Here is a 111,832-nt window from a genome sequence, read left to right as displayed (position 1 = left end):
ACGCTCCAGCAGCAGGAACTTGAGCAGCACTTTCAAGGCATTCTGCGCATTGCGCACCGGATCGGCGGCCAGGTACTCCAGCCGCGAGCGCGCGCGCGCCACAGCGCCGGCCACATCGGTGAACGGTGCGCCATGGCCGGGGATGACCACTTTGACGTCCAGCCCGGCGATCAGGTCCAGCGTGGCGCGCTCCTCGGCGAAGCCGGATTTTCCATCCAGTTCAGGGAAGATCACGCCAAAGCCGTTTTCCCACAGCGCGTCGGCCGAGGCCAGCACTTTTTCTTGCGGACAATAGAAGATCAACGAATGCGGATCGTGGCCAGGCGCGGCCAGGGCTTGCCATTCCATGTCGGCCAGTTGCAGCACATCGCCGGGAGCGATGGTGGCGTCGAAGGTGAAGCGGTCGCAGCGCTGGCCGGTGGCCTTGAAACTCAGCGCTTCCACATCCCAGTGGCGCACTTTTTCCGCTTCCGCCACGGGAATCGAGGTCTTGCAGCCATAGTGTGCCTGCAGGATGGCGTTGCCGCCGCAGTGGTCGGAATGCAGGTGGGTGTTGATGATCTGGTCGAGATGGCGGCCATGCAGCGCGTGGCGCACCAGTTCCAGCGTTTGCGGCGCGTGGCTCAGGTAGCCGGTATCGATAATGGCCGTATCGTGGCGGCCCAGCAGCATGATGTTGTTGGACGAGAGCCAACCACGCTCAAAAACCTGTATCGAATCCGGCAGTGCGTTCATTCTTCCTCGTCGAAATGGACAGTGAGGCGCCGCTGCGGCAATTCTGCCCAGACGGCGCGTTTAAAATCATCGTCGGCTTTGCCCCACGCGACGATCTCGGGAATGGTGCGCAAACACCCCATGCAATAGCGGCGGTCGCTATCCATTTTGCACAGGCTCACGCACGGCGAGGGGACGGGGGACGGGATTATGTTGGTTACTTCACTCATGGCGCCATTATGCCGTGAAGCCGCTTGACTTGGGGAAGCGGCGGCGTAGACTACCATCCATATAGATGGCGATTAGATGGAGACTCAATGGCCAAGCAAGAAATAAAGCTGAAGACCGCCGACTCGGAAAAAATCACCATCAATCTCGGCCCCGTCGACCTGGGGCAGATTGACCTGTTGGTGCAGGAAGGATTTTATTCCAACCGCACCGACCTGATCCGAACGGCGATCCGCAACCAGCTGAACCAGCACGCCGAGGTGGTCAGGCAGACCGTGGCGCGCAAGAGCCTGGTACTGGGCATGCAGCATTACTCCCGCGCCGACCTGGAAGCGATCCAGGCGGCCGGCGAGCGGCTGCAGATCCAGGTACTGGGCCTGGCCAGCATAGCCAGCGACGTTTCAGTCGAACTGGCGCTGGCGACTATCGAATCAATTTTTGTACTCGGCTCGCTGCACGCCAGCGCTGTTCTCAAGACGGCACTGGCGCCACGCATCCATTAAGGAGTGCCATGAAACTCAATTTTCTCACCCAAATGCGCGAAGCGGCGCAACAGTTAATCAACAAGGGCATCCCTTTGCAACGTAAGGCCGAACGGCCGGCCATGCGCGATATTAATTCGCCGCCGCCCAGTGCCGCGCCACATGCGCCGGAACCGGCGCCCGCCCCGCTGCAAACACCGAATCCGGCCACCCATCCGGCCGAATACGCGCAAGACATCCTCAACCGCATGGGCATCAGTCTGGATTTTCAGGCGAATCTGGACCGCGCCATCGATTTCGGTTCGCTGCTGCACCCGACGCCGGCACAGCCCATCACGGAAGGAGCACAATTTATTAGCGGCAGCTACACCAACCATGCCGGCACGCGGAATTACAAGCTGTACATTCCGGCCAACTATCACGGCCAGGCCATGCCACTGCTGGTGATGCTGCACGGCTGCACGCAGAATCCCGACGACTTCGCGGCCGGCACACAGATGAACCAGCTGGCCGAGGAAATGGGCTGCTTCGTGGTCTATCCGGAACAGAATGCGCAGGCCAATCACTCCAAGTGTTGGAACTGGTTCAGCGCCATCGACCAGCAACGCGGGCAAGGTGAGCCGTCCATCCTTGCCGGGATCGCGCAGCAGATTATCGAAGAGTATCCGGTCAACGAGCGGCAGGTATACGTAGCTGGCTTGTCGGCGGGCGGCGCGATGGCGGTGATTGTCGGCACCCTGTATCCGGAATTGTTTGCGGCGGTGGGCGTACATTCGGGCTTGCCGTTTGCATCGGCGCAGGACTTGCCGTCAGCGCTGACGGCGATGAAGCGCGGCGTGCATAGCGCGGCCAAGGCGGGCAATCCTGCACAGCCGATCATCGTGTTTCATGGCGACAGCGATACCACGGTGCATCCGGTGAATGGCGAGCAGGTGATGGCGCAGCGGCTGCGCCATCATCGCGGCGCGCGGCCGTCGGTGCAGTCGGGCGCGGTGCCGGATGGCCATAGCTACACGCAAACCACGCATCTCAAGCCGGACGGCACGCCGCTGGGAGAACACTGGGTGGTGCACGGCGCCGGCCACGCCTGGTCAGGCGGCAGCGCCTCCGGCAGCTACACCGACGCCAAAGGCCCGGACGCCAGCCGCGAAATGCTGCGCTTTTTCCGCACGGTGAGTTAATTAGTTTGTGGCCCAGCGCACCACAATGCCGAGCAGTGCGGCAAAGTTAGTCACTGTGAATCCAACCATCCAGTAGTACACACGGTCTATCCGGGTGGTGATACGGGCATCAAGGCTGTCCATCCGCTCGATGGTGTAGCGTTGAACGTAATCGATCTTCTCATTTACGCCAGCGATCTGCTTGTCGATGTGCGTGCGCAAGGCATCCAGCTGCGCCAGCATGGCCAGATGGTTTTGTTCCTGCGTACGTTGCAAGGACTCTTGTGTACGTTGCAAGGACTCTTGTGTACGCTGCAAAGAAATTAGAGCGCTGGTGACGTTATCCATTTGGGTCTCCAGCCGCACGATGCGGACGATGTGGGTATCGTCTGCCGCGCCACTTTGATTGTCAAGCGAAGTCGGGTTCATTTGCGCGCTCCCAGTGAGGGTTATGCGCCATTGTCCAGCGCCGGTTTCGGCGGCGTTTGAGTTTGCTCAATGATGTGCTGCTTCAGGCAGTCCGGGCACCAGCAGCTGGCGCCGGGGACGGACGGGACGGCAACCGCAGGCGGCAAATAGGTGCACCAGCAGGGCTGCGCCGGCGCCGCTGGGTCGGCGTCCGTCATGGCGCAGGAGAAATGCGCGCCGCAGCGCGAACAGGTACTCATGTTATTTCCAAGGCAATCATCACCTCCCAGCGTACCGCAGCGCCCAAGAAATTACCACCAGATGGCCCTATAATGCGTACTTGACGCGCAACTGGCTGTAAAATTGCGCCCAAAATTCTTCTTACCGGACTCGCCATGACCCAACTGACCAACCTGAACTTAGGCATGAATGACGATTTGACCGCGGTCTCCCCGCAGATCAAGGCGCAGATTCTGGCTGAGGCCCTCCCTTACATCCGCAATTACCACGGCAAAACCATCGTCATCAAATACGGCGGCAACGCCATGACCGAAGACCGCCTGAAGCACGGCTTCGCGCGCGATGTCATTTTGCTCAAGCTGGTGGGCATGAATCCAGTGGTAGTGCACGGCGGCGGTCCGCAGATCGACAACGCCCTGAAAAAAATCGGCAAGCAAGGCACTTTCGTGCAGGGCATGCGTATCACCGACGAAGAAACGATGGAAGTGGTGGAATGGGTGCTGGGCGGCGAAGTCCAGCAAGACATCGTGATGTTGATTAACCACTACGGCGGCCAGGCAGTCGGCCTGACCGGCAAGGACGGCGGCCTGATCCGCGCTCGCAAGATGGCCATGCCGGACAAGGAAAATCCAGGCCAGACCCTGGACATCGGCTTCGTCGGCGAAATCGAAGCGATCAACCCAGCGGTGGTGAAAGCCCTGCAGGACGACGCCTTCATCCCGATCATCTCGCCGATCGGCTTCGGCCAAGACGGCCAGGCCTACAACATCAACGCTGACGTGGTGGCCGGCAAGATCGCCGAAATCCTGAAAGCTGAAAAGCTGATCATGATGACCAACATCGCCGGCGTGCAAGACAAGCAAGGCAACCTGGTCACCGACCTGTCGGCACGCGAGATCGACGAGATGTTCGCCGATGGCACCATTTCGGGCGGTATGCTGCCTAAAATTTCATCAGCCCTGGACGCTGCCAAGTCGGGCGTGAACACCGTTCACATCATTGATGGCCGTATCGAGCATTCTTTGTTGCTGGAAGTCTTGACCGAACAAGCTTTTGGCACTATGATCCGGTCTCACTGAAAAAAAGGCGGTCTCGCCGGACTTCGGTGAAACCGCCACATTTCAGGCAATGCCCTTTTAGCTCAGTGGTAGAGCACTCCCTTGGTAAGGGAGAGGCCACGTGTTCAATCCACGTAAAGGGCACCATTCTTCCTGTAGTACCCTCCCGCAGTAACTCCCCTTAGTAAATTCGTTCGACCATCAGCCCGCGTTTGCGCAGCAGTTCCGGCACGCTCGTCTTGCCGACCAAATGCAGCACGCCGATTGCGGCCACGCTGTTGTTTTCGCGCGCCATCAGTTTGACCATGCTGTCCGCCAGCGCCGGATTGCGGCCTTCCAGCAGCACCTGCTGCACGAAACGGCCCGAGAAGGTATCGTCCTGCTCCGCCTTCAGCGCCAGCGCGTCCAGCGCCGCCACATCGGCATTGCGCCACGCATCAGCGATCTCGCGCGCTTGGTTGGCCTGCTCCTTGTCCTCGATGCCGGTGATGGCCTCCTGCAGGAACATCATTTGCTCGGCGGGCGTCATCTTGTCGAACAACGCCATCTGGCTATCGGCCGATTCCAGCTCGACGATTTTCTGTCCGGCGGCATGCGCCTGTTTCGACAAATGCGCATCCACCGCCAGCGAAGCCTCGTAGCCTTGCGCCGCAAATTCGCTCACCGTCAGCAGGCTGGCAAGCAGCCAAGGCTTCATGGTGGCCACCGATTCCGGTTCAATGTTGTACTGCCTGAGCAAACGGTCAAGACGCTGGCGCCATGCCGGCGTCATGCCCGCCACGCCTTTGTTGGTAAGGCCATGCTGCTGCACCGCGCGCGCCAGCTTTTGCGGATCGCCCAGTGGATCGATCTCCAGCGCCAGCACCGGCGCTTGTTTCAGCAAACGGGATAGGCGCGGCTCCAGTGGATAAAAATCCTTCGATCCAACGTGAATGGTGCCGAACAGGTAAAGTGTGTGAGTTCCCTGCTGCACCTTGAACAGCGCGCCGCGATTTTGCGCCGGCGCCGTGTCGGCTGCCCACGATGGGCCCAGCACAAAAAAGAACAAACTACAGAACATCACTATAATCTGGCGCTGCATGGTTTCCTTTGATCGTAGGTATGACGTGAATATTACTCGCTCCTCGCCCGTATGGCTGTTTGATCTCGATAACACCCTGCATAACGCTTCGCACGCCATCTTCCCGTCGATCATGGCGGGCATGAACCGCTACCTCGCACGCCTGCTGGGCGACGGCGTCACGCCCGCCAGCGATGAAGTGGTGAACGCCACCCGCACCATGTACTGGCAGCGCTACGGCGCCACCACGCTGGGCGTGGTCAAGCACCACGGCGTCAAGGCCGAGCACTTTCTGGATGAAACCCACCGCTTCGATAATCTGGAGGCCATGATCCGCGCCGAACGCGGACTGCGCCAAACGCTGCGCCGCCTGCCCGGCCGCAAAATCCTGCTGACCAATGCGCCGCACCGCTATTCGACACAAGTGCTGAAGCATCTGGGCTTGCAGCGCCAGTTCCAGCACCATGTGGCGGTGGAGGCGATGACGGTGCATCGCCACATGCGGCCCAAGCCATCCAAGCTGATGCTGCATCGCTTAATGCGCCGCCATCAGCTGACCCCACGCCGCTGCATCCTGGTGGAAGACACGCTGGCCAACCTGCGCAGCGCGCGCCAGATCGGCATGCGTACCGCGTGGGTCACGCAGTACCTGACCATCGGCGACACGGCCGGTCTGGCGCATCCTCAAAAAAGGTTAATTCGCCCCGCTTATGTCGATGTCAAAGTAAAATCTGTCAGGAACCTGCCGGCGCGTATGCACCGTCTGCGCTAACGACTTATATATTTCTAACTCGCGAGATCATATGGCAAGCACACCGCCAGGCCAGCGCCGTTTGCAAATCCTGCAGGCGCTGGCGGAAATGCTGGAACAGCCCAAGGGCGACAAGATCACCACCGCTGCGCTGGCGCGCAAGCTGGCGTTTTCTGAGGCCGCGCTGTACCGGCATTTCGCCAGCAAGGCGCAGATGTTTGAAGGGCTGATCGAGTTTATCGAGTCCAGCGTGTTCGGTCTGATTAACCAGATCGCCGATCGCCAGACCGACGGCCTGGCGCAGGCGCGCGACATCGTCGCCATGCTGCTCAATTTCGCGTCACAGAATCCGGGCATGACGCGGGTGCTGATCGGCGATGCGCTGGTCAATGAAGACGAACGCCTGCAACTGCGCATGAACCAGTTCTACGACCGCGTGGAACTGGCGCTGAAACAGGCGCTGCGCCTCGCCGCCAGCGAAGGCAATGCACACGAAGCCGATACCGCAGCACGCGCGGCGATGCTGACCAGTTTTGTGATCGGACGCTGGCACCGCTACGCCAAGAGCGGCTTTAAAAACAATCCGTCGCAAGATGCGGCGCTGCATATCACCCTGTTGTTATCGTAAATGGACACTGAAGTATTCGCCCTGCTGGACGACGCCAGCCCGGAAGCCTCACTCACCGGCAGCCGTTCGCGCCTCTACACCGGCCACACCGCCACGCTGCGCTGCGACGGCATCGCGCAATGGCCGCAGGTGCTGGAGCAAATGCAGGCGGCGCTCACGCGCGGCGAGTATGCCGTCACCGTATGCACCTATGAGCTGGGCGAGCAACTGCTGTCGCTCGACACGGCCGGCGCGCCGCCACGCGCGGCGGCTACGGCTACGCCGCTCGCACGCATCCTGCTGTTCAAAGACTGCGCCCAACTCGACGCGCAGCAAGTCGGCGACTGGCTGGCGGCACGCTCCTTCCCGATCGACCAGCCGGCCGGCATCGCCAACATCCGCGCCAACATCGACCAGCAAGCCTTCAGCGGCGCACTGGCGCGCATCCACGACTACATCGCGGCTGGCGACACCTACCAGGTCAACTACACTTACCGCCTGCGCTTCGACGCCTTCGGCAGCATCCACGCCTTGTACGCGCGCTTGCGCGGCCGCCAGCCGGTGCCCTACGGTGCTTTGATTGCGCTGGACGACGGCACCGCCGTGCTGTCACTGTCGCCAGAACTATTCGTGCGCCATGAAGGCGGCGTGCTGACCGCGCGCCCGATGAAAGGCACCGCGCCCGCAGCGCCACCGCAGCAGCAAGCAGAAAACATCCTGCGCGCTACCAACCTCGCCGCCGATCCAAAGAACCGCGCTGAAAACCTGATGATCGTCGACCTGCTGCGCAACGACATCGCGCGCGTAGCCACCACCGGCAGCATAGAAGTACCGGCACTGTTCGAGGTGCACCGCTACGCCAGCGTACTGCAAATGACCTCCACCATCACCGCACAGCTGCGCGAAGACGCCACGCTGGCCGATATCTTCGATGCGCTCTACCCATGCGGCTCCATCACCGGCGCACCGAAACGCCGCACCATGGAAATCATCCGCGAACTGGAACCAGACCCGCGCGGCATCTACACCGGCGCCATCGGCTGGTTCGATCCACGCGACGATGGCAAGGTGGGGGACTTCTGCCTGTCCGTCCCGATCCGCACGTTGACCCTGCAACCGCAAGGCGAAGACGGCGTACGTAAAGGCGAAATGGGCGTCGGCGCCGGCATCGTCTTCGATAGCGACGCGCTGGAAGAATACGCCGAGTGCAAACTCAAAGCGCGCTTCCTCACCGGCCTGCAAAACGATTTCGATATTTTTGAAACGATGTACGCCACGCCAGCGGACGGCATCCGCCACCGCGAGCGTCACCTGAAACGGCTGGCCGCATCGGCCGCCTACTTCGGCTTCCCGTGGGACGAGAAAGCCGCCAGCGCCTACCTGGACGCGGCCAGCGCCATGCTGGAGCCGGAACACACCGCCTACCGCGTGCGGCTGGCGATCAATCCAGCGGGAGCGTTCGCGGTGCAGCATGCGCCACTCGCGCCTTTGAATGAACCGGTCCGCGTGCTGCTGGCCGATGACACCACCAACAGCGGCGACCTGTTCCTGCGCCACAAAACCAGCATGCGCGCCCGCTACGACGCCGCCTGGCACGACGCCGAAGCACAAGGCGCATTCGATACCCTGTTCTTCAACGAACGCGGAGAACTGACGGAAGGTGGCCGCAGCAGCGTGTTCGTGCGCGTGAACGGCCAGTGGCTCACACCACCGCTCAGCAGCGGCGCCCTGCCCGGCGTGATGCGCAGCGTGCTGCTGGACGATCCCGAGTGGAACGCCAGCGTAGCGATCATCACCCGCGCCATGCTGGACGCCGCCGACGATATCGTCATCTGCAACGCCCTGCGCGGCGCAGTACGCGCCACTATCACAGGTCGATAATCATCTCGAAGCCGCCGTAGATCATGCGCTTGGCGTCGAACGGCATATTGGCGGGATTCATGTAGTGGGCCACGCGCGGATCGTGCATCACCTTGTCGTTGATCTCATCACGGCGGGCGCGCGATTCGTAGATGATCCACGAGAACAGCACCACCTCGCCTTCCTCAAGGATCACACTTTGCGGGAAGGAGGTGAGCTTGCCGGGCGGCGCATCGTCGGCCACATTCTCGCGGAACTCCAGCGCGCCATATTCCTTCCACATCGCGCCGCATTCGCGCGCCATTTTCTTGTAGGCCTCAAGATTTTCCCGAGGCACAGGAATCACAAAACCGTCTACGTAAGGCATAGCCGTCTCCTTGATGGTGAGACGATCAGGTTAGCACGAAGCGTTTGCGGTAAGCGCCCGGTGTCGTCGCGGCAAGACGGCGGAAATGGTGGCGCAGCGATTCCTCGGAGCCGAAACCGGCGCGCTCGGCAATCTGCGTCAGCGGCACATCGGGCTGTTCCAGCATCTCCTTGACGATGGCCACGCGCTCGCGGATCAGCCACTCGATCGGCCCGAAACCGGTGGCCTGCTGGAACTGGCGCTGCAAAGTGCGCGGGCTCATGGCTGCACGCTCGGCCATGGAGGCCACCGTGTGCGGCCGCTCGGGATGGCTGCGCAGCCAGTCCATCAGCTTGGACAACCTGCCCTGCTCGCCCTGCGCCATCGGACGCGGCAGGAATTGCGCCTGCCCGCCCTCGCGATGCGGCGCCACCACCAGCCGCTGCGCCACCATATTGCCGACCTTGGCGCCGTAATCGCGCCGTACCAGGTGCAGCAGCATATCCAGCCCGGCAGCCGAACCGGCAGCGGTGATAACTTGGCCGTTATCCACATACAAATCATCAGACTGGACGTCAATCTGCGGATAACGCCGCGCCAAACGCTCCGCATAGTGCCAGTGGGTGGTGGCGCGCTGTCCATCCAGCACACCGGCCGCCGCCAGCACGAACACACCCGAGCAGATCGAGCACAGGCGCGCGCCGCGCGCGTGGGCGGCGCGTATCCACTCCAGCAATTGCGGCGGCGGCAGTTCGTCCGCATCGCGCCAGCCGGGGATGATGATGGTATCGGCCAGCGCCAGCAATTCCGGTGTGTACGGCGCCTGCACCGTGATGCCGCCCGCCGCCCGGATCGGCCCTTCCTCCACCGCGCAAACGGCAAAGTCGTACCAGTGCACACCCAACTCCGGGCGTTCCAGCGCGAACAGTTCGACCGTGCAGCCGAATTCGAAAGTACACAGCTGATCGTAAGCCAGCGCTACTACGAGATGTTTTTTCATGGCGTAATCTTACCGCAGTATGGCATACGCGCCACTTCTGGCCGCAGCGGCGCAAGGCCACAATGTGCTCATTCGTTCATCACCAAAGGAGAACCGCCATGTCCCTCGTCACCGCCATCCCCGCCGCCGACAGCGCCGCCGCCCTGGCCCATTTCGAAGCCAGTTTCAGCTTTGAGACCGATTGCTGGGACCTGCACGATGCGCTCACCAGCGGCAAGCAGGATTTCGTATTGCTGGATGTGCGCGGCACGGAGAAATACGCGGCCGGCCACGTGCCGGGCGCGCTGGACCTGGCGCACCGCAAGATCATTGGCTCGAAGATCGCCGAATTCCCGGCCGATACGCTGTTCGTGGTGTATTGCGCCGGACCGCACTGCAATGGCGCGGCCCGTGCCGCCGTGCGGCTGGCGCAGCTGGGCCGCCCGGTCAAGGTGATGCCGGGCGGGATTACCGGTTGGCTCGATGAAGGCTTCGAGCTGGTAGGTGCTTAGGAGCCGAGGGCTTTTTCGACAGCGCTGACCAGTTGCTTGTCGTTCGGCGTGGTCTTGCTGCCGAAGTTGGTGACTACGTTGCCTTGGCGATCGATCAGGTATTTATGGAAATTCCACGCCGGGGCTTTGCCGGTAATCTTGATCAGATTGGCAAACAGCGGGTTAGGCTCTTTGCCCGACACCACCGACTTGGCAAACATCGGGAATTTCACACCGTAGGTGTTGTAGCAGAAATCGGCGATTTCCTTGCTCGAGCCCGGCTCCTGCTGGCCGAAGTCATTCGACGGGAAGCCCAGCACCACCAGGCCCTTGCTGCCGTATTTGGCGTACAGGCCTTCCAGCCCCTCGTACTGGTTGGTGAAGCCGCAGTAGCTGGCGGTGTTGACCACCAGAATCACCTTGCCCGAGTACTGGCACAGGTCTTGTGGACTGTCGTCTTGCAAACGCTTGAAGGTTTGCTTGAGGATGGCCGGGCAGCTGCCCGCAGCCGGCGCCGCAGCCGGAGTGGCTGGCGCAGCGGCCGGTGCTTGCGCAAAGGCGGAGGCGCTGGCCAGCACGGTCAGCGAGGAAACGAGGCACAGCTGGGCGATGGATTTGGACATGGTGGTCGGGAGGAAAGAATGAAAGAAAATTCATTCTAGTCCAAATTAGTGCCCCTCGCACGATTGAGCCAGATTAAGCAAAGTCCCCATGACAGAGTTACCTTGGTGGTGGGAGGCGGCCATGCGCGCTTTATGGATGCTGTTGCTCTGGATCAGTGCCGCACAGGCACAGGTAGCGTCATTGCCTGCGATGCGTGCCGGACAGGTCAGCGTATCCGGGCTCTCGTCCGGCGCTTACATGGCGGTGCAGTTCGAAATCGCCTTTTCGCGCACCGTGGTGGGCGCGGGCGTGATCGCCGGCGGCCCGTATTTCTGTTCGCAAGGCAGCGTGCTTACCGCCACCACCAGCTGCAGCTGCACCAACGAGCTGCTCACCTGCCACGTACACGCGGGCGGCACCCATGTGAACGACCTGATCGCCATCACCGACTGGTTCGCCGCCTCGCAAACCATCGATCCCACCAGCGCACTGGCCAACCATCGCGTGTGGATGTTCTCTGGCAGCGCCGATTCCGTGGTGCCGCAGCCGGTGATGAATGACCTGAAAACCTACTACCGCCACTACATCAGCGCCAGCCACATCTCCTACCAGCGCACCATCAACGCCGAACACGCCATGCCCACCGACAGCTACGGCAACAGCTGCCTCACGCTCGGCACGCCCTACATCAACAACTGCAATGTCGACGCCGCCGGCGAGTTGCTGAACTGGATCTACGGCCCGCTATCCGCGCGCAACAGCGGCCCCTTGAATGGCCGCTTCATCGCCTTCGACCAATCGGAATTCATCTCCTTACCCACCTGGCACGGCATGGCGGATTTCGGCTATCTGTACGTGCCGCCGTCCTGTGACAGCACTGGCGGACAAGGCTGCAAGCTGCACGTGGTCTTCCACGGCTGCCTGCAAAATACGGACGCCATCGGCACAGCGTTCGTGCGCCACGCCGGCTACAACGCGTGGGCCGATTTCAACCGCATGATGATTTTGTACCCGCAGGCCAGCGCCACCTTCGCCAACCCCAACGCGTGCTGGGATTGGTTCGCTTACGACGACTCGCGCTACGCGCAAAAATCCGGCCGCCAGATGGCCGCCGTCAAGCGCATGGTTGACCGCCTGACCGGCCTTACTCCACCGTGAACGAAGACAGGTCGGGATGCGGCGGTGGATAACTGAGCTCCATGCCTTCTAAAGTCTCCAGCAACAGGCTGGCGATCACCAGGTTGCGATGTGTCTTGGAGTTGGCCGGCACGATGTACCAGGGCGCATGCGGTGCGTTGGTTTCGCGGATCGCCTTTTCGTAAACGCGCTGGTAGTCATCCCACTTGGCGCGCTGCTTGATGTCTTCCGGATTGAATTTCCACTGCTTGTCCGGATCATCGAGACGCTCCTGCAAGCGCTCGCGCTGTTCTTCCTTCGAGATGTGCAGGAACACTTTCACGATCACCGTGCCAGTTTCCGCCAGCATGCGTTCGAAATCGCGGATCTGCGCGTAGCGGCGCTGGCACTCGTCGTCGTCGATCCAGCCTTGCACGCGGGTGATCAGCACATCCTCGTAATGGCTGCGATTGAAAATGGCGATCTCGCCCAGCATAGGCACATGCTGGTGCACGCGCCACAGATAATCGTGCGCCAGTTCGTTATCGGTCGGCGCCTTGAAAGGTACGGCGCGCAGGCCCATTGGACTAATCCTGTTGAACATGGCGCGCACCGTGCCGTCCTTGCCGGCGGTGTCCATACCCTGCAAGACCAGCAGCACCTTCTGCTTGCGCTGCGCATACAGCTTGTCCTGCAAGGCGGCGATGCGGTCGATCAGCGCGGCGGTGCGCTGCAAATCGAGCGCCTTGCCGCGCGACTTACTGAGTTTGGGATTGGCGGCGCGGCTGGAGAAGGCCGCATCGTCAGCGTCCTTGTCGCGCAGTTTGAGTTTTGGCGTAGCGCGGAAGCGCTGGCGGGCATTATGTGTCATGAGTTCAGCCTATCATTTGGCGGCCAGCTGCGCCGCACGGTAGCCCCACCAAGCGGCTTCCTCGAACACGGAGAAGCCGGACAAATCGGCGTGGGCAAACAAGATCGGTCCATCGACTTCACGCAACGCCTTCATGCCGGCGTTGCTGCGGAAGTTGGGCCACGGGACGGCCATCGCATGGCCGCGCAAAGTGATATCGACACGCTCGACGCACGAAGCAAACTGCGCGCCGTAAGCGGTTTTTAAATCGGCGCTGGCCAGCGCCAGCAACTCTTCCGGCTTGGCGGACGCCATCCAGCCACGGGCGCTGCTGGCCTTGCGGTCGGACAGCGCGACGTAGGCGCTGAACACCGTCTTCTCCGGCGGCTGCACACGAATGTCCTGGTGGGTGGAGACCACAAAGCCCAGTCCCGGTTCGCTGTACACCACGTTATCCCAGCATAGCGGCTGGCTCGGTAACTCTTCCGGGAAGCGCTTGAGCAGAAAGTTCGCCACTATCCACGGCGCGTATTCTGGCGCGTGCTTGGCGGCGTCAAAACCATATTCGCCGATGTTTTCCACCACTCGCGCCGCCACATAGGTCGGCATGGCGCAAATGGCTTTGCGGGCGCGCACCAGATAGCTGCTTGGCTGGCCGTTTTCGAGCTTGAAGCACAGGGCTTCCACGCCATCTGCCGTTTTTTTCAGCGACACCGCAGTGCCGGCCATGCGCTTCACCGCAGCCGCGCGCTCCATACCGGAAGCCAGCGGCTGCAAGCCTCCCGGCCATGTGAGCCACGCGCCGTTGCCAGCGTTGGCAGCTTGCCCCCAGCGGCTGCAGTAGTAATGCAGACCTGCCCATGCCGACACCTTGTCGTAGCGCGTGCCGTAATCGTCGCGGCAGCAGTAGTTCAGATACCAGTGCAGCGTCGGCGACTTGTAGCCGTTTTGATCCATCCACTGCTTGAGCGAGATGCGGTCCAACGCCTGCCACAGCGGATCTTCCGACGACATCATGGTCGGGAACACAAAGATGCGGCGGCCATCCGCACCGCGCGTCTGGCGCAGGCGATTGACTTCATCGAAGAAGCGCTTGTGCTCATCGCGTTCCCACTGCGGCACGCCGTCGGTGGGGATAAAGCCTTCCTGCCAATGGCCGTTGAACAGCAGGCGTTCTTCCGGCGCGTGCAGGATAAAGCGCTCGTCGTAGTAAGGCTTCTCGGCCATCGCATCTTTTTGAATAATGCCGAGGTCCGCGAGGATTTCACGCACGTGCGTCGATTCCGGCGATGGCAGCGGCAAATAATGCGCACCGGTTGGATACTCGTACTCGCCAAACGCGCCGCCGGCCGCGTTACCGTAAGGCTGCGGACCGTCAATCATCAGCACATCCGTTTTGCCGAGTTTTTTCAGCTTCCACGCAGCGGTGAGGCCGGACACGCCCGAGCCGAGGATAACGACATCGGTGTGGATAACTTGCGATGGCGGCGGCAGCGCGCGACGGTCGCGCAGGAAGTGGCCTTCGTCGCGGCCGACGTAATGCAGCGTCGGCGTGATCTCCTGCCAGCGCTGGAACGCCAGGCCGCTGCCGGCCGCAGTCAGCCCGGTAGCGCCAGCCCAGACGAGAAAGGATCGGCGCAGCATCAGCGTATCACCCGACGCCAGTCCTGCTCGAATTCATGCACGAGCGACTGCGTGTTGAGGCGATTCGGCTCCATCGCCATCGGCTTCATATCGGGCGGGAAGATGAACATCTCGCGCGTGGTGTCGGCGTTCAGGTAGCGCATCGGCAGGCGGTAGCTGGTGGGCGGCGTGTACTGTGCTTGCGGCGTCGCCAGGATAAAGCCCCATTCGCCGAACGATGGCACGTAAGCGTGATACGGATACGTCTTCAAGCCCACTTCGCGCAACGTGGCGTCGATAGTCCAGTAAGCATGCGGCGCAAAGAATGGTGACGTCGACTGCACCACCATCAAACCATTCGCCGACAAGTGCTTACGCACCATGCCGTAAAACGGCACCGAATACAGTTTGCCGAGCGCGAAGCTGGACGGATCGGGGAAATCCACAATCACCGCATCGAACATATCGTCGTTATGCTGCAGCCAGATCGCCGCATCGGCGTTCACCACCTGCACGCGCTTGTCGCTGAAGGAGCCATGATTGAGCTTCACCAGTTCTTCGCGATGCGTGAAGGCGCCGGTCATGGCGGGATCGAGATCCACCAGCGTCACATGTTCGATATTTGGATAGCGCAGGATCTCGCGCAGCGCCAGACCATCGCCGCCGCCCAGCACCAGCACCCGCTTCGCCCAAGGCAAAGGCTGCAGCACCGGATGCACCAGCGCCTCGTGATAGCGGTACTCGTCGCGCGAGGAGAATTGCAGGTTGCCGTTGATGTAGAGGCGCGTATCGTCCTTCCACTTGGTGATGACCAGGCGCTGATACGGAGTGGTAGTCGCAAACACAATCTCGTCGCCGAACAAACCGTGCTCGCCCCAGTAAGTCAGCTTGTCGGCAAAGGCAAAACCGAACACCAAAGCGCACAGCACCGCACAAGCACGCAGCATGCGTCCCGTGACATTTTTCAGCTCTGTGGAAAACGCCTTGATTGTCCACAGGGCCACGCCGACATTCAGCATCCCGAATAAAAATCCAGTGCGCACCAGGCCAAGATACGGCGCCAGCACCAGCGGGAATAGCAGCGACACCGCCAGCGCGCCGAGATAATCAAACGTCAGCACCTTGCTGACCAATTCATTGAATTCCGTCTGCCGCGCATTCAGCGCACGCATCACCAACGGCACCTCCATACCGACAAACACGCCGATCAAAAACACCATCGTGTAAAGCAGCGTGCGAAACGGCGCCGACATCCACGAGAAAGTCAGGAACAGCACCGCCGCCGACAGGCCACCCACCAAGCCCACGGCCAGCTCGATATCGACAAAGCGCGACAGCACATCCTCATCGCGCACATACTTTGAGAAATGCGCGCCCACGCCCATCGCAAACAGGTAGCATCCGATAATGGTGGAGAACTGCAGCACGGAGTCGCCCAGCAGGTAGCTGGACAGCGCGCCGGCAATCAACTCATACGCCAGCCCGCAGGAGGCCACCACGAAGACAGACAGGATCAGAATCTTTTTGGTCATTTAGCTCGTTTGCTTTATTATCAACGAATTGTCAATTCGCCACTTTACCTGAAGGTGCGCCGTGCCTGCCATCCTAAACTATCTGGTTCACCTGTTGCTGGCGGCTTTGCTGCTGGCGGTGTTCTTCAAGGCTTACACGTGGATGACGCCCTTCGACGAGGTGCTGCTGATCCGCCAAGGCAACCAGGCAGCGGCGCTATCGCTGGGCGGAGCGCTGATAGGTTTTTCCTTCACCATCGGTTCGGCGCTGATTCATACTGCTGATTACCGTGAATTTTTCGCCTGGGCCTTCGGTGCGATGGTGGTGCAGATGCTGGCCTATGCCATCACCACCCGCGTGCTGAATATGTCGAAGGACCAGATCGAGGCCAATAACACTGCGTTTGGCGGCCTGCTGTCCGCCATCTCTATTTCCATCGGCGTTATCAACGGCGCCTGCATTTCGTAAGCGAGGACCATCATGGGTATCGGCAGCTTTATCAAGAAGCAGTTTATCGATGTACTGCAATGGAACGAGGACACCGACGGCGTGCTGGCATGGCGCTATCCGATGGCCGACCAGGAGATCCAGAACGGCGGCCAGCTGGTGGTGCGCGAATCGCAGGTAGCGGTGTTCGTCAATGAAGGCCAGGTAGCCGACGTGTTCGGCCCCGGCACCCACACGCTGACCACGCAAACCCTGCCGCTGCTGACCAACCTGAAAAACTGGGACAAGCTGTTTGCATCGCCGTTCAAATCGGACGTCTATTTTTTCAGCACCCGCGTGCAGACCGGCCGCAAATGGGGCACGGCGCAGCCGATCACCATCCGCGATAAAGATTTCGACATGGTGCGCGTGCGCGCCTTCGGCATGTACTCGTACCGCGTGATCAATGCGCGCGCCTTCTTCTCGGAGATCAGCGGCACGCGCGAGGTCTATACCCGCGATGAGGTAGAAGACCAGCTGCGTGGCATCCTGCTGGCGACCATGGCCAGTTCGATCGGTGCCTCACAACTGCCTTTCCTCGATATGGCGGCCAATCAGGCTTTGATGGCGCAGCAGGTCAAGGGCGACCTGACGGCGGCATTTGCACGCTACGGCATCGGGCTGGATGAATTCAATGTGGCCAGCGTCAGCTTGCCGGAAGAACTGCAGGCGGCGCTGGACGAGCGCATCTCGGCCAGCATGAAAGGCGGCTTGAGCGCCGACAAAATGGCAGGCTTCACCAAGTATCAGGTAGCAAGCGCGATTCCGCTGGCAGCGCAGAATGAAGGCGGTTTGGCCGGCATCGGTGCGGGGCTCGGCGCCGGCTTGACGGTGGGCCAGGCGATTGGCCAGAGCATGGGTGCGGCGCTGGCACCTGCGCCGGCTGCTGCTGCACCGGCCGAAGATTCAGTCGAAGCGCGTCTGGAAAAACTCAAAGGCCTGCTCGATAAAGGCCTGATCTCGGCCGCCGACTACGACAGCGCCAAGGCCGAACTGCTGAAAAAACTGATCGGCTAAGCGCGTGCAAATCGTTTCCTGCCCTAGCTGCGGCGCGGAGGTCAAATTCCGCTCGCATGCCTCGGTCATGGCGGTCTGCGAGTATTGCAGCACGCGAGTGCTCAAGGATGCGGACGCGGTCAAGGACCTGGGCAAGATGTCGTCCGTGCTGGAAGACTATTCGCCGATCCAGATCGGCACCGCCGGCGTGCTTGGCGGGCGGCCGTTCACAGTGGTGGGCCGCATCCAGCTGCGCTATTCGGCCGGCATGTGGAACGAGTGGTATTTGTTTTTCGACGACGGTAAAACTTCGTGGCTGGGCGATTCGTCCGGCATGTACACCATCACGGCGGAGTATCAGGGCGATGCGCAGCTACCGTCGTTCGAACAGCTGCAACCGGGGCAGAACTATCCAATCAACGGCGCGCCTTATGTGGCGGCCGAAATCCGCGTCGCCGATTGTATCGGTGGACAAGGCGAGCTGCCGTTCAAGGTCGGCGATGGCTATCAGGCGCGCGTGGCGGATTTCCGGCGCGGTGTGGAATTCATCACGCTCGATTATTCAGACTCGCCACGGCCCGTCATCTACACCGGCATCGCCGTCACGCTGGACAGCCTGCAATGCCAGCTGCTGCGCGACGACGACACCATCCAACGCGCAGCCGGGCGTTATCGCGGCAAGCTCGATGCACTCGATTGTCCATCCTGCGGTAGCCCGATCAAATACCTGCCCGGCGTAACAGCCAATCTCGTATGCCCAGCGTGCGCCACACAGATCGATGCGGCCAGCCCGGAAGCGCAAGTCGTCGCTGCGGGCGAACGCGTGGCCACCGTACCACTGACGCTCGAACTAGGCGCGACCGCCAAAATCAACAACCAGGAATTCACCATCATCGGCATGATGCGTCGCGCCGACGATGAAGGCACGCAGTGGAACGAGTACCTGATGTACGGCCCGCGCTCCGGCTTCTCCTGGCTGGTGGAGACGAACGACGGCTGGTCCGGCGCCAACGTGCTGGCGTCGTGGCCGATGTCGTACGCGCCAGGCGCGCCGAATGTGGTTGTGGATAAGGTCCAATTTTCGCAGTTATACACATACCAGGCGCGCGTGACCTACGCAGTCGGCGCCTTCAATTGGCGCGTCGCGGTGGGCGACAGCACGGTGGTGAGCGAATTCGAAGCCGGCCAATTACGGCTGGCCTCCGAGACCACGCCGCAGGAGATGACGTGGTCGCGCTCCGCGCCAGTATCGGCCGACCAGCTGAAGGCGTGGTTCGGCGATGCATTCAAAGGCCGCATGAAAGCGCCGTCGAAATCGCAGCCGTTCGCCAACAACCGCTATCGCAAAACCGCCAAGTACATCATCTGGATGATGCTGGCGCTGAACGCGATCCCGCTGCTGGCGAATTTTTCCGGCACCTGGTTCCTGAGCGCGATCGGTGCGCTGGCCATCTACTTGCCGGCGATCTTCTTGGATAACAACGATCAGGCATGAGTAAATTTTTCATCTACGCGATCATCGTCACGCTCCTGACGTCGGGCAGCAGCTGGCTGCGCATGGCCGGCGGCGGCGGTTCGGGAGGCAGTGCCTATCGCGGCAGCACGTGGAGTTCCAACACCGGCGGTGGTGGCGGCAGCTGGGGCGGCGGTTCAGGCGGTGGAGGCCACAAATGATTCACGCACCGATACACGCACCATCGGGCACCCACGTGCTGGCCGACCTGAGTGGCATCGCTGCTGAAAAATTGAGCGATTGCGCGACGCTGGAACTGCTGCTGCGCGACGCCGCGCGGGCTGCTGACGCCCGCGTGCTGTTCAGCCACTTCCACGCTTTCGGCGAAGGACTAGGCGTGACCGGCGTGGTGCTGCTGGCCGAATCGCACATCACCATCCACACCTGGCCGGAATGCGGCTTCGCCGCCGCCGACATCTTCATGTGCGGCAGCGCGCAGCCGGAGTTAGCGCTTGCTCTCATCAAACAGGCCTTGCAGCCTGAAGCCACACACATCCACACCGCACGGCGCGGGCCGCCATAAGGAGCCATTATGGGATTGTCGACACTCGGGCAGATCGCCCTCCCCGTCACCAGCACCGACCGCGCCGAACAGTTTTACGGCGAGGCGCTGGGTTTGCCCAAGCTGTTCCGGTACGGCGACCTGGTGTTCTTCAACTGCGGCGGCGTGCGACTGATGCTGGAAGGCGGTAAGGACAAGATCGAGGCCGGGACCGGTGTGTGCCACTACTTCAAGGTCGAGCAGATCGAGACCGTGGCCGCCGACCTGCAAGCCAAAGGCGTGGCATTTGAAAGTGAGCCGCACCTGATCGCCAAGATGCCCGACCACGAATTGTGGATGGGCTTCTTCCGCGATCCGGACGGTCACTTACTGGCGGTGATGGAAGAGAAGCGCTAAGCCGCCGCCTGCTCGGCAGCCAGCGCCGCATCTTTTTCGCGCGCGGCGATGGCGGCTGGCCGGCTCTGCACGCGTTCCAGGTACTGCTCGATCACGGGCAGTTTCGGCAGCAGGCCGAATAGCGTCATCCAGCCAAACGCCGTGCTCCACAACACATCCAGCGCGGTGAACTGCTCGCCCAGCAGGTACGGGCCCTTGGACAACTGCTCGATCAACGTGTTGAACATGGTGTCATAGTCGCCGTAGTGGCAGGCGGTTTTGTCGATCGGCTTGTTCTTCATCCACTGGTCCAACATGGCTGGCTCGAAACAGCTGCCGTAGAACGCCATCCAGCGCAGGTAGGGGCCGCGCTGTGGATCGCCCAGCGGCGGCGCCAGTTTCGCGTTCGGGAACAAGTCGGCGAGATAGAGGTAGATGGCCACTTGCTCGGTGACCACTGCATCGCCGTGGCGAATGGCGGGCACCTTGCCCATCGGGTTGACGGCGAGGTAATCCGCAGCGCGGTTCTCGCCTTTTTTCATGTTCATTACATGCAGCTCGTAAGGAGCGTGCAGTTCTTCCAGCAAGGTCAGCACGCCGGTGGAGCGGGAGTGCGGGCAGTGGTACAAGGTCAGTTGCGGCGCCATGAATTTCTCCTGGAGATGGGTGAAAAACGCACGATAACTCTTGCTAAGATGACGGTCTTGTAAAAACGCGAACGCATGATGACAACGCTTCAAAGTGTACCTCGTCCGACCCGCGGTGTGGTCAATCCAATGGCTGGGGAAAAGGTCTTCCGGCTGGAGCGCTACCTGCCTGCTGAGGATCTGGCGCCGTTCGTTGAACACTTCTGGCTGGTGGCGTGGTCGTTGCCGGACGGCGTGACACACGTACAGCGCACCCTGCCCCGGCATGCCATCCATGTGGTCTTCGATGAGGGCCGCACCGCCGTGTTCGGCGTGATGACGGGCGGCTTTGAATACACGCTGCGCGGCACCGGCCGCGTGCTGGGCGCCAGCTTCCGTCCGGGCGCGTTTCGCGGTTTCCTGAAGGCCGAGGTGCAATCGATCACCGACCGCGAGCTACAACTATCGGCCGTGTTTGAATGCGATGACGCGGCCGCCGAACGCAGCGTGCTGGATGCGCCGGACGACGCCGGCATGGTCGCCGCCGCCAGCGCCGTCCTGCGCACCGCCCTACCCGCAGTCGATCCCGAAACCGCGCGCATCGCGTCGATACTGGAAGCGATCCAGCACCATCGCGAAATTACGCAGGTACAGGAGCTGGCCGAGCATGTGGACCTCAGCGTGCGCCGCCTGCAGCTGCTATTCAAGGACTACATCGGCGCCAGTCCCAAGTGGGTGATCCGCCGCAACCGCCTACTGGACGCTGCCGATCTGCTGGCCAAAGGCAGCCCGATCGACCTCGCCGCGCTGGCCCAACAACTCGGCTACTACGACCAGGCCCACTTCACCACCGACTTTGAAAAACTCATCGGCAAGCCACCGGCCGACTACCGCCGCAGTTGCAAAGAGAGTTAAACGCTCACAGCCGGTGTAGGTTTTCCTATCAACACCGGCAGGCACAGCAGATACAGGCTGGCGCCGATCAGCCAGACCAGGCCGGGGAAGCTGCCACGCGAAGCGAAGTAGATGGTGCTGATGCCCACCGGTCCAATCACCGATGCCAGGCTAGCCGTGCTGGCCAGTACGCCTTGCAGTTTGCCTTGCTGATCCGAGCCAACGCGGCCGGATACCAGCGATTGCAAGGCGGGTGCACCGATGCCACCCAGGCAGAACAGCGGCATCAAAGCGAACGCCACCCAGCCGTGCGTGGTCAACGCCAGGATCACATACGCCGTACCATCAGAAACAATACCGATGAGCAGTGCAGCGCGCTCGCCCCAGCGTTCGGCAATTGGCCCGGCGACAAAGGCCTGCGCCAGCGCGTGGAAGGCGCCGAAGCCAGCCAGCGACAGGCCGATGGTCAACGCATCCCAGGCGAACTTGTCTTCCCCGTACAGCACCCAGATCGTGCCGCCGATTTCGCCCACCAACACCAGCACCACGTAGGCGCCAATCAGCGGCAGCAGCGCCTTGAAACTGGCGGCCCAGCGCAGGTTTGCCAAGGGATTGAAGCTGATACGCTCAGCCGGCGCGGCATCATCCTTGCGAGTGTGCGATTCCTTCACAAGCCATAAGGTCAGCAGTAGATTGAGCGCATTCATGGCGGCGGCCGCCAGGAACGGCGCCCTTACACAATACGCGCCTAACAGACCGCCAAGCACTGGGCCGATAATGAAACCGATACCGAAGCAGGCACCCAGCTGGCCATAGCGGCGCGAGCGCTGGTCTTCGGGCGTCACGTCCGCAATGTAGGCCGAGGTAACCGCCATGCTGGCGCCGGTAATGCCTGCAATCGCGCGGCCAACAAACAGTAGCGACAACGAGGGCGCGATCGCCATGAAAATATAATCGACCACCGCGCCCGCCAAGGACAGCAGCAAAATCGGACGGCGGCCATAGCGGTCACTGAGCATGCCGAGCATCGGTGAGAAAATAAACTGCATCAGCGCATACAAGCCGGTGAACGCACCAAAGCGCCAACCCAGCTCTGCGGTATGGCCAACGTCGCGCATCAACTGCGGAATAATCGGCATGGTCAGCCCAATGCCAATCGCACTCAGCACGACGGTGGAAAAAATAGTCAGCAGCGCACGGTTCATCTTGTTATTTTTTGATTAAACAGACGCCGATTATAGGCCCGCCCTTTTTCTCCAGCTGTGGCCGCTGTCACAAAGTCCAGACGTAAAAAAAGGCAGCCGAGGCTGCCTTTTTTGGGGTGTTGCTTGTAGCGTTGCTTAGTGCTTGGCGACCGAACGCAGTTTGGCGATCGCTGCCAGCTGGCCGATGGCGGCTGCCAGTTCGGCTTGCGCTTTCGCGTAGTCGATGCCGGAGCTGTTGTTGGCCAGCGCTTCTTCAGCACGTTTCTTGGCGGCCGTTGCTTTGGCTTCGTCCAGATCCTTGCCGCGAATTGCGGTATCTGCCAGCACCGTCACTGCGCCTGGTTGCACTTCCAGCAGACCACCTGCGACGAAGACGAACTCTTCTTCAGCTTGGCCTGGAACCTGGATGCGCACCGCGCCCGGACGAATGCGGGTAATCAGCGGCGTGTGCTTCGGGTAGATACCCAGCTCGCCCTGCTCACCCGGCAACGCGACGAATTCAGCTTCGCCAGAGTAGATCAACTCCTCTGCCGAAACCACGTCAACGTGAATAGTGTTTGCCATGTGTGTCCTATCGGGTAGAACGGTCCCACCTCACGATGGGACCGGACAACTCAACTGATTAGTTGAGTTTCTTGGCTTTTTCGATGGCTTCTTCGATCGTGCCAACCATGTAGAACGCTTGCTCTGGCAGGTGATCCAGTTCGCCCGAGGCGATCATCTTGAAGCCCTTGATGGTGTCTTTCAGGGACACGTATTTACCAGGCGCGCCGGTGAACACTTCAGCAACGTGGAATGGCTGCGACAGGAAACGCTGCATCTTACGTGCGCGTGCTACCAGCAGTTTGTCTTCCGGTGCCAGTTCGTCCATACCCAGAATCGCGATGATGTCACGCAGTTCTTTGTAGCGCTGCAGGGTGCCCTGAACAGCACGAGCGGTGTCGTAGTGTTCTTGACCAACCACCAGTGGATCCAGCTGACGCGAGGTCGAATCCAGTGGGTCCACTGCAGGGTAGATACCCAGCGAGGCGATGTCACGCGACAGAACCACGGTCGAATCCAAGTGACCGAAGGTGGTCGCTGGCGACGGGTCGGTCAAGTCATCCGCTGGAACGTACACGGCCTGGATCGAGGTGATCGAACCGGTTTTGGTCGAGGTAATACGCTCTTGCAGACGGCCCATTTCTTCGGCCAGGGTAGGCTGGTAACCCACTGCGGAAGGCATACGGCCCAGCAGTGCGGATACTTCGGTACCGGCCAGGGTGAAGCGGTAGATGTTGTCGACGAAGAACAGAACGTCTTTGCCTTCATCACGGAATGCTTCAGCCATGGTCAGACCGGTCAGCGCAACGCGCAGACGGTTACCTGGTGGTTCATTCATCTGACCGTAGACCATCGCTACTTTCGAGTTCTCTGGGTTTTCCAGATCAACGACTTTAGCGTCAGCCATTTCGTGGTAGAAGTCGTTACCTTCACGGGTACGCTCACCAACACCAGCAAACACGGACAGACCCGAGTGTGCTTTAGCGATGTTGTTGATCAGTTCCATCATGTTCACGGTCTTGCCGACACCTGCACCGCCGAACAGACCGACTTTACCGCCTTTAGCGAACGGGCACACCAGGTCAATCACCTTGATGCCGGTTTCCAGCAGGTCCTGCGATGGCGACAGTTCGTCGTAAGCAGGAGGAGCGCGGTGGATCGAAGCGATCTGGTCGTGAGCGACCGGGCCGCATTCGTCGATTGGGTTACCCAGCACGTCCATAATACGACCCAGGGTCGCTTTGCCCACTGGCACCATGATTGGTTTGCCGGTGTTCTGGATTTGCATGCCGCGACGCAGACCGTCGGACGAGCCCAGAGCAATGGTACGGACGATGCCGTCACCCAGTTGTTGTTGCACTTCCAGCGTCAGCTCGGAGCCTTCCATCTTCAAGGCATCAAATACCTTGGGCATCGCGTTGCGTGGAAACTCAACGTCAACCACCGCGCCGATACACTGAACGATTTTGCCATCAGCCATGTTCGTTCCTTCAAATATAGTTAAATTCGTTTAAACCGCTGCCGCACCGGCGACGATTTCGGAGAGTTCTTTGGTAATCGCAGCTTGGCGGGTTTTGTTGTAGATCAGCTTCAGTTCGCCGATCACACTACCTGCGTTGTCGCTTGCCGCCTTCATCGCCACCATACGCGCCGATTGCTCGGACGCCAGGTTTTCCGCTACCGACTGGTACACCAGCGCTTCAACATAGCGCTCCAGCAGTTCATCGATCACGGTCGCTGCGTCTGGCTCGTAGATGTAATCCCAGTTGTGATTACCTTCATCGGCCTGCTTCTTCGCAGGTGGCAGTGGCAGCAGTTGTTCAACTACTGGCTCCTGCTTCATCGTGTTGATGAACTTGGTGTAGCACAGGTAAACCGCGTCCACTTCGCCATTCTGGAACTTTTCCAGCATGACTTTGACCGGACCGATCAGTTTTTCCAGGTGCGGGGTGTCGCCGATTTGGGTCACTTGCGCAACCACCGGGACACCGGTGCGGTTCAGGAAGCCCAAACCTTTATTACCAATCGCAACGGCAGCAATCTTGTTGCCGGCTGCTTCCAGCTCGCGCGATTTGTTCGTCACCAGACGCAGCACGTTGGTATTCATGCCGCCGCACAGACCTTTATCGGTCGTCACAACGATGAAACCAATTGCTTTGGCCGTTTCCTTGGCTTCATCCGCCAGGAACGGGTGCGTGTACTCTGGGTTTGCGTTAGCCAGATTAGCAGCGATGTTGCGAATCTTCTCACTGTAGGGACGGGCGGCGCGCATGCGATCCTGCGCTTTGCGCATTTTCGATGCGGCGACCATTTCCATCGCCTTGGTGATCTTCTTCGTATTTTCTACGCTTTTGATCTTGCCACGTATCTCTTTGCCTACTGCCATGAGTCCTTACTCCTTCTGCGCTGAAGGCGCTCCAGGTTGAAAACCGGAGCGCCAAGCTAACTTAAAATGCGCCGGATTTCTTGAAGTCGGCGATGGCAGCGGACAGGGCGGCTTCGCCGTCTTTGTCCAGTTGCTTCGACGATTCAATCTTCGACAGCAGGTCAGCTTGTTTGGTCTTCAGGTACGCATGCAGGCCGGCTTCGAACGACAGTACTTTCTTGACTTCGACGTCGTCCAGGTAGCCCTTGTTCACTGCGAACAGCGAAGCGGCCATCAGGGAGATCGACAAAGGCGAGTACTGCTTCTGTTTCAACAGTTCGGTCACGCGAGCACCGCGGTCCAGCTGCTTACGGGTCGATTCGTCCAGGTCCGAAGCGAACTGCGCGAACGCAGCCAGTTCACGGTACTGTGCCAAGTCGGTACGGATACCGCCCGACAGGTTTTTGATGACCTTGGTCTGAGCAGCACCACCCACGCGCGATACCGAGATACCGGCGTTAATCGCAGGACGGATACCAGCGTTGAACAGCGAGGTTTCCAGGAAGATCTGGCCGTCGGTAATCGAAATCACGTTGGTTGGCACGAAGGCCGACACGTCACCCGCTTGGGTTTCGATAATTGGCAGCGCGGTCAGGGAACCGGTTTTACCTTTAACTTCACCTTTGGTGAAGGCTTCCACGTAGTCAGCGTTCACGCGAGCTGCGCGTTCCAGCAGACGGCTGTGCAGGTAGAACACGTCACCTGGGTAAGCTTCGCGGCCTGGTGGGCGGCGCAGCAGCAGGGAAATCTGACGGTAAGCAACGGCTTGTTTCGACAAGTCATCGTAGACGATCAGCGCATCTTCACCGCGGTCGCGGAAGTATTCGCCCATGGTGCAACCCGAGTAGGCCGAAATGTACTGCATAGCAGCCGATTCCGAAGCCGACGCGGCGACAACGATGGTGTACTCCAGCGCGCCGTGCTCTTCCAGCGAGCGCACGATGTTCTTGATGGTCGAAGCTTTTTGGCCGATTGCAACGTAGATGCAAGTCATGCCCTGGCCTTTTTGGTTGATGATCGCATCAACCGCAACAGCCGATTTACCGGTTTGACGGTCGCCAATGATCAGCTCACGCTGGCCACGGCCAATTGGTACCATCGCGTCGATCGATTTCAGACCGGTCTGCATCGGCTGCGAGACGGACTCACGGGCGATAACGCCTGGAGCGATCTTTTCGATAGGCGAAGTCAGCGTGGTCGCGATCGCGCCCTTGCCGTCAATTGGTTGACCCAGAGCGTTGACCACACGGCCACGCAGTTCTGGACCAACTGGCACTTCCAGAATACGACCGGTGGTTTTGACCGTGTCGCCTTCCGAGATGTGCTCGTAAGCACCCAGAATCACGGAACCGACCGAGTCGCGCTCCAGATTCATGGCCAGGCCGAAGGTGTTGCCTGGGAATTCCAGCATCTCGCCTTGCATCACGTCCGACAGGCCGTGAATGCGGACGATACCGTCGGCGACGGAAATAACCGTGCCTTGGTTACGTACTTCAGCGCCACCATCAAGGCCTTCGATACGGCTCTTGATCAGCTCGCTGATTTCAGATGGGTTGAGTTGCATACTAACTCCTAAAAGTGTTTCTCTCAGCTTGCGCGAGATGAAGAATCTGTTCTAAGCCGGTTACCGAGGTTGAACTCAGGCGACCAGTGCAACACGCATTTGCTGCAGCTTGGCGCGCACCGAAGTGTCCAGCACTTCGTCGCCGACCACCACGCGCACACCACCGATCAGGGCTGGGTCCACGGTCACTACCGGGTTCAGCTTGCGGCTGAATTTCTTTTCCAGCGTTGCGATCAGGGTGCTGACTTGCGCAGCGTCCAGTTCAAAGGCACTGGTGATTTCCGCGTCTGCCGCACCTTCCGCAGCGTTTTTCAACGCCAGGAATTGCGCGCCGATTTCCGGCAGCAGACTGATACGGCCATTTTCCACCAGCATGGTCAGGAAGTTATTGGCTTCCGTGTTGACTGGGGTTTTCACCAGCGCCTTGAAGGCGGCGACGATATCGCTGGCCGACGCTTTCGGGTTGCGGGCAAATGCTTGCACCTCGGGGTGGGAACCGATCTGGGTCAATTCAGACACCAGTTCGGACCACGCCGCGAGGTTGAACGATTCCTTACCTGCTTGGGCTACGCGGAACAAAGCTTCCGCGTAGGGACGGGCGACGGTTGCGTTTTCTGCCATGATTACAGCTCGACAGCCAGGCGCGACAACAGTTCGGCGTGGGCCGAGGCGTTGACTTCGCGCTTGAGGATTTGCTCGGCGCCCTTCACAGCCAGGTCAGCCACCTGAGCGCGCAGCGCTTCACGCGCCTTGGCCAGTTGCTGCTCGGCTTCGGCTTTAGCTTGCGCAATAATGCGGTCCGCTTCAGCTTGTGCATTCGCTTTGATTTCTTCGGCGACCAGTTGCGCGCGCTTTTCAGCGTCAGCAACACGTTGCGAAGCTTCTTCGCGTGCACCGGCCAGTGCTTCAGTGGCGCGCTTTTCAGCGACAACCATTGCTTGCTGGCCTTGGTCGGCCGCAGCCAGACCATCAGCGATACGCTTGGCACGCTCATCCAACGCTGCGTTCAGCGATGGAAATACGAACTTCATCGAGACCCAGACCAACACCGCGAAGGTGATCATCTGACCGATGAGAGACATATTGATGTCCATACCTTTGCTCCTAACTAAAAGTTTCTCCTAGGGTGGAGCAGATTACTGAGCAACAGCTTGCAGAGCAGCCAGGAATGGGTTGCTGAAGGTGTACAGCAGAGCAACACCAACGCCGATCATCGAGATTGCATCCAGCAGACCAGCGATAACGAACAGTTTGGTTTGCAGTTGTGGCATCAGTTCTGGTTGACGAGCCGAAGCTTCCAGGAATTTACCGCCCAGAATGGCGAAACCCAGAGCGGTACCGATAGCGGCCAGGCCGATGATGATAGCGGCTGCCAGAACGGTCATGCTTTGTACTTGTGCGATCAGAGCTTGCATTGAAATTTCTCCTAAGATTTAAAAAAGACTACAGATACTAAAAGATTAAAAACGAATAATTAGTGCTTCTCAACCGCAATGGCCAGATACACAACCGTCAGCGCCATGAAGACAAACGCTTGCAGGGTCACTACCAGAATGTGGAAGATTACCCACGGACCACCGAGCAGCCACTGCGCCCACCAAGGCAACAGAGCGATCAGGATGAACAGCAGTTCGCCGGCGTACATATTGCCGAACAAACGCAGCGACAGCGACAGTGGCTTAGCCAGCAACTCGATCAACTGGAAAGCCAGGTTGACCGGCGCCAGCACCACGGCCATGAAGCCATGCGCGTGGAACGGTGCGGTCAGCAGCTCTTTACCCCAGCCGCCGAGACCTTTGGCTTTGATCGAGAAACCAATAATGCACAGCATGACGCCGAAGGACATGCCGAAAGTGTGATTGACGTCAGCGGTCGGCACGACGCGCAGCTTGTGGACGCCAACGAAGGACAGCAGCTTAGGCAGCAGGTCGACTGGCAGGAAGTCCATGGCGTTCATCAGCCAAACCCAGCAGAAGATAGTGATGGCCAGTGGCGCAATCACTTTGCTCTTGGCGTGGAAGGCCGAGTTGACCACTTCGTTGACCAGCTCCATGACGGCTTCGACGAAGTTTTGCAGCTTGCCTGGTACGCCGGCGGTCGCACGGCGCGATGCCATGTAGAAGACACCGAGGAAAATCAGACCCAGAATGGCCGAAACCCAGAACGTGTCCAGGTTAAATGCGCCATCAGCCGACTTCAGGTGGCTCAAGTGGTGTTGGATATACTCGATATTTGTGGGCGCTTCGTGCCCGACGTGTTCAGTGGTCATAAAAATATAAGATTTTGGTGATTAAATTGCGAGCAATGCCAGCCAGTAGGCGAAGGTCGACATCGCGAAACCCAAGATCAGCCATAACCATGAGGCCGACTGAAACAACACTAGTGCCAACACAAACAGCACTACTGTGATAAAAATCTTCATTACTTCCGCGCGCACATGCGCACGTAAAGCGACTTTGGCGTCATTTGCCCCGCGCGCAACAAAAATCGCGTACATCAGGCTCCCGATGACTGCGATTGCTCCGCCATAAGCGGCCGACCAAGCTTTGAGTACTCCGCCCAAGTTCCAGGCGAGCAAGGCAAACCCAGTTGCGATGGCAAACTGGAGGGCGACGACTCGGAACACCGGCTGGGAGATGCTCGTGGAACTACTCACTGCGAGCCTCCCTTAAAAGCCGATTAAACCAAAGACGCGTGATTATATGTGTCTTTCCTGTATCACGTCAAACATGCTGCACCGCAGCAGAGCATTTAGTGCACGAATGAGACGCTTTTAGAAACATTTCAGCGGCCTTTGCACCAAGTTGAAGCGAGTTATGCGTTTGACAAACTGGGGCTCAAAAACCGCAGAGTTCGGCCACGGCCGCCTCGACGCGCGAGGGGTAGAGTGAGACGTCGGTGTCGGCGCTTACCGGGGTCAGCAAGGCGCGCCCGACCGTCACCGCATTGTTGCCTGCGTAGCAATTGCGGCGCTGTGGCGTGTTCAGGCTGGCAGTGAAGGCGGTTGCCAGCGCTGCTTTTTTACTGCCGGTGGCGGCATCGCGTTTGCCTTGTACGCTGGTAGCGCCCTGGCCACCAACATAGATGGCCGCCACCGCCTGCGCTTTTTCCAGGCCGAAGTAGTTGAGGTTGTCACTCCAATACAGCAGGCCGTCGACATCCGGCTGGCGGTTGAACAAGTTGAGATAGATTTGCTGGACATAGGCCGCCGTACGGTCGGGCGTGTAGCGGTCCTTGAAGGGCGCACTGGCATACAGTCCGTCCAGCATCTGGCGCATGACCGGTTCGGTGCGATACGCCTCCAGCACGGCGGCCATGGTTGGCTGCAAGACCAGGCCACGGCGGCGCATGTCAGCAGCAAGATCGTCCAACTGCGTGGCAAAATTTGCCAGTCCGGCCGGATCGGCCGGGAAACCGAGATACGCCATGTACAACTGCTGCACCACCGGCGTCCAGCGCGCGCGCTGCACCAGTTTGCCTGCCGGCTTGAGTTGGCCATCCGGCGTCAACACCGAGTAGCCTTGCTGGTTGGGGCTGGGCGACAGCGACCACAGCATGAATCCGTGGTCGGCCACTGCGAGGCCATCGAGGAAGCGCTGGTAATAGTCGGCGTTGAAATTCTCGTCCGGGTCGGCACTGCCGAACTCGCCGATCACCAGCGGCACGGCGCTGCCATATTCACGGCGCATCTCGCGTAGCGCGGCGCTCTCGACAAAGTTGACTTGTTCCAGGCTGGCGCTGTCGCGGCTGTTGGCCGCTATATATAAGTGCGGGCTGGCGAACGAGGAAATGTCTTTCCAATATTTGAGCAGTGGCAGCTGGGCTTCGCCGACCGTGGTCGGATGCACTCCATCGTTGGCGCGCACCAGGTTGTACATGGAGTCGACCGCGCGCACCACCGAAGCGTAGTCGCTGTCCGCATGCAGGCAGTCGAAGGCCAGTGCGTTCCACATCGGCTCGTTCATGATGTCCCAGGCCAGCAAGGCATGGTGCGACTTGAAGGCCTTGATGAAAGCGTCGGCGCTGTCGCGCACGTCGAGGAAGCTTTTCTTCCAATAGCAGTTGGCGTCGTACTTGGTGTAGCCGTCCAGCACCAGGATCACCTTCAGCCCGGCGGCATCGGCCTTGTCCATGAAGGACTGCACCTTGGTGATCACGCCACGGGTCAGCACGGTGCTGCTGGTTTCAGCGCCCCACTCTTTCTTGCCAGGATCGGCGCACACATTCTGGTAGCGCGAACTGGCCGGGATCCAGTCGGCCGGCGCGCCCGGAGTTTTGGGCGGCAAGATCACTGCCATGCGCAGCACGTTCAGGCCCATGGTCACCGCATGGTCGATGATGGCGTCGGCATCGGTGCCTTCCGGCAGCCAGGCCGTGTGGTCGCACAGGCGGTTGTCTTCGTAGGTTTGCATCAGTACGTTGGCGCCGCGGAAGCTGGCGGCGCTGAACGCGGCCGGATCAACGGTTACCGGCGGTGCAATGGGCGGCGCCAGCGAACGGACTGCCGGCGCGTTGAACAACTCCACCAGCGTGCTGGCACCAGAGTCGAGCCACTGCACGTATTCCTGCACCAGGCCCCATTGGAAATAGCAATCGCGCATTTGCGCATTAGCGGTGGCGTCGCAGGAACGCGCGTCACTGACGGCGACGTCGAAGGTAAAGGTGTACTCAGCATTCGGCGCGACTTCCACTCCCGGCGGCAAGTCGACGCGCGCGCTTCCCCAGCGGCCGTTGTCTTGGGGACGCAGCGCCCCGAGACGGTACTGGCCGCTGGTCCATTTGGTGGTGCCGGTGTTTTTATAGGTGACGGAAACCGAATAGGTCTTCCCCACCTGCATGGTGTGGGGCACGCTCTGGGAAATAAAGGTGGCGCCGGCCGCTGCCAGGGCGTGGCCATGCAGCAGCAATGCGGCTGCACCGGCGCACAGCGCCTTTAACAATACACTTTTCGGCATTCATCTTATCCATTAGAGAATGTTGCCAAATAAGTATATCGTATTTTATAACTAATTTCCCAGAGTTAATTCAACTAGTTTAAGCGCGCAGGCGGGCGAGGACGCCGTCAAGGATGTCGAGGTCGGCAAAGTCGATGATCATCTGGCCGCGTCCTTTGGTACCCATCTTGAACACCACCGGGGTGGCCAGGGCGTCGGACAGCTCTTCTTCCAGGCGGACGATGTCGCCCGACTTTTCCTTGGCCCGTGCTTCTTTTGGCGACGACTTCAACTCTTCCAAGGTCCTGGCCACCAGCTTTTCGGTTTCACGCACCGACAAGCGCTTGGCGACCACCATGTTGGCGAGGTTGATCTGGGTCGCGGCATCCACCGACAGCAGCGCGCGCGCGTGGCCCATGTCGATATCGCCGGCCATCAGCATGGTTTGCACCGGCGATGCCAGGTTCATCAGGCGCAGCAAGTTGGACACCGCACTGCGCGAACGGCCCACCGCAGTGGCGGCCTGCTCGTGGGTAAAACTGAAATCGGTAATCAGGCGATGGATACCCTGCGCCTCTTCCAGCGGATTCAAATCCTCCCGCTGCATGTTTTCGATCAGCGCCATTGCGGCGGCGGCCTGGTCGTCTACATCGCGCACCAACACCGGGAGCACTTCCAGACCGGCCAATTGCGCAGCGCGGAAACGGCGCTCGCCGGCGATGATCTCGTATTTATCCTTGGCGATCGGGCGCACCAGGATAGGCTGCATGATGCCCTGGGTTTTGATCGAGGCGGCCAGCTCTTGCAGGCCGCCCTCGTCCATGCGGGTACGCGGCTGGTATTTACCAGCCTGCATCTGGGTGACGTTCAGTTCCGACGGTGTGTTGGCATCCGCAGTGTTGAGATCGCCGTCACCGCCCAGCAGCGCGTCGAGGCCGCGACCCAAGCCTTTGAGTTTTTTAGTTGCCATGTCTCTGCCTTACATTTTTTTGATGCGCTTGACCATCTCGGCGCCGAAGGCGATGTACGCCTGTGCACCCTTGGAGGTCGGATCGAAGGTGACGCCCGGCACGCCGTACGACGGCGCTTCGGCCAGACGCACGTTGCGCGGGATGATGGTCTTGAAGACCTTGTCGCCGAAGTGCTGCTCGAGCTGGGCCGACACTTGCTGCGACAGCGTCATGCGCGGATCGAACATCACGCGCAGCAGGCCGATGATCTTCAGGTCCGGGTTCAGGTTGGCGTGCACCTTCTTGATGGTGTTGACCAGATCGGACAAACCTTCCAGCGCGTAGTACTCGCACTGCATCGGGATGATCACGCCGTGCGCGGCGCACAGGCCGTTCAGCGTCAGCATCGACAGCGCCGGCGGGCAGTCGATCAAAATGAAATCGTACTCTTTATCCACAGCGGCCAGCGCGTCCTTCAGGCGGCGCTCGCGGTTGTCCAGTTCCACCATCTCCACTTCCGCACCAGCCAGTTCGCGGTTGGACGGCAGCACGTCGAAGTGGCCGGGCTCGGAACGCTGGCGTGCAGCTGCTACGTCCGCCGTGCCCAGCATAACCTCGTAGGTCGATGCTTTCAGTCCTGCTTTGTTGATGCCTGCGCCCATCGTGGCATTGCCCTGTGGGTCGAGGTCGACCAGCAATACGCGCTGGTCCAGTTTTGCCAAACCGGCGGCGAGGTTAACAGTCGTGGTAGTTTTACCTACGCCACCCTTTTGATTTGCTACGCAAAAAATTTTTGCCATGTATTTCTTATCGTGTGTTGAAGCTATTGATTTATACGATATAAACTGTATAAACGATTTATACCGTTTATACTATTTATACGATATAAACCATTTATACCGTATAAACCGTTTATGCAGTTTCGGCTTTGATGAAAACCAGATGACGCTCTGCGTCCAGCCCTGGCACTGCCAAAGGCTCTAATTTCTGCACTTTCCAGGGGGCTGGCAGTCGCTCTCGCTCCTCTGCCGGCGCCGTCCCTTTCAAGGCGATGAATTGCCCGCCCTCTTGCAGCAGGTGCCCGGACCAGTTGAGGAAGTCCGACAGGTCTGCGAACGCCCGCGAAGTAATGACGTCGAATTTCGTCTTCACTTCCAGCTCCTGCACCTTCTTGGTGTACACCGTCACATTGCCCAGCTCCAGCTCCGCCTTCACCTGGTTGAGGAAGGCGGTCTTCTTGTGCACCGTGTCGATCATCGACACTTTCATGTCCGGGCGGCTGATCGCCAGCACCATGCCCGGCAAGCCGCCCCCTGCTCCCACGTCCAGCACGTTGGCCGCATCCTTGAATGCAGGCACAGCGGTCAGCGAGTCCAGCAAGTGCAGTTTCACCATTTCCAATGGATCACGCACTGAGGTCAGGTTGTAGACCGAGTTCCACTTGTTCAGCAGGTGCAGGTAGTCCAGCAGCTTTTCTACCTGTACCTCGCTCAGCTCCAACGGCAGCTGTTTGATGCCTTGTTTCAGAACATCCGCTACTACTTCGCGGTTAAACACCTTCATGCTGCCTCTTCTTTATTTACAAAACCGCCGAAACCGGCTTTCTTCAAATGCACCAGCAGCAGCGAAATCGCCGCCGGGGTCACGCCCGAAATACGCGATGCCTGGCCCAAGGTTTCCGGACGCTGCGCGTGCAACTTCTGGCGCACTTCCACCGACAGCGCGGTGATGTCCAGATAGTTGAAACCTTCCGGCAATTTCAGGTTTTCGTAGTGCTCGTGGCGCTCTACTTCCTTGGTCTGGCGATCGATGTAGCCCGAATATTTGAGCTGGATTTCGATCTGTTCTTTGACCGCAGCATCGCTTTCGCCAGGGCCGGCCAGCTCGCGGCCGTCCACACCTTTCAGCGTCATCAGCTTGTCGTACTCCACGCCCGGACGGCGCAGCAGGTCGGCCAGCGAGTATTCACGCTCGATGGCCTGGCCAATCACGCGCTCGGATTCAGCGGCTTCCAGGATACGTGGGTTCACCCACGTGGAGCGCAAGCGTTCCAGTTCCTTGGCCACCGACTCGCGTTTGCGATCGAAGGATTCCCACTGCGCGTCGCCAACCACGCCCAATTTGCGGCCGATTTCGGTCAGGCGCATGTCGGCGTTATCTTCACGCAGGCTCAAGCGATACTCGGCCCGGCTGGTGAACATGCGGTACGGCTCCATCACGCCTTGGGTGACGAGGTCGTCGACCATCACGCCGAGGTAGGCTTCCGAACGCGCTGGCGTCCAGGCTTCTTTGCCCTGGGTTTGCAGTGCGGCGTTGACGCCTGCCAGCAAACCTTGGGCTGCCGCTTCTTCGTAACCGGTGGTGCCGTTGATCTGGCCGGCGAAGAACAGACCGTTGATGGCCTTGGTTTCCAGCGATGCTTTCAGGCCGCGCGGGTCGAAATAATCGTATTCAATGGCGTAGCCCGGACGCAAGATGTGGGCGTTTTCCATACCCTTCATCGAGCGTACCAACTCAATCTGCACATCGAATGGCAGGCTGGTTGAGATGCCGTTTGGATAGAACTCGTTGGTGGTCAGGCCCTCCGGTTCGAGGAAGATCTGGTGCGATTCCTTGGACGCGAAACGGTGAATCTTGTCTTCAATCGAAGGGCAATAGCGCGGGCCGACACCTTCGATGACCCCGGTGTACATCGGGCTGCGGTCCAGGCCACCACGGATAATGTCGTGGGTTTTCTGGTTGGTGTGGGTTACCCAGCACGGCATCTGTTCAGGGTGCATGTCAGCATTGCCCATCACCGAGAACACTGGCACTGGGTCCAGGTCGCCCGGCTGCTCGGTCATTTGCGAGAAGTCCATGCTGCGGCCATCGATGCGTGGCGGCGTACCGGTCTTCAGGCGACCTTGCGGCAGCTTCAGTTCTTTCAGGCGGGCCGACAGCGAAACGGCTGGCGGATCACCGGCACGGCCGCCCGAGTAGTTGTTCAGGCCAACGTGGATTTTACCGTCGAGGAAAGTACCGGCGGTCAGCACCACGGCTTGTGCGGCAAACTTCAGGCCGATCTGGGTGACGGCGCCGACTACGCGGTCGCCCTCCACCATCAAGTCGTCTACAGCCTGCTGGAACAGCCACAGGTTAGGCTGGTTTTCCAGGCGCGAACGGATCGCGGCCTTGTACAAGATACGATCGGCCTGGGCGCGAGTCGCGCGCACAGCAGGGCCTTTGGAGGAATTCAGGATGCGGAACTGGATGCCCGATTCATCGGTAGCGATCGCCATAGCGCCGCCCAAGGCATCGACTTCTTTGACCAGATGGCCTTTGCCGATACCGCCGATGGATGGATTGCACGACATCTGGCCTAGCGTCTCAATGTTGTGGGTGAGCAGCAGCGTCTTCTGTCCCATACGGGCAGAAGCAAGGGCGGCCTCGGTACCGGCGTGTCCACCGCCGACAACGATGACGTCGAAATTCGTAGGAAATAACATGGTGGAAAGTTTAAAGCGAAGGGATCAAGTACAGATTATAGAGTTTTTTTGATGCTGCGACTTTTTTAGGCAAAAATATTCTTTACTGTGTTCCACGTGAAACAATGAAAAAAGGGCACTGATGTGCCCCTTTACTAATGTTCCACGTGAAACAGTATCACCAACGCAACCACGCATCGTGACCGGTCTTAACAATAAGTACAGACACCACCACAAGGAATAGCTTACGTACGAAACCACTACCGTGCTTCATTGCCATGCGTGAACCGATCAAGGAGCCCGCGATCTGGCAGACAGCCATTGTCAGGCCCAGTTCCCAAATCAAGTGGCCACTGTAGCCAAACCACACCAGCGCAGCAAAGTTGCATGCGACGTTGACGATCTTGGCCACAGCCGAAGCGCCGAGGAAGTCAAAGCCAAACACGCGCACGAACAGGAACACCAGGAAGCTGCCGGTGCCCGGGCCAAAGAAGCCGTCGTAGAAACCGATGGCCGCGCCGACTACCAGCGCCAGCGACTGCTCCTTGGTGCCCGAGTGAATCGGTGCGTGTACGCTGCCGAAGTCCTTCTTGGCAAAGGTGTAGATGGCTACAGCCAGCAGCACGATCGGCAGGGCAATCCGCATGAAGTCAGCCGACACCTTGGTTACCGTGTATGCGCCGAGGAAGGCGAATACCAGCGCCGCCAATGCGGCAGGCGTTGCCACCGTCCAGGCGATTGCCACGCGACGCGCGTAGCTGACAGCCGCCACGCTGGTGCCGAAGATGCTGGCCAGCTTATTGGTGCCGATCAGCGTGGCCGGGGCCATGTTCGGGAACACCGTGAACATGGTCGGCAACTGGATCAGCCCTCCTCCGCCAACCACCGCATCGACCAAACCTGCGCCAAACGCGGCCACACCCAACACCCAGAAGTCCACCATGATCCCGTCTTTCTTAGCTTGCAAAGGCTCTATTGTACGGAAGAAATCTACGCGGGCTTATGCGGATCCGGCATGGCTTGGAGTAAGCTAGGCGGTGAAATCCACCTTTAAACGGATGCCGTCATGACCGGTTTTGCTTTCAGTACTGTGTCTCAGATCGTCTCTGAGCTGGGCGCGGCCAAGCGTCTCGGCGAGCACGTCGCGCAGCGTTTCCCGGATGCCCGGCGTGCCCTGCTAGTGACAGATCCCGGCTTCCTGCGGACCGGGCTGGTGGATGTGCCGGCTGCTAGTTTGCAGGCAGCGGGACTGGCGGTGGAGATCTATTCAAAGGTGATGGCCGATCCGCCCGAGGCGGTGGTACTGGAAGCGGTAGCGGCGGCACGGGCGTTCCATGCCGACATCATCATCGGCCTGGGTGGCGGCAGTTCGATGGATGTCGCCAAGCTGATTGCTGTGCTGGCAGACAGCGAGCAGCCCATCAACGCCATCTACGGCATCGGTAATGTGAAGGGCAAGCGGCTACCGCTGGTGCAGATTCCGACCACTGCTGGAACCGGATCGGAGGTCACCAACATCGCCATCGTGACCACCGGCGCTACCACAAAGATGGGCGTGGTAGCACCTCAACTCTATGCGGATTTGGCATTGCTGGATGCGGAGCTGACCGTCAGCCTGCCACCAGCCGTGACCGCTGCCACCGGTATCGATGCGATGGTGCACGCCATTGAAGCCTACACCAGCAAGCACAAAAAGAATCCACTGTCCGACGTGTTGGCGCGCAAGGCACTGGGATTGCTGTCGGCGAACCTGATTACGGCGTGCGAGGATGGCTACAACCTGGCGGCGCGGCAGGCCATGCTATTCGGTGCGCTGCTGGCCGGGCAGGCGTTTTCCAATGCACCGGTGGCGGCGGTGCATGCGCTGGCTTATCCGATCGGCGGGATATTTCACGTGCCACATGGGCTGTCGAATTCGCTGGTACTGCCGCATGTGCTACGTTTCAATGCGCTGGAGGCGGCCGGGCTGTATGCAGAGTTGGCGGAGATTGTGGTGCCGGCCGCCAGCGGCAGCATCGAGGCGAGGGCAGAAGCGCTGGCTGTTGCCATGCAGCAAATCGCCATCGTGACGGGGATAGAGCGGACCTTGCAGCAGGTCGGCATCACGGAAGCGGATCTGGACCGGCTGGCAGATGACGCCATGCTCCAGACCCGCCTGCTGGGGAATAATCCCCGCACCGTCACGCGCGACGATGCGAGGGCGATCTACGCAGCAGCGCTTTAATCCGGCACCGCCACCGTGGTACCGGTGACCGTGATGGTGTTAGCCGCTGCCGGTGCGGCGGCGATCGGCGGCAGGTTGGCGGTGGTGATGAGGCTGGTGTTATCCGGCCGCGTAATCGTCCGCACGACTTGCGACGGCGGCAGCGCGGCCGAGCTGCGCAGGTTGGCCAGCATCGCATCCAGCGCCCGGAACAGGTAGACGTGTAGCGGCACAATATTGGCCGAGAACACGTTGCTGAACGAGTCGAAATGATTGGCATTGGTCACCTCGATGTAGCGCAGCTTGCTTGCGCTGCCCTCCGCTGATGCATTCAATCCCACGTACGCACGCGAAGCAAAGTTCACTGGAATCAAGGCATCGCTGCGGCCATGCACGATGATGGCGGGCTTGCCGCGCAGATTGCCGGTCGCCGCTACTTCGGCCATGCCCGCCCTCACCCGCGTGCTTTGCGCTGCCAGCGCGCCGGTCAACGCCGCGCCGCTGAGAGCGTCCACACCGGTCGCCAGCGAGCGCAGGCAGAGGAAACCATCAAGCGACTGGTCCGCCTGCCCGGTGCTCGGTGAGATGCCGAAGTTGTAAGCCTTGGCGCCTCCGACAGAATCTTCGTACACCACGCTGCCAATAATCCCGTTCTGCGTGGCGAAGCTGGATGACTTCTGCGCCGCGGTGAACGCCACCGGCACACCACTCGCATCGGTTGGCGCAAACGTAAAACCACAGACCTTGTCGGTCACGGAAAACTTGCCGTAAGCGTAGGCATAGGTCGCAGCGACCAGGATATTGGTACCCGCATGCGCCGCTTGCAGCACGTCGGAATCTGCCAACCAGCCGTAAGCCTTGAGCCGTGCCTTGGCATCATTCTGCTGCGCCAGCAGATCGCCGCCACTCAGCAAACCTTTCGCCACCAGCGCCGTGCAGCGTCCAGGCGCTGCCGCCGTAGCGGCGATGCACGGCTGGTACAGCGCGGCATAGGTCGAGTAATCGAACAGCGCCTTGCCCTGTCCGCTCACCGCCGAAGCGCCCTGCCGCACCGTGTAGCCGCTGGCCGTCTTGGGCTGGATCTGTGGCTCGCTCGCGGCCACGCCGGAGATCAGGCCCTTGCTGTCCTGCTCCGCCGCCAGCAAGGCCGAACCGGCGCCGTTGGAAATGCTGGAGGCGATGGTGATCGTATTCTTCGGCGACAGCGCGACAAGGTGGCTCTTATTATCCTTGGCGAGCACGCCGTACTTTTCGTTCAGCACATAGAAGGCGAACTCCACCGCTTGCAAGGTCACTTTGCCCCAATCCTTCTCCGGGTTCTGCTGCGAGTGCGCATGCTTGAAGGCGACGCGGCCAGGATAAGCGGAGGCAAATGCCAGGCGCTCGGCATCGGTCAGCACCGGCGTGAAGATGCTGTTCTTGCCCGCCGCCGAGCGCGTGCCGCGCATGCCGTTCTGCAAGTTCACGCTGTCGTCGTCGAAGGTGTACAGGCCGGTGCCGCTACCCTTGTCGGCATACGCCACCGCGCAATTGTTCTTCAGGCCCCATTCGCCGGCGCTGCCGATCGCGCCGTAAATCCCGCGCGAGCCGCTCGATGTGCCGGTAACGATGCAGGGATTTTTCACGTCGAACCCGGCCGGCACCTGCACCATCAAAGTCACGTTCTGGTTGCCGCTACCATCGTCGCTGTAGGCGATGTACTCGCTACCGGCGATCATGCCCTCGCCCGCCCCAGCCACGCCCTTGGCATCGACATTGGGCCCGTACAGCGTGCCATAGCCGCTGTTGGCCGAGATATCCAGCACCGCCCGGTAATTGGCGTGGATGGCGTTGCGGCGCAGTTCGGTGGGAGTGGGATTAGCGGGATCCACGTAAGCCGGGGCGGCCAGTGCCAGTTTGGTCTTGCCCAGACCGGCAGTCAGCAAATCGTCGCTGACGCCGTCGTAGGTTTTGCTGCTGATGTCGCCGAGGTAGCTCGGCTTGAGGTTCAGGTCTTCCTTATCATTATGTTCGTTCGAGCCGCAGGCGGCGACTGCGATGCTGGCCAGCGCCAGCACAAGCGTTTTGATTTGCATATCGTCCTCACGTTGTTTTCCTCTTTCCGGCCAGGGAGATGAACTCGCCAATAATCCCGCGCCGGAACAACAGCACGCAAATAATGAAGATCAAGCCAACCACCATGTTGACCGCTTCACCGATGGTGTTAAACCACTCGATGCCGGACAAGCGGGCCAGCAGCGTGCCCCAGTCGCCCAGCTTGTTTTCCAGCGCAATGATGATGATCGCGCCCAGCATCGGCCCGGACAGCGTGCCCATGCCGCCGACCAGAGTCATCAGAATAACCAGACCAGACATGGTCCAGTGGACATCGGTCAATGTTTCGAAACCCAGTATCAAAGTTTTGCTGGCGCCAGCCAGTCCAGCCAGTGCGGCCGACAGCACGAAGGCCAATAGCTTGTATTTGTCGACGTCGTAGCCCAGCGAAATCGCGCGCGGTTCGTTTTCCTTGATCGCCATCAGCACCTGTCCAAACGGCGAGTGCACAGTGCGCACGATCAGCATAAAGGCCAGCACGCAGATGCCGAGGATGACGAAGTACAGCGTGGTGTCATTCGCCAGGTCGACCACGCCGAGGAATTTTCCACGTGGAACGCCTTGCAAACCGTCTTCACCGCCAGTGAACTCCCCTGCCCGCAACGCGCCGAAGTAGACCATCTGCGCCAGCGCCAGCGTAATCATCGAGAAGTAGATGCCCTGCCGGCGGATCGCCAGCGCGCCCATCACCAGACCGATCACGGCGCCCGCCGCCACGCCGGCCAGCAAGCCCAGCTCCATCGGCCAGCCCCAGTTTTTGATCGCGTTGCCGGCCACGTAGCCGGCCATGCCGAAGAAGGCCGCGTGGCCGAAGGACAGCAAACCGGTAAAGCCGATTAGCAAATTGAAGGCGCAAGCGAACAGCGCAAAGCACAGCAGCTTGGACAGGAACACCGGGTAGCCGACAAACGGCGCGGCAAGGGCGATGGCAAAGGCGATCAGGTAGCCGATTTTCTTGTTCATTATTTTTCCTTACCAAACAGGCCGGCCGGGCGCAGCAGCAGTACCACCACCATCACCAGGAACACCACCGTCGACGAAAACTCCGGGTAGAACACCTTGGTCAGCCCCTCGATCACGCCCAGCCCCAGGCCGGTCAGGATGGAGCCCAGAATCGACCCCATGCCGCCGATCACTACAACGGCGAATACGACGATAATCAGGTTCTGCCCCATCAAGGGCTGCACCTGGATGATTGGGGCCGCCAGAACGCCTGCAAAGCCCGCCAAAGCGACGCCGAAGCCATAGGTCAGGGTCACCATCAGCGGCACGTTGATGCCGAACGCTTCCACCAGCTTGGGATTCTCGGTGCCGGCGCGCAGGTAAGCGCCCAGTTTGGTCTTCTCGATCACGAACCAGGTCGACAGGCAAACCACCAGCGATGCCACCACCACCCATGCGCGGTAGTTCGGCATCACCATGAAACCGAGGTCGGTCGCGCCAGCCAGCGCTTCCGGTACCTGGAACGGCTGGCCGGAGACGCCGTAGAACGAACGGAACACGCCTTCCACCAGCAGCGTGATGCCGAAGGTCAGCAGCAGGCCGTACAGGTGGTCCAGCTTGTACAAATGCCGCAGCATGGTCTTCTCGATGACGATGCCGAATGCGCCCACCGCCAGCGGCGCAAGGATCAGCACGGCCCAATAGTTGAGGCCGAGGTATTCGATGCCCATCCACGCCAGGAACGCGCCCATCATGTAGAGCGCGCCGTGGGAAAAGTTAATCACATTGAGCAGGCCGAAGATCACGGCCAGGCCGAGCGACAGCATCGCGTAGAACGAGCCGTTGACCAACCCCAACAGCAACTGGCTCAACATCGCGGGCAAAGGAACGCCGAAGATTTCCATGAGAATCCACAATCAGAGTAACAAGGAAAGACAGGCGCGGGCGCGCCTGCCCTGTGCACAACTCAGCTTATTTCCACAGGCTGCACTTGGTTTCCGCCTTGGTGGCGTAAGCCTGGTCGCCCGGGATGGTGGCGACAATCTTGTAGTAGTCCCACGGATACTTGGACTCGGACTGCTTCTTCACTTCCATCAAATACATATCGTGCACCATGCGGCCGTCCGGACGGATCACGCCGTTCTTGGCGAACATGTCGTTGATCTTGTTGGACTTGAGGTAGGCGATCACCTTGTCAGCATCATCAGTGCCGATCGCTTTCACCGCCTTCAGGTAATTGCTGGCGGCCGAGAAGTCGGCGGCCTGCAGCATCGACGGCTCCTTCTTCATTTTTTCGAAGTAGCGTTTCGACCAGGCGCGGGTTTCCGGATTAGCGTCCCAGTACCAGCCGTCGGTCAGGTACATGCCTTGGGTTAGGTTCAGGCCCAGCGAGTGCACATCGTTGATGAAGATCAGCAGGCCGGCCAGCTTCATCTTCTTGGTGATGCCGAATTCGTTGGCCGCCTTGATCGAGTTGATCGCATCGCCGCCGGCATTGGCCAGGCCAAGAATCTGCGCGCCCGACGATTGTGCCTGCAGCAGGAAGGACGAGAAGTCCGACGCCGACAGCGGATGCTTGACCGCGCCCAGCACCTTGCCGCCGCCCGCCTTCACCACTTCCGCCGTATCTTTTTCCAGCGACTGGCCGAACGCGTAGTCGGCGGTCATGAAATACCAGTTCTTGCCGCCCTGCTTCACAATCGCGCCACCGGTGCCGCGTGCCAGCGCGATGGTGTCATAGGCGTAGTGAATCGTGTACGGCGTGCACTCCTCATTGGTCAGGCGAGCCGAGCCAGCACCAATCGAGATGAAGACTTTTTTCTTTTCTGCGGCGATCTTCGCCATCGCCAGGTTGGCGCCAGAGTTGGTGCCGCCGATCAGCATGTCCACGCCCTGCTGGTCGAACCATTCACGCGCTTTGGAGGCGGCGATGTCGGCTTTGTTCTGGTGGTCGGCCGAGATGAATTCGATCTTCTTGCCGTTGATGTTGCCGCCGGCATCGGCAATCGCCATCTTCACGGCTTCAGCGCCGCCGGCGCCATCGATGTCTGTGTACAAACCGGACATGTCGGTAATCATGCCGATCTTGATGGTGTCGCCGGAAATCTGTGCTTGAGCGGACCAGGATGCGCAAGCGGCTACTGCGAGGGTGATAGCTTTGATTTTCATTTTTCGTCTCCCTACCAAGGTTTAGACACCCAATAGCTCGGTCAACACCGGCATCTTGGCGCTCAACTCAGATGCAACAAAGGTCTCCACGATCTGACCGTGTTCCATCACATAAAACCGATCCGCCAGTGGGGCGGCAAACCGGAAATTCTGTTCCACCATGACGATGGTGTAGCCCTTGGATTTGAGCGTGGTGATCATGCGCGCCAAACCTTGCACGATCACCGGCGCCAGGCCCTCGGAAATTTCATCCAGCAGCAGCAAGCGCGCGCCGGTGCGCAGGATGCGCGCCACCGCCAGCATCTGCTGTTCGCCGCCCGACAAGCGTGTGCCCTGGCTGTGTTTGCGCTCTTCCAGATTCGGGAACATCGCGTAGATTTCCGCCACCGACATGCCCTTGTCCGCGCCGTTCAGATGCGGCGGCAGCATCAGGTTTTCTTCGGTCGACAGCGAGGAAAAAATGCCGCGTTCCTCAGGGCAGTAGCCGATGCCGAGGTGGGCAATTTTGTGCGTCTGCAAGCCGATCGCTTCGTTGCCGTTGACCTTGATCGAGCCCTTGCGCGCGCCGGTCAGGCCCATGATGGCGCGCAGCGTGGTGGTGCGACCGGCGCCGTTGCGCCCCAACAGCGTCACCACTTCGCCCGGCTGCACCGTCATGTTGACGTTGTGCAGGATGTGCGATTCGCCGTACCACGCTTGCAGGTTCGAGATTTCCAGAGCGGCCGTCATCAATGCGCTCCTTCCAGCACTGCGGCTTCCGTACCCATGTAGGCTTCCATCACTTGCGGGTTGGTCGAGACCTCGGCGTAAGTGCCTTCGGCCAGCATGGCGCCACGCTGCAGCACCGAGATTTTGTCGCAGATGCCGGACACCACTTTCATATTGTGTTCAACCATCAAAATGGTGCGGCCGGCAGAGACTTTTTTGATCAACTCGGTTACACGGTGAACATCTTCGTGGCCCATGCCTTGCGTCGGTTCATCCAGCAGCATCAGTTCCGGTTCCATCGCCAGCGTAGTGGCGATTTCCAAAGCGCGCTTGCGGCCGTAAGGCATATCGACGGTGATGGTGTCGGCAAATTCGGTGAGATCGACTTCGGCCAGCAGTTGCATGGCGCGCTCGTTAAGCTTGTCCAGCGCGCGTTCGCTTTGCCAGAAATGGAAGCTGGTGCCAAGCTGGCGCTGCAAGCCTATACGGACATTTTGCAGCACCGTCAGGTGCGGAAATACGGCAGAAATCTGGAACGACCGGATCACGCCCATACGGGCAATCTGCGCCGGCCGGGCGGACGTGATGTCGTTACCGTTGAACAGAATCTGGCCGGATGTCGGCACCAGGAACTTGGTCAGCAAATTGAAGCATGTGGTTTTTCCGGCCCCGTTAGGACCGATTAGCGCATGGATGTGGCCACGCTGTACTTTCAGATTCACATCATTGACCGCAGTAAAACCCTTGAATTCCTTGGTCAAGTGCTTTGTTTCCAAGATAACGTCGGACATCCTGTCTCCTTGTTATTCTTTTCAAAGTACTAAAGTTTTTTAGATCATACACAGTAACAAATTAGCTAACAATACAGTATAACTACCGTTGATTTTTGATCTAAATTCAAACGCCACGGATTAACTGTGCTGCTTTTTCGGCGATCATGATCGTCGGGGAATTAGTGTTTCCAGAGGTGATGAATGGCATGATGGACGCATCCACAACGCGCAAGCCGGCCACGCCTTTCACTCGCAATTGGCTATCGACCACAGCAGTCGGATCATCGGCGCGGCCCATCTTGCAAGTGCCGACGGGATGGAAAATCGTGGTGCCGATAGCGCCCGCAGCGTCAGCCAGTTCCGCCTCCGTGCGGTAATGCAGGCCAGGTTTGTATTCTTCCGGCGCATACTTTTGCAAGGCCGGCGCGGCGACAATCTGGCGCGTCAACGTGAGCGCTTGCGCCGCCACCTTGCGATCTTCCGATGTGCTCAGATACAGGGGCGAGATTTTTGGCGGCGCATACGGATCGGCACTGGCGATGCGCACGTGGCCGCGCGAGGTCGGCCGCAAGTTGCACACACTGGCCGTGAAAGCAGGGAAGGTGTGCAAAGGTTCGCCGAACTTTTCCAGCGACAGCGGCTGCACGTGATACTGTAAATTCGGCGTTTGCTCGCTGGCGCTGGAACGCGCAAACGCACCCAGCTGCGACGGCGCCATCGACATCGGACCGCTCTGGAACAGCGCATATTCAAGACCGATGCGCGCCTTGCCGAGCCAGCTGGAAGCCATGGTATTTAAAGTACGCGCACTACTGCCAAGCTTGTAAATCATGCGCAGTTGCAAGTGATCTTGCAGGTTTTCACCCACGCCAGGCAGATCGATTAACGGCGTGATGCCGAGCTCGTGCAAACGCGCCGCTGATCCGATGCCGGAGCACTGCAAAATCTGCGGACTCCCAACGGAACCAGCTGCCAGCAAGGTTTCTTTATGTGCAGTGGCTAAATATTTTGTATCGCCGCCAGTGAAAATCACGCCCTTGCAAACGCCCTCTTCAATCTGCAACCGTTCCACGTGACACCCGGTCATGATAGTCAGGTTGGGGCGTCGCGATGCCGGTTTCAAAAACGCCTTGGCCGCGTTCCAGCGTATGCCGCGCTTTTGATTCACTTCGAAATAACCGCAGCCAGCGTTGTCGCCACGGTTGAAATCATCTACTTTCTGAATGCCGGTTTGCTCGGCGGCGTCGCGGAACGCGTCCAGTATTTGCCACGACAAGCGCTGCTTTTCCACGCGCCACATCCCGCCTTCGCTGTGGAATTCCGATGCGCCGCCGTGGTAATCCTCGCTCTTCTTGAACAGCGGCAGCACAGACTCCCAGCGCCAGCTATCGTCGCCGGTGAGCGCGGCCCAGCGGTCGTAATCACCGGCCTGGCCGCGCATGTAAATCATGCCGTTAATGGAAGAACTGCCGCCCAGCACTTTGCCGCGCGGGTACAGCAAGCTGCGACCGCCAAGGCCGGGATCGGCTTCGGTGCGGAATCGCCAGTCGGTGCGGGGATTGTCGATGCAGTGCAAATAGCCGACGGGGATATGGATCCACACATAATCGTCGCGGCCGCCTGCTTCGATCAGCAGGACTTCTTTATCCTTGTCGGCGCTGAGCCGGTTAGCCAAAACGCAGCCAGCCGAGCCTGCGCCTATGATGATGTAATCGTAGCTTCCTGCTGATTCCAAACAGCCTCCTGATTTATTCTGCGCTGATCTCCGCCAGCAAAGTCTCCACCAATTTCGCCGCCGGCATGGGCCGCGCACGGGACACGCCGGTGCCGCACCAGAGCGACATCAGTTCAGTCTCGCCGCGCCTGGAGGCTTCTGCACGGATAAGCGAAGTTAATGCATTTTGAATAGGATATAACGGTAATTTACGTTCGATAGACGCCATTTCACGCATGAAGCGGTTTTCCAGCCCGCGTGCATAACGGCCGGAAAAAGTACGGGTCAGCCGGGTCGGCTGGTCGCCGGCAGTCAGCAAGCGCCGCTTGTACGCTGGATTGATACTGGATTCGTCGCACACCAGGAATGCCGTGCCCATCTGCACAGCTTGCGCGCCGCCGTCTAACGCGCGCTTGATATCGGCGCCGTTCATGATGCCGCCGGCCGAGATCACCGGGATATTGACTGCCGCAACAGCGGTCGGCAGCAATTCAAACGTCGTCAGCCTCGCATCTTCCTGCGCGCCGATGAAGGTGCCGCGATGTCCGCCCGACTCCACGCCGGAAGCAATCACCGCATCGGCGCCCCTGCTTTCCCAAGCCTGCGCTTCCTCAGCGTGGGTAATCGTGCCGATCACGAAAATGCCGGCATCATGCAAGCGCTGGATTTGCTGCGTACTCAGGATGCCGAAGGTAAAACTGGCCACAGCCGGCCGCAATTCAAGCAGGGTTTCAAACTGGGAAGTGAAGTCTTCGCACCATTTAGCCGGAGTTGGCAGCTCGTTCCAGCCAAATGACGACCAATACGGTTTAAGCCACTCTTTTGCCTGTTCTACCTCGGCCGCAGAAGGATCAGGCGTCTCCAGCACGAAAAAATTGAGGCAAAACGGTTTGCTGGTAAGGCTACGGATCTGCGCAGTCTGGGCACGCATCGTTTCCGGCGATAACAAGGAACAAGCTAGCGAACCCAGCGCGCCGGCATTCGACACCGCCGCCACTTGCGCGGGCGTGTTGTTCCCGCCAGCCGTAGGTCCCTGGATGATGGGATGAGGAAAAATCGATGCTAAGGTCATCAAATCCCCTATTTAGACCTGTGGATAAGCATATGGATATCCACAGGTGCCAAATGTGAGTAAACAAACCTGTTTTGGGGACGGCTTTTTTTATCCCAAAACAGTTCTTTGCTCATACAAGGTTTACGCATCCGCTTATACGGCTCGTAAACGCCTGATTTTAATCCAAAATGGTGACTTATCCACAGAAACATGTCGATGTTAACAACTATCACTATTTTTATATCTACTTACTTAGAGTAAACCATAAAACCCAAAAACCACAGGCGCAAGCGCCTGGAGGTTCGTTCCTGACTGAAACCCGATATACTGAATTGGCAAGCAAACAGCCTCTGCTGGAGTCGTTTTGCCCTCCCATCGCAAAAATCTCCTGTCGCCTGCCTATCTGCGGTTTCGGCGACGTTTGGTTACCAGCCTTTTTCTGATGGCAACGCTTGCCATTGCCGTCGTGGTCAGCCAGTTCCATACCTCCTACATAGAACGCGAACTTGCCGTTCAAACCCAGACTGAGCACTACGTAAAAGCCATGGAAGCGCATGTGCTCTACTCGATTCAGTCGGTAGATTTATCGCTGATTGGGTTTGCCAATGCCATCAAAGTCCTGCCTGCAAAACAAAGCCATTCGCCCGAAACGCTTTCGGACCTGCTTTCTTCACGCGGATCCAGCTTCGACAGCGATTACTGGATCACTTTCTTGGATGCCAAAGGCTATGCCATTGCCAGTTCGACTGGTGCCAATATCGCCGGCACTTCCTACGCTGATCGTGACTACTTCAAAATTCACCTCGACAACTCGCACAAGGGCAAGCTGTTCATTGGCGAACCATCCATCGGAAAAGTCAGCAAGAAAAAGCTGTTTTTTCTGAGTCGCAGGGTAGAAAGTGCGAAAGGCGAATTCCTCGGTGTCGTTGTAGCGCCGTTAAACGTCGACCGCTACGTCAAAGTCTTTGAGAACTCGCTGTTTAATTCGGATATCTCGATCACGCTGGTACATGGCGCTGGAAAAATCATCGCTCGCGCACCGCATTTTGAACAAGCGTTTGGGCGTGACATTGCTGTCAGCGCGCTGTTTGACAATGTGCATAGGGCTAATTCCGGCACGTACAAAACATTGAGCAGAATCGACAATGTCGTCCGAATTTTCAGCTACCGCGTGATTCAAGGATTGCCGCTCATCATGGTAGTGGGCAGCAATGACACTGAATCGGCCCGTTTGCTGTTGCGGAATTACCAGGTCGCCGGTGGTGGACTGACGATTTTGCTGTTACTGATGATGGGCGCAGGTCATTTTTCGTTGCGCACTTACACCAAGCAAGAAGAACGCGAGCTGCGCTATCGCACCTTGTACACCGCCAGCCGGGAAATGGAGCAGCAACTGCTGGCCAACGAAGAAGTGCGCAAAAAAAATGAGGAATCGCTGAAACTGACCGCGTTGCTATTCCAGAACAGCGGCGAAGGCATGATGGTGACCGATGCCGAAGGCAATATTCTGACCGTGAACCCGGCATTTTCCCTGCTCAGCGGCTACATCGAAAAAGAACTGATCGGCCATCGCGCCTACGAACTCACTTCCGGCCGCAACGACAAGGACTTCTTCGACCGTATGTTCGAATGCGTGACCAATACCGGCTACTGGAAAGGCGAATTGTGGCAACGCAATCGCGACGGCGAGGAATATCTGGTCTCGATGCTGGTCAACACCGTCTACGATGAACAGGGAAATCCTTTCCGCTACGTCGCTTTGCTCAGCGACATCACGAAAAAGAAGGCATCCGAAGAACTAATCTGGCGCCAGGCCAACTTCGATGCCCTCACCGGCTTACCCAACCGGCGCATGTTCCATGAGCATCTACGCCAGGAAATGAAAAAGACCGACCGCTCGCACTTGCCGATGGCGCTGGTTTTTGTCGATCTGGACTACTTCAAGGAAATCAACGACACCCTGGGGCATGACAAAGGCGATTTGCTGCTCAAAGAAGTGGCCACCAGGCTCTCCAGCTCAGTCCGCAGCACCGATACCGTCGCCCGCCTCGGCGGCGACGAGTTCACCGTCATCCTCAGCGAGCTGCGCAATGCTGGCGATGTGGTCCGCACGGCACAGGAAATCCTCAAGAAAATGAGCACGCCGTTCCAGTTGGGTGACGCAGTGGACAAACAAGTTGCGCATATTTCGAGCAGCATCGGCATCACTTTGTACCCGGAAGACGGCAAGGATGCTGAAACTTTAATCAAAAATGCCGACCAAGCCATGTACGTGGCCAAGCAGCAAGGACGCAACCGCTTCAACTACTTCGCGCCCTTCATGCAGGAGGCCACGCGCGTGCGCATGAATCTGGTCACAGAATTGCGCGAAGCGATGCTGCGTGACCAACTGCGCATCATGTACCAGCCGATTATCGACCTCTCCAACGGCGCCATCGTCAAGGCGGAAGCACTGGTGCGCTGGCAACATCCAACCCGTGGACTGCTGAACCCGGCGGAATTCATCGGCGTTGCCGAAAGCAGCGGCATGATTTTTGGTATCGGCGACTGGGTTTTCCGCCAGGCTGCGCGGGAAGTACAGAAATTGCAGGCGCTCAGCTCGCCAACTTTCCAGATCAGCGTGAACAAATCGGCCTGGCAGTTCCGTGATGACGGCAGCAATTACCAGGAATGGCTGAATTTCCTGCAAGAACTGCAGCTGAGTCCGAACAGCATCGTCATCGAAGTGACGGAAAGCCTGCTTTTAGAGACGGCCAACAACAATTCCGACCGTGTTCTAGCGTTCCAGCATGCCCACATGCAGCTTTCACTGGATGATTTTGGCTCCGGACACTGTTCGGTGGCCTTCCTGAAGCGCTTTTCCATCGATTACATCAAGATCGATCCCGCTTTTGTCCACCAAGGGACGGATGGAATGCTGATTTGTGAGGCAATTATTGCGATGGCTCACAAGTTGGGCATCAAAGTCATCGCCGAAGGCATAGAAACACAGCAACAACTGACGGCTCTGACAGCGGCTGGATGCGATTTAGGGCAGGGATATCTGTTCTCCAGGCCCATTTCAGCCGAAGAATTGGAGAAACAACTACAAAAGCAGTGCTCGCCTGTGAATAAGGTACTGGATATCCACAGGACGACTTGTGACTAAAGACTACTTTTGACCACAGGCCAATATTTTATCCAAAAACTGTTCCTTAGCTGATACAGCGCTTATTCAGCATCTTGTTTACGTTGTAAACAGATGATTCGTAAACGTATACATGAGTTATCCACAGAAATTTGCACGTTTACTATTACCACTATTTTTATATAAACCTTTTTGTAAACAACTAAAAGCATGAAATCTAAAGGCCTGCTCACCTTCTGAAAGCCATCTACACCTCAAAAAACGCCTTAAAATCCACTTTTTTTCGCTACGCGTTGTGGAAAAAGCCTGTGATCTCCACAGACGACAGCTCAAAATCAAAGGTAAAACATGCGTTTAGGCATCATTAGTGCATTGGCTGAAGAACAGCAGGGGCTGATAGAAGCCCTTGAGAGCCCTTCTAAGCACTTTCATGGCATGCGTGAGTACACGAGCGGAAAACTCTGGGAAATCGACGCTGTGTGCGTTTTATCGCGTATAGGCAAGGTTGCTGCTGCTATGACAGCTGCAATTCTTGTGGAGAAGTTCGAAGTTACCCACATAGTCTTCACGGGTGTTGCTGGAAGCGGGGATAAAAACGTCAAAGTTGGCGATATCGTGGTCGCTGATTCATTGATCCAGCACGACTTTGATGCCAGCCCGCTGTTTCCAAGACATGAAATCCCGCTGACGGGATTGTCACGCTTCGCCACCGACGTCACTTTGACGGAAAGATTGGCTGACGCTGCTGGGCAAATTACGCGCGTGCATCGCGGTTTGATTGCCAGCGGTGATCAATTTATAGGCAAATTAACGCAAATTCAGGCGCTGAAAGCGGAGTTGCCAAATTTGTTGGCAGTAGAAATGGAAGGCGCAGCAGTGGCGCAAGTATGCTTTGAGCTTGGCATTCCGTTTGCCGTGATCCGAACCATCTCAGACAGCGCCAATGACGACGCTGCGGTCGATTTCATGCATTTCATCAAAAACGTAGCCTCGCGCTACGCGTTTGATGTAATTCAGAATTTCTGCAAGGCATAAAAAACCGGGGTCAGTTCTGCCAATCGCACACGAACTCATGTACCAATGGCAGAACTGACCCCGGATTGCGGGTTTAATACGTTTTACGACGCTTGCAGCGTCATCAGGCTGGCGTTACCGCCTGCCGCCGTCGTATTCACGCACAGAGCGCGCTCAGCGAGCAAACGCCACAGCGGGATGGCTCCGTCCTCATCTGTGCCAATCAGGCCCACCAGGGCACCTTTACGGGCCGCCAGGGGGGCGTGCAGGCCGGCTGCCAGCATCGATTCCACCAAAGCAATCTGGAATTCGCTGGTTTCCAGGCTGGAAACGGTCTGGATGCGCTCTTTCACGGCCGCCGGCAGGTCCGCCGGCAGAAGCTTGGCCACGTCACCCGGCACCAGCGCGGTATTGCCAGTCGCCAACGTTGCTGCCAGCTGGTTCAGCAAACCACCCAGCGTACCCGCTGCGCAGGCGATAGTGCCACGGGACACCAGCGCCAGCGTGTTGCGCTCGCCCGTTGGGCCTGGCAGCGTAGTCAGGCTACCCAGTAGGCTGACGCGGCTGTATTGCTCGCCCAGGCTGACGATTTGCTGGTGGCCGTGGGTTTTGGCCCAGCCGATCAGCGCATCCAGAGCAGGCGTGCTCACGCGTTCGTGTTTAGGCACCGTCACAGCGCCGCGTTGCAGGCGTTTCAGATACAGCGGACCGCCGGCTTTCGGGCCGGTCCCCGATTTGCCTTCGCCGCCGAACGGCTGCACGCCCACTACCGCGCCGACGATATTGCGATTGATGTAGATGTTGCCCACGTGTGCGCTGTTGGCGATGTAGTCGATGGTTTCATCGATGCGCGAGTGCACGCCCAAGGTCAGGCCGAAGCCGCTGGCGTTGATTTGCTCCACCACTTTCGGCAGGTCGGCGCGCTTGTAGCGGATCACGTGCATGACCGGGCCGAACACTTCTTGCGTCAACTCGGCCAGCGAGCGGATTTCCAGCACGGTTGGCGGCACGAAGGTGCCGGCACTAGTCACACTGGAAGGCAGGTCCAGCGAGAAGTAATCCACCGCCGTTGCTTTCAGCTTGTTGATGTGGGCCAGCAGGTTTTGCTGCGCTTCGGCGTCGATCACCGGGCCGATATCGGTCACCAGGCGGTCTGGCGTGCCAACGTTCAGTTCCAGCATCGCGCCTTTCAGCATTTTGATGGTCTTGTCGGCGATATCTTCCTGCAGGAACAGCACGCGCAGCGCCGAGCAGCGCTGGCCGGCGCTGTCGAAGGCCGACGAAATCGCATCCTGCACCACTTGCTCCGGCAGCGCCGACGAGTCGACGATCATGGCATTCTGGCCACCAGTCTCTGCGATCAGCGGAATGTCGGCGTTTTCCGCCACGGCGCGCTTGGCCAGCGTGCGGTTGATCAGTTGCGCTACTTCGGTCGAGCCGGTGAAGATCACGCCTTTGACGCGGCTGTCGGCAGTCAGCGCAGCGCCGACCACTTCGCCGCGACCCGGCAGGAATTGCAGCGCGGCGCGCGGAACGCCCGCTTCGTGCAGCAGTTGTACCGCGCGGTGGGCGATCAGCGGAGTTTGCTCGGCTGGTTTGGCCAGCACCACGTTACCAGCGGCCAGCGAAGCGGCCACCTGGCCGGTGAAGATCGCCAGCGGGAAGTTCCACGGGCTGATGCAAGTTACCGGACCCAGCGCCAGGGTGTTGGTCGAGCCGCTGACTTCAGCCGCGTAGTAGCGCAGGAAGTCGACCGCTTCGCGCAGCTCGGCAATGGCGTTTGGCAGCGATTTACCGGCTTCGCGGATGGCCAGAGTCATGAGTTCCATCGCGTTGGACTCGAACAGGTCGGCAGCTTTGCTCAGGGCGGCGGCGCGGATCGATGGCTCGGTGGTTTGCCAGTCCATGGCGAAGTTGCTGGCGCTGGTCAGCGCGGTTTCAACGTCGGCGGCGTTGGCTTCCACCAGTTGGCCGACGATATCGCTGCGTTGCGCTGGATTGGTGACATTTTGCACCGGCTGGCCAACGCTGATTTCACCAGCCAGCAGCGGCGCAGCGTGCCAGCTGCGCGGCGTGGCCAGTGCGGCGGAGATATCGCGCAGGGTGTTTTCGTTGGCCAGGTCGAAACCGGCCGAGTTTTTGCGTTCCGCGCCGAACATGTCCAGCGGCAGGACGATGCCGGCGTGCGGCTGGCCGCCCTGTTCGCGTGCGCTCTCAACCGGATCCTTCAGCAGCGATTCGATAGGGATGGCTTCGTCAACGATCTGGTTCACGAACGACGAGTTGGCGCCGTTTTCCAGCAGGCGACGCACCAAATAGGCCAGCAGCGTTTCGTGGGTACCAACCGGCGCGTAAATGCGGCAAGGCTTGTCGAGGTTGTCCTTGCCGACGACCTGGTCGTAGAGCGATTCGCCCATGCCGTGCAGGCACTGGAATTCGTAATCGGTCACGCCGTCGCGCTTGGCCCAGGTGTAGATAGTCGACAGGGTTTGCGCGTTGTGGGTGGCAAATTGTGGATAGATCAGGCCTTGTGCAGCGAGCAGTTTCTGCGCGCACACCAGGTAGGACACGTCGGTGTAGACCTTGCGTGTGTAGACCGGGTAGCCGCTCATGCCGTCCACTTGGGCACGCTTGATTTCCGCATCCCAGTAAGCGCCTTTGACCAGGCGCACCATGAATTTGCGGCCGCTGCGCTTGGCCAGGTCGATCAGGTAATCGATCACGAACGGGCAGCGCTTCTGGTACGCCTGCACCACGAAGCCGATGCCTTCGAAACCTTCCAGCGCCGGATCGGCGGCCAGCGCTTCCATCAGGTCCAGCGACAGTTCCAGGCGGTCGGCCTCTTCCGCATCGATGTTCAGGCCGATGTTGTAATGCTTGGCCAGCAGCACCAGTTCGCGCACGCGCGGCAGCAGTTCTTCCAGCACACGGGCGCGCTGGGCACGGCTGTAGCGTGGGTGCAGCGCCGACAGTTTCACCGAAATGCCAGGACCGTTGCGAATGCCGCGGCCGTTCGACGCCTTGCCGATCGCGTGGATCGCGGTTTCGTAGGAGGCGTAGTAGTTCTTGGCGTCGGCCTCGGTCAGCGCGGCTTCGCCCAGCATGTCGTAGGAGTAGCGGTAGCCGCGTGCTTCGTTGGCTTGGCCATTCTTGATTGCTTCATCGATGGTCTGGCCGGTGACGAACTGGTTGCCCAGCATGCGCATCGCCAGGTCCACGCCTTTGCGGATCAGCGGCTCGCCGCCCTTGGAAATCAGTTTGGTTAGCGCCGAGCCGAGGCCGTTTTCGCTGTTGGTCGAGACCAGTTTGCCGGTAATCAGCAGGCCCCAGGTGGCTGCGTTGACGAACAGCGACGGCGATTCGCCGAGGTGCTTGCGCCAGTCGCCTTTGCTGATTTTGTCGGCAATCAGGCGGTCGGCGGTGGCGTTGTCGGGAATACGCAACAGTGCTTCAGCCAGACACATCAGTGCCACACCCTCGTCCGAGGACAGGGAAAACTCGTGCATCAGCGCGTCGACACCCGAGGCGCGGGTACGTTCCATACGCACCGAGCTGACCAGTTTATGGGCCAGTTGCTGGGCCTGCTGGATGCTGCCGGTGTCGTGGTTTTTCAGCTGGTCGAGCAGCCATGCCACGGCGCTGACTTCGTCTTTGCGATAGGCCGCCGTGACTGCTGCGCGCAGGGGAATCGGGTCGCGCAGGACTTCAGCCTGCAGGGCGGCGAACGGGGTGAAACCGGAGGTGGTTGCTGCTTGCATTTGGAACTCTCAGAAAGAAAATTTGGAAGCCGGTCCACCTACAAAAACACGCCCGGTCAGCAAGGCTGGCGAGCGTGAAATGAGCTGAACTGCTAATGATTCGATTGTAGAGGGAATTCTTCTGGATTAATTCTGGTAATGCAGGGGGCTAGCAATAGATAGTTTTTAGTGAGACAATTTAACCAAATAATATTTATTTGGGAGTTCCCGGAAATGTTAGACAAGATCAGCAAAAAAATCTTGATGGAATTGCAGAGCGACGGCCGCATCTCCAATGTGGAGCTGGCCGCGCGGGTGAATCTGTCGCCCGCCGCTTGCCTGGAACGCGTGCGCAAGCTGCACGAATCCGGGTATATCATGGGTTACACGGCGCAACTGAATCCGCAGCTGCTGGACGTGTCCCTGCTCGTCTTTATCGAGGTAGTGCTGGATCGCACCACTCCCGAAGTGTTCGACGCCTTCAAACATAGCGTGCAAGTGATTCCAGAAGTGCTGGAGTGCCACATGGTTGCTGGCGGCTTTGACTATCTGGTCAAAGCACGCGTCAAGGACATGGCTGCCTACCGCGAATTCCTGGGTAAAACCCTGCTGCAAAAAGGCGTGCGCGAAACGCACACCTACGCCGTCATGGAAGAAGTGAAGAATACCACCAAGTTGCCTATAAAATAGCGTCAAAGAAATAAATTAGTGGAGCCGCCCAAGGCACCTGTTGTTAGACGGGGGACAGATGAAGCTTTTGCAGCATAAGTTGGTGCAACGTGGATTGTGGATTTTGGGAGCAACGGCAGGCGGTACTTGCATCGCTTACTTGTTTAACCTGATGGGAGCCGGCCCGGTCACGGCGGCGATTCCGGCCGCACTGGGCGGGGCGGCCGTGGCGTGGTGGGCCGCGCGCCAAGGTGGCGACGATGGCGGCGTGCGCCACTTTGCTCACACCGTGGGCGAGGAAATCGACGCCATCATGATCGGCGCGGCGGAAACCTCGTATTTCGTCGACTCGGTCAAAAAGAAAATCGAACTGGACGTCGGTACCGCTGGCAATATTGTCCACAGCTCCAGCCAGAACGCCGACGCCACCGAGCGCATCGCTGCCAATGCCGAGCGTGCCGCTAAAATCGCCGCCCAGGTGCGCGGCGAAACGGTGGCCGGACGCACCGAGGCCGACAGCGGCCTGCAGCGCATCCGCACCGCGCGTGAAGACGCGCAAACTGCCGCCGCCGTGATGACGGCACTGCAAACCAACTCCCGCAAAATCTACGGCTTCACTGAAGCCATCAGTGAAATCTCGGCCCGCACCAACCTGCTGGCGCTGAATGCCGCCATCGAGGCTGCACGGGCCGGTGAACAAGGCCGCGGCTTTGCTGTGGTCGCCAGCGAGGTGCGCCAGCTGGCGCTGCGCACCAAGGAAGCCACCGACGAAATCAGCACCATGGTGCGCGAGATTAACCAGCAGGCGGAAAAAGCCGCCAACGGCATGACTTCGCTGGCGGTCAAGGTTAGCGAGGCGGCCGGCAATGTGGAAACCGTGCATGGGCTGCTGGGCAATATCGAGCGTTCGTCGGGCGAGTCGGAAGACCAGATCGGCGAAATCGCCCGGGCTTCGCGTGAGCACGTCGCCACTACCGAAGAAATCGCCCACGCCATCGCCAGCATCCGCGACAGTCTGTTATCCACCGAGAAGGAGTTGCCGCGTGCGGCCAGCTCGGCGATGGCGCTGGCGGAACGGGCAGAAGTGATCACCGGCGCGCTGGGCGAGTCGGATATCGAGAGTTCGCACGATGAAATCCGCATGGCGGCGCAGCGCGCGGCGGCGGAAGTGGGCAAGATCTTTGAACAAGCCATCGCCAGCGGAAAAATCACGCGTGATGCGCTGTGGGACCGCCACTACACGCCGATCCCGAATACTGATCCGCCCAAGCACAAGACGCGCTTCGACGATTTTACCGACCGCGTGCTGCCGGCGCTGCAGGAAGGCCTGCTACAAGCCATGCCGCAGTTGGCCTACGCCGGTGCTGTGGATAACAACGGCTATTTCCCCACCCATAACAAGAAATTTTCCCAGCCGCTGACCGGGAACTATGACGTCGACATCGTCAACAATCGCACCAAGCGGATTTTCAGCGATCGCACGGGCAAGCGCTGCGGCTCGAATACCAAGCCCTTCCTGTTACAGACCTACAAGCGCGATACCGGCGAGGTCATGCACGACCTGTCGGCGCCGATTTATGTGGATGGCAAGCACTGGGGCGGTTTCCGTATCGGCTATCGCTCCAGTAGCAAATAGCGTGACGAGTTAGCGGGACGAGGCCGGCGGCGTCGGCGGATTGTTGACCCGGCTCTGGGTGACGCTGTTCATTTTTTCGAGATGCATGCGCAGCCACTTGTGAGCCGGGCTGCGCGCATCGCGTTCGTGCCACAGCATGTCCAGGTGGACCGCCGGCAGCTGGAACGGCAATTCTTTGTGCAGCAGCGCGTCATTCATGCCGGTCGCAGCGATCAAGTGGCGCGGCAGCACGGTAATCAAATCCGAGTTGGCCACCACGCGGCCGGCCGTAAAGAACTGGTTCACTGTCAGCAAAATGCGTCGTTCGCGCTGTAACTGGGCCAGCGCTTCGTCGACCAAGCCGTGGGCGCGGCCGGAGAAGCTCACCAGTAAATGGTTGGCTTCGCAGTAGTTGTCCAACGTCAGCTCGACCTTGGACAGCGGATGATCGCGCCGCATCACGCACACATATTTACCTGAGTACAAGCGCTCGTGACGGATCGGCGAACCGGTCTCGTAGGACAGCTGCGCCGCCACGCCGGGAAAGAAACCCACCGCCAGATCGATATCGCCGCGCAGCAGCATCGGACGCGGTTCGCGCGTGGTCAGCGGCACCATGCGCACGTTGACGCCCGGCGCTTCGCTCTCGATCGAGCGCATCAGTGACGGCAGCCACATGGCGGCGGTCGCATCGGCCATTGCCATCCGGAAGGTGGCGTGGGCGGCCGAGACGTCGAAAGTTTCCGGCGCCACTGCCGCTTCCAGGCTGGCCAGCGCGCTGCGTACGGACGGCCACAGCGATTCGGCGCGCGGGGTCGGCTTGACGCCGTAAGCGGTGCGGATCAGCAGTTCATCCCCGAGACTTTCGCGCAAGCGCTTGATGGCGTTGGAAACAGCAGGCTGGGTCATGGCCAGGTGGCCGGCGGCGCGTGTCAGATTTTGCTCTGTCATCACGGCGTCGAAAACGCGCAGCAAGTTCAGGTCCAGCGTCAGGAAGCTCATAGCGGCTCAGAGGTGAGGATGTTGGAGAAATAACGATAGCACAGTCCATTCACCAAACGCATAATTGTTATGGAGAAAGAAAATTGGATACTTATGTTGCGCCGCACTATAGTTACGTCAGATTCTAAAGCTCCGCTTAAACTATGTCCACCGCAATTTCTTTAATGCAAGATTTTTCATTGTTCGCCGCGATCAAGCTGGCGCTGGTTATCGCTGTGAGCGGCGGTTTGCTGGTGCTGTTTCAGCCGCTGTTGCGCGGTTGCGCACGCGCTGCGGTGCTGGTGGTTAAGCCAAAGTTGAGCAAAGAGGAACGCCTGCAGCGCCGCCAGATGCGCGACAGCATGCTGCTCAAGCGTATGTTGAACCGCAGCGAGTGCGACCCTAGCCACGCCGCCGAACTGCGCGCCATGGCCTCGCGTGCCTAAAATTTAAGCGCGGCAGTCACTGCCGCGCTGCACCATCAACCTCGCATCATTTCTCGCCAAGCAGGGCCGGCTTCAAGGAACTGTCGACCGGCTTATCACCCAGCCAAATACGCAGCACGGCGTTGTAGAACGCCTGGTCCGGCATCAACTCCCCCAGTTTTTTCCCATTCAGATAGCACTGCGTGCCCTCGCCCGGAGTCCAGTCCAACGACAGCTGGTCGCCTTTTTTCAGAGCCGGCGTCTGCGCGAACACTTCACCGAACTTCATGATTTGCGGCAGGATCTTGCTGCGCTCGTTCTTGTCGGTATTGGCGTTCAGGCCGTCCATGAAGGCCTTGCCGAAATCGTCCGAACTGACTTCGCGCAGCATGGTGATGGCCACGCGGCGCGGGCCAGCGACGGCCAGCACATCTGGCACAGTGGTTTTCTTTTCGCTCAGGTAGAGACCGGCTGCGTAGACTTTGAAGATGACTTTGGTGCGCACACCGGCGCCGTTCAGCTTGAGCGGCTGGCCGGCCAGGGTGATGCTGTCGTCGAATTTGACGCCTGCCACTTCGGTGTTGGCAAAGGCCGGCAGGGCAGCCAGCAGGGCGGCGGCCACTAGGGTACGCAGGGTAGTTCTACGGTTCATGAATGTCTCCGGAGTGGTATGTGATCGGACTATACCACCGTGGAGGCACAACGGCGCATTTGGCCGCACGGTCATGCTTTTTCGCGTGTTTTGGCTTCTCAGGCCTTGGTGGCCTGCAGCAGTTCGAACTTGGCGAACAGCTGGTCCTTGGTTTCGCGGTGCTCGGGATGGAACGGAATGCAGCTGACCGGGCACACTTGCTGGCACTGCGGCTCGTCGAAGTGGCCGACGCACTCGGTGCATTTGTCCGGATTGATTTCGTAAATTTCCGCGCCCATGTAGATCGCGTCGTTCGGGCACTCGGGCTCGCACACGTCGCAATTGATGCAGTCGTCGGTAATCATTAAGGCCATGACAGAACTCGCTTACTTATTCGGTCTTGGTGGAAGCAATCTTCTTTTGCAGCCAGCGGTCGACCGATGGGAATACAAACTTGGACACATCCCCGCCCAGCATGGCGATTTCGCGCACGATGGTGCCGGAGATGAATTGATACTGGTCGGACGGCGTCAGGAACATGGTTTCGACGTCCGGCAACAGGTAGCGGTTCATACCCGCCATCTGGAACTCGTACTCAAAGTCAGACACGGCGCGCAGGCCGCGTACGATCACGCGCGCATCATGTTCGCGCACAAAGTCTTTCAACAGGCCGGAGAAGCTTTCGACCCGCACATTCGGGTAGTGGCCCAGCACTTCATTGGCAATTTCCAGCCGTTCATCCAGCGAGAAGAACGGTTTCTTGTTCTTGCTATCGGCGACGCCAACCACCAGCGTGTCAAACAGGCCCGAGGCGCGACGCACCAAGTCCTCGTGACCACGGGTCAGCGGATCGAAAGTTCCCGGATAAACAGCTACTACCATTGCGGCTCCCTGCAGTGCACCAATATAGAACGCGCATTATGCCTCAAAAAAGCCATTTGCCCGCAATTGGTGCTGTTTTAACTGCAATTAGGCTTTATATTTTAATAAATGATAGAACACCATTCCGGCTTTGTCAGCCCGGATAATTTCCCAGTTTGCCATCCATTCCGGCGCTTCGCCTTCGGCAAACTCCAGCGACAATCCTGATTCAGCATACACCAGACCGCCCTCTTTCAGCAGTTTGCTGCACAGCGGCAGCGCGCGCTCCAAAAAGGTTTGCTGGTACGGCGGATCGAGGAAAACCAGGTCGAATTTCTGGCCGCGCAAGGCCGCCGATTGCGCCGCCGCCAGCGCGTCGGCGCGCGTGATGGTGACGTTGTCGGCTTTCAGTTTAGTCTTGATCTCATCCAGCTGGCGCGTGACCTGAGTATTGCTGTCGATCATGATGACGGATTGTGCGCCACGGCTGGCGGCTTCGAAACCGAGTGCGCCGCTGCCGGCAAACAAGTCCAGCACTTGCGCGTTGGCCCAGTAGCCGTCGCGCTGGTGATTAATCCAGTTGAACGCCGTCTCGCGCACGCGGTCCGGGGTCGGGCGCAAGCCCAGCGCGCTCAGCACCGGCAGCGGCGTACGCTTCCACTGGCCGCCAATAATGCGCACCTGATTGGCGTGCTGGGGACCGTGGACCGGGACTTTGGCAGGTTTTGCGGGCTTGCTGGCGGGCTTCTTCGGCATGTGACGATGTTCTAAGTCATTGATTCAAAGGAGAATCATATCACAGCGGTGATTAGCGCTGCTCGGCGGTCAATGCGTTGAAGTCGTCGATCCAGCCTTGCATGCGTTTGTGGGCGTGGGCTTTCTGCGCCGGCGTAGCGAGCTGGATCACGGTCAGGATCAGCTGCATATTCGCCGCCTCGGCCGCATCGAAAAAGGCTTTGCGCTCAGATTGTTGCTCCATGCGATCGAAGCTGTCCTTGATCAAGGTGTGCAGCAGCGCCATGGTGGCATCCTTGTTTAGCTTGTCGTGCTGCACCTTGCGCGCTGCCGCCAGGATCATTTTCTGGCGCCGCTGGCGTTCGTCCAGCCACAGCTCGTTGTCCAGCGGCCGCGCGTCGGAGGCCTTGCGGATCAGCGCTTCCTGTTCGCTCGTGAAATTGCCGAACCACAGCTCGAACTGCTCCATCGACTTTTGATAGCGGAACTTTTGCTGCGCTTCCTTGTCGCCCTTCATATTCTTTTTGCGGAACTCGGCATTGTTGGCGGCGAACTTGCGCTCCAGCGCAGCGAGCTGGTCCGGCTGCAGCGAGCGCGCCAGGTCGGCCAGCTCCGGCAAGGCCTTGAATAGCAGCAGCTGGGTGCGGTTCTTGATGTCGTCGTAATCGTTTTGCAGGTCGGCGGCGGAAGGGCCCGCAGCCAGCTGGCGTTGCGCGGTTTGCAGGATTTGCACGTAATCATGCAGCTGGGTCTTGCGGTGCCAGCGGAACAGCTCGTCGATATCTTTCTTGACCCAGACTTTTTGCTCGCTGTTCAAATCGACGTAGCCGTCGATCCACCAATACAACACCGTGTCGCCATGGTTGTAGGCCAGCCGCAGGGAACTGCAGGCGGCCAGCAGCGCCAGCAACGTGATTAAAAGCAGGCCGTGCAGCGTGCGGCGGCCGGTCAGGGGCATGTTAGACTTTGACATTTATACACTCTTTTATCTGGCACCTTTATGAACGTCGTGATCCTCGCCGCCGGCATGGGCAAACGCATGCAATCCGCACTGCCGAAAGTTCTACATCCACTGGCGGGCAAGCCGCTGTTGCAGCACGTGCTTGATACTGCCCGCAGCCTGTCCGCCAGCCGATTATGCGTGATTTACGGCCACGGCGGGGCGGCAGTCCAGGCCTTGCTGGCCAAGCAGCCGACGCCGGTTGCCACCGCGCTGCAAGAACAGCAGCTGGGCACCGGCCACGCCGTCATGCAGGGCTTGCCAGAACTGGACGACAACGTCCCTACCCTGATCCTGTACGGCGACGTGCCGCTCACCACCACCGCCTCGCTGAAGGCGCTGGTTGATGCCGCCGGCAACGACAAACTGGGCATTTTGACTGTCGAACAAGACGATCCTACCGGTTTGGGACGAATCATCCGTGAGAATGGCAACATAGTGCGCATTGTCGAGCAAAAAGATGCCAGCGAAGCCGAACGTGCCATCAAGGAAATCAACAGCGGCATCATGGTCGCGCCGACCCAGCGCCTGAAACAATGGCTGGCCGCCATCAAGAATGAAAACGCGCAGGGCGAGTACTACCTGACCGACATCGTCGCGCTGGCCGTGGCGGATGGCGTGCCGGTGGTGTCGGCCCAGCCGTCGGCGGTGTGGGAAGTTGCCGGCGTCAACAGCAAAGTGCAGCTGGCCGAGCTGGAACGCATCCACCAGCGCAACATTGCTAATCGCTTGCTGGAACAAGGCGTGACCTTGCTGGACCCGGCGCGCATCGACGTGCGTGGCGAGCTGGTCTGCGGTCGCGACGTCACCATCGACGTCGGCTGCGTGTTTGAAGGCAAGGTTGAGCTGGGCGAAGGCGTACACATCGGCGCGCACAGCGTCATCGTCAACGCCCGCATCCTGGCCGGTGCGCAGATCAAGCCGTTCTGCCATATCGAAGAAGCCGTAGTGGGCGACGCTTCCATCATCGGTCCTTACGCGCGCCTGCGCCCGGGCACCGTGCTGGCGGAAGACGTGCATGTGGGTAACTTCGTCGAAATCAAAAACGGCCAGATCGCCGCGCATAGCAAGGCCAACCACCTTGCTTACATCGGCGACGCCACCGTCGGCTCGCGCGTGAACATCGGCGCCGGCACCATCACCTGCAACTACGATGGCGCCAACAAATTCCGCACCGTCATCGAAGACGACGCCTTCATCGGCAGCGACAGCCAGCTGGTGGCCCCGGTCACCGTCGGCAAGGGCGCGACCCTGGGCGCCGGCACCACGCTGACCAAGGATGCGCCGGCCGGCAAGCTGACCGTATCGCGTCCGCGCCAGGTCACCATCGAAAACTGGACTCGTCCAGTCAAAGTCAAAAAGTAAGCGAATAGTTTTCCACTGAAATGGCGCCTGCGGGCGCCATTTTTTTGTGGATAAATATGTGTGTAAGCTCTGGGTAAGCACGGGATAAGAGGTGGGCAAATAAAACATACAACTATGAAGTATCTGCATCGCTGCCAATATGCCATCCAGCGCCCGCAACTTCATCAAATGTGTATAACTTTGTGAGTAAGTGGCTGGGTAAGTGCTGGATAAAGTTGAATAATTGGCGGATAACTATTTCTTTGCCGAGGTGCTTGTGCATAAAGCTGTGGGGAAGCACTGGGATAGGCACCGGATAACTGGGGGATAAGTTATCCGGCAGAAGTTTTCTCCACCATGCGAAAACCGCTTGTGGAAAAGCCTGTGGCTAACTCTGTGCAAAGTGGCGGGATAAGCCTGGTACAGCTTTGTATAACTTTGCTTCAGATAGCGATCCGTGTCTCGAACTTGCTGCGGAAAGTCGAAAAATACGCCTTCACATTGCGCACATTGGCGTGGCTGGTGAATACCCGGTGCGCCAATGCGTGATAGGCCGGCATGTCGGCCACCTGCACTACCAGCACAAAGTCCGGCCCCGGCGCCACGCGATAGCATTGCAGCACTGCTGCCTCGGCAGCCACCAGCGCTTCAAACTCCGTCATGCGCTCAGCGGCCTGGATATCTAGCGAGATTTCCACAAGCGCCGTCAAACTCGGCCCGACTTTTTCCGGCGCCACGATGGCCACTTGCCGCTGAATCACCCCGCTGTCGCGCAAATGCTTGACGCGGCGCAAGCAAGTTGGTGGCGAAACGTGCACAGCGGCGGCCAATTCAGCATTGGTTTGCGATGCATCAACTTGCAGCGCATTTAGAATGCGACGATCTATTTCATCCATAGGGCTTTTTAGAAATAATATTTCATAAGGTGCGTAAGGTGAAATTTTATGCCAAATTTGACTAAATTAAGAAAGCATATTTCAATGGTGCTGCTCTACGATGGCTTCCTAACTTAATTAAAGAGGTTCCCTATGTGCGGCATCGTCGGCGCAGTAGCACAACGCAATATCACTCCTATCCTGCTGGAAGGCCTGAAACGGCTGGAATATCGCGGCTACGACTCCTGCGGCGTTGCCCTGCACGTGGATGGCCAGCTGCAGCGCTCGCGCAGTACCTCGCGTGTCGCTGATCTGGAAAAGCAGATCAACGAAGCCCATCTGCAAGGCTTCACCGGCATCGCCCATACCCGCTGGGCCACGCACGGCGCGCCGGCCTCGCACAACGCCCACCCGCACTTCTCGCCATCGACCGAGCAGGCGCGTATCGCGCTGGTGCACAACGGCATCATTGAAAACCACGACGAATTGCGTGCCGAATTGACCGCGCTCGGCTACGTGTTCCAGAGTCAGACCGACACCGAAGTGATCGCCCACCTGGTCGACCACATGTACAACGGCGACCTGTTCGACACCGTGCAGCACGCCGTCAAACGCCTGGCTGGCGCCTACGCCATTGCTGTGTTCAGCCGCGAAGAGCCGCACCGCGTGGTGGCCGCACGCCAAGGCTCACCGCTGATCGTCGGCCTGGGCCAGGGCGAAAACTTCGTCGCTTCCGACGCCATGGCGCTGGCCGGCACCACCGACCAGATCATCTATCTGGAAGAAGGCGACGTGGTCGACCTGCAACTGGGCCGCGTGTGGGTGGTCGACAGCAACGGCAAGCCAGTCCAGCGCGAAGTGAAAACCGTGCAGGCGCACACCGGTGCCGCCGAGCTGGGCCCATATCGCCACTACATGCAGAAAGAAATCTTCGAGCAGCCGCGCGTGATCGGCGATACGCTGGAAGGCGTCACCGGCGTCATGCCGGAGCTGTTTGGCGACGGCGCTTACAACGTCTTCAAGCAAATCGACCGTGTGCTGATCCTGGCCTGCGGCACCAGCTACTACTCGGGCCTGACCGCCAAGTACTGGATCGAATCGGTGGCCAAGATTCCGGTCAACGTCGAAATTGCTTCCGAATACCGCTACCGCGACAGCGTGCCGAACCCGAACACGCTGGTAGTGACCATTTCGCAAAGCGGCGAAACCGCTGACACGCTGGCCGCGCTCAAACATGCGCGCAGCCTCGGCATGGAACACACCCTGACCATCTGCAACGTCGCCACCAGCGCCATGGTGCGCGAATGCAAACTGGCCTACATCACCCGCGCCGGCGTGGAAGTAGGCGTGGCCTCGACCAAGGCCTTCACCACCCAGCTGGCCGCGCTGTTCCTGCTGACCCTGTCGCTGGCGCAAGTCAACGGCCGCCTGAGTGACGCGGAAGAAGCCGAGCACCTGAAAGCCATGCGCCACCTGCCGGTGGCGATTTCGGCGGTGCTGGCGCTGGAACCGCAGATCATCGCCTGGGCCGAAGATTTCGCGCGCAAAGAAAACGCCCTGTTCCTCGGCCGCGGCATGCACTACCCGATCGCACTGGAAGGCGCGCTCAAGCTGAAAGAGATTTCCTACATCCACGCCGAAGCCTATCCTGCGGGCGAACTGAAGCACGGCCCGCTGGCGCTGGTGACGGAAGAAATGCCGGTAGTCACGGTGGCGCCGAACGACACCTTGATCGAAAAGCTGAAATCGAATATGCAGGAAGTGCGCGCGCGCGGCGGCCAGCTGTACGTGTTTGCCGACGTCGACTCGCGCATCACCTCGGGCGAAGGCGTGCACGTGATCCGCCTGCCGGAGCACTACGGCCTGCTGTCGCCGATTCTGCACGTGGTCTCGCTGCAGCTGCTGGCCTACCATTCGGCCCTGGCCCGCGGCACCGACGTCGACAAGCCGCGCAACCTGGCCAAGTCGGTGACGGTGGAGTAAGTCGTTTAGCCACCCCGGTAATGCTGTGTACGCGGAATAAAGTCGGACACCAAGGAATAAAGTGTGACACCAAGGAATAAAGTTTGACACCGTACGCTAGGCGATAAGTCACTAAAAGGGCCGGTTTTTGAACCGGCCCTTTTTCATCAGGTCAAAAGTCGCGGTAACCATTACTGATTAAGTACTCTATGTGAACGTTCTATATCGCTTGTGGTGACATCCTGAAAACCCGATTTTTAGTTCCAGTGACATTCAGATAGACATTGAAACTATCAATCAGTCAACACTTGTTGCTGACCTTGTAACGATGTAGCATTGTGATTTTGATCAAAAGTCACTTCGACATGACTACACCGGACCAAAATTACGAATCTTTGAAGGCTGTCTATAAGGTCTGCATCGAAACGCGCAACTTCGAGATTAACCAGCTCATCCAGCGAAACAACTTCTTTATGCTCTTTCAAGGCGTGTTGTTAGCGGCCGCATTGCAGAATCAAGGAAGTAAGCCAGTTGTTGAGCTGATAATTTGCCTTACCGGGATCTTTGTTTCCATTTATCAGTTACAGATGGCGAGCGGCGCCAAGTACTGGCAGGAATGGTGGGAAAGTCGGCTGGAGGAATATGAGCAAAAGCTCGGTGAACATCAAGATGCAAACGATGCGAGTTTCCATGACCTCTTCACGGCGTCCTCAGATAAAGTCCACTCAGTCATATCCGAGCGCCTGCGGCGCAAGTCAAAAGGGAAGCTCAGCAATCTATTAATTTTGCAAGCCTATCAGGTTGGCCGAGCTCCTATCAAAGTCAGTTTGGTGTTGACTTTGGCCTGGCTAATGCTGACCCTTCATTGTATCGACTTCAGCTCCATCCCCCTTCCACCCGGCCTCGTAAAAGGTTTTACGTTTGCCGCCCAGCCGAAATGAAAAAGAAAGAGACCAATGCCCTATTCTTTGCAGGACAAACTGGTTGTCGGCGTCGCCTCCAGCGCGTTGTTCGATTTAAGTGAATCAGATAAAGTTTTCCGAAGCCATGGTGAGGCGGCTTACCGGAAGTACCAAGAAGACAAGCTCAACGAACCGCTTCCCGTCGGCATCTCCTACTCTTTTATCAAACGGTTGTTGACTATCCATCCTGAGGGGAAGGACAGCGCTGACGCGGTTACTGATTTACCCTCCAAGTATCGGCGTCGCATCTCGCATGACTCGGCCGGCAGTAAATTGTAGTAAAACAAATAAAGGCTGAGCTAATATCGCAGGGAGAATGTTTGTTGATCCTCTCCGAGGTTCGGACGTAACCGTATAAACGGTTTATAAGGAAAAATAATGTCAGGAAAAAAGAGAACACCGTCTGAACGAGCGATCATCTACGCAGGGGTGCTCGGCGGGCTCAGCATCCAGCAAATCGATGAGCTTTTGCAACCTCTTGGCGCTGGACGATTGAATCCCAATAGCTATGAAATGCTGAAGGGTACTTACTTCAGCAGCATGGTGAATGGGATTGGAGGGATCAGCACCGACGTGCTTAATCCGTTCGGCGAATCGATCTACCACCCCAAGCAAATGGGCGACCTCTGACCAAGGAAAATTCCAGCACCCTGATGGCGCCCGTAGACCTTCCAAAGCCGCGCCAGAGCTGACTTTGGCGTTGAAAGGTCACCCGTTTGCACGGCAGTATCCCGATGTAATGACTCAGCGTTTCCTGCTCAACTTAAGCCGCTTATGCAAATGCCTCAGCGGGCGTTTTCATCCGCAACGCTTGATGCGGGCGCTGGTTATCGTAGAACCCAATCCAGCCGGCTATGACCCGACTGGCGTGCTGCAAACTCTCGAGGCGATGACGGTGCACGCATTGCTCCTTCAACGCCCCTGATGACGCGTTCGACCATGCCGTTTTGCTCCGGGCAATGTGGCGTGATGAACTCCTGCTTTAGTCCATAGATGCGAACTAACCTAGTGTAGCTGCGGCTAGTGAAAACCAGACCATTGTCGGATCGTAGCAAGAACGACGCCTCGACCCAACCCAAAGTGCCATAGCGGGCAATGAGTGCCTGCTTCAGGGCCGCTTCCGTCGTCTTGGCTTTGCCTAGGCGGGATAGATGCCAGCTTAGAAGTTCGCGGGTGTGGCAATCAATCACCAACGCCAGCATAGACCAGCCATCGCGGCCGGCCCAAACCCGGCACTTATCGGTCGCCCAGCGCTCGTTCGGTGCTTTTGCTACTGAAGGCAAGGCTTGCACGCGTGGACGGAAACCGACTGGCCGTTTCTTCACCTGCCAGCCACGCAGCTGGAAGATGCACTGGACAGTGTTCTTGTTGAAGCCCAGCAGGCCTGCCACCGTGCGATAACCGAAGGACGGTTCCTCATTGATCATTGCCTTGATCGGATCGGCAAAGCTTGGCTTCACTTTAGCTCCACCTCGACCGATTTATAGTATACCGCCGACGCGGCAGATCGAACCACTGGCACAGCTTACTGATCGAAACCTTGAATGCGTCTTCTGGGCACTACCTGAGTGCAGCTGTCCCTGGCATCCAGTAACCATTTGGCATTACCCATGCCGAGAGTGGCAGCCGGAGGTTCACCGCCGTCGAGTGCCATTGCCATAAATGCCTCAGCTACACCTGAAAGCCGGTACGTTAAGTAAGGTGCGGCATTATTCAGGAGCTCTTAAATTTCTTCAGCTGGGACTCGGAGATGAACGTCAGATTCCCTCTTGCGCGGGAACAGGCGACATATAGTTTGTTGCGCGTCTCTGAGTTGATGTCCCGGAAGCTACCAGCAGCATTCCAAGCCTTCACATTGCCAGGATTCAGCACTACGCAAACATTCTTATAGTTGTCCATGCCCTTAGACGCCCCCCAGTTCTGAGAGAAACAATCGTACTTATGGTGTTCCTTGTAGAATAACTTTACCGTCTTCGGGTCCCGGTAGAGCATCGCTACTGCTGCCGGATCGTCCTCGAAACGCACGACACTGGTTCGCTCGTCATGCGCTTGAATGTCGATCCCGATTTTTTCCGTAATGAAGTCGCAGACGCTCTTGCTGCAGCGCCGGCTGCGTTTGAGGCTGGCACGACTTAATGAACTGTTTTTGAATGGAGTGCGTGTGAGTCTCCCCGCTCTATAAATTCAGATGAGACCCGCGTATGCACCGGCCGCGGTCAGCTCGTAAAGGGCAAGTAGTGTTAGATTAGGTAGCGGCTAATCCGCAATCCAACGATTGTCGAGCTTCACCGGGGAAGTTGTCTTCAACCTATTTCTGAACCCCTAGTCCCGCGACTAGGAACCTTATATTTGTAGGGTCGCAAGACCATCGCCACCACTCAATATTTCGGAATGCAACCGCCTGAGCGCAGCCATGTTTTCAGGGGCATCAGACTACGTGCCGAGACTTGTTGATTTTAGCTAATTTGCCCTTATTTGCTGGACAGCAAATAAGGCGATTTTGCCAAATTTAGACTTGCTAGCAATTTGCACGAGCTAGTCCCCACCGTTGGAACTAAGGTAATAAAATCGGGAGAAAGCTACATTAACCAGGTGTGATCTGGGTTGCGCTATGTCGATTTAGCTCTCAAGAGCAAAGAGATCTTCTCCCATCGCTAACTCAGCCTGAGTACGAGCGGCTTTCCTTACTTTAGCGGCGAGGGTTGCCCATTCAGATGCAGATGCGGCAGCGCATGCCTGGTTATAGAGCTCATTGATGGGGCCCTGCACCACGACTGGATTTACCAACTTCAGAAATCCCTGTCCGTGTAATGCAGCTCGAAATGCCACCCTGTATGGAGCTTCCCCGGCAACGACGCAATCGCTGCCACCATACCGAACCATCGACGTTACCTGCGACGCACCGATCGGGTTACTGCTTGCCAGATTGCGCGCGCAGGTGGAGTAAATAAAGTCATCCACATCGCTGGCGCTAAGACTACGATCGCTATGACATAAAAGGGCGTAGTGGCTTCGTTTGTTGGCGCCTCCGCGGCTGGTGATTAGCAGATGTTCTGGAAGCGGTGCGACGCAGCCATTGCTCTCAATGTAATTGAGCCAAAGAACTGTCTCGGAAGGTGCCACATCGATCTGCTTTGGAGCGCTTTTCATTGGCGTGAAAATCACATCAACCTTACCAGTTGGACTCAACTGTCTAGCCAACGCGACGCCTCCGCCCAGAGAGCTACCGATCCCCCATGCAAATACGCCACCGCCAGCCATGCGCTCCAACTCCTTGCGCTTGAGGATGGCCTCAAGCGTTTGCCCAGCCTCAGTCCCCATCTTCGTCCAGCAGAAGATGTCAGGAATGGAATCTTGGGATAGTTGTCGGCCTATTGCTGACTCGTTCAAGGGATCGAACATAGCGGCCTCAAATGTGCATAATATTTGGTATTATATAAAAATATGCACAAAACGCAAGCGACATGGAGTAACACCAGGACCCAATTGAATGAGGCGTTGGCCTCGTACGCCGGTACGCCAACAGAGCTTTCTAAAGCTAGCGGAGTGAACTTTTATGCTGCTCGTAGGTTCCTAATAAATGGAGCAACTAGCCGGGGTGAAAATGCGTTGCTGCTGTGTGCATATTTCGGTGTGGATGTGCATAAAAATGCACGCAATGAGGGCGAAATGCTCAATAACCTGTGCAAGTTGATAGGCGAGGTTTGGGACGGTACTCTCCCTCATGCCGCGCTGTTGGCAGAGCTGATTAATAGCACCCGCTCGTATACTATTAAGGAACGTCGGCACGAGGATTGATGAGGGCGTATTTTTGCACCTAAGGAGGCTCTGTTGGCAAACAACGCGGATGAATTTCGGATACGCCTGGCTAAATCTACTGGGCTGACAGACTCTGCCATACGTGCGGCCTGGCCAGAATGGTGGAGTGAGGCAGCTGATGCTTCGCCTTCTGCTCAAGCTGAGTTGCGTTTCTCTCTTGCTCGCAACCTCGGTCTGGATCCCGTTACCGTGCTGGACGATCAGTTCCCCAAGTTCATCTGGGACGATTCAGCAAAGTACAAAAGCTTTAAAGGGGACGATGAACGTGACAAGCCTGCCATTACGGCATTCGGCAAGTCCGTCACGCGAATGCTAGTCAAATCTGTTGCCCAGGCAAGGCCTCTTGTCGGAATGCCCGCCTCGCAACTCCGGCAGTCCATTTTGCGCAACAACCAGTACGTTGGTCTTATAGAGCTCCTCGCTACGCTATGGGCGGTCGGAGTGCCGGTTCTTCATCTGCGAGTTTTTCCTTTGCCGGCAAAGCGCATGAGCGCGATGGCTACCAGTTTCCAGGATCGACATGCAATCCTCTTGGCAAAAGATTCGACATACCCAGCGGCGATTGCTTTTAACGTTGCACATGAGATCGGCCATATCGCCTGTGGTCATGTGACTGCTGGCTCCGCGCTGATTGATATGGACCATGATGGTGTCCCGCAAGAACAGGACGGAGAAGAGCTTGAAGCAGATAAGTATGCGTTGGAGCTGCTAACGGGAGACCCAGAATTTCAGATTGAAAAGCAGGGGCAAGGTCGTAGCGCCCGTGACCTTGCTAAGCAGGTACTCGCAGCTGGGCCAGAGATGCGTATTGAGCCAGGCACAATGGCCTTGTGCTATGGATTCGCCACCGGAGAGTGGCCTACGGCACAAGGAGCACTGGGCCATATTTATGACAATGCCATCCCAGCATGGGAGGTGGTCAACAAGATCGCCATGCAACAGATGGATTGGACAAAACTGTCTGATGAGAGCACCCATTTCCTAAAAGCAGTCATGGGAGCACCAGCATGAGCGGCGCATTAATCGATACAGATATCTTGCTTAAAACTGCGTCGTATCAGTTACTCAAACAGCTCCTCTTGACTGCCCCATTCGGAATCGAGAGTCCCGCTATGATTGGCGCCGCCCAGTTTGTGGTTACGGGAAAGTTGAAGAGGAAGCTCAAAGGCGATCTAGAAGTGGCGGCCAAGGCGCACTTCCTCGAAGCCATTCAGTCGATCGCTGCAGTGGAGCCAACGCCATCGGAACTGCAACTAGCTGCCAAGCTCGAAAGCGCCGCCCTTACGTTGGGAGTCGACCTCGACATTGGAGAAAGTCAGCTATGCGCGTTGATGTACACGCGCGGTATCGGCTTGATGATGACAGGTGATAAGCGTGCTATCAAAGCCATCTCAACCCTGAATCACGAGGATCCGTGTGCCTATGTCCACGGAAAGGTGGCATGCCTGGAACAGCTTATTCTGTGGATGATAGATCACGCTGGGATTGGCGCAGTGCAGGCTCCTGTATGTGCGGTGCCGGCAGTCGACACCAGCTTGACGATGGCCTTGGGATGCAACTCTGGTGGAAGCTCCGAGCCATCGTGTCGAGAGGGGCTGGCAAGCTACATCAACAACATCAAAGCGAGCGCTCCTGACGTTCTGGTGCCCTATCCAGGCTAGTTCTTCAAAAAAACAGCGTAGGGATTGCACAACTCAGCGACTAGATCAATCTGCACGAATTTCTCGTCAGGCGCCGGCGGAATATCGACCCCTTCCTCCAGCTCCAGGCACGCCTTGTCTACGCGCCCATTGATATATTTAAGTCCAGACATGCCTTTGCTATTGCCGATCGCTACTGCTGATTTCCCCAACGGTAGAACGAGCTTCTCGCGGCGAAGCTCCTTGATCGCTAAGGCATACCTTGATCCTAAAACATTAATCTCTTTGGGCACCTTCTCCCAGTCAGCGCCGTCTACCGAGTAGTACTCGGCGCGTACGGGATCTGCAAAGTGATTGGACTTCATCTCGTTCATGCACAAGATCACTTTTTCCCCACGCCCCTCACGTTCGGTGACAAATGGCTGAACCTTGGTAGTCGGATGGCAGGTGTTGCCGCCGTAACCCCACAAAGCGAATCCAGCCTCTTTAATTTCCTTTGTCTTGCGCTCGATAATGTCCTCAAGCGATTCCTGAGCGTGGACTCCCACTTTCATAAACAGGATGCCGCGGTTCGGCACAATGATGTCACCCATTATTTGCCCTCCTCAGCGAATTCCTCGTAGCGGTACTCATCTTCGTTTGCCTTGCCATAATCGACGCGTCTTTTCTCTCGCACATAGCGAATCTTGATTTTGCGATCCTTGCCGTAAAAGTTTTCCAGCCTCGCAGGATCGTCGATCGGGGCCGAGCTCGTGATGGGAGTGAGCTCTGGCAACGACTTGATCATCAGGTTGCATGAGCGTAGCGTAGGGTTGTCGTCCAAATGATATTGATGAACCTTCGAGGCCATGCGCTGGACGAAAAATCCAGATGATAGAGCGAACTTCTGGACCTCAGAGAGAACCACCTGCGGCCAAGCCAGCTCATGGTCATCGGCGATGACAATCATTCCCTCGCCCTTGTTACCGACAGCCTCCATCCCCCGTTGGGAAAATACGTTGACGCTCGCCCCACCGTTGCTCGCCCCCCACGGCGGATTGGTGTAGAAGCAATCAAACTCACTTACGTCTGGAAATGCCTCCAGAACGTTGTAAAGGGTCGAGTCGAGGCTATCAATGCGCTCCCTGTCCGCGAAGCGCTTGATTGCATTGCAGATACGCTCGTCGAAGTCGAAGACTTGGATTTTCGAGGGACCGTACGGCAGAATCTTGCTGTGCATGAGGAACGCGACGCTGACGCTGATAGCGTCACCGTCACCGATGAACGCCAGCCGTTTTCCATTAGCCCATTTGGCCACAATCTCGCTCTGAAGAACCATGTCGCCGGTCTTCATGTAAATCTGATCCATTTCGCGCAAGGGACGCGGGCGATTTTGAACCACATCAGAAATCGCGTTGATTGCTGCTTTGAGATCGATCTCTGCCATTCGGCTCTCCTGGCTAGAAGTTACACCTAACAGTAGTGACGAAACAATTAACTCAAGCAAATAGTAGCTGATCTTTATGCTAACTGGCCAGCATCAGCACGTAACTCGCATAATGCTATCTAGAACCTGCTAAATCCCAGAAGATGTGAGAAGGACGCAAAATCATTTGTCCGTAGCTTCCGCATCCGGATTGGATGGGAATGCAGTGGACACCAATATGGTCCCTTTAACCGCGGCCGAGGGAGGTGGTATGGATAAAGTTGAATCATCGCACAATGAGCCGATCAGGCAGTCCGCAGCAGCTTACGTCCGCATGTCGCGAGCGACGCAGAACCACTCCGTCCAGCATCAGCTGGATGCGATCCAGAAATATGCGGCGGGAAAAGGGGGTTGACTATTTTGTAGTGTCAAACTTTATTACTGCAAGATTTTGAGGTCAAAGTGGCCAAACTAGTTCAGTGTCAAACTATATTCTTTTGGCTCTTACCCGTTCAATGACTTAAGTTATTGATTTTTAAAGGCCTCAAGTGTCACGCTTTATTCCGCGTACACAAATGCCGGGGTGGTGTTGAAACAGGCGTTGACATTAGTTAGATGATTAGCTAATAATGGAAGCATGAGCGAAATCTTTAAAGCACTGGCTGATCCGACCCGGCGCAAGGTGCTGCAACTGCTGCAGCGCGGGCCGATCGGGGCGGGCGAGCTGGCACAACAATTCGACGTCTCCAAGCCCACCATGTCGGCGCACTTCGCGGTGCTGATCGCTGCCGGACTCATCGATGCTGAAAAGCAGGGGCGCACCATTACCTACCGTCTGCGGATGTCGGTACTGGAGGAGGCCTTGCTGGGTTTTGCCGAGGTCTTCGGGATACAACTCATGCGCAAGCAAGCCGAGCCGGCGGCGCCGGACCCACCTACAAGGAAAGGCAAATCATGACGCAGCCCTCACCCAAGTCCGCCCAGCTGGTCCGCGCGCTGATTTACGCCGCGCTGCTACTCGGCATGGCCGCATTGGTCAGGTTTTACTGTTCAGACACACCCAGCCCTGAATGGACGCAGCGTCTGTTTGGCGTACTGACCGGGTGTGCGGTCATCTGGTACGCCAACAAAGTTCCCAAAGCCCTGCTGCCGCTGGCGTATCTGCGCTGCGATCCGGCAGTCGAACAGTCGCTGCGCCGCGTTTGCGGATGGAGCTTGCTGCTGGGGGGGCTGGGCTACGTTATAGCTTGGCTGGCAGCCCCGATTGCATGGGCCTATCTGGCGGCCGCAGCAGCACTGGGCAGCGCCCTGTGCGTATTTCTGTTGTGCCTGGCCTGGCGTTGGGGCCGGCGTAGTTAGCCCCTCTTAGCTTCCTGTTTCACCGTAGCGCTTGACGATCCTTAACCTGTTCGGAGGTTTTGATGATGACGCTTTGCCGGTTACTTTGTATCCTCGCTGCTTGCGTGCTGACGGCTTGGGCCGCTGCAGCGCCACCGCCGCCGTCTGGCAACTGGCATGGCCAGCTTGCCACGCCAGCCGGCAAGCTGACTTTGCTGGTGAATATCAGAAGCAGTCCGGATGCCAGCCTCAGCGGCGATCTGGAAAGCATCGACCAGGCGCCCGGCCAGAAAATCCCGCTGGCGGCGGTGACTGCAGCGGCAGACCGCCTGGCGTTCGCGGTGCCAGCCATCGGTGCATCGTACGAAGGTCGCTGGCAGGATGACCAGCAGGCTTGGGTCGGTGTATTCAAACAGTCCATCGCATTCCCGCTGACGCTGCGCGCAGGCCTGCCGCCGGCCAAACCCGGCATCGCGGGCATGGACGGACAGTGGCGCGCTTTACTAGTGCGCGACAACGCCAGCTTGCACTTGATCTTGCATGTTGCGACCAGCCAGGGCGCCACCCACGTCACCCTGGACTCGCCGGACTTGGGCGCATTCGGCCTGGTGGTCGAGCGCTTTGAGCGCGATGGCGACAGCGTGCGTTTCGAGATTCCGGCCGCCAGCGTGCGCTTCGTCGGCAAGCTCGATGGCGAACGACGGCAACTGCAAGGTCAGTGGACTCGCCAGGGCCTGGCGCCGGCCACGGTGCAGTTTGAGCGCGACGCCACTGAGGCCGCGCCACAGGCCCGCTCGCAATGGCCGCTGCCATCCATCCCGTATCGCTCCGAAGACTTGTGCTTTCCCAATCCGGACGCCGCCGGTGTGGTGCTGGCGGGCACGCTGACGCTACCGCAAGGCGCGGGACCTTTCGCCGCCGCGATTTTAATTAGCGGCTCTGGTCCGCAAGACCGCGATGAAACCATGTACGGCCACAAGCCTTTCGCGGTGCTGGCGGACGCGCTGACCCGGCGCGGCATTGCTGTGCTGCGCTATGACGACCGTGGTTACGCCGGCTCCAGCGGCAGCTTTGAGCAGGCCACGTCGGCCGATTTTGCGAGCGACGCCAGCGCTGCGGTGGGTTATCTGCTGGGGCGCGCCGAGATTGACCGCCATGCCATCGGCTTCATCGGCCACAGCGAAGGCGGCATGGTGGGGCCGCTAGCGGCCGTCGACAATGCCAGCGTGGCGTTTGTGATTTTGCTGGCTGGTCCCGGCGTTGGCATCGATCAGCTGCTGCTGTCGCAGCGGCGTCTGGCGGCACTGGCGCAGGGTGTGGCGCCGGCGCAGGTCGCGTCTCAGGAAGTGATCTGGCGCGACCTGTTCCAGCTAGCGCGCAGCACAGCGGACGGCGAGGACCGCGCGCGCCGCGTGCAACAACGGCTCACGCCCGAGATGGCGCAAGCGCTGGGCCTGAGCGCGGCGCAGTGCGCGCAACTGGAACAGCAGCTGCGCAGCGCCTGGATGCATTATCTGCTCAACTATGAGCCGGGCGCGATACTGGCCCGCATCCACGTGCCGGTGCTGGCATTGAATGGTACGCTCGACCAGCAGGTGGCGGCCAGCGCCAACCTGGCGGCGATCCGCATGGCCCTGGCCAGCAATCCCGACGCTACCGTCGAGGAGCTGCCCGGCCTGAATCACCTGTTCCAGCCGGCGATCACCGGCGCGGTGGGAGAATACGCCCGGATCGAGACTACCTTGGCAACGCCAGCGCTGGACACCATCACCGCCTGGCTAACGGAGCGCTTCGTCCGCGCGGATGACCGTTGCGCAGGTTTTACACCTCACTCCATTGCCGCAGCAGGTTGTGGTAGTGGCCGGTGAGGCCGACCATTTCCGGGCCGTCGCCGAGGCGCGCGCGCAGGCTCTGGATGTTTTGATCGAGCTCCAGCAGCATGCCACGCCGCATATCGTCGCGCACCATGCTCTGGGTCCAGAAGAAGGAACAGATGCGCGCCCCGCGCGTCACCGGCTGCACCCGGTGGATGCTGGTCGACGGGTACAAAATTAAATCGCCGGCCGGCAGTTTGACCTCGTGCTCACCATACTGGTCGGTGACGATCAGCTCGCCGCCGTCATACTCTTCCGGATCGCTTAAAAACAAGGTCGACGACACATCGGTGCGCACCCACTGGTTGCTGCCGGGGATGCGGCGCATCGAGCCATCCACGTGCGCGCCGTAGTGCTCGCCGCCGGCGTAGCAGTTGAATAGCGGCGGGATGGTGCGCAGCGGCAGCGCGGCCGAGAAGAACAGCGGGCTGTTGCCCAGCGCCTGCAGCACAATCTGACCCAGCTCCTGCGCCAGCGGCGAAGTTTCCGGCAGCTGGCGGTTCTGCTTGACCTTGGCGCCCTGCGTGCCCACCGTCGCGCGCCCGTCCACCCATTGCGATTCCTCCAGCCGGCGGCGCATCTCGGCCACCTGTTCACGCGTTAATACGCCGGGGATGTGCAGCATCATGATCAATCTCTCCTAAACGAAAAAGCCCCGCCGGTGAGGGCGGGGCCAGCATACCGGAATCGGGGACCGGTGCTTAGAACTTGAAGTTCGCGGTTACGCTGGCCGAACGCGGTGCGCCCGGGGTGTAACGATAACCCGACTTGTTGATCGCTTGCACGTAATCTTTGTCGGTCAGGTTGTAGACGTTCAGGCGCAGGTCGACGTGCTTGTTGATCGGGTACGACGCCATGGCGTCGAATACCCAGTACGAATCAGCGTAAGCCGGGGTGCCGACGGCGCCGTCGGTGCCACGCAGCAGCTTGTCGCTGAAGCGGGCGCCGCCGCCAACTTGCAGGCCGAACGGCAGGGTGTACGACGACCACAGGGTGAACGATTGCTTAGGCGTGTAGCTCAGCTGGTTCTCGCCCAGAGCGGTCACCACCTTGCCTGATTCCACGCTGGTGCTCTGGTGCACGTAGCCTGCGCTAACCAGCCATTTCGGCAGGATCTCGCCGGTCAGGCCCAGTTCGATACCTTGCACGCGTTTTTTACCGTTCTGGTAGTACACGGCCGGGTTGGTCGGATCCACTTCGATCTCGTTTTTCACTTCGGTACGGAACGCCGCTGCCGAGAACGACAGTTTCTGTTTCAGCAGATCCCACTTGGTGCCTAGCTCGTAGTTGGTGGTGGTTTGCGGATCGTAGTTCGGGTTGGCGGCGCTGTTGGCGGCGCTGCTCAGGGTGAAGGTGGTGCCGCCAGGAGGCGCTTTCGAGCTGGCCACCAGGCCGTACACGCTGCTGTCCGCAGTTGGTTTGTAAGCCACCGACAGTTTGCCGTTGACCAGGTTGTCGCCGCTGTCGAAAGCAGTGCCCAGCAGGGTGCCGACCGGGATGGTCTGCACCTGGCCGGCCGCTACCGCTGCTTGCACGGTGACCGCGTTATAGGTGGTGTTGTAATGGTCGATGCGCACGCCGCCGTTGACGATCCACTTGTCGCCGAACTTGGCGGTGTCAAACAGGTAGATGCTTTCGGTGGTGGTGGTGCCGGTGCCGCGTGCGCCGTTGCGGGCGTAGGTGACGTTCACAGCCGCATTCGGATTCGGGTTGTAGATGCTGGTCGGCGGCAGGCTGGTGCCATTGGTGGCGGCCCAGGTGTAGTTGCTTTGCTTCTCGTTGGTGAACTCGATACCGCCTACCAGGGTGTGCTTGACGGCGCCGGTGGTGACATCGGCGGTCAGGGTGGTCTGGTTGGCGACGATTTCGTTGACCTGGTCCTTGAAGGTCAGGTTGGTGCGCTTCATGCTCCAGGTGGACGGATCGGCGGCGTTCGGGGTCACCAGGTTGGCGGTGGTGGCCATGAACGAGGTCAGCAGGTAGTTTTCGGTGGTGCGGCCGTAGCGGCTGGTGTTGACCAGCTTGGCGCCACCGGTAAAGTCGTGCTCAATCTTCAGGGTGACCATGTCGGCTTTGACATCGTCGTGGTCCAGCGAGGAACCGTAGAAGTTCTTCGGATTGACGCGCGGCGCGTTGGTCAGGAACGGACGGGTAGCGTCTGGCGAGGTGTAGCCTGGCAGGCCGATGGTCAGCACACCGCCGTCAGGGATGTTGTTTTGCTTAACGTGCAGCAGGTCCAGGTAGACCCGGGTGGTGCCGTTCAGGCCGTAAGCCAGCGATGGCGCGATGGCCCAGCGCTTGTTCTTGATGACGTCGCGCGCCGGGTTGCCGCTGTCCTGGTCCAGTACGTTCAGGCGGAAAGCGCTGCCGCTGGCGGCGTCCAGCACGGTGTTGAGGTCGGCGGTAGCGCGCTTTTGCTGGCCGCTGCCGAAGGTGACCGAGCCCTGGTAGGCTTCTTCCAGCAGGGGCTGCTTGGTGACCAGGTTGATTGAGCCGGTAGGCGAGGAACGGCCGTTGTCGGTGCCGGCCGGGCCTTTCAGCACGTCGATTTGTTCGATGTTGAAGGTGTCGCGGGCAATCGAGCCGATGTCGCGCACGCCGTCCACGTAGATGCTGCCGGACGCGTCGAAACCGCGCATGTAGATGGCGTCGCCGGTGTTGGTGGAACCGTTTTCGCCCAGGAAGAAGGCGCCCACGCCCGGGGTGTTGCGCAGCGCTTCAGCCAGCGTCACGGCGCCCTGCTGTTCGATCAGCTCTTTCTTGATGACGGTCAGGGTCTGGGCGGTGTCGACCAGTTTCTCGGTGTACTTGGCGGAAGAAGCACGTTCGGCTTTGAAGTCGTTCTCGCGGCTGGCGCTCACTTGTACTTCTTGCAAGGTCTGCGGCTTGGCGGCATCCACGGCGTCCGGGGCGGCAGCGGCTTCGGCCGCGTGGGCGGCCACCGGCAGCAGCATGGCAGCCAGCGCTGCGCTCATGTGTTGGTTAAAGCGCGTCTGCGCATGTTTGCGACTTTTAATCATTGCCATGTGCTTCTTTCTGTAAAGGAGACGTAAAAATATTGGGAAAGATTGTAACAATAAAAACGCGTAACGTAAATGCGAATTATTATCAATATGATTTATAAAATGCAGGCGAGCGCGGACAGGCGTTGTAGAAACGCCAAAAAAGGAGGGGAAAACGAGTTAGGATTGCTCGCGTTCGAGCCAGGCGCGGGCTTGGGCCAGGGTCTGTTCCAGCTCGGTGCGGACGGTGCGGTAGCGCTCGTCGAGTTCGTCGTCGCGCTGGCTGTGGATGGCCTCTTCTGCCTCCATGGTGGCCTGGATCAGGCGCTTGGCGCCCAGCACGCCGACCGCGCCGCGCAGGCTGTGGAAGGCACGGGCAGCGTCGCGCAGCCGGCCTTCCTGCAGCGCCAGAGCGGCCTGGTCGAGCGGTTCCATGCCACCGTCGATGGCGCCGCGCACCATCTTGAACATGGCGGCGCGGCCTTTGGCGTCCTTGCCCATGACGCGCATCAGGCCGTCCATATTGAAGATGGCGGCTTCACCGGTGGGCATCGGCGAGCTGACCAGCTTGGGTGGCGGGGCGGACGATATTGAGATCGGCGGGCTCAGCGGCACGGCTTCGCGCGGGGCGAATACCGCTGCTTGGGTCGGCGCTGGTACAGATGCTGGTGCAGCAGCAGGCGGCACAGCGGCCGCAGCCATCGACGCCAGCAAATCGTCCTCGCTCGGCAGCGGCGCTGGCACGGGCGGCGTGATCGCCGGCGGCATGACTGGCTGGGCCGGCTGCGGCAAGTGCTTGCGTAACACCGCCAGCATTTCATCCACCTCGATCGGCTTGGGAATAAAGTCGGTGATGCCGGAATCGCGGCTGCGCTCGCGCTCGGACTCCAGCACGCCGGCCGTCATGGCGATAATTGGCAGCGCCAGTTTGAGTTCGTCGCGCAGGATGCGGGTGGCGGTAAAGCCGTCCATCACCGGCATTTGCATATCCATCAGCACCATGTCGTATTCGCCGGCGCGCTCGCGCATGAGGTCGACCGCCTGCCGGCCGTCACCGGCAATGTCCAGCGTGGCGCCCGCATGTTCGAGGATGCCGCGCGCTACCGCCTGATTCAGCAAGTTGTCTTCCACCAGCAGGAAATGGATGTCGGCCAGTGACCCAACGATGCCCGGCTCGTTGGCGGTTTGCGGATCGGCTTCGCCCTGCGTCACCAGCGCCTGGTGCAGCGCATCGAACAGGTTGGAGCTGGTGATCGGCTTGACCAGCACCACATCCGCCTCCGGCGCGTGCGAGATTTCCTCGATGCGGTCGCGGGCGAAGGCGTTCAGCATCACCACGATGGGCTGCGGCCGGCCGTTAGCGGCGGCGCGGATGCCCTTGGCCGTGGCCAGTCCGTCCATGCCGGGCATGTGCCAGTCGGCCAGCACCACGTCGTACGGCTGCTGGTGCTCGATGCTCTGGCGGTAGCGCCGCAGCGCGGCCTCGCCCGAATCGACCTCGTCCGCTTGCCAGCCCCAGGCGCGGATCAGGCGCGCCACCAGCTCGCGGCTGGTGCGGTTGTCGTCGGCCACCAGCAGGCGCAGCTGGCCCAGCGCCGGCTTGCGGCGTTCATCGGTCTGGTCGGCCTGGATCTCAAACGGCAGGCTGTACCAGAAGGTCGAGCCCTGCCCCGGCCGACTGTTGACGGCAATCTGCCCGCCCATCAGTTCGATCAGCCGCTTGGTGATGGCCAGGCCCAGCCCGGTGCCACCAAAGCGCCGCGTGATGCTCTGGTCGCCCTGCGAGAAAGCGTTGAACAGCTGGCCCAGCTGGGCCTCGGTCATGCCCATGCCAGTGTCGCGCACCTCGAAGCGCAGCAGCGCGCTCTGTTCGTCGCGCGCGGTCAGCTGCACGCTCACCACCACCTCGCCCTGCTCGGTGAACTTGATGGCATTGCCCGCCAGGTTGATCAGGATTTGCTGCAGCCGCATCGAGTCGCCGCGCAGGCGGTTGGGAATTGCCGCGTCGACGCTGATGGCCAATTCCAGTTCCTTGTCGCCGGCGTTCATGGTCATCATGGTGGCCAGCGAATCCATCACATCGTTAAGCGCGAAATCAACCGGCGACAGCTCCAGCTTGCGCGCCTCAATCTTGGAGAAATCCAGCACGTCATTGAGGATGCCCAGCAGCGACTGGCCGGACACCCGCACCATGTTCAAATACTTGCGCTGCTGTGAAGTCAGCTGCGTATTGCCAAGCAGGTAGACCATGCCCAGCACCGCGTTCATCGGCGTGCGGATTTCATGGCTCATATTGGCCACGAAATCGCTCTTGGCGCGGTTGGCCGCTTGCGCGCGGTCGCGTTCGCGTTCCAGCTCAGTGGCGCGCTCTTCCACCTCGATGCGCAGGCGGTGGCGTTCGGTAATATCGGAAATCACCGCCAGCACCTTGGTGCCCTGGTCAGTGCGCACTGCGCTCAGGTTGACCTCGACCGGGAACTCGCTGCCGTCGCGGCGCAGGCCATACAGCACCTTGCCCTGCCCCATGCGTACCGGCTCGGCGCTCAGGCGGTCGGCAAAGAAGCGGTGGCGGTGGGTGGCGTGGGCGCCACGCAGCCGTTCCGGTACCAGGATTTCCAGCGGCTGGCCGAGCACCTCGTCGCGCTCGTAGCCGAAGCAGCGCTCGCCTTCGCGGTTGAAGGTTTCAATGCGGCCGTCCACACCGACCACCACTATCGTATTCGGGGCAAACTCGACCAGGCTTTGCAGGCGCGCATCAGCCGCCAGCCGTTCGTGCATCAAATCGTTGAAGGCTGAGGTCAGCTGGCCGACCTCGTCGCGCGCATGCACCGGCAGCGGCGTAAAGCGGGCCGGATCGGCGCGCAACGCGACGATGGCGTTGCGCAGCTTGATGAGTGGCGCCATCAGGCGCAAGATGAGTGCGCTGATCAGCAGCGCGGTCAGCACCGCCGCTACGCCGCTCCAGATCAGCACGCGCCGCAGCACGCCTTCAAATGGCTCAAATGCTTCGTCGGTGGGCAGGGAAGTTGCCAGCAGCCAGTCAACCGACTTCAGCTGCTTGTAGCTGTTGAGTGCGCGCTGGCCGGCGCTGGTGAGGCCGACCACCGTGCCTTCGAAGCCCTCTTCCAGCGCGCGCGTGGTGGCCGGATTGGCGTTGGCGGCACGCGGCTTGAGCAGGCGGCTGATGTCGGGATGCAGCACGTACACCGGCGTTTCATCACGCGTCAGCGCAAAGTAGTAGCCTGTGCGGCCGACCTTGGCGGTACGCAGGTGGCCCAGCAGATTGTCCTTGTACAGGCGCAGCACGCCGATCAGCACGCATACCACTTCGCCTTTGTCGTTCAGCACCGGCGCCACCATCTGCACGATGGGCTGCTTGTTGGCGCGGCCGATCAGCGGTTCCGTGATCAGCGGTTTGCGGGTGCGCATCACGGTTTTGAAATAAGCGCGGTCGGAGGCGTCGATGCCGACCCGGCCCGGCACCAGCGGCAAATCGGAAATCACCTTGCCCTGCGGGTTCATCACCAGCAAGTCATCGAACAGCGACAGCACGGCGCGGTTTTGATAGTAGTCGCGCAGCTTGTCTTCGGATGTGCTGAGGTCGGCGGGCTGGTTGCGTGCCGACAGCGCGATGATATCGAGCAGCATGGTCAGCTTGTCGTCCAGCTCCTGCGCGGCGCGGTTGACCAGTGCCGTCTGCTGCGTGAACAGCACCCGCGTGTAGTCTTCCTGCATGCGTTGGGTTTGTACCAGCGTGACCAGGCCGATCATCAGGACCGAGGTAATGCTGGTAGCGAGCGCGACTTTAGCCTTGATGCCGAGTGGCTTCATATCGTCCTTGATGTATGCATGGGCTGAATCGATTCTCCTATCAAAGGCTTACCTTGGCAAGAAAGAAAAAGCCAGCGTGCACAAGGCGCGCTGGCTTGCTTGCTGCATGCAACGAGATTAGTTGCGGGCGGCGGCCAGGATCACGTCAGCCACTTTGGCCGGCTGCGACACCATCGGCACGTGGCTGGTTGGCAGCGTGGTGGTGACGGCGTTGATTTTCTTGGCGAACGCTTGCTCCAGTTCCGGCGCAATCATGCGGTCTTTGCTAGCAACGATGTAGTAATTGGCTTTGTTCTTCCACGCGGCCACGGTAGTGGTTTCGCCGAAAGCTTTGACGGCGATCGGACCTTGGGTGGCGGCGATCAGCGACGCGGTGGCTGGCGACACGTCTTGTGCAAAGTTTTTAGCGACCGAGTCAGCCGGCAGCCAGGCGAAACCGCCGGCATCGACTTGCAGGCTGGCGATGCCAGCTGGCACGGCGTAGTCTTTGCCGAGGTTGCCGGTGGCTTCACCTTCCGACGGTGCAAACGCGGCCACGTAGACCAGCGCTTTGACTTTGTCGCTGGCGCCGGCCTGGGTGATCACGGTGCCGCCCCAGGAGTGGCCGACCAGGACCACTTTGCCGGTTTGCGCATCAATCACACGCTGGGTGGCGGCAACGTCGTCAGCCAGCGAGGTCAGCGGGTTCTGCACGGCGACTACTTTGTAGCCTTTGGCTTGCAGGATAGGAATCACCTTGTCCCAGCTGGAACCGTCGGCGAAGGCGCCGTGGACCAGCACGATGGTGGTGTCGTTGGCAGGCGCTGCGGCGTGAGCGAAAGCGGTGGCGGCCAGCAGGGCGGAAGCGATCAGGGTGCGTTTCATGGTAATTCCTTTCAGTGATTAGTTAGTGATTAAATCGTGTTCGATGAGTTGATGGGTGAACTATAGTGCACAACTCAATCGCACGCAACAGGTTTTTAAAAATATTTTTCAGCGCGTGAATACTTGATCGGCCGACTGCGGAATAGCCGCCCAAGGCGGCTGATCGGCTAAACTAGCCGGATGATACGAGAACTTCCTTCGCTGGTACTGCCAGGCGCTACCATCGACATCCTCAAGGCCAGCTGTGCTTCGTGCAGCATGCACCAGCTTTGCCTGCCGATGGGGCTGGACGACAATGACATGGAGCGGCTGGACCAGATCATCGGCCGCCGCCGCAAGGTAGCGCGCGGCGCTACCCTGTTCCGCATCGGTGACAATTTCCAGAACCTGTACGCGATCCGCCTAGGCCATTTCAAGACTTACCAGGTGAACCGCGAAGGCACGGAGCAGATCACCGGCTTCCAGATGGCCGGCGAGCTGCTGGGCATGGACGCCATCAGCGCCGATGAGCACCATTGCAGCGCCATCGCGCTGGAAGACAGCGAAGTGTGCGAAATCCCGTTCACCACTCTGCAACAACTGCTGGGCGAAATGCCAACCTTGCTGCGCCACTTCCACCGCATGATGAGCCAGGAAATCACGCGCGAGCAAAGCGTGATGCTGTTGTTGGGGAATATGCAGGCGACCCAGCGTTTTGCTGCCTTCCTGGTCAACCTGTCGTCGCGCTACGAAGCGCGCGGCTATTCGCCGACCACTTTCCAGCTGCGCATGTCGCGCGAGGAAATCGGCAATTATCTCGGCCTGACCATCGAAAGCATCAGCCGCCTGCTGTCCAGGTTCAAGAAAGAAGGCCTGCTGCGCGTCAGCAATCGCGAGATTGAATTGCTCGATCCGCGCCTGCTGAAGGCCATCACCGCCGGCACCGAAACCTGCGCTTAATCGGGTAGCAGCGCCACCCCGCGCTGCGCCGGATAAATCCACGAACCAGCGAGACGCCACTCGCGCTTCTGCCCTTCCACCAGTACGATCCAGCGGCTGCGTTCGAGCAGCGGCAGCCTGGCGCTAAAGGCGCCGTTCTCATCGGGCACCAGCACCAGCTTGATATCCTTCTCCGGCAGCGTGGCGTGCGACAAGTGCAGCAGCAGCGGGCCACTGTCCTTGCGGTTGATGCGTCCGCTTAGTGTGCCGGTGATGGCATCGTAACCGAGCGCTACCGACAAGCCCAGCTGCGAAGCCACATGGTCGCGCCGCAAATCCTGGTTGATGGCTTTGCCCTGCTTGTAGTAATCGCCGACCGCCAGCGCATCTGGCGCAGAGACGGCAAGGTAGCCGGCGTAAGTGCTGGCGACAATCACAATCGCGGGGCCAGCCATCAGCAGCCACGGCCAGCGCTGCTTCCACCACGGCGTGATTGGCATATTCAATGTGTGCATCAATACTCCTTAGCGCGGCACGATGAAGACCGCAGATTCCTTGACGTGCAGCGACGGATCGTCCACTGCGGTGAGCGTTATTGCTATCTTGTTCGAGCCCGGCTTGCCGACGCCACGCGCCGTCCGCAGGCGCACTGGATAGCCCTTGGTCTCGGTGGCTTCCACCGCTACGTGGTCCACCGTCACCTGCGCCAGCGTATCGAGGCCGCTGACTTCAATCTTGTACACATGCGCTTGCTCGGAGGTGTTCATGATCTGCAAGCGATAAACGTTTTCAATCATGCCGTCCTCTACCTCGCGTCCCATTGAGCCACGGTCGCGGATCACGTCCAGCTTGAGCGGTATGCGCAGGTACAGCGCGGCGCAGGTGGCCAGCACAATCAGAACGAGCACGGCGCTGTAAATTTTCACGCGTGGGCGCAAGGCGCGCAGGCGGATCTCGGTTGGCGTCAGATGGTCTTCCATGGCGCGCTCGGTGCTGTAGCGGATCAGGCCGGGTGGCTGGCCGGTCTTGTCCATCACCGTATTGCAGGCGTCCACGCAGGCGGCGCAGCCGATGCATTCGTATTGCAGACCCTTGCGGATGTCGATACCGGTCGGGCAAACCTGCACGCACATCGAGCAATCGATGCACGAGCCGCCGTGGCCGTTGGCGGTTTTCGACAGTGGGCCGCGCGGCTCACCGCGCTTGCTGTCATAGGTGATGATCAGCGTATCGCGGTCGAACATCGAGCTCTGGAAGCGGGCATACGGGCACATGTACTTGCACACCTGCTCGCGCATCCAGCCGGCGTTGCCGTAGGTGGCAAAGCTGTAGAAAACTACCCAAAACCATTCCCATGGGCCGAAGTTGAGCGTCGCCATCTCGCCCATCAAATGCGTGATTGGCGTGAAGTAGCTAACGAAAGTAAAGCCGGTCCACAGCGCCACCGCACCCCAAGCCAGGTGCTTGGCGGTTTTCTTGCCCAGCTTGCGCAACGAACGCGGCTGGCGATCCAGCGCAATACGCGCGCTGCGCTTGCCTTCTATCTTGCGCTCTATCCAAAGGAAGATTTCGGTGTACACCGTTTGCGGACAAGCGAAGCCGCACCACACGCGCCCCGCCACTGCCGTGGCGAGGAACAGCAAATAGGCGCTGATAATCAGCAGCGCCGCGAGGTAGATGAAGTCCTGCGGCCACAGCACCAGTCCAAAGATGTAGAACTTGCGCGCGCCCAGATCGAACAACAGCGCTTGCCGGCCATTCCACTGCAGCCATGGCGTGCAGTAGAACGCCAGCTGCGTCAGCCAAACGAACAGCCAGCGAAGGCGCGCGTAGCGGCCGTCGATCTCGCGCGGATAAATCTCCTCGCGCGCGGCGTACATCTTGATGACTTGGGGCTGCGGCGACTTCATTTTTCAGCGACCGGTGGCGGTACTTCGTGCGGATCGTTCGACAAGCTCCACACATAGGCAGCCAGCACGTGCACCTTGGCGTCGCCGAGGAAATCTTCAAACGCCGGCATGGTCGCGGTACGGCCCTTGCGGATGGTTTCCATAATGGTCTCGGCGCTGCCGCCGAACAGCCAGATCTTGTCGGTCAGGTTGGGCGCGCCCAGCACCGAGTTGCCTTTGGCATCCGCGCCGTGGCAAGCCATGCAGGCGCCGAACTTGCCTTTGCCGAATACGGCCTTGATCGGATCGTGCGTCGAATCGGACAAGCTCAGCACGTAATGGGCGACGTTTTCCACATCCTTGTCACCGCCAAGCGCCGCGCCCATCGGCGGCATGGCGCCGATGCGGCCGTGCAGAATGGTTTCCTTGATGGCTTCCGGCGTGCCGCCGAACAGCCAGTCCTTGTCGGTCAGGTTGGGGAAGCCCTTGTTGCCGCGCGCGTCCGAGCCGTGGCACTGCGCGCAGTAAGTCAGGAACAGGCGCTCGCCAATGGCGCGTGCTTGCGGATTGGAGGCCACCGCTTTCAGATTCTGCTGCTGGTACTGGGCGAACAGCGGGCCGAAATCGGCATCGGCTTTTTTCAGCTCGCTTTTATACTCGGCGCTGGAAGTCCAGCCCAGCTTGCCCGCGTAAGTGCCGAGGCCGGGATACAGGAAAAGGTAAGCGAGGCCGAACACGATGGTCAGGTAGAACAGCCACATCCACCAGCGCGGCATCGGCGTGTTCAGTTCGGTCAGGTCTTCGTCCCAGACGTGGCCGGTGGTCTCGGTCTTGCCGTCGGCGGTTTTGGCCAGCTTGACCCTGGACTGCGAGTACAGCAGCACGCCGCAGCCGAACACGCCTAGCAGCGTCAGCACGACGATGTACCAGTCCCAGAAGCCATTGGTGAAATCAGCCATGACGATCCTCCTCATCCGCGAAAGGCAGCGCGGCGGCGGCGGCGAAATCCGCTTCTTTGTGGCGCCCGTAAGCCCACCACAGGATGCCGGCAAAGGTGAGGAAAGAGACTACCGTCATCACGCTGCTGGCGTGGTCGAACAAAGTTTGCAGTGCCATGTCAGTTCCTCGTCTTGATCAGGGTGCCCAGGCCTTGCAGGTAGGCGATCAGGGCGTCTTCTTCGGTCTTGTCTCTGAGTTCGTCCGGCGCGGCGGCGATCTCGGCGTCGGTGTAGGGCACGCCGGTGCGGCGCAGCGCTTTCATCTTCGGCACCACTTCGGCGGGTACCAGCGAGGTCTTGGCCAACCACGGGTAGTTCGGCATATTCGACTCCGGCACCACATCGCGCGGATTGTTGAGGTGGGTGCGGTGCCATTCATCGCTATAGCGGCCGCCTACGCGCGCCAGGTCTGGACCGGTGCGCTTGGAACCCCACTGGAACGGGTGGTCGTAGACGAACTCACCCGCCACCGAGTAGTGGCCGTAGCGTTCGGTCTCGGCACGGAACGGGCGGATCATCTGCGAGTGGCAGTTGTAGCAGCCTTCGCGGATGTAGATGTCGCGGCCCACCAGGCGCAGCGGCGAGTAGGGCTTCAGCCCGGCGATCGGTTCGGTAGTCGATTTCTGGAAGAACAGCGGCGCAATCTCCACCGCGCCGCCGATGCTGACCACCAGCGTCACCAGCGCGATCAGCAGCCACGGGTTTTTCTCGATCCATTCATGGGTAAATTTCATGCCAGCTCCAGTCCGGGAATACGGGCGACGGCGGTATCGCGGTTACGCAAGGTCATCCACGTGTTGTAGGCCATCACGCACATGCCGCTCAGGTACAGGAAGCCGCCGGTGAAGCGCACCACGTAGTAGGGGTAAGTGGCTTTTACGCTTTCGGCAAAGGTGTAGGTCAGCGTGCCGTCGGGATTCACCGCGCGCCACATCAGACCCTGCATCACGCCGGCTATCCACATCGCTGCGATGTACAAGACGATGCCGATGGTGGCGACCCAGAAGTGCAGGTCGATCAGCTTGGTCGAGTACATCTTGTGCTCGCCGGCCAGGCGTGGCAGCAGGTAGTAGATCGAGCCCATGGTGATGAAGCCGACCCAGCCGAGCGCGCCGCCGTGCACGTGGGCGATGGTCCAGTCGGTGTAGTGCGAGAGCGCGTTGATGGTCTTGATCGACATCATCGGGCCTTCAAAGGTGGCGATGCCGTAGAACGACAGCGAGACGATCAGGAATTTCAAAATCGGATCGGTGCGCAGCTTGTGCCAGGCGCCCGACAAAGTCATCATGCCGTTGATCATGCCGCCCCAGCTCGGCGCCAGCAGCACCAGCGAGAACACCATGCCGATCGATTGCGTCCAGTCCGGCAGCGCGGTGTAGTGCAGGTGGTGCGGACCGGCCCACATATAGGTGAAGATCAGCGCCCAGAAGTGCACGATCGACAACCGATACGAATACACCGGACGTTCCGCCTGCTTGGGAATGAAGTAGTACACCATGCCGAGGTAGCCGGCAGTGAGGATGAAGCCGACCGCGTTATGGCCGTACCACCACTGGATCATGGCGTCTTGCACGCCCGCGTACACCGAGTACGATTTGAATGCAGAAGCCGGCATGCTCATGCCGTTCACCACGTGCAGGATGGTGACGGCGATGATGTAGGCCGCGAAGAACCAGTTGGCGACGTAGATGTGCTTCACGCGGCGCTTGATGATGGTGCCGAAGAAGACCACCGCATAGGCGATCCACACCACCGCAATCAAAATCGAAATCGGCCATTCCAGTTCGGCGTATTCCTTGCCGCGCGTGAAACCCATCGGCAGCGTAACCACCGCGCTCAGGATCACGGCTTGCCAGCCCCAGAAGGTGAAGGCAGCCAGCTTGTCCGAGAACAGCCGCACCTGGCAGGTACGCTGCACCACGTAGTAAGAAGTGGCAAAAAGCCCGCAAATGCCGAACGCGAAAATCACCGCGTTGGTGTGCAGTGGACGCAGGCGGCCGTAAGTCAGCCACGGTATGTCGAGGTTCAGCGCCGGCCAGGCCAGCTGGGCGGCGATAATCACGCCTACCAGCATGCCGACCACGCCCCAGACTACCGTCGCCACAGCGAACTGTTTGACGACCTTGTAGTTGTAATGTTGATCCAATTGAGTTCTCCCCAGAACACTTTGATGATGTAGATCAAAGGTTACTTATGAGCACCTCAAAAAACTTTGATGTGGATCAAAACTTTCCGGATCACTTTGGTGGCAAGTCATCATCCTGCAAAACGCGTAGCGCCGGGCCGACCAGGTCGTCGAACTGGCCGTCGTCCGAGGCACGGAAGAAAATCCACAGCGCGGCAAACACCAGCACCACGCTGAGTGGAACCAGCAGGTAAAGAGCTTCCATCACGGTCCCTTGCGTAGCCGCAGCGCATTGAGCACGACAACCGCAGAACTCACCGCCATGCCGACGCCGGACAGCCACGGGTTGAGCAAGCCGAAAGCTGCCGCCGGAATTGCCGCCACGTTGTACATCGTGGCCCAGCAAAGATTCTGGCGGATGATTTGCATGGTACGTTCGGCGGTGCGGGCGCTGTCGGCCACCGCGCCGAGTCGGCCGTTGAGCAGCACCGCATCGGCATGCGCTTGCGCCAGCGCGGCGCCGCTGCCCATCGCGAACGAGACATCGGCTGCGCCAAGGACGGCGGCGTCGTTGATACCATCGCCGATCATCGCCACCACGCAGCCGCGCCGTTGCAGCTGCTGGACGAAATTCAGTTTGTCGGCCGGCAGGTAGCCGCCGACTGTGGTCTCTATACCCAACTGGTCGCCCACTTGGCGCGCCAGTAGATCATCATCGCCGCTGAGCAGCACCAACGTCTTGCCGCGCTGACGGAAATAGTCGACCGTCTGCTGCGCATCGGGGCGCAGGCCGTCGTGAAGGTGGAAGCAGGCCAGCCACTGGCCTTCCACGCCGAGATAGACCGGCGTCACGCCATCCGGCACACCGCGCCTTGGCGGATCGCCGCTGATGCCGGACACGAATTGCATGCTGCCCAGCCGGTAGCGGCGATTGTGCACCACGCCTTCCAGCCCGTTGCCCGGCGCTTCGCCCAGCGCGGTGGCTTGCCAGTCCTGCAGCCCTGCTTCGTCGGCAGCGTTGATGATGGCGTGTGCCAGCGGGTGTGCGCTGCCCGCCTCCAGCGTGGCGGCGATCTGCAGGCAGAATTCAGCGCGCATCGCGCCCAGTGCCTGAACCTCTTGCAATACAGGCCGGCCCCACGTCAGCGTACCGGTTTTATCGAGTACTACGTGTGTGGCGCGGTGCAGCGTCTCCAGCGTTTGCGCACCGGTGATCAACACGCCTTGTCGCAGCAGGTAGTCGGTAGCTGCAGCCAGCGCGGTCGGCGTAGCCAGCGACAGTGCGCATGGACAGGACACCACCAGCACCGCAATCGCAATCGGCCATGCGCGCGTGGCGTTGCCGTCGACCAGATACCAGAAACCGAATGCGGCCAATGCGAGCAGCAGCAGTCCGGCTACGAACCACGCGGCCACGCGGTCGGCCCATTGCGCGATGTGCGGCTTCTCGCCGCCGGCGCGGTGCACCAGTTTGACCAGTTCCGACAACGTACTGTCCTGCGCGCGCCGTGTCACGCGGGCCAGCACCACGCTGCCGGCGTTGATTGCGCCACCTGGAATGGCATCGCCGATATGCTTGGGCACAGGTGCGCTTTCACCGGTCAGCAGCGACAGGTCAAGTGTGGTGCGGCCTTCGATGAGGATGCTATCGGCGGCCACCGCTTCGCCGGGTTTGATAACTATGATGTTATCCACAAGCAGTGTCGCCGCGCGTACGATGTTAGCGGCGCGGCTGACAGGATAATTTTCCAGCAGCGCGGCGGATGCGGGCAGCGCGTGCTGCAGGCGTTCCAGCGCAGCGCCGGCTTTGCGGCGCGCGCGCAGTTCGAGGTAGCGGCTGCACAGCAGCAGGAAGATGAACATGGTGACCGAGTCATACCAGGTATCGCCCTTGCCGCTGATGGTGGCGATGACGCTGGCGCCGAATGCGGCGGCGATGCCTAGCGCCACCGGCACGTCCATGCCGAGTGCACGCACGCGCAGGCTGGCCAACGCACCACGCCAGAACGGCAGCGCCGAGTAGCAGATGGCGGGAAGTGTCAGCAGCAGGCTGGCCCAGCGCATCAGCGTCGCCATGCTGTCATCGAGCGTGCCGTCTTCCGCGAGGTAGGCGGGAGCGACGTACATCATCACCTGCATCATCGACAGGCCGGCCACGAATAGTTGGCGGCCCAGCGTGCGGGCGGCGCGGCGCTGTTGGCCGGCATGGCGGTCGGCATCGTAGGGATAGGCGGCGTAGCCTATGGTGTGCAGCGCGCCGAGGATATCGCCGGGACGGCAGCTGTCGCTGCGCCAGCGCACGTAGAGCTGTTCTGTGGCGACGTTGAGTTGCGCGCTGTCGACGCCGGGCAGTCGTGCGAGGCGCTGTTCGATCAGCCACACGCAGGCAGCGCAGCGGATGCCTTCCACGGTGAAGGTGGATTCGCGGGTGTCTTCATCGAGGGCGAAGCGCGGATCGGCGTTGTCATACAGCTGTAGTTCTGGCGGCAGTTGTTGTGCGCCGTCTGCGCTGGCGGCGTAAGCGGTGCGCTCGCGGTAGTAGTTGTCCTGCCCAAGATCGACGATGGTTTGCGCCACTGCTGCGCAGCCGGGGCAGCACATGGTGTGTTCGACATTGGAGATCGATACGCTCCATGTGGTGCCTTTAGGTAAAGGCTGTCCGCAGTGGTAGCAGATTGCAGGGGCGCTGATTATTGGTGTGGTGTCAGGCATAGCATATCCATCCAGTCGGGCGTGATGCCACCGGCGGCGCGCGCCAGTCCGAGTACGCCGAAGCCCAGCACCAGCAGGCCGCAGGCGATACGCACGCTGCGGCGCTGCATCGCTTGCTGAAGGCGCGCGCCGAGTAGTCCAAGGGCGATCAGCATGGGCAGGGTGCCGAGGCCAAAGGCCAGCATCATCGCGGCGCCGTCGGCGGCAGAGCCGCTGAGTAATGCGGTGGCGAGTGCGCTGTAGACCATACCGCAGGGTAGCCAGCCCCACAGCGTGCCGAGGGCGAAGGCTTTGGCCGCAGTGTCGGCGGGCATAAACGTTTTTGCCGCAGGTGCGATGTGTCGCCACAACGCGCGGCCGCCTTGTTCCAGCACGGCGAGGCCGCGCCATGCGTTCATCAGGTACAGGCCTAGGGCGATCAGCATGGCGTTGGCCAGCCAGTAGAAACTGAGCTGCACGCCGGCCATCGAAGCCATGCTGCGCGCGCCACCGGCCAGCCCGCCCGCCAGCGCGCCGGCCAGCATGTAGCTGCCGATACGGCCGGCGTTGTACGCCAGAACGTGTGGCCGAGCAGTGGTGGACAGCGCGGTCACAATTCCGCCACACATGCCCGCGCAGTGGATGCTGCCGGCCAGGCCGACCACAAACACGGGCAGTAGCTGTGCGCCGTTCATGGCATCCTCAAATCGTTTTCGAATAACGCAGCGGCTGCGGCGTACCGAGATAACGGTCGAACACCATACAGATATTGCGAATCAGCAGACGCCCTTTCGGCGTCACCGAAATCCACTCATCATCAATGGTCAGCAAACCATCCTCCGCAAACGCCTGCAGCTTCACCAACTCTGTCGCAAAGTACTGACGGAAGCGAATCGGAAAACCCTGCTCCAGCGACGACATCGACAACTCAAAATTGCACATCAACTTCTGGATCACCATCCGCCGCAGCAAATCATCGTTATCCAGCTTGATGCCGCGCGTGACTGGCAACACGCCGTGCTCCAGCTTGTCGTAGTAAGCCTCCAGCGTTTTCTCATTCTGGCTGTAGGTCGCACCCACCGCGCTGATGGCCGATACACCGCACGAAATCAGCTCCGCCTCGGCGCGCGTGGAGTAACCCTGGAAGTTGCGCTGCAAACGTCCCTGCCGCTGCGCCACCGCCAGCTCGTCGCCCGGCTTGGCGAAATGGTCCATGCCGATGTAGACGTAGCCCGCGTCGCACAGGCGCTGGATGCTCATCGCCAGCAGCTCCAGCTTCACATCCGGCGTCGGCATGTCCGCCTCCGCGATGCGCCGCTGCGGTTTGAAAATGTGCGGCAGGTGCGCGTAGTTGTACAGCGCGATGCGATCCGGATTGGCAGCGATCACCTTGTCCAGTGTTTGTGCCATGCTGTTCATGGTCTGCTTTGGCAAACCATAAATCAGATCGATGCTGATCGAGCGGAAGCCGGCAGCGCGCGCCGCATCCATTACCGCACGCGTTTCGGCTTCGGGCTGGATGCGGTTGACCGCCTTCTGCACATCCGGATCGAAATCCTGCACGCCAAGGCTGATGCGATTGAAGCCTTGTGCGCGCAAGCTGTGTACGCGCTCCACGCTCACCGTGCGTGGATCGATCTCGATCGAATACTCGCCCTGCGCATCGGAGGCAAAATCAAAGTTCGCATGCAGGTGCGTCATCAGATCGCCCATTTGCTTGTCGCTCAAATAGGTCGGCGTACCGCCGCCGAAATGCAGTTGTTCGATCTGGCCCATGCCGTCGAACAAACGGCCTTGCATATCGATCTCCTGTTTCAGGTAGCCGAGATAAACGGCGGCCTTACTGTGATCCTTGGTGACGATCTTGTTGCAGCCGCAGTAGTAGCACACCGTATCGCAGAACGGGATGTGGATGTAGAGCGATAAAGGCCGGAGACTGCGGCGCATGCGCAGGCCGGCCACCGCTTCCAGGAACTGGCCATAGCCAAAGTTATCCAGGAAGCGATCCGCAGTCGGGTAGGAGGTGTAGCGCGGTCCCGACTGACTCAGTTTGCCGATGATCCCTGCATCAAATTCAACGGGTGGGAAAGGCGTGTTCATGATGGCTTAGGCGGCGAGGCGTTTCACATTCTGGAGGTTGGCGCGGGCGGTGCGGGAAGCGCGCGCCGGAGGACCGAATTTGAACAGGCTCACAGCTTGCGTCAGGCCGCCCGCTTCCATCGCCAGGCTGGCGGTGGCCGCTGCTGCTTCTTCTACCAGCGCGGCGTTTTGCTGCGTCACCTGGTCCATGTGGGCGATGGCCGAATTGACCTGGTCCACGCCGATGCTTTGTTCGTGCGAGGCCACCGAAATTTCCTTCATGATGGCGGTCACTTGCTGCACCGAGGCCACCACTTCCTTCATGGTCGCCCCGGCGCGGTCTACCTGCACCATGCCGGCGCTGACTTTACCGACCGAGACGTCGATCAGGTTTTTGATGTCCTTGGCGGCGGTGGCGCTGCGCTGCGCGAGGTTGCGCACTTCGCCTGCCACTACGGCGAAACCGCGGCCTTGTTCACCGGCGCGTGCTGCTTCCACCGCGGCGTTCAGGGCGAGGATATTAGTCTGGAAGGCGATGCCTTCAATCAGGCCGATGATGTCGACGATCTTGCGCGAGGAGGTGTTGATCTCGTCCATGGTGGCGATCACGTCGGCCACAATCACGCCGCCCTGCACGGCCACGTCGGACGCGCTTTGCGCCAGCTTGTTGGCTTGTTCGGAGTTGTCGGCGTTCTGCTTTACGGTCGACGAGAACTGCTCGACGCTGGACGCGGTTTCTTCCAGGCTGGCCGCCTGCGCTTCGGTGCGGCCGGACAGGTCGGCGTTGCCGGCGGCGATCTGGCGCGTGGCCACGGCCATGGTCTCAACGTTGACGCGTACATCGCGGATGGTGGCAATCAGGTTGCTGTTCATTTGCTGCAGGGCGCGCAGTAGCTGGCCCACTTCGTCGGTGGCTTCGGTGTCGAAGGACGTGGACAGGTCGCCGGCAGCGATCGAGCGCGCGCCTTGCAGGGCGCGGTCCAGCGGTTGCAGCACCGAGACGCGCAGCGTGTACCACAGGAAGACGTTGATCAGCAGGCCGAGGAAAGTGGCGCCGAAGATACCGTAGTTATGCGCGCTATTCCCGTCCAACAGCACCGCGCCGCAGACGACCACCTGCAGCACGTTGACCACGCTGGTGGCCAGCCAGATGCGCATGCCGAGCGACACATGGCTCAGGCGCGACAGCAGGCTGCCGACGCCAGGCTGGATCACCTGGCCGTTCTTGATGCGGATGCCGTGGTTGGCTTCGGTGCGGATGGTGCGGTAGGCCTGTTCGGCTTTGGTGACCTGGTGGCGCTCGGCGCGGGTGCGCACTGACATATAGCCGATGGTGCGGCCGCTTTCGCGGATCGGGGTGACGTTGGCGCGCACCCAGTAAAAATCGCCATTCTTGCAGCGGTTCTTGACGAGGCCGGTCCACGGCGTGCCGGCCTTGATCGAAGCCCACAGGTCGGCAAACGCTTCAACCGGCATATCCGAGTGGCGCACGATGTTTTGCGGTGCACCCAGCAGCTCTTGTTCGCTGAAACCGCTAATCTCGGTGAAATACGGATTCACATAGGTGATATTGCCGTCTAGATCAGTTTTCGAGACGATGGCCTGGTCGTCCAGAACTTCCACTTCGCGGTTGGTAACAGGTTGGTTGTTGCGCATAACGTACTCCGGCTGGTTTTATTGCTGTATCGCAATACATATGGCCAGTTTACGTAGTCCACCCCGCAAATTTATTGATGTAGATCAAAATTTCCCGGATTGGACCAGTTTAGGCAGCCTTCTTGAAGAGGCTTATTATTTTGCTGCCAATGTTGACCGCCACCAGTGTCAACGCGCCGGCCAATACACCGGTCAGAGCATCCAGCATGGTGGGGACGATGGCGCCGAGGTAGGGGCCGGAGGCTTCGGCGGCGTGGTGGATGATCTCATGTGCGCCTGGCAGGCCGTGGGTCAGGATGCCGCCGCCGACCATGAACATGGCGACGGTGCCGACCACGCCCAGCAGTTTCATCAATTTCGGCGCAGCGTTCAGCAGCACTCGGCCCAGCGCACGCACGGCAGCGCCGTCGCGCTGGCTCAGGTAGAGGCCGGCGTCGTCCATTTTGACGATGGCGGCGACCAGGCCGTACACGCCCACCGTCATCAGCAGGGCGATGCCGACTACCACCGCCACCTGCTGCGCAAACGGCGCCGCTGCCACCGTGCCCAGGGCGATGACGATGATTTCGGCCGAGAGGATGAAGTCGGTGCGCACCGCACCCTTGATTTTGTCTTTTTCCAGCGCCACCAAGTCCACTTCCGGATTAACCAGCGCTTCGTGCAGTTCGTTCTTATGTTCGTCGCCGCTGCGGTGCAGCAGGCTGTGGGCGATTTTCTCGAAGCCTTCAAAGCACAGGTACAAGCCGCCGACCATCAGCAGCGGCGTGATGGCCCACGGCGCAAACGCGCTGATCGCCAGCGCAGCCGGCACCAAAATCGCCTTGTTCTTCAGCGAGCCCACGCCGACTGCCCACACCACCGGCAACTCGCGCTCGGCGCGCACGCCGGCCACCTGCTGCGCGTTCAGCGCCAGGTCGTCGCCCAGCACACCGGCGGTTTTCTTGGCCGCCATCTTGCTCATCAGGGCGACGTCGTCGAGGATGGAGGCGATATCGTCGATCAGGGCTAACAGGCTGGAACCGGCCATTTTTGCAACTCCAAGTGTGGTTTGATCAGCAATATTAACCCAAGCAAGATCGGCGGCGATACCGCTACAATGGAGATCGCTGATTTGAATGGAACCGTCATGAGCTTCGCCACTTGGATTACTTTTTTTGTCGCTGCCTGCATTATTGCCGTCTCGCCGGGCTCGGGCGCTGTGCTGTCGATGTCGCACGGGCTGTCGTACGGCGTGCGCCGCGCCAGCGCAACCATCTTCGGCTTGCAGACTGGCTTGCTGCTGGTGTTCTTCATCGCCGGCGCGGGCGTCGGTTCGCTGCTGATGGCGTCGGAAGTGGCGTTCAGCATCGTCAAGACGGTGGGCGCGCTGTACCTGATTTACCTCGGCCTGAGCCAGTGGCGCGCCAAGGTCAGCATCAGCGAGCAGAAGCAGGCTGAGGTGGAAGTGCCGGCTGCCAAGAAGCGTTTCCTGACCGGTTTCCTGACCAATGCCACCAATCCCAAGGGCATCATCTTCATGGTGGCGGTGCTGCCGCAATTCATTACCCACGACGCGCCGCTGTTGCCGCAACTGCTGATTTTGGCCGTCACCATGTGCTGCATCGACCTGGTGGTGATGCACAGTTACGCATTTTTGGCCTCGTCGATGCAGCGCTTCTTCCGCGACGCCAGCGCGGTGAAAAAACAGAACCGCGTATTCGGCGGCCTGCTGATGGCGGTCGGTGCGGCGCTGTTCTTCGTCAAGCGCGGCGGCGCGGCTGTCTAATTTGCAATGCTTTTTTGTAACCCCGTGTAACCCCTGTAGTCGAAGCCAAGCGGTCGGCGTTAAATCAATAATATCCACAGGAGACGCTGCCATGAGCCGCAAAATTATCCACACCGTCGTGCTGGCCGCCTTGGCCGGCTTAAGTTCGCTGGCGCTGGCCGAAGATCCGCCAGCCATGGTCGGCCGCATTTCCAGCGTCCAGGGCCAAGTGACGCTGGTCGGTGACGGCGAGCCCATCGGTGCATCGCTGAACTGGCCGGTGACGGCCTTCAATCACATCAACACCGCCAGCGGTGCGCGCACGGAATTCCGCGTCGGCTCGACAGCGGTGCGGGTGGACAGCGACTCCGACCTTGAAATTACTGGCATGGATGACGATTTGCTGCGTTTGCGCCTGAACTACGGCAGCGTCAGCATCCGCGTGCGCAGCCCCGAGATGCTGCGCGATTTTGAATTGAGCACGCCGCAAGCGCGCATCACCATGGTCGAGCCGGGCGTGCTGCGGGTGGACGTGGACCGCGCGCCGGACACCAGCCAGATCAGCGTACTGGCGGGCACGGCGCGCGTGGAAGGCGCGGGCTCGTCGGTGGTGGTCAACAACGGCCGCCATGTCGATGTCAGCACCGAAGACGTGCGCACCAGCCTGGCGCGGCGCGATGGCTTTGATATTTGGTCCGAGGACCGCGACCGTTACGACACCACTAGCACGACCCGCTTCATCTCCAGCGGCATGACTGGCTACGAAGAACTGGACCGCAACGGCAGCTGGACCGACAGCACCGAGTACGGTCCGCTGTGGGCGCCGCGTAATGTGGCAGCGGACTGGGCGCCTTACCGCGACGGCCGCTGGATCTGGCTGGCGCCGTGGGGCTGGACTTGGGTCGATAACGCGCCGTGGGGTTATGCGCCATCGCACTACGGGCGCTGGGTGATAGTCAATCGCCGCTGGTGCTGGGCGCCGGGGCGTCCGGTGGGGCGGCCGGTATGGGCGCCGGCGCTGGTCGGCTGGGTGGGCGGCAATGGCGGTGGCAATCGTCCCGGTCCGGGACTGGGCTGGTATCCGCTGACGCCGCGCGACCGGTTTGTACCGAGCTATCGCGTGTCGGTCGATTATGAACGCCGTGCGACGTGGACGCATAACGGCAGGCCCTTCACGCCGCGCAACGACTGGAACGGCCAGCGCGACGGCCTGACCGTGGTGCCGCGCGAGCAGTTTGAAGGTCATCGGAATGTGGTGATCAACCGCAGCACGCCGGTGATCCCGCCGGCTAATTTTGTCCACAACGCTGCGCCGGTAACACCGCCGCCGGGCCGTCCGATGGCGCCGAATCGTGGTGGCATGGGCGACCGCGATCATGATGGCGTGCCGGACCGCTACGACCGCGTCGACAACCGCAATGACCGTAGCGACCGCATGGGCCGCGTGATCACGGCGCCGTCGCAGCCGGTGCCAGTGCCGGCGCAGCAGCCGCGCGGGACCATCAGCACGCTGGCGCCGGGTCAGTTTGGCCAGCCGGATTCGCGTCCGCAGACCATCAATCCAAACGACGTGCGGATCGATGTGCGGCCGCGCATCAATGCGCCGGGGCAGCCGGGTGGACAGGTGCAGGTCGCGCCGGCGCCGGTCATCCAGGTGTCGCCGCCGCAGCAACCGCAGCCGGTGCGCGACCGTTTTGACCGCGACCATGAGCGCCAGCGCGGCAACGACGACAATCGCCGCTTCCGCCCTGATGAACAGCGCCAACAGCAGGCTGTGCAGGTGCAGCAGCCATCGGTGCAGCAGCCGCAAATCCAGCAGCCGCAGCAACCGGTGCAGCAGCCGCGCCAGTTCACGCCGCCGCCGCAGGTTCAGCAGCAACAGCCGCAGCAGCAAGCGCAGCCGGCCCAGCGTGAAAATCGTCCTGAGCCGCGCAGGGAGGCGGAACGTGAGCACCGCAACGACGACAAAAACGACAAAGGCGACCGCCGCAACAAGCAGAACCAGCAGTAAAACTCCGGGGTCAGGTCCCCCATTTCTACACGGCCTCAAGCGTAGAGCGCTCTACGCTTGAGGCCGTGTAGAAATGGGGGACCTGACCCCGGATTACTCCTGCGCCTTCAGGCGCAGGCGGGCGCGCCATTCGCCGAGGGCAGATAGGGCGCCCTGGAATTCCCGCTCGATCAAATCCGCTTCCGCAGCGGTGACTTTCCCATCCAGCAGCGCGGTCGAGACCGCCTCCGCTACCGCTCCCACCTGGCTCATCACCTTGCACACCGTCTGCGACAGATCATCGTCGCCGATGATTTCCGGCGTCGGCATTACGAAGGCTGCCATGCCGTGCCGCGTCAGCAGCGCGTGCAGCGGCAGGTGGGCGTCGCTGACCCCGGCCTTGTGGCACAAGTCCACCACCGTTGACACCTCTTCGAACGATGGATAGTGCGAGGCAATCGTCGGCGCCAGCTTGTTGCGCAAGACGTTGACCGAAATCCCCATGGCTTGCGCCAACGCGTCGATGCCGCCGGGATAAGCGCGCGCCACCTTGTAGAGCGCGTCGTGCTGATTCATGTCCAGATATTTGCGAGTCATGGTGAAGCGTGCCTTTTATTACCGATGCAACCGCCAACGCGCGGCGCTATGCTGTTTTTCATTCAACTTCTTTGTGAAAAGACATCATGAAGTCACTTAGTTCAGCGCTGCTTTTGATGGTTTGCCTTGCCTTTCTGGGCAATGCGCCGGCGCAAGCGCGGCCGGCATCACATTCTGGCACATCGTCGTCGTTTAAAAGTGGATTTTCTTCACAAAAGAACAACTCCGCTGCGCACAGCCGGCCGGGGCCGCCCGCCGCCAATCGCCAGAGCGGTCCCGGCGCGTTCGGCCAGCAAGCCGGTTCGCCGGCCCAGCCGCAGCGTAATACTTCGGCCGTCTCGCGCGATGTCGACCAGAGCGCCGCCCGTGAACGCGCGCTGAAAACGCTGGACGAACGCCGCACCGCCGCCAACGCACCGCAACCGCTGCCGCCGCTGAACGACACGTTGCGTTCACCTTCGCAGCCGCAGCGCCCAGCTTACGGTGCGCCGCCCGCGTATGGCGTGCCACCGTATGCCGGTCCGTCGCCGGTCTACGTGCCGCCAGCTCAGCCATCGAATGCCCTGATGCACGGCTTGCTGGGCTTCATGCTGGGCCGCGCGATGAGCCAGACTAACCAGCCGGTGGCCTACCCGACTACCCACGGCGCACCGCCGGCCCCAGCCACCAGCAGCCCTGCCGCGACCACACCGGCCGACGCGACCGGCTCGGCCACCGCCGCGACGTCGGTCTCGGAGGGTGCTGGCTTGGTGGGTGGCATGCCGGGCCTTGGCTCGCCCGCGCCGGTTGCCGCTCCTGCGCCGCGTCCGCCGGAACCCTCGTTCATGGCTAGCGTGCTGCGCCTGTTTGCCTGGTTATCGGTACTGAGCCTGCTGGTGTGGGCTGCAATCTACTCGGTGCGCAAGTTCCGCCGCCTGCGCGCCGCCCCGAATTACTCGTTTGAGAGGAACTGACCATGGGCTGGACTGACGCATACAACTATCTGCGCAACGGCGCGGCCAAGCTGGCCAGCAACGATGCCCCGCGCACCGACGGCGACCTGCCGCTGGGCGCCCGCATTGGCAGCGTGGTTGGCATCCAGCAATCGCCGCTGCTGCGCGCGGTGGCTGACGGCTCGCTGATCGCCCTGCCGGACGCCAACGAGACCCGCATCGTTGCCGTGTCCCAGCTGCGGCTCAAGCAGGCGGGCGGCCTGTACCGCTACTACCTCGACACCGGCGACCGCGACCAGCAGGAGAAATTCCTGCAGATCTACCAGAACGCCAGCGGCGAGGTCAGCGAGATCATGTATTGCACCCAGCTGGCGCGCGTGATTCCGGAAACGGCGGAAGAGCAAGACGCCTACACCGGCCAGTCCGGCAGCGGCCTTGGCGACCGCAGCTACACCCTGTCACGCCAACAGCTGGACGACCCGGCGCTGGATCTGGAGCTGGTGTTCGGCGCCAGCCAGGGCCTCGACTACTGGCGCGACGCCGGCGACCAGCAAGCGCCGTTTGTGTCGCCGTTCACCGGCACCGAAACCCGGCTGGACGACGCCAGCGGCCAGACCGGCCTGCGCCAGGAAATGTATTTCATGCCGTACGTGCGCCAGCTGCGCGGCGGCGGTAACGAGTATCTGCTGATCACGACGGAAATTGTCCACAGTGTGAACGGCGATCGCAGCAAACGCGGGATCCATGTCGACTTCGTCATTGGCATCCCGGTGGAGCAGCAACGCATCGTTATCCAATGATGCGCAACTTTGATTGAGGAAGACTGACATGAGCAACTTGAATGGCTGGGGTTTGACCGCGCGATTGATCACCAAGCATTTCGGCGCGCTGGGCAACCGCGTCTCCGAAGCGATCGCCAACTTCGACCCGGAAACCGCCACCGAGGCCGACCGCGACCGCCTGGCCGACAACCTGCGCAGCGCCGCCCAGAAGCTGGCCGCAGCCCGCGCCGCTTTCGATAAGGAAGCCGGCGACGTGGTCAAGCTGCGCCAGCTGATCGCCACCGACGAGCAAGCAGCTGGCACGCTGGCCGAACGCCTGGCCGCCGGCAAGATTTCGGAATCGACCATCACCCTGTTCTGCGATGAGCTGGAGAACAACAAGGCGCGCCTGCCGCAGGAATTGCAGGAAGAAGCCGACGCCCGCCAGTACATGGGCGAACTGCAAACCATCGTCGACGCGCTGTCGAAACAGCTGTCCGAATTCGACGCACAAGCGAAAAAGGCGATGCAAGCGCTGGCTTCAGCCCGCGCCCAGCAGGACCTGCAGCAGCTGCGCGCCGAGCGCCAGGAGCAGCTGGCCGGCCTGCAAGGCATGCACGGCCAGTTGAGCGCGTTGTCGGCCCTGACCCGCCGCGCCGAGAGCATCCGCAATGATGCCGAGGGCTTGCGCATCGTCACTGACATCGGCCAGAAGCCGCTGGACCAGGCCGCTGAGCTGGAAGCGATCCGCAAATCGGTGAGCCAGCCGGCACTGGGGAACGAGTCGGCGCTGGCACGTTTGCAGCGCCTGTCCGCGCCGCAGGCACAGGAGCCTTTGCAGCTTGCAAAGTCCTGATCGGGCTACAATATAGGCTGGTGACGCCGCTTTTGGCGTCGCCGGTCTTTATTGAAATGGAATAAGAATATGCAAGCGATCCCACCATCAGAGTCCCTCATCGAATACCCGAGCGACTTCCCGATCAAGGTCATGGGGCCGACTCATATCGATTTCGCCCCGGCCATTGTGTTGGTCGTGCAAAAGCATGACGCTGATTTCCACGAAGGCAAAATGGAAGTGCGTCCGTCGGCCAAGGGTAATTACACCGGGCTGACTTGCACCGTGCGCGCTGTCAGCCGCGAGCAGTTGGATGCGCTGTACACCGAGCTCTCGGCGCACCCGATGGTCAAGATTGTCATGTAAAGGTTATGGTAACTAAGCCTGCTGGCGCTGGAAGGCTTCGATCTCGTCCAGCAGCCAGGTCCGGAACGCCAGCACCTGCGGCTTGCTTGCCGCAGCGGGCGGCGTGACGAAGTAGTACTCATCCGGGCTGGGCGTGGCGATGTTGAACAGCCGCAGCAGCTGCCCGGAGGCGATCTCCTGCATCGCCACCACGTGACGCACCAGCGCCACGCCGTTGCCGTCGGCAGCGGAACGCACCAGCATCGATAAATCCTCGAACAACAGCCCGCCCGACGGTTCCGGCAGCTTGAGTCCGGCCGCGTTAAACCACGGTGTCCAGTGCTCAACTGAGCGTAATAGTGTGTGCCGCGCCAGATCAGCAGGCTGGACTGGCAGCTCTCCATTGCGATAGTGGGGACTCACTACCGGGTAATACACATCCCCCATCAGCCGCAGCACCACCATCCCAGGGTAATGGCCGCGACCAAAGCGGATACCCACGTCCACGCCTTCCCTCGCCAGATCCTGCATGTGGCCGCTCGATTGCAGCACCACTTCGATATCCGGATGCAGCTCGATGAATTTACCGAGCCGCGGCGCCAGCCAGCGCGCCGCAAACGAGGGAATCGAGGTGATGGTCAGCCGCTGATTGATGCTGGCGGCGCGCATGGCGTCGGTGGCGGCGGAGATATCCGCAAAAGCCTTGCCGAGGAACTGGGCGAACTTCAGCCCGTCGTGAGTTATTTTCACCTGGCGGCCATTGCGCACGAATAGCGGCCGGCCCAACTCTTCTTCCAATCCCCGCACTTGATGGCTGATGGCGCCGTGCGTCAGGTGCAACTCTTCCGCCGCACGCGAGAAATTCTCGTGGCGGGCCGCTGCCTCGAAGGCGCGCAATGCGGAAAAATTAGGCAGCCGGCGGGCCATTCTGTGGATAACTTTGTGAATAAAACTAACAAGGATTGCGAAAATATACCGTTATACAGGGACTTAGACAAGGTTTACCATGTGAATAATTCTACCTAAGCCGGAGCTGCCATGCCGTTTGAACTGTACGTCGATAGCCTCTACACCAGCCCCTATGCGCTTTCCGCCTTCGTGGCGCTGACCGAAAAGGGCTTGCCATTTACCGTCAAGACCGTGGACCTGGAAGGCGGCGAGCAGCGCCTGCCTGCCTACGCCGGCCGCGCGCTGACCGGCCGGGTGCCGGCCTTGGTCGAGGGTGACTTCGTGCTGACCGAGTCCACTGCCATTACGGAATATCTGGAAGAGACCTTCCCGGCGCCCGAGTACGTGCGGCTGTATCCGCAAGACCGCCGCCAGCGGGCGCAGGCGCGCCAGATCCAGGCCTGGGTGCGCAGCGACCTGGTGCCAGTGCGCGTTGAGCGCGACACGGAAACTGTGTTCTTCGGCAAAGCTTGTTCGCCGCTGACCGAGACCGCGCAGCAAGCCGCCGCCAAGCTGGTGCACGTGGCCGAGCGCTTCGTGCAAGGCCCGCAGCACCTGTTCGGCGACTGGTCGATTGCCGATACCGACCTTGCCATCATGCTCAGCCGCCTGGTGCGCAACGGCGACGAGGTGCCGCAAAAGCTGCGCGATTACGTCGAATTCCAGTGGCAGCGGCCATCCGTACAGGCTTGGCTGGCGAGGCACCAGCCGGGCTGAAAATAGCGGCCGGGGTATAATGGCGGCATGACGTCTCCTACCTCTCCTGAGATCAAGCATCTCGGCAAAGCCGATTACGACAGCACTTTCGCCGCCATGCGGGCCTTCACTGACGCCCGCACGCAGGACTCGCGCGACGAACTGTGGATCGTCGAGCATGCGCCGGTCTACACGCTGGGCCTGGGCGCGGATCGCGGCCACCTGCTGGCCGGCGCGTCGGATATCCCGGTAGTGCAGACCGACCGTGGCGGCGAAGTCACCTACCACGGCCCCGGCCAGGTAGTGATTTACCTGCTGATGGACCTGCGCCGCAACAAGCCGGGCGGCAAGCTGTATGCCCGTCAGTTCGTGCATAAAATCGAGCAGGCGATCATCAATGTTTTACAAGCGTATAATCTCGCCGTTGAGCGCGTTGAAGGCGCGCCGGGCATCTACATGGCCGGCGGCGACCACAAAGGCGCCAAGATTGCCGCGCTGGGCTTGAAGGTACGCGGCAATGGCTGCACCTACCACGGGCTATCGCTGAATGTGGCGATGGACCTGGCGCCGTTTTCCTGGATTAACCCTTGCGGCTATGCCGGACTGGAAACAGTCGATATGCGTACTGTTGGCGCGCAGGCAATGTTGTCTGACGTGCAACAGCAGCTGGCCGAGGAATTAGTCCGCGTCCTGGTGACAAACGAATAAATTAATTATGACCACCGAAACTACTCCAGCTTACAACCCGAGCGAAAAGCAAAAAGGCGCCAGCAAGACTTCGCGCATCCCGATCAAGATCGTGCCGGTCGAACAGGTCGAGCGCTTGAAAAAGCCGGACTGGATACGCGTCAAAGCCGGTTCGCCGAACACCCGTTTCTACGAAATCAAAGAGACGCTGCGCGAAAATAAACTGGTCACCGTGTGCGAAGAAGCGAGCTGCCCGAACATCGGCGAGTGCTTCGGCAAAGGCACGGCCACCTTCATGATCATGGGCGACAAGTGCACCCGTCGCTGCCCGTTCTGCGACGTCGGCCACGGCCGTCCGGATCCGCTGGACAAGGATGAGCCGACCAACCTGTCGCACACCATCGCCAAGCTGCGCCTGAGCTACGTGGTCATCACTTCGGTGGACCGCGACGACCTGCGTGACGGCGGTGCGCAGCACTTCGTTGAGTGCATCTCCAACACCCGCGCGCTGTCGCCGAAGACCCAGATCGAAGTGCTGGTGCCGGACTTCCGCGGCCGCCTGGAAAAAGCACTGGCCATCTTCGCCGACGGCCTGCCGGACGTGATGAACCACAACCTGGAAACCGTGCCGCGCCTGTACAAGGAAGCGCGTCCGGGTTCGGACTACATGCACTCGCTGAAGCTGCTGAAAGACTTCAAGGCCATGTATCCGAACGTGAAAACCAAGTCGGGCATCATGGTCGGCCTGGGCGAGACCGACGAAGAAATCCTGCAAGTGATGCGCGACATGCGCGAGCACGACATCGACATGCTGACCATCGGCCAATACCTGGCGCCATCGAACAGTCACCTGCCGGTGCGCCGCTACGTGCATCCGGACGTATTCAAGCAGTTCGAAGAAGAAGCCTACAAAATGGGCTTCAAACACGCCGCCGTCGGCGCCATGGTGCGCTCCTCGTACCACGCGGACGAGCAGGCACACAACGTACTGGCCGCAGGCTAAAGAACAAGGGCTCCTCACGGAGCCCTTTCTTTTTTAGCCGTCGAGGCCTTTGAGGAGGACTTCGGCGACGGTTTGGTTCATGTCCTGGCCGCGCTCGGTGGCCAGGGCGTGCAGGCGTTTCACTAGTTCGTCGTTCAGTTTGACGGCGAATGGGACTAAGCCCAAGGCTTGGTCGCGCTTGCGCTGTTCGCGTTTGTCGACGACGGCGGTAGCCGTATTGCCGAAGCCAGCGACGCCCGGTGCGCCTACCTTGCTCATGATTTTCTTGGCATCGGCCTTGGCCAAATCTGTTTTTTTCATAGTGGATTCCTCTGTAAGGAGGCCATTCTACTAAAACTATTGACCGCCCGGAAAAGCATATGAGTGTACGCATCGAGGAATCGTGGAAGCAGCAGCTGCAGCAGGAGTTTGAGCAGCCGTACTGGGAATCCCTGACTTCGTTCGTACGCAACGAGTATGCGACCGCGCAGGCTGCCCGGCCTGCAAAACATTTTCCAGGAACTGCATAGCGACCTTGGTCTCGACCGCCGTCACACCGATCTCAGCGACTGGGCCCAACAAGGCGTGTTCCTGCTCAACAGCGTGCTCACCGTGCGCGCGCGGGAAGCCGGCTCGCATGCCAACCAGGGCTGGGAGACTTTCACCGACAGCGCCATCCGCGCCCTCTCACAGCAGCGTGAGAAGATCGTGTTCATCCTGTGGGGCAGCTATGCCATCGCCAAGCGCGCCCTGATCGACAGCCGCAAGCACTTGGTGCTTACATCGCCGCACCCATCGCCCTTCTCTGCGCACAAAGGCTTCTTTGGCAGCAAGCCGTTTTCCCGCGCGAATGACTATTTGAGCGCCAACGGTTACAGCCCTATCCACTGGGCTTGAACATCAAACGCGCGTTCCACGAACCACACTACCGCAATCAGCGCGATCAAGGCTGAGCCGGCAGTCAGCAGCCGGTGATACAGCCACGTATGGCGCAGCCAATACGCCAGCGGCAGGAATGCGGCGACGATGCATAGCTGGCCAATTTCGACACCAAGATTGAAGCCGAACAGGCTCGCCAGCAGCGCGCCCTGCGGCAGTCCTAGATCGATCAGTACGCTAGCGAAGCCAAAGCCGTGGATCAGGCCAAAGCCAAACGCCGCCCAAGGCCGCCGGCCGCGAAACAGCGGATACAGGTTATTCACCGCAGCCAGCACCACCGACGCCGCAATCGCCGACTCCACCAGCCGTGACGGCAAAGACACCAGCGACAAGCTGGCCAATGTCAGCGTCAGTGAATGCGCCAGCGTGAATGCAGTCACCACTTTCAGCACATCGATAAAAGCGCCGCGCAGGTTGTCAGCCGGCGCGGCCAGCAGTACCGCAGGCAGCAGCAGCGACAGCAGGAACAGGATGTGGTCGTAGCCGATCCAGATATGCCACACGCCGTCCTTCACGTAGGCCGTGAACTGCTGCAACCGGTCCGGCGCCGTCAGCGACAGGTGCTGCTCAGCATGCGCCGGGTCGAAGATGGCGGTGGAGGTTTTGCCTTGGTGCGTCAAGCGTAGCAAGCCTTTGTGCTGCGGATCGAGATCGGCAAACAGGTGGTAGCTGACCACGAGTGTGGAGACCGGCGCTGCGCACATCGCCTCGAAACGCAGCACGTTGTACGCGCCATCAGTGTGGTGATCGATCAGCTGCTCACCGGGCGTGATGCGGCAGGCGCTGCCTTCGGCCGCGATGTGCAGGCGCTCCAGTGCATACGCTGCAATGGCGGCGTGGCGCGTGCGGATTTCATCCCAGGTCAGCTGGCCATCGCCATTCTGGTCGAGGCCGATGGCGTAGTCGAGGTCGCGCAGCGCGATATCCCACTGGCCGCTGACGCGCTGCTGTTGGACGTCGAGCGACAGATAGCTGTCGCTGGGTTTATGCGCTTGGGCTGGCAACATCGCACAGCACAGCAGCAACATCAGGAATAGCCGTTTCATCATATGCCTGCCCGCAGTTGGCGCATCAAACGCGTCGCCACCAAATCTTCAGTGCGGTGCGCGGCGATCCAGTCGATGACCGGTTTGGCGGCGCCGGCGTCATGCGCCTGCGCCGCTGCCTCAAGATAGATGCGGATATCGGCCGGCTCTTTTTGCACCGCCCAATTCTTGCGCGCCAGCGCCAGTGCGGCGTTGCTGTCACGGTGCAGCAGCAGTTCAAAGCGCGCTTGCTCGCGCTGGTGCACGGTGTCGCCGCGCTGTGCGGCGGCGTCGAAACGTGCCGCCAGTTCTTTCACGTCGGCTTGCGCTGCGGCCTGCTGGCCGGACTGCTGTAGCGCCAGTGCGCGGCGCAGCAGCAGCGCGTCGATGCGTTCCTGATTGCGCAGCAGTGCCAGCACGTCGGCGCTGCGGCCTTGTTCCAGCAGGAAGTCGGCATACGCGCCTAGCAGGTAGCTGTCGCGCGGACTCAGTACCAGCGCCTGGCGGAAGCGTGTTTCGGCCGCTGCACTATCGCCGCGCCGCTGCGCCATTTCCGCCAGCAGCGTCAGCGCCCACGCTTGTAATTCAGGCGGAGCATTGGGGCTGCGCACCAGCGTCAGGTCGAGCAGCTGTTCACTGCGCTCGGCTTTGCCGGTCAACGCACCGACATTGGCAATGCAAGTAATGGCCACCAGCTCGATCGACAAACTGGACACGTGAGCGCAGCTGGCCGTGGCAGCGGCATAATCACCCTGCACCGTTTGCACGGTCGCTTGCGTCAGCCATGCTTGCGTATTGTGCGGATCGGCGGCCAGCACCGCTTTCAGGTCGGCCAATGCTGGTGTGAACTGGTGCGTGCTTTGCAGCAGCGTGGCACGCAGCAGCCGTATTTCCGGTGGTGGCGCTGTTTGCTGCCACCATGGTGCCAGTGCCGCCTGCGCATAGCCGAGGTAGCGCGGATCGGTTTCACTGCGGCCCAGCGCGATGTAGCGGCGCGCCACTGTCGCGGCCAGCGCGGCATCGTTCGGGTTGGCGTTCAGCTGGCTGCGCAAGCGGCGCAAT

At 59.9% G+C, this 111,832-nt stretch carries 112 protein-coding genes and 1 tRNA gene (2 of these 113 cut by a window edge); 43 read left to right on the top strand and 70 right to left on the bottom strand.

Going from position 1 to position 111,832, the window contains the following annotated elements:
• Both GTP46_RS09870 and GTP46_RS09865 read right to left on the bottom strand, forming a co-directional pair.
• On the bottom strand, positions 1-735 hold the 5' portion of the coding sequence (locus GTP46_RS09870; RefSeq protein ID WP_161006449.1) for an MBL fold metallo-hydrolase. Its footprint begins 174 nt before the window's first position; the window shows 735 of its 909 coding nt (coding positions 1-735); its start codon is at positions 733-735; its stop codon lies beyond the left edge, outside the window.
• A complete protein-coding gene (locus GTP46_RS09865) occupies positions 732-944 on the bottom strand; it encodes a DUF1289 domain-containing protein (protein ID WP_161006448.1) in 213 nt (70 codons plus the stop codon). Before GTP46_RS09865 ends, GTP46_RS09870 begins: the two co-directional genes overlap by 4 nt.
• Positions 945-1,031: 87 nt before the next feature.
• Between GTP46_RS09865 and GTP46_RS09860 the strand changes: the two genes are divergently transcribed.
• Both GTP46_RS09860 and GTP46_RS09855 read left to right on the top strand, forming a co-directional pair.
• Positions 1,032-1,445 (top strand): ribbon-helix-helix domain-containing protein, encoded by a 414-nt coding sequence (locus tag GTP46_RS09860; protein WP_161006447.1) that lies wholly within the window; start codon positions 1,032-1,034, stop codon positions 1,443-1,445.
• A gap of 32 nt (positions 1,446-1,477) precedes the next feature.
• On the top strand, positions 1,478-2,605 hold the full coding sequence (locus GTP46_RS09855; protein WP_161006594.1) for an extracellular catalytic domain type 1 short-chain-length polyhydroxyalkanoate depolymerase: 1,128 nt from the start codon (positions 1,478-1,480) through the stop codon (positions 2,603-2,605).
• Here GTP46_RS09855 and GTP46_RS09850 read toward each other — a convergent pair whose 3' ends face one another.
• Positions 2,606-3,013, bottom strand: coding sequence for a hypothetical protein (locus GTP46_RS09850; RefSeq protein ID WP_161006446.1), 408 nt, complete (start codon positions 3,011-3,013; stop codon positions 2,606-2,608). It lies immediately after the preceding gene.
• 20 nt (positions 3,014-3,033) lie between these two features.
• Positions 3,034-3,252: a cysteine-rich CWC family protein gene (locus GTP46_RS09845; protein WP_161006445.1), complete on the bottom strand. Its 219-nt coding sequence runs from the start codon at positions 3,250-3,252 to the stop codon at positions 3,034-3,036.
• Between the two features lie 165 nt (positions 3,253-3,417).
• Between GTP46_RS09845 and argB the strand changes: the two genes are divergently transcribed.
• Entirely contained in the window at positions 3,418-4,311 is an 894-nt protein-coding gene (gene argB / locus GTP46_RS09840) for an acetylglutamate kinase (protein ID WP_092281155.1), read from the top strand.
• A 51-nt stretch (positions 4,312-4,362) separates the two neighbouring features.
• A tRNA-Thr gene (locus GTP46_RS09835) sits at positions 4,363-4,437 on the top strand.
• 34 nt (positions 4,438-4,471) lie between these two features.
• Here GTP46_RS09835 and GTP46_RS09830 read toward each other — a convergent pair.
• On the bottom strand, positions 4,472-5,371 hold the full coding sequence (locus GTP46_RS09830; RefSeq protein ID WP_229258876.1) for a TraB/GumN family protein: 900 nt from the start codon (positions 5,369-5,371) through the stop codon (positions 4,472-4,474).
• A gap of 25 nt (positions 5,372-5,396) precedes the next feature.
• Here GTP46_RS09830 and GTP46_RS09825 point away from each other — a divergent pair, with 25 nt between their 5' ends.
• Genes GTP46_RS09825 through pabB form a run of 3 tightly spaced genes read left to right on the top strand, consistent with a single transcriptional unit; the run spans position 5,397 to position 8,589 of the window.
• Positions 5,397-6,122, top strand: coding sequence for an HAD-IA family hydrolase (locus GTP46_RS09825; protein WP_371869613.1), 726 nt, complete (start codon positions 5,397-5,399; stop codon positions 6,120-6,122).
• 31 nt (positions 6,123-6,153) lie between these two features.
• Positions 6,154-6,729 carry a nucleoid occlusion factor SlmA gene (slmA, locus tag GTP46_RS09820; RefSeq protein ID WP_161006443.1) on the top strand — a complete coding sequence of 192 codons (576 nt, stop codon included), beginning with the start codon at positions 6,154-6,156 and terminating at the stop codon, positions 6,727-6,729.
• The gene (gene pabB, locus GTP46_RS09815) at positions 6,730-8,589 is read left to right on the top strand and encodes an aminodeoxychorismate synthase component I (protein WP_161006442.1); all 1,860 of its coding nucleotides are present in this window, start codon (positions 6,730-6,732) and stop codon (positions 8,587-8,589) included.
• Here the strand turns inward: pabB and GTP46_RS09810 are convergent.
• The gene (locus GTP46_RS09810) at positions 8,576-8,935 is read right to left on the bottom strand and encodes a DUF1428 domain-containing protein (protein ID WP_161006441.1); all 360 of its coding nucleotides are present in this window, start codon (positions 8,933-8,935) and stop codon (positions 8,576-8,578) included. The two genes, pabB and GTP46_RS09810, sit on opposite strands and share 14 nt — an antisense overlap.
• Positions 8,936-8,960: 25 nt before the next feature.
• Positions 8,961-9,914, bottom strand: coding sequence for a transcriptional regulator FtrA (ftrA, locus tag GTP46_RS09805; protein ID WP_161006440.1), 954 nt, complete (start codon positions 9,912-9,914; stop codon positions 8,961-8,963).
• Between the two features lie 98 nt (positions 9,915-10,012).
• On the opposite strand from ftrA, the gene GTP46_RS09800 reads away from it, so the two are divergent.
• Positions 10,013-10,405 (top strand): rhodanese-like domain-containing protein, encoded by a 393-nt coding sequence (locus tag GTP46_RS09800; protein WP_161006439.1) that lies wholly within the window; start codon positions 10,013-10,015, stop codon positions 10,403-10,405.
• On the opposite strand, the gene GTP46_RS09795 is transcribed toward GTP46_RS09800, so the two are convergent.
• Positions 10,402-11,007, bottom strand: coding sequence for a glutathione peroxidase (locus GTP46_RS09795; RefSeq protein ID WP_161006438.1), 606 nt, complete (start codon positions 11,005-11,007; stop codon positions 10,402-10,404). The two genes, GTP46_RS09800 and GTP46_RS09795, sit on opposite strands and share 4 nt — an antisense overlap.
• An 88-nt stretch (positions 11,008-11,095) precedes the next feature.
• On the opposite strand from GTP46_RS09795, the gene GTP46_RS09790 reads away from it, so the two are divergent.
• Positions 11,096-12,145, top strand: coding sequence for an extracellular catalytic domain type 2 short-chain-length polyhydroxyalkanoate depolymerase (locus GTP46_RS09790; RefSeq protein WP_229258875.1), 1,050 nt, complete (start codon positions 11,096-11,098; stop codon positions 12,143-12,145).
• Here the strand turns inward: GTP46_RS09790 and GTP46_RS09785 are convergent.
• Genes GTP46_RS09785 through GTP46_RS09775 form a run of 3 tightly spaced genes read right to left on the bottom strand, consistent with a single transcriptional unit; the run spans position 12,132 to position 16,108 of the window.
• Positions 12,132-12,974 (bottom strand): PPK2 family polyphosphate kinase, encoded by an 843-nt coding sequence (locus tag GTP46_RS09785; protein ID WP_161006437.1) that lies wholly within the window; start codon positions 12,972-12,974, stop codon positions 12,132-12,134. The genes GTP46_RS09790 and GTP46_RS09785 overlap by 14 nt on opposite strands.
• A 12-nt stretch (positions 12,975-12,986) precedes the next feature.
• The gene (locus GTP46_RS09780) at positions 12,987-14,597 is read right to left on the bottom strand and encodes an NAD(P)-binding protein (protein WP_161006436.1); all 1,611 of its coding nucleotides are present in this window, start codon (positions 14,595-14,597) and stop codon (positions 12,987-12,989) included.
• Positions 14,597-16,108: a polyamine aminopropyltransferase gene (locus GTP46_RS09775; RefSeq protein ID WP_161006435.1), complete on the bottom strand. Its 1,512-nt coding sequence runs from the start codon at positions 16,106-16,108 to the stop codon at positions 14,597-14,599. Before GTP46_RS09775 ends, GTP46_RS09780 begins: the two co-directional genes overlap by 1 nt.
• Positions 16,109-16,169: 61 nt before the next feature.
• On the opposite strand from GTP46_RS09775, the gene GTP46_RS09770 reads away from it, so the two are divergent.
• Genes GTP46_RS09770 through GTP46_RS09745 form a run of 6 tightly spaced genes read left to right on the top strand, consistent with a single transcriptional unit; the run spans position 16,170 to position 19,981 of the window.
• Entirely contained in the window at positions 16,170-16,556 is a 387-nt protein-coding gene (locus GTP46_RS09770) for a DUF350 domain-containing protein (RefSeq protein ID WP_371869611.1), read from the top strand.
• Positions 16,557-16,568: 12 nt separating this feature from the next.
• Positions 16,569-17,591, top strand: a complete 1,023-nt coding sequence (locus GTP46_RS09765) for an SPFH domain-containing protein (protein WP_161006434.1) — start codon at positions 16,569-16,571, stop codon at positions 17,589-17,591.
• Between the two features lie 4 nt (positions 17,592-17,595).
• On the top strand, positions 17,596-19,065 hold the full coding sequence (locus tag GTP46_RS09760; protein WP_161006433.1) for a DUF4178 domain-containing protein: 1,470 nt from the start codon (positions 17,596-17,598) through the stop codon (positions 19,063-19,065).
• Positions 19,062-19,244 (top strand): hypothetical protein, encoded by a 183-nt coding sequence (locus tag GTP46_RS09755; protein ID WP_161006432.1) that lies wholly within the window; start codon positions 19,062-19,064, stop codon positions 19,242-19,244. The genes GTP46_RS09760 and GTP46_RS09755 overlap by 4 nt, the downstream gene beginning before the upstream one ends.
• Positions 19,241-19,606, top strand: coding sequence for an adenosylmethionine decarboxylase (gene speD, locus GTP46_RS09750; protein ID WP_161006431.1), 366 nt, complete (start codon positions 19,241-19,243; stop codon positions 19,604-19,606). The genes GTP46_RS09755 and speD overlap by 4 nt, the downstream gene beginning before the upstream one ends.
• Positions 19,607-19,615: 9 nt before the next feature.
• Entirely contained in the window at positions 19,616-19,981 is a 366-nt protein-coding gene (locus GTP46_RS09745) for a VOC family protein (protein ID WP_161006430.1), read from the top strand.
• Here GTP46_RS09745 and GTP46_RS09740 read toward each other — a convergent pair.
• On the bottom strand, positions 19,978-20,607 hold the full coding sequence (locus GTP46_RS09740) for a glutathione S-transferase family protein (protein WP_161006429.1): 630 nt from the start codon (positions 20,605-20,607) through the stop codon (positions 19,978-19,980). The two genes, GTP46_RS09745 and GTP46_RS09740, sit on opposite strands and share 4 nt — an antisense overlap.
• Before the next feature lie 75 nt (positions 20,608-20,682).
• Between GTP46_RS09740 and GTP46_RS09735 the strand changes: the two genes are divergently transcribed.
• Positions 20,683-21,501 (top strand): DUF6597 domain-containing transcriptional factor, encoded by an 819-nt coding sequence (locus tag GTP46_RS09735; protein WP_308495422.1) that lies wholly within the window; start codon positions 20,683-20,685, stop codon positions 21,499-21,501.
• On the opposite strand, the gene tet is transcribed toward GTP46_RS09735, so the two are convergent.
• From tet to GTP46_RS09655, 16 genes are all read right to left on the bottom strand, one after another.
• The gene (gene tet, locus GTP46_RS09730) at positions 21,498-22,685 is read right to left on the bottom strand and encodes a Tet(A)/Tet(B)/Tet(C) family tetracycline efflux MFS transporter (RefSeq protein WP_161006428.1); all 1,188 of its coding nucleotides are present in this window, start codon (positions 22,683-22,685) and stop codon (positions 21,498-21,500) included. The genes GTP46_RS09735 and tet overlap by 4 nt on opposite strands.
• Before the next feature lie 135 nt (positions 22,686-22,820).
• Positions 22,821-23,249: a F0F1 ATP synthase subunit epsilon gene (locus GTP46_RS09725; protein ID WP_161006427.1), complete on the bottom strand. Its 429-nt coding sequence runs from the start codon at positions 23,247-23,249 to the stop codon at positions 22,821-22,823.
• A 58-nt stretch (positions 23,250-23,307) separates the two neighbouring features.
• Positions 23,308-24,708: a F0F1 ATP synthase subunit beta gene (gene atpD, locus GTP46_RS09720; RefSeq protein WP_090188654.1), complete on the bottom strand. Its 1,401-nt coding sequence runs from the start codon at positions 24,706-24,708 to the stop codon at positions 23,308-23,310.
• A 30-nt stretch (positions 24,709-24,738) separates the two neighbouring features.
• Positions 24,739-25,614 carry a F0F1 ATP synthase subunit gamma gene (gene atpG, locus GTP46_RS09715; RefSeq protein ID WP_161006426.1) on the bottom strand — a complete coding sequence of 292 codons (876 nt, stop codon included), beginning with the start codon at positions 25,612-25,614 and terminating at the stop codon, positions 24,739-24,741.
• Between the two features lie 61 nt (positions 25,615-25,675).
• Entirely contained in the window at positions 25,676-27,217 is a 1,542-nt protein-coding gene (atpA, locus tag GTP46_RS09710; protein ID WP_161006425.1) for a F0F1 ATP synthase subunit alpha, read from the bottom strand.
• Between the two features lie 75 nt (positions 27,218-27,292).
• Positions 27,293-27,838, bottom strand: coding sequence for a F0F1 ATP synthase subunit delta (locus tag GTP46_RS09705; RefSeq protein ID WP_161006424.1), 546 nt, complete (start codon positions 27,836-27,838; stop codon positions 27,293-27,295).
• Positions 27,839-27,840: 2 nt separating this feature from the next.
• Positions 27,841-28,311, bottom strand: a complete 471-nt coding sequence (locus GTP46_RS09700) for a F0F1 ATP synthase subunit B (RefSeq protein WP_161006423.1) — start codon at positions 28,309-28,311, stop codon at positions 27,841-27,843.
• A 42-nt stretch (positions 28,312-28,353) separates the two neighbouring features.
• Positions 28,354-28,632, bottom strand: a complete 279-nt coding sequence (atpE, locus tag GTP46_RS09695; protein WP_092280734.1) for a F0F1 ATP synthase subunit C — start codon at positions 28,630-28,632, stop codon at positions 28,354-28,356.
• Positions 28,633-28,691: 59 nt separating this feature from the next.
• Complete coding sequence (gene atpB, locus GTP46_RS09690; RefSeq protein ID WP_161006422.1) at positions 28,692-29,486, bottom strand: F0F1 ATP synthase subunit A; 795 nt, start codon at positions 29,484-29,486, stop codon at positions 28,692-28,694.
• A gap of 21 nt (positions 29,487-29,507) precedes the next feature.
• Positions 29,508-29,873 (bottom strand): ATP synthase subunit I, encoded by a 366-nt coding sequence (locus GTP46_RS09685; RefSeq protein ID WP_371869610.1) that lies wholly within the window; start codon positions 29,871-29,873, stop codon positions 29,508-29,510.
• A 181-nt stretch (positions 29,874-30,054) separates the two neighbouring features.
• The gene (locus tag GTP46_RS09680) at positions 30,055-32,172 is read right to left on the bottom strand and encodes a cellulase family glycosylhydrolase (protein WP_161006421.1); all 2,118 of its coding nucleotides are present in this window, start codon (positions 32,170-32,172) and stop codon (positions 30,055-30,057) included.
• A 79-nt stretch (positions 32,173-32,251) separates the two neighbouring features.
• Positions 32,252-33,121: a ParB/RepB/Spo0J family partition protein gene (locus GTP46_RS09675; protein WP_161006420.1), complete on the bottom strand. Its 870-nt coding sequence runs from the start codon at positions 33,119-33,121 to the stop codon at positions 32,252-32,254.
• A 9-nt stretch (positions 33,122-33,130) separates the two neighbouring features.
• Positions 33,131-33,901, bottom strand: a complete 771-nt coding sequence (locus GTP46_RS09670; protein ID WP_161006419.1) for a ParA family protein — start codon at positions 33,899-33,901, stop codon at positions 33,131-33,133.
• 112 nt (positions 33,902-34,013) lie between these two features.
• Positions 34,014-34,664 carry a 16S rRNA (guanine(527)-N(7))-methyltransferase RsmG gene (gene rsmG, locus GTP46_RS09665; protein WP_161006418.1) on the bottom strand — a complete coding sequence of 217 codons (651 nt, stop codon included), beginning with the start codon at positions 34,662-34,664 and terminating at the stop codon, positions 34,014-34,016.
• The gene (mnmG, locus tag GTP46_RS09660; RefSeq protein ID WP_161006417.1) at positions 34,661-36,586 is read right to left on the bottom strand and encodes a tRNA uridine-5-carboxymethylaminomethyl(34) synthesis enzyme MnmG; all 1,926 of its coding nucleotides are present in this window, start codon (positions 36,584-36,586) and stop codon (positions 34,661-34,663) included. Before mnmG ends, rsmG begins: the two co-directional genes overlap by 4 nt.
• A gap of 157 nt (positions 36,587-36,743) precedes the next feature.
• A complete protein-coding gene (locus GTP46_RS09655) occupies positions 36,744-37,508 on the bottom strand; it encodes a sulfite exporter TauE/SafE family protein (protein WP_161006588.1) in 765 nt (254 codons plus the stop codon).
• 123 nt (positions 37,509-37,631) lie between these two features.
• On the opposite strand from GTP46_RS09655, the gene GTP46_RS09650 reads away from it, so the two are divergent.
• Positions 37,632-38,789 carry an iron-containing alcohol dehydrogenase gene (locus tag GTP46_RS09650; RefSeq protein WP_161006416.1) on the top strand — a complete coding sequence of 386 codons (1,158 nt, stop codon included), beginning with the start codon at positions 37,632-37,634 and terminating at the stop codon, positions 38,787-38,789.
• On the opposite strand, the gene GTP46_RS09645 is transcribed toward GTP46_RS09650, so the two are convergent.
• The 8 genes from GTP46_RS09645 to GTP46_RS09610 all read right to left on the bottom strand — a co-directional run bounded on the left by GTP46_RS09645 (position 38,786) and on the right by GTP46_RS09610 (position 48,240).
• Positions 38,786-40,843, bottom strand: a complete 2,058-nt coding sequence (locus GTP46_RS09645) for a 3-hydroxybutyrate oligomer hydrolase family protein (RefSeq protein WP_161006415.1) — start codon at positions 40,841-40,843, stop codon at positions 38,786-38,788. The genes GTP46_RS09650 and GTP46_RS09645 overlap by 4 nt on opposite strands.
• 7 nt (positions 40,844-40,850) lie before the next feature.
• Positions 40,851-41,825 carry a branched-chain amino acid ABC transporter permease gene (locus tag GTP46_RS09640; protein WP_161006414.1) on the bottom strand — a complete coding sequence of 325 codons (975 nt, stop codon included), beginning with the start codon at positions 41,823-41,825 and terminating at the stop codon, positions 40,851-40,853.
• A complete protein-coding gene (locus GTP46_RS09635) occupies positions 41,825-42,709 on the bottom strand; it encodes a branched-chain amino acid ABC transporter permease (protein WP_161006413.1) in 885 nt (294 codons plus the stop codon). Before GTP46_RS09635 ends, GTP46_RS09640 begins: the two co-directional genes overlap by 1 nt.
• A gap of 67 nt (positions 42,710-42,776) precedes the next feature.
• Positions 42,777-43,973 (bottom strand): ABC transporter substrate-binding protein, encoded by a 1,197-nt coding sequence (locus GTP46_RS09630; RefSeq protein WP_161006412.1) that lies wholly within the window; start codon positions 43,971-43,973, stop codon positions 42,777-42,779.
• Positions 43,974-43,994: 21 nt separating this feature from the next.
• Positions 43,995-44,702: an ABC transporter ATP-binding protein gene (locus GTP46_RS09625; RefSeq protein ID WP_092280762.1), complete on the bottom strand. Its 708-nt coding sequence runs from the start codon at positions 44,700-44,702 to the stop codon at positions 43,995-43,997.
• Positions 44,702-45,472, bottom strand: a complete 771-nt coding sequence (locus GTP46_RS09620; RefSeq protein WP_161006411.1) for an ABC transporter ATP-binding protein — start codon at positions 45,470-45,472, stop codon at positions 44,702-44,704. The genes GTP46_RS09625 and GTP46_RS09620 overlap by 1 nt, the downstream gene beginning before the upstream one ends.
• A 106-nt stretch (positions 45,473-45,578) precedes the next feature.
• The gene (locus GTP46_RS09615) at positions 45,579-47,189 is read right to left on the bottom strand and encodes a GMC family oxidoreductase (RefSeq protein ID WP_161006410.1); all 1,611 of its coding nucleotides are present in this window, start codon (positions 47,187-47,189) and stop codon (positions 45,579-45,581) included.
• A 13-nt stretch (positions 47,190-47,202) separates the two neighbouring features.
• Positions 47,203-48,240: an NAD(P)H-dependent flavin oxidoreductase gene (locus GTP46_RS09610; RefSeq protein WP_161006409.1), complete on the bottom strand. Its 1,038-nt coding sequence runs from the start codon at positions 48,238-48,240 to the stop codon at positions 47,203-47,205.
• A gap of 346 nt (positions 48,241-48,586) precedes the next feature.
• Between GTP46_RS09610 and GTP46_RS09605 the strand changes: the two genes are divergently transcribed.
• Both GTP46_RS09605 and GTP46_RS09600 read left to right on the top strand, forming a co-directional pair.
• On the top strand, positions 48,587-51,370 hold the full coding sequence (locus tag GTP46_RS09605) for a bifunctional diguanylate cyclase/phosphodiesterase (RefSeq protein ID WP_229258874.1): 2,784 nt from the start codon (positions 48,587-48,589) through the stop codon (positions 51,368-51,370).
• Between the two features lie 327 nt (positions 51,371-51,697).
• The gene (locus GTP46_RS09600; protein ID WP_161006408.1) at positions 51,698-52,384 is read left to right on the top strand and encodes a 5'-methylthioadenosine/adenosylhomocysteine nucleosidase; all 687 of its coding nucleotides are present in this window, start codon (positions 51,698-51,700) and stop codon (positions 52,382-52,384) included.
• A gap of 83 nt (positions 52,385-52,467) precedes the next feature.
• Here GTP46_RS09600 and putA read toward each other — a convergent pair whose 3' ends face one another.
• Positions 52,468-56,121, bottom strand: coding sequence for a trifunctional transcriptional regulator/proline dehydrogenase/L-glutamate gamma-semialdehyde dehydrogenase (gene putA, locus GTP46_RS09595; protein WP_161006407.1), 3,654 nt, complete (start codon positions 56,119-56,121; stop codon positions 52,468-52,470).
• A 213-nt stretch (positions 56,122-56,334) separates the two neighbouring features.
• On the opposite strand from putA, the gene GTP46_RS09590 reads away from it, so the two are divergent.
• Together GTP46_RS09590 and GTP46_RS09585 are read left to right on the top strand one after the other, a co-directional pair.
• The gene (locus GTP46_RS09590) at positions 56,335-56,790 is read left to right on the top strand and encodes an Lrp/AsnC ligand binding domain-containing protein (RefSeq protein ID WP_008443393.1); all 456 of its coding nucleotides are present in this window, start codon (positions 56,335-56,337) and stop codon (positions 56,788-56,790) included.
• A gap of 58 nt (positions 56,791-56,848) precedes the next feature.
• Positions 56,849-58,405 (top strand): methyl-accepting chemotaxis protein, encoded by a 1,557-nt coding sequence (locus tag GTP46_RS09585; protein ID WP_161006406.1) that lies wholly within the window; start codon positions 56,849-56,851, stop codon positions 58,403-58,405.
• Positions 58,406-58,414: 9 nt separating this feature from the next.
• Here GTP46_RS09585 and GTP46_RS09580 read toward each other — a convergent pair whose 3' ends face one another.
• Complete coding sequence (locus GTP46_RS09580) at positions 58,415-59,386, bottom strand: LysR family transcriptional regulator (protein ID WP_161006405.1); 972 nt, start codon at positions 59,384-59,386, stop codon at positions 58,415-58,417.
• Positions 59,387-59,550: 164 nt separating this feature from the next.
• Between GTP46_RS09580 and GTP46_RS09575 the strand changes: the two genes are divergently transcribed.
• On the top strand, positions 59,551-59,811 hold the full coding sequence (locus tag GTP46_RS09575) for a hypothetical protein (RefSeq protein WP_229258873.1): 261 nt from the start codon (positions 59,551-59,553) through the stop codon (positions 59,809-59,811).
• 46 nt (positions 59,812-59,857) lie between these two features.
• On the opposite strand, the gene GTP46_RS09570 is transcribed toward GTP46_RS09575, so the two are convergent.
• From GTP46_RS09570 to GTP46_RS09550, 5 genes are all read right to left on the bottom strand, one after another.
• Complete coding sequence (locus GTP46_RS09570) at positions 59,858-60,442, bottom strand: chalcone isomerase family protein (protein ID WP_161006403.1); 585 nt, start codon at positions 60,440-60,442, stop codon at positions 59,858-59,860.
• A 98-nt stretch (positions 60,443-60,540) separates the two neighbouring features.
• A complete protein-coding gene (locus tag GTP46_RS09565) occupies positions 60,541-60,795 on the bottom strand; it encodes a YfhL family 4Fe-4S dicluster ferredoxin (RefSeq protein ID WP_161006402.1) in 255 nt (84 codons plus the stop codon).
• A gap of 16 nt (positions 60,796-60,811) precedes the next feature.
• A complete protein-coding gene (coaD, locus tag GTP46_RS09560) occupies positions 60,812-61,303 on the bottom strand; it encodes a pantetheine-phosphate adenylyltransferase (RefSeq protein WP_161006401.1) in 492 nt (163 codons plus the stop codon).
• A gap of 87 nt (positions 61,304-61,390) precedes the next feature.
• The gene (gene rsmD, locus GTP46_RS09555; RefSeq protein WP_161006400.1) at positions 61,391-62,038 is read right to left on the bottom strand and encodes a 16S rRNA (guanine(966)-N(2))-methyltransferase RsmD; all 648 of its coding nucleotides are present in this window, start codon (positions 62,036-62,038) and stop codon (positions 61,391-61,393) included.
• Positions 62,039-62,090: 52 nt separating this feature from the next.
• The gene (locus GTP46_RS09550; protein ID WP_229258872.1) at positions 62,091-62,990 is read right to left on the bottom strand and encodes a DUF6279 family lipoprotein; all 900 of its coding nucleotides are present in this window, start codon (positions 62,988-62,990) and stop codon (positions 62,091-62,093) included.
• Between the two features lie 27 nt (positions 62,991-63,017).
• Between GTP46_RS09550 and glmU the strand changes: the two genes are divergently transcribed.
• Positions 63,018-64,382: a bifunctional UDP-N-acetylglucosamine diphosphorylase/glucosamine-1-phosphate N-acetyltransferase GlmU gene (gene glmU / locus GTP46_RS09545; RefSeq protein WP_161006399.1), complete on the top strand. Its 1,365-nt coding sequence runs from the start codon at positions 63,018-63,020 to the stop codon at positions 64,380-64,382.
• Positions 64,383-64,804: 422 nt separating this feature from the next.
• Here glmU and GTP46_RS09540 read toward each other — a convergent pair whose 3' ends face one another.
• Complete coding sequence (locus GTP46_RS09540; RefSeq protein WP_161006398.1) at positions 64,805-65,257, bottom strand: Lrp/AsnC family transcriptional regulator; 453 nt, start codon at positions 65,255-65,257, stop codon at positions 64,805-64,807.
• Positions 65,258-65,389: 132 nt separating this feature from the next.
• On the opposite strand from GTP46_RS09540, the gene glmS reads away from it, so the two are divergent.
• The 4 genes from glmS to GTP46_RS09520 all read left to right on the top strand — a co-directional run bounded on the left by glmS (position 65,390) and on the right by GTP46_RS09520 (position 68,790).
• Positions 65,390-67,219, top strand: a complete 1,830-nt coding sequence (glmS, locus tag GTP46_RS09535) for a glutamine--fructose-6-phosphate transaminase (isomerizing) (protein WP_161006397.1) — start codon at positions 65,390-65,392, stop codon at positions 67,217-67,219.
• A gap of 344 nt (positions 67,220-67,563) precedes the next feature.
• Positions 67,564-68,139, top strand: a complete 576-nt coding sequence (locus tag GTP46_RS09530; protein WP_161006396.1) for a RipA family octameric membrane protein — start codon at positions 67,564-67,566, stop codon at positions 68,137-68,139.
• 15 nt (positions 68,140-68,154) lie between these two features.
• Complete coding sequence (locus tag GTP46_RS09525; protein ID WP_161006395.1) at positions 68,155-68,439, top strand: 5'-nucleotidase; 285 nt, start codon at positions 68,155-68,157, stop codon at positions 68,437-68,439.
• A 99-nt stretch (positions 68,440-68,538) separates the two neighbouring features.
• Positions 68,539-68,790: a hypothetical protein gene (locus GTP46_RS09520; RefSeq protein ID WP_161006394.1), complete on the top strand. Its 252-nt coding sequence runs from the start codon at positions 68,539-68,541 to the stop codon at positions 68,788-68,790.
• Positions 68,791-68,932: 142 nt separating this feature from the next.
• On the opposite strand, the gene GTP46_RS29720 is transcribed toward GTP46_RS09520, so the two are convergent.
• The 3 genes from GTP46_RS29720 to GTP46_RS09505 form a co-directional block, all read right to left on the bottom strand.
• Positions 68,933-69,037, bottom strand: coding sequence for an integrase core domain-containing protein (locus GTP46_RS29720; protein WP_229258871.1), 105 nt, complete (start codon positions 69,035-69,037; stop codon positions 68,933-68,935).
• Positions 68,988-69,620, bottom strand: a complete 633-nt coding sequence (locus GTP46_RS09515; RefSeq protein ID WP_371869607.1) for a DDE-type integrase/transposase/recombinase — start codon at positions 69,618-69,620, stop codon at positions 68,988-68,990. Before GTP46_RS09515 ends, GTP46_RS29720 begins: the two co-directional genes overlap by 50 nt.
• A 1,159-nt stretch (positions 69,621-70,779) precedes the next feature.
• Positions 70,780-71,562, bottom strand: a complete 783-nt coding sequence (locus tag GTP46_RS09505) for a hypothetical protein (RefSeq protein WP_161006393.1) — start codon at positions 71,560-71,562, stop codon at positions 70,780-70,782.
• Positions 71,563-71,991: 429 nt separating this feature from the next.
• On the opposite strand from GTP46_RS09505, the gene GTP46_RS09500 reads away from it, so the two are divergent.
• Both GTP46_RS09500 and GTP46_RS09495 read left to right on the top strand, forming a co-directional pair.
• Positions 71,992-72,990, top strand: a complete 999-nt coding sequence (locus GTP46_RS09500; protein ID WP_161006392.1) for a phage exclusion protein Lit family protein — start codon at positions 71,992-71,994, stop codon at positions 72,988-72,990.
• Complete coding sequence (locus tag GTP46_RS09495) at positions 72,987-73,640, top strand: hypothetical protein (RefSeq protein ID WP_161006391.1); 654 nt, start codon at positions 72,987-72,989, stop codon at positions 73,638-73,640. Before GTP46_RS09500 ends, GTP46_RS09495 begins: the two co-directional genes overlap by 4 nt.
• Here GTP46_RS09495 and GTP46_RS09490 read toward each other — a convergent pair.
• The gene (locus tag GTP46_RS09490) at positions 73,637-74,212 is read right to left on the bottom strand and encodes a hypothetical protein (protein ID WP_161006390.1); all 576 of its coding nucleotides are present in this window, start codon (positions 74,210-74,212) and stop codon (positions 73,637-73,639) included. The two genes, GTP46_RS09495 and GTP46_RS09490, sit on opposite strands and share 4 nt — an antisense overlap.
• Entirely contained in the window at positions 74,212-75,045 is an 834-nt protein-coding gene (locus GTP46_RS09485) for a bis-aminopropyl spermidine synthase family protein (protein WP_161006389.1), read from the bottom strand. Before GTP46_RS09485 ends, GTP46_RS09490 begins: the two co-directional genes overlap by 1 nt.
• A gap of 616 nt (positions 75,046-75,661) precedes the next feature.
• On the opposite strand from GTP46_RS09485, the gene GTP46_RS09480 reads away from it, so the two are divergent.
• The 3 genes from GTP46_RS09480 (at position 75,662) to GTP46_RS09470 (ending at position 78,230) form a co-directional block, all read left to right on the top strand.
• On the top strand, positions 75,662-75,982 hold the full coding sequence (locus GTP46_RS09480; RefSeq protein WP_161006388.1) for a metalloregulator ArsR/SmtB family transcription factor: 321 nt from the start codon (positions 75,662-75,664) through the stop codon (positions 75,980-75,982).
• On the top strand, positions 75,979-76,383 hold the full coding sequence (locus tag GTP46_RS09475) for a hypothetical protein (RefSeq protein ID WP_161006387.1): 405 nt from the start codon (positions 75,979-75,981) through the stop codon (positions 76,381-76,383). Before GTP46_RS09480 ends, GTP46_RS09475 begins: the two co-directional genes overlap by 4 nt.
• Before the next feature lie 62 nt (positions 76,384-76,445).
• Entirely contained in the window at positions 76,446-78,230 is a 1,785-nt protein-coding gene (locus tag GTP46_RS09470; protein WP_161006386.1) for an alpha/beta hydrolase family protein, read from the top strand.
• Here GTP46_RS09470 and GTP46_RS09465 read toward each other — a convergent pair.
• From GTP46_RS09465 to GTP46_RS09450, 4 genes are all read right to left on the bottom strand, one after another.
• Entirely contained in the window at positions 78,184-78,864 is a 681-nt protein-coding gene (locus tag GTP46_RS09465) for a Fe2+-dependent dioxygenase (protein WP_161006385.1), read from the bottom strand. The two genes, GTP46_RS09470 and GTP46_RS09465, sit on opposite strands and share 47 nt — an antisense overlap.
• Positions 78,865-78,937: 73 nt before the next feature.
• On the bottom strand, positions 78,938-81,262 hold the full coding sequence (locus GTP46_RS09460; RefSeq protein WP_161006384.1) for a catecholate siderophore receptor Fiu: 2,325 nt from the start codon (positions 81,260-81,262) through the stop codon (positions 78,938-78,940).
• 156 nt (positions 81,263-81,418) lie between these two features.
• Positions 81,419-85,069, bottom strand: coding sequence for a response regulator (locus tag GTP46_RS09455; RefSeq protein WP_161006383.1), 3,651 nt, complete (start codon positions 85,067-85,069; stop codon positions 81,419-81,421).
• Between the two features lie 117 nt (positions 85,070-85,186).
• A complete protein-coding gene (locus GTP46_RS09450; RefSeq protein WP_161006382.1) occupies positions 85,187-85,933 on the bottom strand; it encodes an alpha/beta fold hydrolase in 747 nt (248 codons plus the stop codon).
• A gap of 180 nt (positions 85,934-86,113) precedes the next feature.
• Between GTP46_RS09450 and fnr the strand changes: the two genes are divergently transcribed.
• A complete protein-coding gene (gene fnr / locus GTP46_RS09445) occupies positions 86,114-86,872 on the top strand; it encodes a fumarate/nitrate reduction transcriptional regulator Fnr (RefSeq protein ID WP_161006381.1) in 759 nt (252 codons plus the stop codon).
• Here fnr and GTP46_RS09440 read toward each other — a convergent pair.
• The 12 genes from GTP46_RS09440 to GTP46_RS09385 all read right to left on the bottom strand — a co-directional run bounded on the left by GTP46_RS09440 (position 86,869) and on the right by GTP46_RS09385 (position 99,316).
• The gene (locus GTP46_RS09440; protein ID WP_161006380.1) at positions 86,869-87,366 is read right to left on the bottom strand and encodes a FixH family protein; all 498 of its coding nucleotides are present in this window, start codon (positions 87,364-87,366) and stop codon (positions 86,869-86,871) included. The genes fnr and GTP46_RS09440 overlap by 4 nt on opposite strands.
• Before the next feature lie 9 nt (positions 87,367-87,375).
• Entirely contained in the window at positions 87,376-88,761 is a 1,386-nt protein-coding gene (gene ccoG, locus GTP46_RS09435; protein ID WP_161006379.1) for a cytochrome c oxidase accessory protein CcoG, read from the bottom strand.
• Positions 88,758-89,699 carry a cytochrome-c oxidase, cbb3-type subunit III gene (gene ccoP, locus GTP46_RS09430; RefSeq protein WP_161006378.1) on the bottom strand — a complete coding sequence of 314 codons (942 nt, stop codon included), beginning with the start codon at positions 89,697-89,699 and terminating at the stop codon, positions 88,758-88,760. The genes ccoG and ccoP overlap by 4 nt, the downstream gene beginning before the upstream one ends.
• Complete coding sequence (locus GTP46_RS09425; protein WP_161006377.1) at positions 89,692-89,856, bottom strand: CcoQ/FixQ family Cbb3-type cytochrome c oxidase assembly chaperone; 165 nt, start codon at positions 89,854-89,856, stop codon at positions 89,692-89,694. The genes ccoP and GTP46_RS09425 overlap by 8 nt, the downstream gene beginning before the upstream one ends.
• A 1-nt stretch (position 89,857) precedes the next feature.
• The gene (gene ccoO, locus GTP46_RS09420) at positions 89,858-90,472 is read right to left on the bottom strand and encodes a cytochrome-c oxidase, cbb3-type subunit II (protein WP_161006376.1); all 615 of its coding nucleotides are present in this window, start codon (positions 90,470-90,472) and stop codon (positions 89,858-89,860) included.
• Positions 90,469-91,884, bottom strand: coding sequence for a cytochrome-c oxidase, cbb3-type subunit I (gene ccoN / locus GTP46_RS09415; RefSeq protein ID WP_161006375.1), 1,416 nt, complete (start codon positions 91,882-91,884; stop codon positions 90,469-90,471). Before ccoN ends, ccoO begins: the two co-directional genes overlap by 4 nt.
• Positions 91,885-91,975: 91 nt before the next feature.
• Entirely contained in the window at positions 91,976-92,128 is a 153-nt protein-coding gene (gene ccoS / locus GTP46_RS09410) for a cbb3-type cytochrome oxidase assembly protein CcoS (protein WP_161006374.1), read from the bottom strand.
• A complete protein-coding gene (locus GTP46_RS09405) occupies positions 92,128-94,575 on the bottom strand; it encodes a heavy metal translocating P-type ATPase (protein WP_161006373.1) in 2,448 nt (815 codons plus the stop codon). The genes ccoS and GTP46_RS09405 overlap by 1 nt, the downstream gene beginning before the upstream one ends.
• Positions 94,554-95,249, bottom strand: a complete 696-nt coding sequence (locus GTP46_RS09400; protein WP_161006372.1) for a sulfite exporter TauE/SafE family protein — start codon at positions 95,247-95,249, stop codon at positions 94,554-94,556. Before GTP46_RS09400 ends, GTP46_RS09405 begins: the two co-directional genes overlap by 22 nt.
• Before the next feature lie 7 nt (positions 95,250-95,256).
• A complete protein-coding gene (gene hemN, locus GTP46_RS09395) occupies positions 95,257-96,654 on the bottom strand; it encodes an oxygen-independent coproporphyrinogen III oxidase (RefSeq protein ID WP_161006371.1) in 1,398 nt (465 codons plus the stop codon).
• A gap of 6 nt (positions 96,655-96,660) precedes the next feature.
• Positions 96,661-98,289 carry a methyl-accepting chemotaxis protein gene (locus GTP46_RS09390; protein ID WP_161006370.1) on the bottom strand — a complete coding sequence of 543 codons (1,629 nt, stop codon included), beginning with the start codon at positions 98,287-98,289 and terminating at the stop codon, positions 96,661-96,663.
• Positions 98,290-98,398: 109 nt separating this feature from the next.
• Entirely contained in the window at positions 98,399-99,316 is a 918-nt protein-coding gene (locus GTP46_RS09385) for a DUF808 domain-containing protein (RefSeq protein WP_161006369.1), read from the bottom strand.
• A gap of 99 nt (positions 99,317-99,415) precedes the next feature.
• Here GTP46_RS09385 and GTP46_RS09380 point away from each other — a divergent pair, with 99 nt between their 5' ends.
• Both GTP46_RS09380 and GTP46_RS09375 read left to right on the top strand, forming a co-directional pair.
• Positions 99,416-100,054: a LysE family transporter gene (locus GTP46_RS09380; RefSeq protein WP_161006368.1), complete on the top strand. Its 639-nt coding sequence runs from the start codon at positions 99,416-99,418 to the stop codon at positions 100,052-100,054.
• Between the two features lie 91 nt (positions 100,055-100,145).
• Positions 100,146-102,044, top strand: a complete 1,899-nt coding sequence (locus GTP46_RS09375; protein ID WP_161006367.1) for a DUF6600 domain-containing protein — start codon at positions 100,146-100,148, stop codon at positions 102,042-102,044.
• A gap of 93 nt (positions 102,045-102,137) precedes the next feature.
• On the opposite strand, the gene GTP46_RS09370 is transcribed toward GTP46_RS09375, so the two are convergent.
• Positions 102,138-102,620: a phage regulatory CII family protein gene (locus GTP46_RS09370; protein ID WP_161006366.1), complete on the bottom strand. Its 483-nt coding sequence runs from the start codon at positions 102,618-102,620 to the stop codon at positions 102,138-102,140.
• 86 nt (positions 102,621-102,706) lie between these two features.
• Between GTP46_RS09370 and GTP46_RS09365 the strand changes: the two genes are divergently transcribed.
• The 4 genes from GTP46_RS09365 (at position 102,707) to GTP46_RS09350 (ending at position 105,514) form a co-directional block, all read left to right on the top strand.
• Complete coding sequence (locus GTP46_RS09365; protein ID WP_161006365.1) at positions 102,707-103,573, top strand: hypothetical protein; 867 nt, start codon at positions 102,707-102,709, stop codon at positions 103,571-103,573.
• A gap of 2 nt (positions 103,574-103,575) precedes the next feature.
• Positions 103,576-104,352 (top strand): DUF2491 family protein, encoded by a 777-nt coding sequence (locus tag GTP46_RS09360; RefSeq protein WP_161006364.1) that lies wholly within the window; start codon positions 103,576-103,578, stop codon positions 104,350-104,352.
• A gap of 28 nt (positions 104,353-104,380) precedes the next feature.
• Positions 104,381-105,169: a phage tail tape measure protein gene (locus tag GTP46_RS09355; protein ID WP_161006363.1), complete on the top strand. Its 789-nt coding sequence runs from the start codon at positions 104,381-104,383 to the stop codon at positions 105,167-105,169.
• A gap of 69 nt (positions 105,170-105,238) precedes the next feature.
• Complete coding sequence (locus tag GTP46_RS09350; protein ID WP_161006362.1) at positions 105,239-105,514, top strand: DUF493 family protein; 276 nt, start codon at positions 105,239-105,241, stop codon at positions 105,512-105,514.
• Between the two features lie 12 nt (positions 105,515-105,526).
• Here the strand turns inward: GTP46_RS09350 and GTP46_RS09345 are convergent, their stop codons facing one another.
• Positions 105,527-106,420 (bottom strand): transcriptional regulator GcvA, encoded by an 894-nt coding sequence (locus tag GTP46_RS09345; RefSeq protein WP_161006361.1) that lies wholly within the window; start codon positions 106,418-106,420, stop codon positions 105,527-105,529.
• Between the two features lie 111 nt (positions 106,421-106,531).
• On the opposite strand from GTP46_RS09345, the gene yfcF reads away from it, so the two are divergent.
• The 3 genes from yfcF to lipA are packed head-to-tail and all read left to right on the top strand — an operon-like array spanning position 106,532 to position 108,827.
• Positions 106,532-107,158, top strand: a complete 627-nt coding sequence (yfcF, locus tag GTP46_RS09340) for a glutathione transferase (protein ID WP_161006360.1) — start codon at positions 106,532-106,534, stop codon at positions 107,156-107,158.
• A gap of 27 nt (positions 107,159-107,185) precedes the next feature.
• Positions 107,186-107,845, top strand: coding sequence for a lipoyl(octanoyl) transferase LipB (lipB, locus tag GTP46_RS09335; protein WP_161006359.1), 660 nt, complete (start codon positions 107,186-107,188; stop codon positions 107,843-107,845).
• Between the two features lie 7 nt (positions 107,846-107,852).
• Complete coding sequence (lipA, locus tag GTP46_RS09330; RefSeq protein ID WP_092280856.1) at positions 107,853-108,827, top strand: lipoyl synthase; 975 nt, start codon at positions 107,853-107,855, stop codon at positions 108,825-108,827.
• A gap of 33 nt (positions 108,828-108,860) precedes the next feature.
• Here lipA and GTP46_RS09325 read toward each other — a convergent pair whose 3' ends face one another.
• Positions 108,861-109,127 carry a hypothetical protein gene (locus tag GTP46_RS09325; protein WP_161006358.1) on the bottom strand — a complete coding sequence of 89 codons (267 nt, stop codon included), beginning with the start codon at positions 109,125-109,127 and terminating at the stop codon, positions 108,861-108,863.
• Positions 109,128-109,283: 156 nt separating this feature from the next.
• Here GTP46_RS09325 and GTP46_RS09320 point away from each other — a divergent pair, with 156 nt between their 5' ends.
• Entirely contained in the window at positions 109,284-109,703 is a 420-nt protein-coding gene (locus GTP46_RS09320; protein ID WP_229258870.1) for a uracil-DNA glycosylase, read from the top strand.
• Here GTP46_RS09320 and GTP46_RS09315 read toward each other — a convergent pair.
• Together GTP46_RS09315 and GTP46_RS09310 are read right to left on the bottom strand one after the other, a co-directional pair.
• Positions 109,679-110,794, bottom strand: a complete 1,116-nt coding sequence (locus GTP46_RS09315; protein WP_161006357.1) for a HupE/UreJ family protein — start codon at positions 110,792-110,794, stop codon at positions 109,679-109,681. The two genes, GTP46_RS09320 and GTP46_RS09315, sit on opposite strands and share 25 nt — an antisense overlap.
• Positions 110,791-111,832, bottom strand: partial view of a tetratricopeptide repeat protein gene (locus GTP46_RS09310; RefSeq protein WP_161006356.1) — the 3' portion only. Its footprint extends 128 nt past the window's final position; the window shows 1,042 of its 1,170 coding nt (coding positions 129-1,170); the start codon falls outside the window, past its right edge; the stop codon is at positions 110,791-110,793. The genes GTP46_RS09315 and GTP46_RS09310 overlap by 4 nt, the downstream gene beginning before the upstream one ends.

Source organism: Duganella flavida (assembly GCF_009857445.1).
GTDB lineage: Bacteria > Pseudomonadota > Gammaproteobacteria > Burkholderiales > Burkholderiaceae_D > Rugamonas > Rugamonas flavida.
Note: the sequence above shows the minus strand (reverse complement) of the source record. Positions and strands in the feature narration are given on the sequence as shown.

Excerpts from the sequence above, each read along its gene's own strand:
- GTP46_RS09705 (WP_161006424.1), bottom strand. The coding sequence starts at position 27,838 with ATGGCAGAAAACGCAACCGTCGCCCGTCCCTACGCGGAAGCTTTGTTC.
- GTP46_RS09440 (WP_161006380.1), bottom strand. The coding sequence starts at position 87,366 with ATGCACACATTGAATATGCCAATCACGCCGTGGTGGAAGCAGCGCTGG.
- GTP46_RS09460 (WP_161006384.1), bottom strand. The coding sequence starts at position 81,262 with ATGGCAATGATTAAAAGTCGCAAACATGCGCAGACGCGCTTTAACCAA.
- hemN (WP_161006371.1), bottom strand. The coding sequence starts at position 96,654 with ATGAACACGCCTTTCCCACCCGTTGAATTTGATGCAGGGATCATCGGC.
- GTP46_RS09355 (WP_161006363.1), top strand. The coding sequence starts at position 104,381 with ATGAGCAACTTGAATGGCTGGGGTTTGACCGCGCGATTGATCACCAAG.
- GTP46_RS09585 (WP_161006406.1), top strand. The coding sequence starts at position 56,849 with ATGAAGCTTTTGCAGCATAAGTTGGTGCAACGTGGATTGTGGATTTTG.
- GTP46_RS09345 (WP_161006361.1), bottom strand. The coding sequence starts at position 106,420 with ATGGCCCGCCGGCTGCCTAATTTTTCCGCATTGCGCGCCTTCGAGGCA.
- GTP46_RS09365 (WP_161006365.1), top strand. The coding sequence starts at position 102,707 with ATGAAGTCACTTAGTTCAGCGCTGCTTTTGATGGTTTGCCTTGCCTTT.
- GTP46_RS09525 (WP_161006395.1), top strand. The coding sequence starts at position 68,155 with ATGCCCTATTCTTTGCAGGACAAACTGGTTGTCGGCGTCGCCTCCAGC.
- GTP46_RS09670 (WP_161006419.1), bottom strand. The coding sequence starts at position 33,901 with ATGGCAAAAATTTTTTGCGTAGCAAATCAAAAGGGTGGCGTAGGTAAA.
- GTP46_RS09850 (WP_161006446.1), bottom strand. The coding sequence starts at position 3,013 with ATGAACCCGACTTCGCTTGACAATCAAAGTGGCGCGGCAGACGATACC.
- lipA (WP_092280856.1), top strand. The coding sequence starts at position 107,853 with ATGACCACCGAAACTACTCCAGCTTACAACCCGAGCGAAAAGCAAAAA.
- GTP46_RS09315 (WP_161006357.1), bottom strand. The coding sequence starts at position 110,794 with ATGATGAAACGGCTATTCCTGATGTTGCTGCTGTGCTGTGCGATGTTG.
- GTP46_RS09640 (WP_161006414.1), bottom strand. The coding sequence starts at position 41,825 with ATGAACAAGAAAATCGGCTACCTGATCGCCTTTGCCATCGCCCTTGCC.
- GTP46_RS09860 (WP_161006447.1), top strand. The coding sequence starts at position 1,032 with ATGGCCAAGCAAGAAATAAAGCTGAAGACCGCCGACTCGGAAAAAATC.
- ccoG (WP_161006379.1), bottom strand. The coding sequence starts at position 88,761 with ATGAAGTCGCCGCAGCCCCAAGTCATCAAGATGTACGCCGCGCGCGAG.
- atpB (WP_161006422.1), bottom strand. The coding sequence starts at position 29,486 with ATGACCACTGAACACGTCGGGCACGAAGCGCCCACAAATATCGAGTAT.
- GTP46_RS09540 (WP_161006398.1), bottom strand. The coding sequence starts at position 65,257 with ATGGATGAAATAGATCGTCGCATTCTAAATGCGCTGCAAGTTGATGCA.
- GTP46_RS09405 (WP_161006373.1), bottom strand. The coding sequence starts at position 94,575 with ATGCCTGACACCACACCAATAATCAGCGCCCCTGCAATCTGCTACCAC.
- fnr (WP_161006381.1), top strand. The coding sequence starts at position 86,114 with ATGATACGAGAACTTCCTTCGCTGGTACTGCCAGGCGCTACCATCGAC.
- GTP46_RS09650 (WP_161006416.1), top strand. The coding sequence starts at position 37,632 with ATGACCGGTTTTGCTTTCAGTACTGTGTCTCAGATCGTCTCTGAGCTG.
- GTP46_RS09375 (WP_161006367.1), top strand. The coding sequence starts at position 100,146 with ATGAGCCGCAAAATTATCCACACCGTCGTGCTGGCCGCCTTGGCCGGC.
- GTP46_RS09475 (WP_161006387.1), top strand. The coding sequence starts at position 75,979 with ATGACGCAGCCCTCACCCAAGTCCGCCCAGCTGGTCCGCGCGCTGATT.
- GTP46_RS09785 (WP_161006437.1), bottom strand. The coding sequence starts at position 12,974 with ATGACACATAATGCCCGCCAGCGCTTCCGCGCTACGCCAAAACTCAAA.
- GTP46_RS09490 (WP_161006390.1), bottom strand. The coding sequence starts at position 74,212 with ATGGGTGACATCATTGTGCCGAACCGCGGCATCCTGTTTATGAAAGTG.
- GTP46_RS09800 (WP_161006439.1), top strand. The coding sequence starts at position 10,013 with ATGTCCCTCGTCACCGCCATCCCCGCCGCCGACAGCGCCGCCGCCCTG.
- putA (WP_161006407.1), bottom strand. The coding sequence starts at position 56,121 with ATGCAAGCAGCAACCACCTCCGGTTTCACCCCGTTCGCCGCCCTGCAG.
- GTP46_RS09630 (WP_161006412.1), bottom strand. The coding sequence starts at position 43,973 with ATGAAAATCAAAGCTATCACCCTCGCAGTAGCCGCTTGCGCATCCTGG.
- GTP46_RS09645 (WP_161006415.1), bottom strand. The coding sequence starts at position 40,843 with ATGCAAATCAAAACGCTTGTGCTGGCGCTGGCCAGCATCGCAGTCGCC.
- GTP46_RS09675 (WP_161006420.1), bottom strand. The coding sequence starts at position 33,121 with ATGGCAACTAAAAAACTCAAAGGCTTGGGTCGCGGCCTCGACGCGCTG.
- coaD (WP_161006401.1), bottom strand. The coding sequence starts at position 61,303 with ATGGTAGTAGCTGTTTATCCGGGAACTTTCGATCCGCTGACCCGTGGT.
- GTP46_RS09380 (WP_161006368.1), top strand. The coding sequence starts at position 99,416 with ATGAGCTTCGCCACTTGGATTACTTTTTTTGTCGCTGCCTGCATTATT.
- GTP46_RS09450 (WP_161006382.1), bottom strand. The coding sequence starts at position 85,933 with ATGAAACGCACCCTGATCGCTTCCGCCCTGCTGGCCGCCACCGCTTTC.
- GTP46_RS09740 (WP_161006429.1), bottom strand. The coding sequence starts at position 20,607 with ATGGCGCCGCAACTGACCTTGTACCACTGCCCGCACTCCCGCTCCACC.
- GTP46_RS09795 (WP_161006438.1), bottom strand. The coding sequence starts at position 11,007 with ATGTCCAAATCCATCGCCCAGCTGTGCCTCGTTTCCTCGCTGACCGTG.
- GTP46_RS09575 (WP_229258873.1), top strand. The coding sequence starts at position 59,551 with ATGCAAGATTTTTCATTGTTCGCCGCGATCAAGCTGGCGCTGGTTATC.
- GTP46_RS09400 (WP_161006372.1), bottom strand. The coding sequence starts at position 95,249 with ATGAACGGCGCACAGCTACTGCCCGTGTTTGTGGTCGGCCTGGCCGGC.
- GTP46_RS09390 (WP_161006370.1), bottom strand. The coding sequence starts at position 98,289 with ATGCGCAACAACCAACCTGTTACCAACCGCGAAGTGGAAGTTCTGGAC.
- GTP46_RS09680 (WP_161006421.1), bottom strand. The coding sequence starts at position 32,172 with ATGCCGAAAAGTGTATTGTTAAAGGCGCTGTGCGCCGGTGCAGCCGCA.
- GTP46_RS09565 (WP_161006402.1), bottom strand. The coding sequence starts at position 60,795 with ATGGCCTTAATGATTACCGACGACTGCATCAATTGCGACGTGTGCGAG.
- GTP46_RS09600 (WP_161006408.1), top strand. The coding sequence starts at position 51,698 with ATGCGTTTAGGCATCATTAGTGCATTGGCTGAAGAACAGCAGGGGCTG.
- GTP46_RS09790 (WP_229258875.1), top strand. The coding sequence starts at position 11,096 with ATGACAGAGTTACCTTGGTGGTGGGAGGCGGCCATGCGCGCTTTATGG.
- GTP46_RS09520 (WP_161006394.1), top strand. The coding sequence starts at position 68,539 with ATGTCAGGAAAAAAGAGAACACCGTCTGAACGAGCGATCATCTACGCA.
- atpA (WP_161006425.1), bottom strand. The coding sequence starts at position 27,217 with ATGCAACTCAACCCATCTGAAATCAGCGAGCTGATCAAGAGCCGTATC.
- ccoS (WP_161006374.1), bottom strand. The coding sequence starts at position 92,128 with ATGGAAGCTCTTTACCTGCTGGTTCCACTCAGCGTGGTGCTGGTGTTT.
- rsmG (WP_161006418.1), bottom strand. The coding sequence starts at position 34,664 with ATGAAGGTGTTTAACCGCGAAGTAGTAGCGGATGTTCTGAAACAAGGC.
- speD (WP_161006431.1), top strand. The coding sequence starts at position 19,241 with ATGATTCACGCACCGATACACGCACCATCGGGCACCCACGTGCTGGCC.
- GTP46_RS09830 (WP_229258876.1), bottom strand. The coding sequence starts at position 5,371 with ATGCAGCGCCAGATTATAGTGATGTTCTGTAGTTTGTTCTTTTTTGTG.
- GTP46_RS09620 (WP_161006411.1), bottom strand. The coding sequence starts at position 45,472 with ATGTCCGACGTTATCTTGGAAACAAAGCACTTGACCAAGGAATTCAAG.
- GTP46_RS09725 (WP_161006427.1), bottom strand. The coding sequence starts at position 23,249 with ATGGCAAACACTATTCACGTTGACGTGGTTTCGGCAGAGGAGTTGATC.
- slmA (WP_161006443.1), top strand. The coding sequence starts at position 6,154 with ATGGCAAGCACACCGCCAGGCCAGCGCCGTTTGCAAATCCTGCAGGCG.
- glmU (WP_161006399.1), top strand. The coding sequence starts at position 63,018 with ATGAACGTCGTGATCCTCGCCGCCGGCATGGGCAAACGCATGCAATCC.
- GTP46_RS09765 (WP_161006434.1), top strand. The coding sequence starts at position 16,569 with ATGGGTATCGGCAGCTTTATCAAGAAGCAGTTTATCGATGTACTGCAA.
- atpG (WP_161006426.1), bottom strand. The coding sequence starts at position 25,614 with ATGGCAGTAGGCAAAGAGATACGTGGCAAGATCAAAAGCGTAGAAAAT.
- GTP46_RS09865 (WP_161006448.1), bottom strand. The coding sequence starts at position 944 with ATGAGTGAAGTAACCAACATAATCCCGTCCCCCGTCCCCTCGCCGTGC.
- GTP46_RS09530 (WP_161006396.1), top strand. The coding sequence starts at position 67,564 with ATGACTACACCGGACCAAAATTACGAATCTTTGAAGGCTGTCTATAAG.
- ccoO (WP_161006376.1), bottom strand. The coding sequence starts at position 90,472 with ATGAAATTTACCCATGAATGGATCGAGAAAAACCCGTGGCTGCTGATC.
- GTP46_RS09360 (WP_161006364.1), top strand. The coding sequence starts at position 103,576 with ATGGGCTGGACTGACGCATACAACTATCTGCGCAACGGCGCGGCCAAG.
- GTP46_RS09570 (WP_161006403.1), bottom strand. The coding sequence starts at position 60,442 with ATGAACCGTAGAACTACCCTGCGTACCCTAGTGGCCGCCGCCCTGCTG.
- GTP46_RS09625 (WP_092280762.1), bottom strand. The coding sequence starts at position 44,702 with ATGACGGCCGCTCTGGAAATCTCGAACCTGCAAGCGTGGTACGGCGAA.
- GTP46_RS09470 (WP_161006386.1), top strand. The coding sequence starts at position 76,446 with ATGATGACGCTTTGCCGGTTACTTTGTATCCTCGCTGCTTGCGTGCTG.
- GTP46_RS09465 (WP_161006385.1), bottom strand. The coding sequence starts at position 78,864 with ATGATGCTGCACATCCCCGGCGTATTAACGCGTGAACAGGTGGCCGAG.
- GTP46_RS09590 (WP_008443393.1), top strand. The coding sequence starts at position 56,335 with ATGTTAGACAAGATCAGCAAAAAAATCTTGATGGAATTGCAGAGCGAC.
- GTP46_RS09735 (WP_308495422.1), top strand. The coding sequence starts at position 20,683 with ATGATGACAACGCTTCAAAGTGTACCTCGTCCGACCCGCGGTGTGGTC.
- GTP46_RS09845 (WP_161006445.1), bottom strand. The coding sequence starts at position 3,252 with ATGAGTACCTGTTCGCGCTGCGGCGCGCATTTCTCCTGCGCCATGACG.
- GTP46_RS09455 (WP_161006383.1), bottom strand. The coding sequence starts at position 85,069 with ATGAAGCCACTCGGCATCAAGGCTAAAGTCGCGCTCGCTACCAGCATT.
- GTP46_RS09320 (WP_229258870.1), top strand. The coding sequence starts at position 109,284 with ATGCGACCGCGCAGGCTGCCCGGCCTGCAAAACATTTTCCAGGAACTG.
- yfcF (WP_161006360.1), top strand. The coding sequence starts at position 106,532 with ATGCCGTTTGAACTGTACGTCGATAGCCTCTACACCAGCCCCTATGCG.
- GTP46_RS09780 (WP_161006436.1), bottom strand. The coding sequence starts at position 14,597 with ATGCTGCGCCGATCCTTTCTCGTCTGGGCTGGCGCTACCGGGCTGACT.
- GTP46_RS09385 (WP_161006369.1), bottom strand. The coding sequence starts at position 99,316 with ATGGCCGGTTCCAGCCTGTTAGCCCTGATCGACGATATCGCCTCCATC.
- GTP46_RS09480 (WP_161006388.1), top strand. The coding sequence starts at position 75,662 with ATGAGCGAAATCTTTAAAGCACTGGCTGATCCGACCCGGCGCAAGGTG.
- GTP46_RS09350 (WP_161006362.1), top strand. The coding sequence starts at position 105,239 with ATGCAAGCGATCCCACCATCAGAGTCCCTCATCGAATACCCGAGCGAC.
- GTP46_RS09485 (WP_161006389.1), bottom strand. The coding sequence starts at position 75,045 with ATGGCAGAGATCGATCTCAAAGCAGCAATCAACGCGATTTCTGATGTG.
- GTP46_RS09580 (WP_161006405.1), bottom strand. The coding sequence starts at position 59,386 with ATGAGCTTCCTGACGCTGGACCTGAACTTGCTGCGCGTTTTCGACGCC.
- argB (WP_092281155.1), top strand. The coding sequence starts at position 3,418 with ATGAATGACGATTTGACCGCGGTCTCCCCGCAGATCAAGGCGCAGATT.
- GTP46_RS09855 (WP_161006594.1), top strand. The coding sequence starts at position 1,478 with ATGCGCGAAGCGGCGCAACAGTTAATCAACAAGGGCATCCCTTTGCAA.
- lipB (WP_161006359.1), top strand. The coding sequence starts at position 107,186 with ATGACGTCTCCTACCTCTCCTGAGATCAAGCATCTCGGCAAAGCCGAT.
- GTP46_RS09655 (WP_161006588.1), bottom strand. The coding sequence starts at position 37,508 with ATGGTGGACTTCTGGGTGTTGGGTGTGGCCGCGTTTGGCGCAGGTTTG.
- pabB (WP_161006442.1), top strand. The coding sequence starts at position 6,730 with ATGGACACTGAAGTATTCGCCCTGCTGGACGACGCCAGCCCGGAAGCC.
- atpE (WP_092280734.1), bottom strand. The coding sequence starts at position 28,632 with ATGCAAGCTCTGATCGCACAAGTACAAAGCATGACCGTTCTGGCAGCC.
- GTP46_RS09505 (WP_161006393.1), bottom strand. The coding sequence starts at position 71,562 with ATGTTCGATCCCTTGAACGAGTCAGCAATAGGCCGACAACTATCCCAA.
- GTP46_RS09325 (WP_161006358.1), bottom strand. The coding sequence starts at position 109,127 with ATGAAAAAAACAGATTTGGCCAAGGCCGATGCCAAGAAAATCATGAGC.
- atpD (WP_090188654.1), bottom strand. The coding sequence starts at position 24,708 with ATGGCTGATGGCAAAATCGTTCAGTGTATCGGCGCGGTGGTTGACGTT.
- GTP46_RS09775 (WP_161006435.1), bottom strand. The coding sequence starts at position 16,108 with ATGACCAAAAAGATTCTGATCCTGTCTGTCTTCGTGGTGGCCTCCTGC.
- GTP46_RS09495 (WP_161006391.1), top strand. The coding sequence starts at position 72,987 with ATGAGCGGCGCATTAATCGATACAGATATCTTGCTTAAAACTGCGTCG.
- GTP46_RS09425 (WP_161006377.1), bottom strand. The coding sequence starts at position 89,856 with ATGGCACTGCAAACTTTGTTCGACCACGCCAGCAGCGTGATGACGGTA.
- GTP46_RS09745 (WP_161006430.1), top strand. The coding sequence starts at position 19,616 with ATGGGATTGTCGACACTCGGGCAGATCGCCCTCCCCGTCACCAGCACC.
- glmS (WP_161006397.1), top strand. The coding sequence starts at position 65,390 with ATGTGCGGCATCGTCGGCGCAGTAGCACAACGCAATATCACTCCTATC.
- GTP46_RS09700 (WP_161006423.1), bottom strand. The coding sequence starts at position 28,311 with ATGGACATCAATATGTCTCTCATCGGTCAGATGATCACCTTCGCGGTG.
- mnmG (WP_161006417.1), bottom strand. The coding sequence starts at position 36,586 with ATGTTATTTCCTACGAATTTCGACGTCATCGTTGTCGGCGGTGGACAC.
- GTP46_RS09810 (WP_161006441.1), bottom strand. The coding sequence starts at position 8,935 with ATGCCTTACGTAGACGGTTTTGTGATTCCTGTGCCTCGGGAAAATCTT.
- ccoP (WP_161006378.1), bottom strand. The coding sequence starts at position 89,699 with ATGGCTGATTTCACCAATGGCTTCTGGGACTGGTACATCGTCGTGCTG.
- GTP46_RS09610 (WP_161006409.1), bottom strand. The coding sequence starts at position 48,240 with ATGACCTTAGCATCGATTTTTCCTCATCCCATCATCCAGGGACCTACG.
- GTP46_RS09550 (WP_229258872.1), bottom strand. The coding sequence starts at position 62,990 with ATGTCAAAGTCTAACATGCCCCTGACCGGCCGCCGCACGCTGCACGGC.
- tet (WP_161006428.1), bottom strand. The coding sequence starts at position 22,685 with ATGAACCGTGCGCTGCTGACTATTTTTTCCACCGTCGTGCTGAGTGCG.
- rsmD (WP_161006400.1), bottom strand. The coding sequence starts at position 62,038 with ATGCCGAAGAAGCCCGCCAGCAAGCCCGCAAAACCTGCCAAAGTCCCG.
- ftrA (WP_161006440.1), bottom strand. The coding sequence starts at position 9,914 with ATGAAAAAACATCTCGTAGTAGCGCTGGCTTACGATCAGCTGTGTACT.
- GTP46_RS09635 (WP_161006413.1), bottom strand. The coding sequence starts at position 42,709 with ATGGAAATCTTCGGCGTTCCTTTGCCCGCGATGTTGAGCCAGTTGCTG.
- GTP46_RS09755 (WP_161006432.1), top strand. The coding sequence starts at position 19,062 with ATGAGTAAATTTTTCATCTACGCGATCATCGTCACGCTCCTGACGTCG.
- GTP46_RS09370 (WP_161006366.1), bottom strand. The coding sequence starts at position 102,620 with ATGACTCGCAAATATCTGGACATGAATCAGCACGACGCGCTCTACAAG.